The organism is Streptomyces diastaticus subsp. diastaticus, assembly GCF_011170125.1.
GTDB classification, from domain to species: Bacteria; Actinomycetota; Actinomycetes; order Streptomycetales; family Streptomycetaceae; genus Streptomyces; species Streptomyces diastaticus.
In genome coordinates this window covers 1-85,423 of sequence record NZ_BLLN01000006.1, presented here as the reverse complement: position 1 = coordinate 85,423, position 85,423 = coordinate 1, and the positions used below count along the sequence as shown (strand labels likewise).

Genomic DNA, 85,423 nt, shown 5'->3' with positions numbered 1-85,423 from the left:
CCACGATGGGGCGCGAAGTCACCGAACCGGGTCGCTATTTGCAAGAGATCGCACAAGAACTGGCGTATGGAAATTGCCAAGGCGGGAAGTGGACATACCCACCACAAAGTTCGGCAGTGGTTGAGTGGCTCGCCGGCAGTCCAGACACCTCGGTGACATACTACGGAGCCCGACCAAAAGGCATCGACCTGACGGTTGCATGGCTTGAAGGCACATCTGAGTCTGAGCGTAACGCCTGGCTCAATCAGTACTTCGATGCTGTAGAAAAGTGCGACGCCAAGCAGGTGCCAACATCATGATCCTGTACGCGCGCACTCGAGGATTGGGGCCGGTGCTTGCGACACTGATCGGCACGGCGTTGGCGTCTTGGTGGTTTGCTGAGTGGTTGATTGACACCCCTCGATTCGGCGCATCGGCACGAGTCCCCGTTATTGCTATGGCGCCATTGCTTTCTGCGGCAGCTATCGTTGGCTCACTACATTCCTCCAGTCCTGAGATCGAAGGGACGGCTGCTCGGCGGCCCTGGCTATGGAGGGCCGGCCACCTCGCGATTGCAACAGCAGTATATGCGGTCGTTCTCGGGGGCACGGTAATGTTCGATCCCGGCACCTTTGGCGCAATTGCAATGGTGCGCAACATTCTGGGCTTCACGGGAATGGCGTCGCTAGCGTCTTGCCTTATTGGGGCGCGCTTGGCATGGCTGCCTGTACTGATTTATGGCGCAACCATCTATTTGACCGCGCCCCGTGATGTTCATGGCGGATTGACTGCATCTTGGGCGTGGCCCATTGAACAAGGTTCGGATCCGGGTGCTTGGTACGCAGCGATATCGATATTCGTGCTGGGGACGGCTGCCGGTTCATGGGTAGGCCCAGCGCAGGGCGTATCGCACGATCGGTAGCTTCCGCCCTTGCCCGTGCATATCGCGATAAAATTAGATGGACGGTACTCGCTTAGCCCGCAGAGTCATCCAGGGGGAGTTTGCTATGTCCGATCCGCGATGGCGAAACGTCCAGCCCGCGATTCAGTTGCTTGGCAATGTGCAGGTCAACGGATCATGGCGAGGGCAGTTGACCCTAAGTAGTAGAAAAGTGCTGGCGGTGCTCACTTCCGCTGGCGCTGAAATCGGCATGAATGCCTATAATATTGCCGATCACCTCTGGGGTTCAACGCAGCCAGCTTCGGGCTTGCAAATGGTCAGGAGCTACGTAATGACTCTCAGGATGGCTCTGCGGTCGACTCCTGTCCAAATAGTTCATAACAGGGCCACCGGGTACCGTCTGATCCTGAGTTCAAACGATGTCGATGCTTACTTGTTCGAAGCGTGCCTCAGGAACGCGCAAAAATCATTGAGGAGTGAAAAAAATCCTCAGGAGGCAATATGTTCACTTGAGGCCGGACTGGGTATGTGGCGGTCAGAGACTGCGATGCCCGAAGTGCAAGATGTGATCCTGCTGAAAGGAGAAGCGCAGCGCCTGCAAGAGTTGCGATTGCAGGCCGAAGAGACGCTGGCGGAAGTGCGTCTTCGGGCTTCTCCTAGAGGGCATCACTCGCTGATACCGCGGCTATTGCACTTGGTTCACCTGTACCCGTTTCGAGAACGGCTGATAGCCTCACTGATGATTGCCCTATATTCATCGGGTCGTCGGGTGGAAGCGTTGCTGACCTATAGCGATTCGCGTCTACGCTTCATCGAATATGCCGGCGTGGAACCCGCAATAACCTTGAGACGGATTCAGGTCGCAATCCTCAACAGTCTTGATCACGACAGCCTTGTTTCTCTTCTACCTGAACCGTCGTCAGGCTGCACAGTTCCGCCATCGCAAGTTCCAGGTCTCAGTGAACTTGGCCAATCAATTCGTGGATGACTGACCGCGCGGTGCATCGGGAAACCCACTCGATCTGTTGACGGCCGGTCGGTTCCCCCCGCGGAGCCGTTTCGGAGTTCAGGTCGGTGATAGGCGCGCTGGTGGTCGGCCAACTCGTGACGCCCAGCCGCCAGCGAATCCTCCGCCTGGCCCGAACTGACCCTGGGCCAGTTACATCACCGCAGCACTCGACCAGCTCGCATTCCCCGCCGAAGCTTGGCTGGTTAGCGACCTTCCCGCCCCTACTGCACCAGCCCGTGACCGGAGCAGTTGAATCCGGTGCGCCGCCCCGGGGCGACATTGGGGCCCTCGGCCTGCCCGTCCTCGCCTCGCGGCACGAACACGGCCCGCCGACTCCGTCGGTGTGGGCCGCCATGAACTTTGAGGCTAGGCCAACACCACCAGGAGGGGCGACGCTGATTCAGCGCCGCCCCTCGATGGATCTAAGCGATTTGGCTACACGATGCCAGTCTTCCATGGCAAGCACGTGTCCGGCAGTACGGGGAGGTCTTGGCACTTGCGGATCAGGATTGTCTTGCCTTCAGCGAAATCATGGTCCCACGTGTTGCAGGCGCCGTTTCCGCGTGTTTGATTGTGCCTCCCCTGGATGGGGGAGGCCTCGGACTTGTAGTACTTGTATACCCCGTACGGGCCCTGGGCATCTGTGGCCGTGTCGCAAACCTCGATTTTGTCGCCGTAACTGTAGAACGTCACTCTTCCACCGCCGCCTTCCGAGACGGCGTCACGGCTAGCGGCTCTCGATTCGGCTGCCCAACTCATGGTGCTGCCGGCAGCGAGCAGGACGACGGCGAATGCGGTGGCGCTGGCTGCACTGCGGCCTGTGGTCAGCAGCCGCTTCCTGGATGCTTCGGTCAACCTCAACGCGGTGTCTCCCTTGACTGATCGTGCGGGAACTATGATGACTTTGATGAAGCGGGTTCATTATCATTGCGTTCTGTGGGGACGAAACATGTTTCCCCGTAGGTCCAGCGTTGATTGTTTACCGTGATCGGGGTGACTGTCCGTTATCTACGTACGATCAGTTCGAATCAAACGGTGAAGGTTTAGGATCATAGAAATCCAAATCTCGGGAGGACTGCATGGTTATGAAGAAGCTCCTGCGTAATGCGGCCAGTGTATGTGCTGCGTCGCTGATCTGTGGGATCGGCTTTGCCTCGGCAGCATGGGCTGGAACGGATGGATTGTCGGAGACCGATGGGGCCTCTGTCCGTTTCATCAGTTACGGAGATAAGTTCACTGTTTGCGACACTAAGAGAGACGGAGCAGCTGCGTACAATGACTACTTCTGGTACGACAATATGGGAGACCATCGCGATGTAAACCCGGGGAGTGCGGGCTCCTGCCACACCTTCAATCACGACTTCCCTGAGAACGAGGCTGTGAGCTTCCGAGCGTGTGAGGATCAGCCCTTGTACCCGGACGACTGTGACTCGTGGGTTAACAGGATCGCGTAAGATCTAGTCCTTTCCGCTCCGGCTCAGGGTTGTCCAGATGGGCGGGACGTCGGTGGCTGGGCATGCTACGGCAGGGTTCGCAGATGAATGTATCTAAGCCTGGTGTAGCTGCCCTGGTTAGGGTTTGTGCACGCTTTGCTGCTTGATGGCGGTGCGCTGGTCCCATCGGGAATGCATTTTCGTCGCGGAGCTGACCGCCATCGTCGAGGTCTAGGTGATCTGAGGTGATGGCGTGTCGGCTCTACGCTTGCAGTCCATCTCTGGGTGTTCTGGCGCAGGTTACAATATTGGCTGGTACGCGGAACAAGCTGCGGGATTACCGTGGTGCCCGGTAGGTCGTCGTAGATCTCGCACGAGTGGAAACGTACGGTGATTGGTTCATGAGTGAAAGGCGTGAAGGCCCTGGGCGTGGGCCGGTCGTGCTGGCCTTCCTTGTCTGCATCATGTTTGTGGGATGGGTGCTTATATTCTTGATGCACCAGATTCTGTAATGGGTCGTACCGACTAACCGCTGTGGTCTGGGATATACGAGGGCTGGAAAGGGTGGGATCTGATGGGGCGCGGGGTGCACCGCTGGAGGACCCCGCCCGTGGCCCGCCCTACCAAGGCCGTGCGCGCCGCCATCACGAAGCGCCGCGCCGGCGCGATCGACCTTCGGCTCGCCAGCGTCGACTGGCTCACCTTTGGCCGCAAGCTCGCGGCCGACCCTGTCGCCAACTCCGACGCCCTCGCCTTATAGACCGTGTCCTACGTGGTGAGGCGGATGAGTCGCTTGTAGCAGCAGAGGGCGGCGGCGAGGCCGAGAAAGGCCAGGTAGTTTCGGGGGTTTCGTTCGTAGCGGTGGTTGAGCCGACGGTAGCCCGTGAGCCAGGACATGGTGCGCTCGATGACCCACCTTCGGCGGCCGAGTCGTTCGCTGGACTCGATGCCCTTGCGTGCGACGCGGACGCCGATGCGCTTGCCGCGAAGCCATTTGCGCAGGTGAGGAACGTCGTACGCCTTGTCGGCGTGAAGACGCTGAGGCTTGAAGTACCGGCCGCGGTGTGGGTCGTGTCTCGTTTGGTGAGCGGCGACCATGGGCTTCAACGCGAGGCTGTCGTGGACGTTGGCAGCGGAGACACCGACGACCAGGGGCAGTCCGTTCGCATCCGACAGGACGTGCATCTTGGAGCCCGGCTTGCCCCGGTCCACGGGGCTCGGACCTGTGTGTTCGCCCCCTTTTTAGCGCGCACGTGGGCGGAGTCGAGGACTGCACGCGACAGGTCGAGCAGGCTGGCGTCGTAGAGCCGGTGCACGATCTCCTCGTGCAGTCGGCCCCACACGCCGGCCCGCGACCAGATCACGAACCTGCGATGGGCCGTCGACTTCGATATCCCGAAGCATGGCGGCAACGCGCGCCAGGCACAGCCGCTGACCAGCACGTAGACGACGGCCGCGAACACCGTCTCATCAGGCGTGTCCTGCGTGCCGCCACCCTGCGGCCGCACCTTCGACGGCGGGATCAACGGCTTCGCGATCTCCCACAGTCCGTCCGGAACAATCCAACTCTATGTACCCCGCCCCATAATCACCCCAACGACCACCTCACCACATAGGACACGGTCTTACTGTCGCTTACCGGGAGTGACCGCACGCTGTGAGGTGCGAGGGAATCCGCCCTCGCTTCGGGGCGGTTGGGCCACCGGTGGGGCGGATACCTCGGAGCGTAGGGCGGTGATCACCCGGGGAAGGAGACGGGCGGTGAGCCTTGTACGGGATTTGCGGTGCCTGTGCCGTTTCTGACGGAACTCCTCACCAGCGGTCGGCGGGCACGCTCGCGACGTACTCCTCGAAGCTCCTGGCGGAACGTCCGAGCAGCCGTGGGACGGTGTCCAGGGGCTTGCCGTCGCCGAGCGCGCGGAGGGCGTCGAAGGCGGCGATCTCCCCCTCGACCTCCTCCTCGGGCCGGCCGAGGGAGGTCATGAACGCCCGGTAGTCCTCCGGTTCGCCGCGGAACTCGAGCGGCCGGCCGGTGCGCGCGCTGATGACCTCGCACGCCTCGCCGAAGGACAATGCGTGTGGCCCGGTGACCTCGTAGGTCCGGCCGGTGTGCCCGTCCTCCCGCAGGGCGAGGGCGATCACGTCCGCCACGTCGTCGAGGTCGGCAAACGCCTGCCGGCAGTCTCCGAGCGGGACCGTCAGCCGGCCGTCGCGTACGGCCGTCCGGAAGTGGCCCTCGTCGAAGTTCTGGTCGAACCAGTCGGAGCGTACGACCGTCCAGTCGGCCCCCGACGTCCTGACCAGCCGCTCCGCGTCGAGGAGCCGCTCGTCCCCTATCGTCTCGATGGCGCGGCTGGACAGCAGCACCATCCGCTCCACGCCGAGTTCCACCGCCATCTGGACAAAGCCCGGCGCCACGGGGACTCCGTCGGGGCTCATCAGGAACAGTCGGGAGACGCCGTTGAGGGCCGGCTTCCAGGTGCGTTGGTCATCCCAGTCGAAGCGGGTCGCGGAGTTCCGGGTGGCCGGACGGACGTGTGCCCCGAGAGCGTCCAGCCGCGCGGCGACCCGCCGGCCGACCGAGCCGGTCGCGCCCAGGACCAGCGTGGGTTCGGTTTCCATGTCCAGGGCAACGAGTTGGCGGGCGGCGGGAAACGGCTGGTCGTGAACCGCGGTGGGGCCGGGAGACGGGCGGAGGGCCGCGCTCTGCTCCCCTTTCCCCTGTAGTGGAGCTCACCAAGGGTTGACGTTGTCTGACGTTGCTCTGCATTTCCTGCGTTGACCGTGCGAGCGCGCCGAAGTTAGCGCGGCGCACACGGCGCACTACTCGGTCGGCTCCGGCACCCGGCTGGCCCTGGACGACGCCCGCGCCCTGGCCGCTGCGCTGCGGGCCGAGCCCTCACTGCCGGGCGCGTTGGCGGCGTACGAGACGGGCCGCCGACCGGCGGTGGAGCACACGCAGCGGATCGGCCGGGAGAGCGCCGACTGGTTCGCCGGGCTCGCCGACGCGGGCCCGAGTTCGCCGGAGGAGTTCCTGGTGGACCTGGTCACCCGGGGTGGCCGGATATCGATGGGTGACCTCACGGCAGACGCCGACGGTGGAGCGCCGGCGGGCACAGTGGTGAGCGGCCGGTGAAACCCGGCAGCGGCACCTGAACGACGGCGAGTACGAGGAGACGAAGACCGCCATGGGCGAGGACAGGCAGCACATCGTGGTGACGGGGGCCCGGACCAACAACCTGAAGGGAGTGAACCTGCGGATCCCGCTGGGCGTCCTGATCGTGGTGACCGGGGTCTCCGGGTCCGGCAAGTCGTCGATCGTGTTCGGCACGATCGCCGTGGAGTCGCAGCGCCAACTGAACGAGGTCTTCCCGGCCTTCATCCGCAACCGGCTGCCCCGCTACGAGCGGCCCGAGTTCGAACTGATCGAGAACCTCGCGCCGGCGATCATCGTGGACCAGAAGCCGGTGGGCGGCGGCACCCGCTCGACGGTGGGCACCATGACCGAGGTCAACCCGGTGCTGCGGGTGCTGTTGTCCCGCTACGGCGAGCCGAGCGCCGGTCCTTCCAACTTCTACTCCTTCAACGACCCGCACGGCATGTGCCCGGCCTGCGACGGCCTGGGCGCCACCCTCCAACTCGACGTGGACAAGCTGCTGGACCTCGACAGGTCCCTCAACGAGGGCGCGATCCGGCACGCCAACTTCGCGGTCGGCACCAACTACTGGAAGCGCTACGCGCAGATCAGCCGCTATGAGAAGGGCCGCGCGCGCGACACCGACCTCGAGCCGGTCTTCGACCCGGACAAGCCGCTCGGTCAGTACTCGGACGAGGAGATGGACCTGCTGCTGCAGGGGGAGGGATTCGAGACGATCCGCCCCGACGACTTCGGAAACGTCGCCATCAACGAGTACGAGGGCGTGGTGCCGAGGCTGACCCGGCGGTTCATCAAGCCGGGGCTCGAGTCGCTCAAGGACAAGGAGCGCAAGGCCACCGAGCAGGTCGTCACCGAGCGGACCTGCGAGGAGTGCCGGGGCGCCCGGCTCTCGCGGGCGGCCCTGGAGTCGAGGATCGACGGCCGCAACATCGCGGACTACTGCGAGATGGAGATCGGCGACCTGGTCGCCGAGCTGGAGCGGGTCTCGGACCGGTGGGCGGGGCCTGTGGTGCCCGCCGCGCTGTCCTCGCTGCGGCGCATCCAGTCGGTGGGCCTCGGCTACCTCACGCTCAACCGGCCCACCAGGACCCTGTCGGGCGGCGAGGGCCAGCGGCTGAAGACCGTACGCCACCTCGGGTCGGCGCTGACCGGGATGACGTACATCTTCGACGAGCCGAGCGTGGGTCTGCACCCTCACGACGTCGACCGCCTCAACCGCCTGCTGCAGGACCTGCGGGACAAGGGCAACACCGTGCTCATCGTCGAGCACAACCGGGACGTCATCGCGATCGCCGACCACGTGATCGACGTCGGCCCGGGAGCGGGCGCCGCCGGCGGGGAGGTCGTCTTCACCGGCACGGTCGAGAAGCTTGCCGCGAGCGGGACGCTCACGGGCCGGCACTTCCGCAGCCAACCCGGGCTGAAGCCGAACCCCCGGACGGCCACCGGCCGACTCCCGGTGCGGGGCGCGCGACTGCACAACCTGCGGGACGTCGACGTCGACTTCCCGACCGGAGTGCTGACCGTGGTCACCGGGGTGGCCGGCTCGGGCAAGTCGACGCTGGTCTCCCGGGTGTTCACCGCCCAGCATCCGAAGGCGATCGTGCTCGACCAGTCGGCGGTGGGCCTGAACCCCCGCTCCACTCCGGCGACCTACACCGGCATCTGGGACACCGTGCGGAAGCTGTTCGCGAAGGCGCACGGGGTGGACCCGAGCCTCTTCAGCTTCAACGCCAAGGGCGCCTGCACCGAGTGTCGCGGGCGCGGCACGATCACCACCGACCTGGCCTTCATGGACCCGGTCACCACCGTCTGCGAGGTCTGCGACGGCTCCCGCTACCGGCCGGAGGCCCTGGCCCACCGGCTGGGCGGCCGCAACATCGCGGAGGTGCTGGAGCTCACCGTCGCCGAGGCTCGCGACGCGTTCGACGACCCGGCCATCGCGCGCCGCCTGGCGCCGCTGGAGGAGGTCGGCCTGGGCTATCTGACACTGGGCCGCCCGCTGTCCATGCTCTCCGGCGGCGAACGCCAGCGGGTGAAACTCGCCAACCGGCTCCACGAGCACGGCAGCGTCTACGTGTTCGACGAACCGACCACCGGTCTGCACATGGCCGACATCGACAACCTGCTCGCCCTGCTCGACCGGCTGGTGGACGCGGGCAACACCGTCATCGCCATCGAGCACGACCTGGACGTGGTCAAGCACGCCGACTGGATTATCGACGTCGGGCCCGGCGCCGGTGAGCACGGCGGCCGGGTCGTGTTCACCGGCACCCCCGCCGAGATGGTCGAAGGCTCGGACACCACGACCGCCCGCTTCCTCCGCTCCTCACTGCCCGAGGGGGCCGGCGGCTGACACCACCCAGGCCGCGGGAACGTGCGGAGGCCCGGTGCACACACGTGTGTGCACCGGGCCTTCCCACGTCCGTCTCCCGCCTCCATGGACCCCACCCGACTTTCCTCTCTGCCGCAGGAGTTACACGTGTATGCCGTCGATGAGCTGAAGGACGTACCCGCTCTCCCCGCTGCCTTCGAGACCGCCGCCGCCGCCGCGGCCGCCGACCGGACCGCCCTGGAGTGCGGAAAGCGCGTGCTGACCTACCGGGAGTTGAACGCGGCGGCCAACCGCCTCGCCCGCCGGCTGCGGTCGTCGGAGGGCGTCACGGCGGGGAGCCGGGTGGCGATCCACATGTCCCGCTCGGTCGAGCTGTACGTCGCGCTCCTCGCGGTGCTGAAGCTCGGCGGCGTGGTCGTACCGCTGAACCCGGCGCATCCGGTGGCGGTACGGCGCTCCGCCGCCGAGGAGGCGCAGCCGGTGCTGACGCTCCGGGACGTGCCGGCCGGGCTCGGCTCGGTCACCGCCGAGCGCGACGTGCACGAACTCGTCGCCGCGAGCGCCTCGTTGCCGGACGGGAACCTGGCGGAGGCGGTGGACCCGAAGAGCACCGCGTTCATCCTCTTCACCTCGGGATCCACCGGCCGCCCCAAGGGCGTGCTCATCCCCCACCGGGCCATCGCCCGGGTGGCCGACCACAACGGGCACGCCGTGGTGCTGCCCGACGACTGCTTCCTCCAGACCTCCCCCTACTCCTTCGCCGCCTCCACCACCGAGATCTGGCTGAGCCTGCTGCACGGGGCGAGGCTGGTCGTCCCACCGCCGCAGCTGCCCTCGCTCCCCGAGCTGGCCCGGCTGATCACCGAACACGGGGTCACCTTCCTCAATCTGCCCTGCGGTCTGTTCAACCTGCTGGTCGACGGCCACCCGGAGGCGCTGGACGGGGTGCGCTCGGTGATCGTCAGCGGCGACTTCCCGTCGCCCGAGCACCTGTCCCGGGCGCTGCGGGCCGTCGGCGGCGCGGTGCACAACGCGTACGGCTGTACGGAGAACTCCGCGCTGACAGCGGTCCGCGCGCTCACCGAGGAGGACGTCCGCCGCCAGGTCTTCCCGGTGGGCCGGCCGCTGCCCGGGGTGGGCCTGCACGTGCTGCGGCCGGACCTCGCGCCCTGCGACCCCGGCGAGGTCGGCGAGCTGTGCCTCAGCGGCGCCGGCCTGACGCACGGCTACCTCGAGCAACCGAAGTTGACCGCCGAGAAGTTCCCCGAGCACGCCGGTACCCGGCTGCTGCGGACCGGCGACATGGCCCGGCTGACCCCGGAGGGCGAGGTCGTGCTCGTGGGCCGGACCGACCAGATGGTGAAGATCCGGGGCTTCAGGGTCGAGCTGCGCGAGGTGGAGCTCGCCGCCGAGGAGACCGGACTGGTGAACCGTGCGGTGGTCCGTGCGGTGGACGCGGCGGACAACCTCCGGGAACTCGTCCTGTTCTGCACCACCGCGACCGGCGAGCCTACGACGTCCACCCGATCGAGGCGTACCTGCGCCGCGAGAAGGGCGCGTACCTTGATCCGTGGCACGACCGCCTCAAGACCGCCTACGTCGACACCCTCGCCGACCTCGGCGTCACCAAGGACCTCTCCGACGCGGAGTTCCTGGCGGCGATGGAGCGGCCCAAGCAGGTCGACCCGGTCCTGGCCGCCGTGCTGTCCGCGATCAAGGCCACGGTGAAGGGCGGTGTCGGAAAGCTGCGCGAGCGCCCGCAGGGTAAGCACTACAAGGAGGGCGAGCCGTGGCCGGCCCTGACGCGGCCGACCTGGCGCCCCGACATCCGAGCCGCTGTTATCTCCAAGGCCCGGGTCAACATGCACCGCAAGCTGCGCAACATGGTGACGATGACGGGCCTGTACCCGCTCGCCGTGCTCTCCGACTGTGTCGTCTACCCCGCACCGGGCGGCTCGCCGCTCGACTTCCTCCCCTACGCGGCCTCCGGAAGGCCCCAGCCGGGCGCCTTCCGCCTCGGCTCCACGCCGGGCCTGGCGAAGACGGAGGGAGTACAGGAACTCCTGTGGGCAGTCGATTTGATGGAAAAGGGGTTGAACCCAGCCCGTCACATCAAGGGCGACGGCCACGACGCCGTCCTGGACGAAGGCGAGTAGACCCACGGCCACCCGCACCCGCAGCGACCTCGCGGCCGTCGTCGCTGGAGGCCGAACGAAACGACGCGGACGCTGGACCACTTTCAGGCACGCAAGGAGCCCCGCGGTTCTCGCCGCGAGCCCGCCCACCTCGCGCCGCTTCGACGGGTGGCTGCACGAGACGCACGAGATCTGGTGGCCGCCCTTGACGGCCAGGACCCCCACCGTTGAAGAAGGGCTGACCCTGTGGGAGAGATCGAGGAAGCCATTGAGCGGGCCGACCGGGAAGCGTTCACCCGGCAGCCGCCGAAGACCCTCAAGGGCCAGATCCGCTACCTGCTGAGGCAGTTGGGCAGCGCGAAGGCTGTCGCCCGGGAGATCGGTGTCACCGCAGACTCCGTGAACCGCTACCGGCGCGGCGCCCGTAAGCACGCCCGCGCCGACGTCGCCGCGAAGATCGATGACGCAGTACGGCGGCGGTGGCAGCCCCGCCTACGCGGCGGGCGCCGGCGGCAGGCCGCCGCCGCGACCGGGATCACAATCGAGACCCGCGCCCGCTTCGGCTACACCGCGCCCGCCGGATCTACCGACGACGGCCGCTTCCGCCGCCTCACAGTCCACCTCCCTGCCGAATACGCGCAGGCACTGTTCAACGCCCGCGACCAAGGCGCGACCGAGGACCAGCTGCGCGCCATCGTCGCCCAGGGGCTGCAAGAGGTGTACTTCAAGGACGGCGGCAGCCGGGCCGGCAACCTGGAGGTGAGCCTGACCAATATCGACTACCTGGACGTGGCGTTCTGAAACGCCGGCACCAGCTCCAGGCGGCCCGGGAGCTGTGGTGTGCTCACTGCGGCGTAGCCCTGCGTAGCTGTCGAGTCATACTTCGCCCGGCTTTGTCGGTGACGGAGGGTACTCTGATCTGTTGATCGGATTCCGCTGTGTCGGGCTATGGAGCCCGTGGGGGAGCACGGTTCACCGATCGGGAAGAGGGGGCGCTTCGTTGCTGAGCCGAAGCACGATGGTTGTCACCAAGGCGGGCGTGCTGTCACCAGGGCCACCGAACGGTAAGTGCCCGAGTGGAGTTCTGGACCGCTGCGCAGTCTCAGTTGTCCAGCCCGGCTTCCCACTTGCGTCGGCGCAGCACGTAATCGCTGAAGAGGTGTCGGCCCCGGTCGAGCAGTTCGCCCACCTCCGCGTCGCCGCGCCGCCCGTCCGGCAACGGATGCCAGCGCTGCACTGATTGTCCGGCCCACGTGCGCAGCTTCATATCCGGGTCCTCAAACAGGCCGACTGCCGCCCGTAGCGCCGCGATGCCGCCGCGCGCGTCGAGCAGCCGGAATGCGCCGACGCGGACGTGTCGCGGCTGCTCGGGACTGGTGCGTTCCAACAGCCAGCCGGCGGGCAATTCCTTGGCCGAGGGCAGCAGGGCGGCGACGGTCTCGCGGACGACCCCGGCGGCAGGGTCGTCGAGGAGCGGCCACAGCCGCTTCACATCCACGCAGTCCAGTACTCGCAGCCCTGCCACCGCTCGCGCCCGCACCCCGGCTGCCGGGTGCGCGAGCATCGGCCGCAGCAGCCCTGCGTCCGCGCGGTTCCCGCACTCGGCCAGCCCGATGACCGCACCGGGCGGCAATTCGGGGTCGCCCGGTGCCGTGCACCGCTCCCGGTACCAGGCGGCCGGATCACCTCCCTGCTGTCGTACGACATACCGTGCGCAAGCACGCACGAGCGCGGACCGGTCGCTGAGAAACGGCTCCGCCTGCTCTGACCGCCCCGCCCGCCGCAGCGCGGTGACGCCGGCCGAACGGGTACGCGGGTTGCGTGCGGACAGCAGTGGAGGCAGTACATCCTCGTAGGCCTCCTCATCCCCAAGAACCGTGAGCGCCGCTGTAGTACACAGGTCCTGGACCACGGTGTCCTCGTCCTGGGCGGCCGCACGGGCCAGTTCAGCGGAACGGAGCAGTCCGCTCTCGACGGCCAGCCGGTACGCGAACCGCCGGACGGTGCGGTCGGGGTCAGCGAAGAGAGCAGCGAGCTGCTCGTGGGATGCCTGGCGCAGGATCTGGCCGAGCACATCGACGCCGAAGGCCCCTCTGTCGCGGCGGCCGACGCGGAGGATGAGTGGCGCGAGGTCGAGGGCAGAGTCCACGTGCAGGGCCTCGCGCAGCAGTTGCCGGGCGTGTTCGCGCACTGGGCCGGCCCAATCGGCGCAGCGGATCACGATCAACGGCAGCAGGCCGGGGTATCGGACCGACTGGCGCACCGCCTCCTGACGGATCCGCCCGTTGCGGTGGCAGAGGGCGAGTGCGAGCCGAGACTCGCCGAGCTGAGTCAGTTCGGCGGGCAGTGGGGTGGATTGTTCCCACTCCGGCAGGAATTGCGGACGATACCAGGCCACTTCACGCACTCCTGCGTCCAGCGCGAGCCAGTCAGCGGGGTCGGCGACATCAAGCGTGCTCTGAAGCGGCGCGCCTCCCGCGAGCCGCGTCGCTGCCCCGTCCTCGATGTCCTCAAGCATTCCCGCCCCCCAGCAGTCGTACCAGGTCATCTTAGGAGACGGGGTTCGCGTGGGGCGCGTGAAATATGGCCCGTGATCGCCGAGGGCCGCTGCTTGGAACTCTGCCCACCAGAAGCCGAACGCGGTGACATCGCCCCTGCTTCACTTGCTGCTGGTGACAGGTAGCGTGCCGCATGGGTGACAGCCACGATGCTTTGTCCTACCGAAGCCGCAGGCCAGCGGTTGCCGATGGTGACAACTATCGTGCTTCGGCGCAGTTGCCATCCCCAGTACACGAGGCGATAGACCGCCTCTACATCGCCGCTCGCCGTGTCCAGTGCGCGAGCGGCGCCGACGTACCCGCCGCCGAGGAGAACCTCGAGAAGGCCGTGCGTGAGGCGCTGAGGGCCAGTGTCTCCTACAAGAAGATCCAGCACATCACCGGCTTCTCCAGGGACCACATCCACATGCTGCGGCGCCGGTGGTCCCCAGGCCCCGGTCCGAGCGGACTGCGATCGCTCGGCCTCGGCCAGCGGCAAGTCCGCCACTGGCCTTGCCCGAGCGGGTGGGCGAGAACCTCGCTGCCATCAAGCGGTCTGAGGGCACCACGCCGCGGCCCAGGGTCGTCTCGGGAGGTCTCCCCGGGCTGGGTAAGCGCCGCTAACGAGCTGGTGCGTGATTGCGGTTGAGGCGTGTTTGCCTGATCAGGGTCGTGGTTACGCGTTGGCGGTTCGGTCGGAGACGAGGCCGGCGATGGCCCGGTAGGTGTCGGGCAGGGCCTCTCGCCGGTGCATCCAGCGGGACAGCTGCTTCCAGCGCTTGTGGTCGGCAAGCGCGTGCTCGACAGTGATGCGCTTCGATGAGTGTCGGTGCCGGGCCTCGTCTCTGGCGGCGTGCACGTGCGGCAAAGCGATCTTGTTTGGCTTTCTGGGCGGTGTGATCGCCTGGCCGGGGTGGTCACGCCGGAGACCGAGGTAGCCGTCGTCCAGAAGCACTTCCACGTCCGGGAAGTGCTGGAAACAGATTCCGATACCTTCGTTGCGTGGGGCGGTCGCATCGGGCATCCGGCCTGGCCGCAGGGCGTCGGTCCAGAGAGTGCGGCCCTGATGGTCGGCGACGATAGTGGCCTTCATCGTGTTCTGCTTCTTCTTGCCCGAGACGAACGCCCGGCGTCCGCCGCGGCCGGCTGCGGGCCGGCGGACCTGGATCTCGGTGGCATCCAGCCGCAGCTCGATGCCTTCGGCCTGGGCGTAGGCGAACACATCCGCCAGGGTCCGAAGCCGCAGGCCAGGACGGTCAGGGACTGCGCATCCGCGTTCGGCCAGGAGCCCGCGCATCTCTCCGATCGCGCGGGTAACGGTGGAACGGTCGACACCGGCCAACAGAGCCAGGACGGAGTGCGGGAGATCGTGCCGCAGGTGAATCAGCGTGACGACCAGCCGGTCGACGAACACCAGCCGATGCCGGGCACCGGCCCCCGCCTCACGTTTCCTGGCCCCGCCGCGAGCCTCGTGACGACGCCCCTCGATCATGGCCTGCCACGGGCCAGCCAACTCCTCGACCAGGCAAGCCAGATGCTGCCGGAAGACACCGGTGAACAGCTGATGCGCGAGAACGTTCCGGTCGACCGTGATCACCACGGACTGGATCATCCCACCCTGGCGCGACCCCCTCCCCAACCGCAATCACGCACCAGCTCGTTAGTAGATGATGCCCCAGCTCACGATCTGCGTGGCGCAGAGGGCGGGCAGGGCGGTGCGGGGCCGCGACCGGTCTCCTTGTTCCGGTCGCGGCCCCGCGTGTGGGGGTGCCCAGGCTGGTCACGAGCCGCAGCAACCGCCCGCCGGGCTCTGCTCGGCGGACGCCCCGGCCGCGGCGGGAGCACTGAGCTGGACGAGCTGCGGCACGGGCGCGCAGCAGCCGCCGCCGTCGGCCTCAGCGGCGTCGGGGGCGTCGAACAGTCCGGCGCCGCCGCAGACTCCGGTCTCGGGCAGGGTGAGTTCCACGCGGCCGGCGGAGGCGAGGTCGCCGGCGATCGCGGCGGCTACGGAGCGGACCTGCTCGTAGCCGGTCATCGCCAGGAACGTCGGTGCGCGGCCGTAGGACTTCATCCCGACCAGGTACACGCCCGGTTCGGGGTGGGAGAGCTCGCGGTGGCCGTGGGGGTAGACGGTGCCGCAGGAGTGCTGGTTGGGGTCGATCAGCGGCGCGAGCTCGACGGGGGCCTGGAGGCGCTCGTCGAGGCCCAGGCGCAGCTCGTCGAGGAAGGACAGGTCGGGGCGGAAGCCGGTCAGCACGATCACTTCGTCGACCGCGTCCAGGCGGCGTCCGTCCTCGCCGACCAGGACGAGGCGGTCGTCGGTGTCGCGCTCGATCGCCTCGGTGCGGAAGCCGGTGACCGCGTCCGCGTGGCCCTCGTCGACAGCAGCCTTCGCTGCCAGGCCCAGGGCGCCACGGGCGGGGAGCTGGTCGGCTTCGCCGCCGCCGAAGGTGGAGCCGGAGATGCCGCGGCGCAGGATCCATACGCCCTTCGTTCCCGCGCCGTTCTTGGACTTGGCGAGGTCGGCGAGGTAGGCGAGGGTGGTGAAGGCGGAGGCGCCGGAGCCGATGACGGCGGTGCGCTTGCCCGCGTACCGGGTGCGGACGGCGGGGTCCTTCAGGTCCGGGACACGGTAGGTGATCCGGTTCGCGGCGGCCCTCTCGCCGAGCGCGGGCAGTCCGCTGCCGCCGGCGGGGGACGGGGTGGCCCAGGTGCCGGAGGCGTCGATGACGGAGCGCGCGAAGACGCGCTCCTCACGGCCGTCGGCGCGAGTGAAGTGCACGACGAACGGCTGCTGCTCACGGCCGGCGTCGACGATGCGATCCCGGCCGGTGCGCGAGACGCCGGTGACCGCCGCTCCGAGGCGTACACGGTCGCCGAGGACGTCGGCGAGCGGCTGCAGGTACTGCTCGGCCCAGTCGCCGCCGGAGGGGTAGGTGGCCGGGTCGGGCCGCGTCCAGCCGGTGGGAGCGAGGAGCTTCTCGGCGGCCGGGTCTACGACCTCGCCCCAGGTGGAGAACAGGCGCACGTGCGTCCACTCGCGCACCGCTGCGCCGGCCTTCTGACCGGCTTCCAGGACCAAGGGCTCGATGCCCTGGTCAAGCAGGTGGGCGGCGGCGGCCAGACCGGCGGGTCCGGCTCCGATCACGACGACGGGCGGCTCGGTGGTGGCGGGCGCGTTCACGGCGACTCCTTGCGTGGTTCGACATCTGTCGATGGCTTGCGCGGCCCAGCATGGCACCTGTATTGATGAGCGTCAACATAGACATTCATCGAAGCCGTGTGGGGTTGTTCATGGAGCACATCGACGTCGCCGTCATCGGCGGCGGCCAGTCCGGACTCGCCGCCGCCCACGCGTTGCTGCGCCGCGGGCTGCGGCCGGTGGTGCTGGAGGCGTCCGACCGTACGGCCGGTTCGTGGCCGCGCTACTACGACAGCCTCACGCTGTTCTCACCCGCCCGGTACAGCTCCCTGCCCGGGATGCCGTTCCCCCGTGCCGACAGCGGCCGATACCCGCATCGTGATGAGGTCGCCGCCTACCTCACCGCCTACGCCGACCGCCTGGATGCCGATATCCGCACCGGTGAGCGCGTCACCTCCGTGCGACGAGACGGGTCTGCATTCGAAGTGGTCCTCGAAGGCGGCGGCCGGCTCGGGGCGCGGGCCGTCGTCGCGGCTTCCGGGACGTTCGGCCGACCGCACCGGCCGGAGCTGCCGGGCCTGGTGGAGTTCACCGGGCAGGTTCTGCACGCCGCCGACTACCGCAGCCCGGCCCCCTTCACGGGCGGCCGGCTGGTGGTGGTCGGGGCCGGGAACTCCGCGGTGCAGATCGCCGCCGAGCTCGCCACCACTGCCCGCGTCACGCTCGCCACCCGCGGGCCGGTGAAGTTCGCAGCCCAGCGCATCCTCGGGCGCGACCTGCACTTCTGGACAGTCCGCACCGGCCTGGACACCGCACCCCTCGGCCGGTTCCTTTCGCGGCCGCCGGCGCAACCGGTCCTCGACGACGGCCGCTACCGGGCCGCCCTGGCTGCTGGACGACCCGAGCGGCGGCCGCTGTTCACCGGCGCCGACGGGACCAAGCTCGTCTGGCCGGACGGGCGGCGGGAGGAGGTCGACGCAGTTGTGCTCGCCACTGGCTACCGACCCGACCTGCCCTACCTCGCCGGCCTCGGCGGCGCCATGGACGCCGAGGGGAAGCCGCGGCACCGCGAGGGTCTCGCCGCCGGTGTGCCGGGTCTGGCGTACGTCGGGCTGGAGTGGCAGCGCAGCCTGTCGTCGAACTCGTTGCGCGGGGTGGGCCGGGACGCGGAGCGGATCGCCCGGCGCCTGGTTGCCCATCTCGCGCGCCGGTGACGGACCTCCCCGCTCTGGTTCGACGTGTGTCAACATAGACGTATGTCGAATGCGAAGGTGCTGCCGCTGATCGAGCCCGCCGATGGTCAGGGTGTGGCGCCGTGCTGCCCGCCGCTGACCGAGCGCCCGATGACTGCCGAGGAGGCCGAGACCGCGGCGCGGATGTTCAAGGCGCTCGGCGACCCGGTGCGTCTGCGGCTGTTCTCCGCGGTGGCCTCGCACGAGGGCGGGGAGGCGTGCGTGTGCGACATCTCCGACGTCGGTGTTTCCCAGCCCACGGTGTCCCACCACCTGAAGAAGCTCAAGGAGGCCGGGCTGCTCACCTCCGAGCGGCGCGGCACCTGGGTGTACTACCGGGTCGAGCCGTCGGTGCTCGCCGCGATGGGCAAGCTCCTGGCCATGCCGGCCGCGGCCTGACGACCGGACGGAATGAGGGGGAAGCGGTGAGCGCGGCGTTGAGTGCGGTGGTGGTGCCGCTGGCGGCGGAGCATGCCGAGCAGGTGCTGGCGGTCTACCAGGCTGGGATCGACGAGGGGAACGCGACCTTCGAGACCGTCGCCCCGACGTGGGAGGCGTTCGATGCGGCGAAGCTGCCCGAGCATCGTTTTTCCGCTCTCGATGAGAACGGGACGGTGCTGGGGTGGGTTGCGGCGAGCCGAGTCTCCGACCGGTGCGCGTACCAGGGCGTGGTCGAGCACTCCGTCTACGTCCGCTCCGCAGCCCGCGGCCGCGGCATCGCCTCCATCCTGCTCAAGGCGCTGATCGACTCCACCGAGCAGGCCGGGATCTGGACCATCCAGTCCGGGATCTTCCCCGAGAACGCCGCCAGCCTGGCCGTTCATAAGCGGGCGGGCTTCCGGGTCATCGGCACGCGGAAGCGAGTCGGGCGCCATCACGGTGTCTGGCGCGACGTCGTCCTTCTCGAGCGCCGCAGCCCCGCCATCACCTGACTCTCAGTTCAGCTGTGCGATCTCGCGTGCGGCATCATGGGCCGGCCGTCCGACGCCGATGAGGGTGGCGGAGGCCGGGCCGGTCCAGTCGCCGTAGCCGAGCAGGTGCAGCCGCGGTTCGCCCAGAGCGCGGGTGCCGTCGGTGGGGATGTGTCCGCGCGGTCCGCGTAGGTTCAGCGGAGCGAGATGGGACAGTGCCGGGCGGAAGCCGGTGCACCAGACGATCGCGTCCGCGCCGGTGTGGCTGCCGTCGTCCCACCGGACACCACTGGCGGTGAGCCGGGAGAACATCGGTTTCGCGGTGAGGAGTCCGGCGCCGCGGGCGGCGCGCACGGGTGGGACGGCGACGATGTCGCCGAGCGAGGCGAGGCCGCCGGTGTCGGCGAGGCCGGCGTCGAGGGCGCGGCGGCGGGCGGTGGCGACATCGAAGAGGGCGCGGCCGTCGATGTCGTCGGGCAGGAAGCGCGGTGGGCGCTGGGTCACCCACGTCACGTGGACACTGCCGTCCAGGGCGAGGTCGGCGGTAAGCTGAGCCCCGGAGTTCCCGCCCCCGACCACGATCACGCGCTGGCCGGCGAAGTCGGCTGGGGAGCGGTAGTTCACCGTGTGGAACTGGCGTCCTGTGAAGAGGCCGCGGCCGTGGACAGCGGGGAGGAAGGGCCGCGACCAGGTGCCGGTGGCGCTGATGACCGCGCGGGCCCGCCAGGTGCCCGAGTCGGCCTCGAGCAGGAGCCTCTCGCCGTCGCGGTGCACGGCACCCACGCGGGCTCCGTGTTGGACGGGCAGGTTGTAGCGCTTCTCGTAGTCAGTGAGGTACTCGACGACATGCCCGGCGTCCGGGTAGGTCTCGCCCGCCTGGGCGGGCATGAGCCGGCCGGGCAGCGAGGAGTGATCCGCCGGGGAGAACAGGTGCAGGGAGTCCCACATGTGCTGCCAGGACCCGCCCGGCGCCGCATCGGAGTCCAGGATCACGAAGTCGAGGCCGCGCCGGCGCAGGTGGTAGCCGGCGGCGAGTCCTGCCTGGCCGCCGCCGACCACCACCACATCCGTGCGCTGTGTCACGGGGCCGTCGTCACCGCGCCGGGGGCGAACTTCCTTCGCCAGGCGAGCGCGACGTAGACCAGTCCGATCAGCACCGGGACTTCGATGAGCGGGCCGACGACACCGGACAGCGCCTGGCCGGAAGTGACGCCGAAGGTGGCGATGGCGACCGCGATGGCCAGCTCGAAGTTGTTGCCCGCCGCCGTGAACGCCAGGGTCGTGGTGCGGTCGTAGGCCAGGCCCAGGCCCTTGCCGAGGAGGAAGGTGCCGAAGAACATGACCGCGAAGTACACCAGCAGCGGCAGCGCGATCCGGGCAACGTCCAGCGGCTGCGAGGTGATCGTCTTCCCCTGCAGGGCGAAGAGGATGACGATCGTGAACAGCAGCCCATACAGGGCCCATGGTCCGATCTTCGGCAGGAAGCGCTGCTCGTAGTCTTCACGGCCCATCTTCGCCTCCCCGACCCGGCGAGTCAGGAAGCCGGCCAGCAGCGGGACGCCGAGGAAGATGACCACGTTCAGCGCGATCTCCCACATGGAGATGTCCAGGTGCTCGCCATCGCCCAGGCCCAGCCAGCCGGGCAGCAGGTCGAGGTAGAACCAGCCCAGCAGGCCGAACGCGATCACCTGGAACACGGAGTTCAGGGCGACGAGGACGGCCGCAGCCTCGCGGTCGCCGCGGGCGAGGTCGTTCCAGATGATGACCATGGCGATGCAGCGGGCCAGGCCGACGATGATCAGTCCGGTGCGGTACTCGGGCAGGTCCGGCAGGAAAATCCACGCCAGGGCGAACATGACCGCGGGTCCGAGGATCCAGTTGATGACCAGCGAGGAGATCATCAGCCTGCGGTCGCCGGTGACGGCGTCCAGCTTGTCGTAGTGGACCTTGGCCAGGACCGGGTACATCATGATCAGCAGGCCGAGCGCGATCGGCAGGGAGATCCCGCCGATCTCCACCGTCGCCAGCGCGTCGTTCAGTCCGGGGATCGCGCGCCCCAGACCGAGGCCGACGACCATGGCGATGAGGATCCACACCGCGAGATAGCGGTCGAGGGTGGAGAGCTTCTTGACGATCGAGTCGTCCCTGGCCGGGCCGGCGCCTTCGGCGGGGGCGGCGGTGGACTCGGTGGGGGTCACGGGCAGGCCCTCTTGTTCTCGGAAGCGGTGCGGGCGGAGGCGGCCAGCTCGGCGAACTGCTCGGAAAGGCCAGCCAGGACCTCGGGTTTGAGCTTGTAGTAGGTGAAGCGGCCGCAGGGCTCGGTCTCCACGATCCCGGCCTCGCGCAGCACCTTCATGTGGTTGGACAGGTTGGTCTGCTTGGCTCCGGTCTCCTCGACCAGGTGCGTCGTGCACAGCGTCTCGCGCGCCAGCAGGTTCACGATCTTCAGGCGGAGCGGATCGCCCAGCGCCCGGATCAGATCAGGATCGACTGAAGTCAGCATGCGCTGATACTGTCACATCATCGCTCGCTGATACCAGCGGGGGCTGAAGTCATTGGCGGCCGGGTTCCGCCCTGCGACGAGAAAGAACAATCACCATGGCCGACAAGCCGTCCGTCCTGTTCGTCTGCGTCCACAACGCCGGCCGCTCCCAGATGGCCGCCGCCTGGCTGACCCACCTGGCCGGCGACCGCATCGAGGTCCGCTCCGCCGGCTCCAACCCTGGCGACCAGGTCAACCCGGCCGCCGTCGAGGCCATGGCCGAAGTCGGCATCGACATCTCCGCCGAGACGCCGAAGATCCTCACCATCGACGCGGTCCGCGAGTCGGATGTCTGCATCACCATGGGCTGCGGCGACACCTGCCCCGTCTTCCCCGGCAAGCGCTACCTCGACTGGAAGCCCGAGGACCCGGCCGGCCAGGGCGTCGAGGCCGTTCGCCCCATCCGCGACGAGATCAAGACCCTCGTCGAGGGCCTGATCGCCGAGATCGCCCCGGCGAAGCCGGAGGCGACGGCGTGAGCGAGATACGCGAGGTCGTCATCATCGGCTCCGGCCCCGCCGGATGCACCGCCGCCCTCTACACCGCCCGCGCCCAGCTCAGGCCCCTGCTGTTCGGCAGCTCCATCTTCGTCGGCGGCTCGCTGACGACCACCACCGAGGTGGAGAACTTCCCCGGCTTCCCCGAGGGCGTCGACGGCCCCGTCCTGATGGAGAACATGCGGGCTCAGGCCGAGAAGTTCGGCGCTGAGATGATCGACGACGACATTGTCGAAGTGGACCTCACCGGCGACATCAAGTTCCTCACCGACTCCTCGGGCACGGTGCACCGCGCGAAGGCGGTGATCATCGCGACCGGCTCCGGCTACCGCAAGCTCGGCCTGCCGAACGAGGACGAGCTGTCCGGCCGGGGTGTGTCCTGGTGCGCGACCTGCGACGGGCTCTTCTTCCGCGACCGCGACATCGTCGTGGTCGGCGGCGGCGACACCGCCATGGAGGAAGCTACCTTCCTCACCCGCTTCGCCCGCTCCGTCACCGTAGTCCACCGCCGCTCCACCCTGCGCGCCTCCAAGGTTGTGCAGGACCGGGCCTTCGCCGACGACAAGATCGCCTTCGCCTTCGACAGCGAGATCGCCGAGATCAAAGAAACAGGCGGCATGCTCGGCGGCGTCGTTCTGCGTGACGTCTTCACCGGCGCCACCCGCGACCTGGAAGTCACGGGTCTGTTCATCGCCATCGGCCACGACCCCCGCACCGAGCTGTTCACCGGTCAGCTCGACCTCGACACCGAGGGCTACATCACCGTCGCCGCCCCGACGACGCTAACCAGCCTGCCCGGGGTGTTCGCCGCCGGCGACGTCGTCGACCACACCTACCGCCAAGCCATCACCGCCGTCGGCACAGGTGCGGCCGCGGCCTTGGACGCCGAGCGCTACCTCGCCGCCCGGGGTGCGACAGAGACCGAGCCAGTGACCGCTGCCGTCCCGGTCTGAGTAACACTCGCAGGCGGGGCCCGCCGGAAGCTCCCGGCGGGCCCCGCCGCTGTTGTTCTCGGGTCGACCGTGATCGGGGAAACTGCAGGGGCTTCCCCGGATGGGCTGGGACTGCTGCGTGATCGGGTGACAGTTGGGATTTACGTAGCGAGTGCTGCGGGTGGGGTCATGATGGGTTCGTAGTCGACGGGGGTCAGTCTGGCCAGACGTCTTTGCCTGCGCCGACGGTGGTAGGTGCGTTCGATCCAGGCCACGATCGCGATCCGCAACTCCTGGTGGTTGGCCCAGCTCCGGCGGTCGAGGACGTTCTTCTGCAGCAGCGCGAAGAAGCTCTCCATGGCCGCGTTGTCGCCTGCCGACCGACTCTGTCCATCGAGCCGACAAGGCTGTGACGTGCGAGAACGGCCACGTACTTCCTTGCGCGGAATGGAGATCCGCGATCGGAGTGGACGATGCATCCGGCGACCTGGCCGCGGCGGGCGACGGCGGATTCCAGGGCGGACACCGTGAGGCTGGACTTCATCCTCGAGTCGATGGAGTAGCCCACGATCCGGCCGGAGTACACGTCCTTGACCGCGCACAGGTAGAGCTTGCCCTCGCCGGCGGCGTGTTCGGTGATGTCGGTCAGCCACAGCCGGTTCGTCGCCGGGGCGGTGAAGTTCCGCCGGACCCGATCGTCGTGGACGGGCGGGCCCGCCTTGGCGTTCTTGCCGCGGCCTTTGCGTTTGCCGAACACGCTCCACCAGCGGTTGTCGCGGCAGATTCTCCATCCGGCCCGCTCGGCCATCACCTGGGCAGCAGCCGGGGCCTCGTCGACGAGGAAGCGGTGGCCGAACTCGGGACCGTCGCGGTGGGCCTCGAACAGGGCGTTGGCCCGGTGGGCCTCGGTCAGTTCCGCGTCGGTGACCGGTGAGACCAGCCACCGGTTATACGGTTGGCGGGTCAGCCCGAGCACCCGGCACGTCACCGCCACCGGCACCCTGTGAGGGGCATCGGCGGCGGCCAGCTAGCGGACGAGCGGGTACATGATTTTGGCGGCAGGTTCGCCTGCGACAGATATGCCGCAGCCCTCCGCAGTACTTCGTTCTCCTGCTCCAGGAGCCGGATGTGCTTGCGGGCCTCGCGCAGTTCGGCCGACTCGCCCGACGCCGTTGCGGACTTGGCGCCGCCCTCGTCGGTTTCGGCGCGGCGCAGCCACTTCGACAGCGTGACCGGGTGGACTCCGAAGTCGGCGGCGATCTGTTCCAGCGTGACGCCGGGCTCGCGGTTGCGCGCGACCCGCACGACGTCCTCGCGGAACTCCTCGGGATACGGCTTGGGCACTGCAACATCCTTCCAGGCCGCCTCTCAGCAAGCCAGGTCAGGTGTCACCTATCCGTGCAGCAGTCCCGAGGTGGATGGCTGGGTGGGTGGTGGTGTGCAGGGTCGTTGTGTGGCGTGTTGGTTGGGGTTGTTTGGCTGGCCGGGCCCGGTGTGGTGTGCGGTTGGCTGGGCGGTGGTGGGTTGGTTGGGGTTGTTTGGTCGGGGTCGGGGTCGGGGTCGGGGTCGGGGTCGGGGCGGGGGCCGGGGTCGGGCGTGGGGTTGGGGTGGTTGTGCGGTTGGTTGGGGTGGTGGTGGGTTGGTGCGGTGGTGGTGGTTGGTTGGGGTGGGTTGGTTGGGGTGGTGGTTGGTGGGTTGGGGGTGCGGTGGTTGGTGGTAGGTCCGGGGGTCCCGGTGGCTGGTGGCTGGTGGTCGGTGGCCGGGGGTTCGGGGTCCGGGTGGTGTGGGTGGTTGGGGTGGTGGGGGTCGTTCTTTGGGAGGAGGTGGGTGGGTGGTGGGGTTCGTTCGTTGGGAGGTGGGGTGGCGGGGTACGGGTTCGTACCGTCGTGGTCGGTTCCGGGGTGCAGGGCTCCGGAGGGGCTGGGAGGTCGTGTGATTCAGGTACGGGAGTTGACGAAGTGTTATGGGGGGCGTGTGGTGGTGGACGGGCTGACGTTCACGGCGCCGCCGGGGGTGGTGACGGGGTTTCTGGGTCCGAATGGGGCTGGGAAGTCGACGACGATGCGGTTGATCGTCGGGTTGGAGCGGCCGGCGTCGGGGACGGCGATGGTGGATGGTGTCCGTTACGCGGATCTGCGTGCTCCGTTGCGTTCGGTGGGGACGATGCTCGATGCCCGTTCGGTCCATCCGGGGCGGACGGCGTTCCGGCATTTGATGGCGGTGGCGCGTACGCACGGTATTCCGCGGTCTCGTGTGCAGGAGGTGATCGGTCTGGCTGGTCTGGAGTCGGTGGCCGGGCGTCGTGCGGGGACGTTTTCGCTGGGTATGGGGCAGCGGTTGGGTATCGCTGGTGCGCTGCTGGGTGATCCGGGCACGTTGATTCTGGATGAGCCGGTCAACGGTCTGGATCCGGATGGTGTGTTGTGGATGCGTCACCTTGTCAGGGAGTTGGCGGCCGAGGGCCGTGCCGTGTTGTTGTCCTCGCATCTGGTGCATGAGTTGGCGTTGTGTGCCGATCGTGTCGTGGTCATCGGTAAGGGCCGGCTGCTCGCTGATGCGGCTCTGGGTGATCCCGCGCTCGGCGAGGGGTCGCTGGAGGATGCCTATCTGCGGTTGACGGCGGGTTCGGTGGAGTTCCGGTCCGGTGCTGCGCGGGGAGGGGTCCGGTGAGCGGGCGTGGTCGTGGTGTGACGTTCGCGGGTGTGGTGGCTGGGGAGTGGGGGAAGCTGACGGGGCTGCGTTCGACGTGGTGGGCCGCGCTGGTGTCGGTGGTGGTGTCCGGGGCGCTGACGTATGTGTCGGCCGAGGCGTCGTCGGGGGATCCGGGCTATGAGCCGTTGGGTGATCTGACGGCCGGGCTCGTGCTGACGCAGCTCGGGCCGTTGGTGCTCGGTGTTCTGGTGGGGACCGGTGAGTTCAGCACGGGTGGTTTCCGTTCGGCGTTTGTCGCTGTGCCGAGGCGCTGGCTGGTGCCGGCCGCTCAGGCGGTCGCGGTGGCCGGGTTCGCGTTGCCGCTGGCCGTGGGGTGTGTGGCCGCGGCTGTTCTCGCGGTCTTTCCGGCGGCGTCGTCGCGGGGTCTGCCGGTGGATCTGGGCGGGGGGTCGGTGCCGTGGGAGCTGGCCGGGATGGTGGTGTTCCTGACGGGGCTGGCGTTGTTCGGGTTCGCGGTCGGGGCGCTGGTGCGTCGTGTGGTTCCCGCGCTGGTGGTGGTCTGTTGTCTGACGCTGGTGCTTCCCGTGGTGCTGACGCTGGCTGTCGAGTCCGGCGGGGCCGCGTTCGCGGGGGAGGTCACGCCGCAGGAGCGGGCGGCGAACACGGTGATGACGCTGCTGCCTTCGGGTGCGGGCGGGCTGTTGGTGATGCCGTCCGACGCCCTTCCGGTGGCCGGCGGGCCGGACCTTGGTGCTGTCGGTGGCGGGCTGGTGTTCGCCGCCTGGGCTCTTGTCCCGTTCGGTGCGGCCGTGGTGCGTCTGCGTCTGCGGGATGTGACGTGAACAGTTCCGTGGCCTTCCTTCGTGTGCTCGCCTCGGAGGCCGACAAGGCGACCAGCGTGCGGACACTGTGGTGGACGGTGCTGGGGTGTGTGGCCGCGGCGGCGGGGACGGCTTTCGGGCTGGGCCTGTTCGCCCGGCCGGGCAGCGGGGTGAGCGCTGCGTCGCTGGCGGTCGCGGGGTACGTACCGGCCCAGGTGGGTTTCCTCGCTCTGGGGGTGACGGCCGGATCGCAGGAGTTCCGTACCCGGCTCGCGTACGTGACGTTCGCGGCCGTGCCGCGCAGGCTTCCGGTGCTCGCCGCCCAGGTGGTGGTGACGGCGGTGGTGGCACTGGTCGCTGCTGTTGCCGCGCTGGTAGCGTCGGTCGCGGTGACGTCGGGGCCACGTGAGGCCCTCGGGGTTCCGCTGGATCTCGCCGAGGGTGAGACGGTGCGGATGCTGGCCGGGTTCGTGCTGTACCAGACGGCGATCGCGTTGGTGGGTCTGGGACTCGGGGCGCTGCTGCGTCGCCCCGCGGGCGCGCTGGTGACCGCCGTGGTGGGGGTGGTCGTGCTTGATCAGTTCCTCGCCATGAACCCCGGCAGGTTCACCGACACCTTGCGGGCGTTCCTGCCCGGTACCGGGGTACGCCTGCTGACCGGCGACGGCCGGCTCGCCGCGCTCGACGCCGCGTCATCGGGACCCCACCTGGAGACCTGGGCCGTGGGGCTCCTGGTGGCCGGGTGGGCGACAGCTCTGCTGCTGGCGGCGGCGACTCGTCTGCGTCGAGGGGACATCGGGTGAGGCCGGACGTGTCGAGGGGACATCGGGTGAGGCCGGACGTGTCGAGGGGACATCGGGTGAGGCCAGACGTGTCGAGGGGACATCGGGTGAGGCCAGACGTGTCGGGAGGACGTCGCGGGAGGCCGGGTGCGCGTTGGGTGTGGGCAGAGGTGTCGGGGAGATGCCGGGTGGAGGCGGAAGTGGGGGTTGGAGGCCAGGGTCGTGGGGTTCGTGGTGGCCGGGTGGGCGACGGTCGTGCCGGTGGGGGCGGCGGCTTGCCTTCGCCGGGGGAACACCGCGTGAGGCTAGATGCGTCGAGGGGACATCGGGTGAAGGCAGACGCGTCGAGGGAATGTCGCGTGACGGCAGGTGCGTCGGGAGGACACCGGGTGAGGCCGGGTGCGCGTTGGGTGTGGACAGAGGTGTCGGGGAGATGCCGGGTGAAGGCGGAAGTGGGGGTTGGAGGCCAGGGTCGTGGGGTTCGTGGTGGCCGGGTGGGCGACGGTCGTGCCGGTGGAGGCGGCGGCTCGCCTTCGCCAGAAGAACACCGCGTGAGGCTAGTCGTGGCGAGGGAACGTCGGGTGAAGGCAGACGCGTCGAGGGAATGTCGCGTGAGGCTGGTCGTGGCGAGGGAGCGTCGGGTGAAGGCAGACGTGACGAGGGAACACCGCGTGACGGCAGGTGCGCCGGGAGGGCCTGGCGTGCGGGCGGATGCGTCGAGGGAACATCGGGTGCGGGTGGATGCGTCGAGAGAGCGCCGGGTGCGGGTGGAGGCGCCGGGTGCGTGTCGGGTGAGGGCGGAGGTGGGGCAGTGGTGACGTCGTCGGTGGTCTCGTCGTCCGCTGTGGACGACATCCGGTTGCTGGGTGGGGTGCAGGTGCGGCGGATCGGGCCGGTGCGCAGGTTCTGGGCCGCGCATCCTCGTCTCGGGGACGTGGCGTTGGTCGTTGTGGTCGTGGGGGCGTTCGGTGTCGTGGGTGCTGCTGTGGTCAGGGACACCGTCAACGGCATCGTCGCTCTGGGCTACTATCCGCGCGGCGGTGCCGAACACTGGGTGGTCCCGTCGGTCTGGCTCGCCGGTGCTGTTCTGGGAGCGGGGGCGCTGCTCGTGCGGCGGCGTTGGCCGGTCGTTGTGCTGGCCGTGCTGACTGCCGGCGCTGTGGCCTCGCTCATGACGGGAGGCGTCACGGGCGTTTTCGGCCTGTGTCTGGGGATGGCGGCGGCCGCGGTCGCCTCGTCGCGGGACGCCCGCTCCACCTGGCTGCTGGTGACGGCTGCGGCTGTGACGGTGTCGGCGGCCATGTGGTGGTTCCAGCAGATCGGCATCCTCGAGATGCTGCTGTGGACCGGCTACTACGCCGAGGAGCCGTACTGGCATCTGACGGAGCCGCCGTTCTCGCCGGAGCGCCGGATCGTGTCGGTCGTTCTGCTGGTGGGTACTCTGCTGGCCGGGGTGCTGGTCGGGTTCGCCTCCCGGGACCGCCGCCGGCATGCCCACGACATCGAGGAGCGTTACCGGGCGGTCGCCCGGGAACGCGACACGTCCGCGGCGCTCGTGCGTACGGCGGAACGCGAGCGCCTCGCCCGCGAGATGCATGACGTCGTGGCGCACTCCGTGTCCGTGATGATCGCGCTCTGCGACGGTGCGGCGGCCGCGTTCGACCGGGCCCCGGACGCTTCACGGGAGGCGCTGGGTGAACTGTCCCGCACCGGCCGTGAAGCCCTCGCCGACATGCAACGCGTGCTCGGCGCGCTCGACACCGCGGACGCCACTCCGCAAGGGGCCGGCCTGGACGCTGTCGTGCGCCGCTTCCGCACCGCGGGGATGCCCGTGTCGGCGGCCGGGCTGGACACGCCCCTGCCGCCGGACACGGCGTTGCGGCTGGCGGTGAAACGTATTGTCACGGAGGCGCTCACGAACGTGCTGCGACACGCGCCTGGCACGTCTGCCGTGTCGGTCGTCGTGCGGCGGACCGGGCCGGCGGTCGAGGTCGCCGTCGTCAACGAGGCCGGCACCGGTCCGGGCACGGGCAGTGGCACGGAACGCGGCATCGTCGGTATGCGGGAGCGGGTGGCTCTGCTGGGCGGGCATATGATGGCGGGCCCGCGCGCCGGGGGCGGCTGGCAGGTGCAGGTGACGTTGCCGTGCCCCGACGCGGGGTCCGGTACGGCCGTGGAGGAGGGCCCCCGATGATCACGGTCCTGCTCGTGGACGACCAGGCGCTGCTGCGCATGGGGTTCCGGCTCGCGATCGATTCCGAACCGGACCTTGCCGTCGTCGGCGAGGCCGCGGACGGCAAGGTGGCGCTCGAACAGGTCGCCGCCCTCGCTCCGGACGTCGTCGTCATGGACGTGCGGATGCCGGGCATGGACGGTATCGAGGCCACCCGCCGGATCGCCGCGGAGCACCCCGCCGCCCGGGTGCTGGTGGTGACCACGTTCGACGTCGACGAGTACGCGTTCGCCGCGCTGCGCGGCGGCGCGAGCGGGTTTCTCCTCAAGAGCGCCCGGCCCGAGGAACTCGCCGAGGCGATCCGCACCGTCGCCTCGGGCAGCTCCGTGGTCGCGCCTCGTGTCGTACGGCGCATGCTCGATCTCTTCGCGCACCACCTTCCGCACAGCCCGGACGCGGACCCGCCGCGCGACGATGCCCTCGATCCGAGGCTGCGTGCCCTCACCCCGCGGGAGACCGATGTGCTGCGCGCGGTGGCGCAGGGACTGTCCAACGTGGAGATCGCGGAGCGTCTCGTGCTGTCGGTGACGACGGTCAAGACCCACGTCGGCAACATCCTCGCGAAGCTGGGCGTGCGGGACCGCGTCCAGGCCGTCATCGTCGCCTACGAGTGCGGCCTGGCGGGCTCCCGCCAGTAGGACCGTGCCGGCGGGAGGCGTCTCGTGGTGGCGGTGTGTCAGGTGCGCCGCCTGCGCGTGGGCCGTACCTGACGGCGTCTCATGCCTGACAGCGATACGCTGCCGGTCCGGGCCGCCCGCGGGGACGACATGCGTCTGGTCCCGGTCCGCGGCACCGGCCGCCGCCCGCCCCTTGGGCCTGCCTCTGACCTGTCCTGTCACCTGGAAGGAAGCGCGCTGATGAATGCCGGCCCGCAGTACCCGAACCTGGGCGTCGATCTCCAGCCGAGCAAACCTCACTCGGCGAGGTTCTGGAACTACCTGCTCGGGGGGAAGGACAACTACCCGGCGGACCAGGAGCTGGGTGAGCGGATGAAGCGGGAGTTTCCCGCGGCGGTCGAGCTCGCTCTGGCCACGCGGGGTTTTCTGCGGCGGTCGGTGCGGTACCTGGCCGCCGAGAAGGGGTACCGGCAGTTCCTCGACATCGGCACCGGTCTGCCCACTGCCGACAACACGCACGAGGTGGCTCAGCGCGCGGCTCCGGACGCCCGGATCGTCTACGTCGACAACGATCCCATCGTCCTGGCACATGCCCGTGCTCTGCTGACCAGTACGCCGGAGGGGGACACCGACTACATCGACGGTGACCTCAACGACCCCGGCAAGATCGTCGCCGAGGCTGCCCGGACTCTCGACCTCGACCAGCCCGTCGCCTTGATGCTGATGGCGGTGATCGGGCATGTGACCGATCCGGCGGAGGCCGTCGCCCTGGTGCGGGACTACACCTCCCGGCTGGCGCCGGGCAGCGCGCTGGTGATGTGTACGACGCTGGCCTCGCCGGAGATCGACGCGGCGAACCGGTCGTACGCGGACTCCGGCACCCAGCCGTACGTGGCGAGCAGCGCGGAGACGATGCTGGCGATGGCCGAGGGCCTGACCATCGCGGAGCCGGGGCTGGGCCCGGTCAGCCGCTGGCTCCCGGACGCGTCCGGTCCCGGCCCGGACACCCAGCAGTGGGGCTACATCGCCTACAAGCCCAGCTGACAAGGGCAGAGCCCGCCGCCCCCGTGCTTCCCGGCGGCCCTTCCGTGAGCCCCTCGTGGGGCCTGCCGGCCCCACGAGGGGCTGCCCGCATCCGGTCCGCGGCCATGCCTTCGGGGGCAGCGTCTCCCTCCGGGTGTCGCCTCGCCGGCCCGCGCGGCGGTGCCGGCACCTTCGCCGGCCCTCTCCTCCTCCAGCCGGTTCCGCCGCCCGGCCGGGCACGGGCTCTTCCCTGGGACGGGCGGGCGGTGCGCCCTTCCCGGAGCCCGTCGCCGGAGCGGGAGTGGACTCCACCGACCGCCTGTGGGGAGCTGACCTCGGTGAGTTCTGCCCGTACCGGCAGCTTCCGGCTCGCACAGCTCGCACGGGCTGCATGGCCGCATGGCCCGCCCGGCTCGCACGGGCTGCACGGCCCGCGTGGCTCGCACGGGCTGCATGGCTCGCACGGGCCGCCTGGGCCGCCCGGCCCGTACTGGCCGAGCCGCCCGGGCCGGGAGGTGTCTCGACGTGCTTGGTGGTCCCAGCGCCCGGCGTCTGCCGTGTTTCCCGTGCCCGAGGGGCGTCGGGAGGGCATCGCGGCACGGGGGAGCCGGTGCGGGGGAGCAGCTCGTGGGATCACGCCGTGCCGGTGGGACAGCGGCTGGGCCGGTCCCCCTGCTCTTTGTCCTCGGCGTTCGGGCGGTCACCGTTCCCGCGGTGGCCGCTGCCCGGCGTCGCTTCGGTCCGGCGCTGCTCGCCGCGGCGGAGCGGGGGGCGAGCCTTGCGCGGTTCGGGTGCCGTGGCGTGTCCGGGTCTTCCAGCGCTGTGCCGGCGGGGGAGAGGGGGAGGGCCCGGCTGACGTCCGGCGCGCCTGCCGTGTGTGCCGGCGGCAGAGGGCAGCACGGCGACGGAGGCGAGAGTGTTCCGGGAGCCGCGGTGCACGCCCCCTGTGTCCGGTGCCCGCCCTGCTGGGTGATGAACGGCTGCGGAGCATGGCTCGGCGCCGGTGCCATGCGCTGGGCCAGGATGGCCCGGCGGCCGCGTCGCCGGCCTCCGGCCCTGTCGGCCTGGTCCAGCGGACGCCACCAGCCCTTGAGCGACAGGCCCTTGCGGACACGCAGGCTGGTCCTTGAGGGGCAGCGGGTCCGGGGAGGGTGGTGCCGGGTGCCGCCAGATCTTCGTCCGGGGAGGGGGCTGTGCCTGGGTGCGGGCGTGGGCGTGGCGCCGCGGGGCGTGGGCGGGCGGCCGGCTGCCGGGGAAGGGGTGCCGCCGGGCCGCGGGCGTGCCGGGTGGTGGTGACGCCTTTCGCGGGAACGGGTGAGGCCGGTGACGTGTCCGGCCAGGCGCGCCTGGGGGAAAGGCGTAGCAGTCGCGGATGTCCATCACGTGAGTGTGCTCATCGGTCAGGAGAGCTGCGGTGCGGCTGGTGAGGGGCACCGGCAGGACATGTCCTGACGCTCGCCGTGGGGAAGGCGTCGCAGCGCCACCGGCCCGGGAGTCCGTGCCAGAAGTTCGTCGGGCGTGAGGGCGGCCGAGCCCCCGCTCCACCGGCTGCCGGCCGGGCCGGTGACTGCTGCCGGGGCATCGATGCGCCAGAGCACCGGCCACCCGCATGTCGAGTGGGTGGAGGGCGGCGTGGAGGTTGCCGTAGCGTCCGGACAGCGGACAGCGGACAGCGGACAGCGGACAGCGGACAGCGGACAGCGGGGGCGTCACGCGTGCCGGCGAGGGTCAGGGCCGGGTCGCGTACGGGGACCTGGACGGCTTGCGGAACGTGGCGATGGTACGGCCGAGTGCCACTACTGCTGACAGCTGATCAGGAACACGCCTGTGCGGGGGACGTCGCCTGTCGGGTGGTCAGGAGTTTCGCCGCGCGTCCCGCGCCTGGTGTCCGGTCAGGTGTTTCGTTGCGCGTCTCTGTCTCTGTCTCTGGCGGCTGGTCAGGAGTGTTGCCACGCGTCTCCTCGCCAGAGGATGCAGAGGAGACCGCCTGGCTCCCGGCTCCGTACGGTGCGTGCTCACGCTTCACCGGATGCCGGAGAGGGGCGTGGACGCCCGCCTCCTGTCTTCTCCCGCTCCCGGAGGCGCCGGGCGGAGTGTGCGTGTAGCGGGCTGGGCCCTGGGTGCGCGGTGTCTGCCGCAGGTGCTGGGCGGGCTTCGGCGGGGGAGGGGCGGGGCCGCTTGCGCGGCGGCGAGCACCCTGAGGAAAGAGACGCCTCCCCGGGAGGCGCCTTCCGGAGTCAGGGTTTCGTGGAGCGGGAGCGGGAGCGGGAGCGGGAGCGGGAGCGGGAGCGGGAGCGGAAGCGGGAGCGCGGCGGGCGGCGAGCGGTGCGGTGCCGACCGGCCGGCCGGGCCTGCGGGCGGTCCAGGAGCGCGGCGGGCACCGTATGCGTTCCCCGCACGCGTGTCGCGCGTTCTGGTCTGTGGTGGGTGGTGCCATACGCGGGTGAACAACCCATTGACTGTGGACATCCCTGTACCTACGATCGCGCTTGTTCATGGTTGTCCATACACAAAGCGGTGGTGGGTCGATGAAGATCGCGGTTGTCGGTAGCTATGGAGCCGGTCTGACCATGCGGATTCCCAAGGCGCCCGCCGCGGGGGAGACCGTCTCGGGTGGCCGTTTCCACTCGGGAGCGGGCGGCAAAGGCAGCAACCAGGCCGTCGCCGCCGCCCGGCTGGGCGCCGAAGTCTCTCTCCTGACGGCCGTCGGAAACGACGACTTCGGACGCCGCGCACGACAGCTGTGGCAACACGAGGGCGTCGCCCACCAGCACGTGGTGACCGCCGGAGCACCCACGATGGTGGGCTTCATCCTGGTCGAACCGTCCGGTGAGAACCGCATCGCCATCGCCCCGGGCGCGCTGGACGAACTGGACGCGGCGGCGGTGGCATCCTTCCGCGCCGAGATCGCCTCGGCCGACATCCTGATCGTCTCCATGGAGATCCCCGAGGAGGCCGTGCTCGCCGCCCTGCGAGCCGGCCGTGAGACGGGCACCCGGACGCTGCTCAACCCCGCGCCCGCCCGCCCACTGCCCCAGGAGAGCTGGCCCCTCATCGACGTCCTCACCCCCAACCAGACCGAGGCCCCCGTCCTCCTCGGCCTGGACGACGGGCACGGCATGAGCGAGGAGGAACTGGCCCGCGCCCTGCAGCAGCGCACCGCAGGCACGGTCGTCATCACCCGCGGCGCACAGGGCGCCCTGATCGCCGGCACCCACGGCGTCACCCAGGTCGACCCGCACCCGGCCCCGGCCGTCGTCGACACCACCGGCGCCGGTGACTCCTTCACCGCCGCCTTCGCCGTCGCCCTGGCCGAGCAACGCCCCCTCGAGCAGGCCGTGGAGTTCGCCGCCGCCGCCGGCTCCCACACGGTGTCGATCGCCGGCGTCATCCCCGCCCTGCCCACCAGAGCCCAGCTGACCGCCCTGATTGGAGACGACTCGTGACCCCGACCACCTCCCCCAAGCCGCAGACCGCCCCGGCGGCACCCCCCGACGCCTCCTCCCGCCGGCTCCCACTCACGCTGCACAGACTGCTGCACGCCCGGGAAGCCGGCGTGTTCGCCGCCCTCGTCCTGCTCTTCCTGCTGGGCACAGTGCTCTCACCGACCTTCGCCCAGTCCGGCAACCTGCTCTCGGTCGGCCAGCAGATCGCCCAGCTCGGCATCATGGCCGTCGGAGCGACCTTCGTCATCCTCAACGGCGAGATCGACCTCTCCGTCGGCTCCACCTACGCCCTGTCCGCGATCTCCACCGGCATGCTCATATCGGACGGCTGGAGCTGGGCCGCGGCCATGGCCGTGGGACTGGCCGTCGGCGTCCTCGCCGGACTCTTCAACGGCCTGGCCGTGGTACTGCTCGGCGTACCGTCCTTCATCGTCACCCTCGGCACCCTCAGCGTCTTCCGCGGCATCGCCCTGCTCATCTCCGACGGCGCCCCGATCTCACTCAGCTCCTCCCAGCCGGGCGTCGCCGAGTTCAGCCTCCTGGGCCAGGGACGGCTGTTCGGCGTGATCCCCATGCAGTTCGTCTTCTTCGCCGCCGTCGCCGCCATCGGCGTGGTCCTGCTCGCCCGCTCCCGCTTCGGCTTCAACACCTACGCGGTCGGCGGCAACCAGGAAGCCGCCCGGCTCGTCGGCGTCAACGTCAAGCGGGTCAAACTCACCGCGTTCGTCCTCTCCGGATTCACCGCCGGGCTCGCCGGCGTCCTCGGCCTGTCCTTCCTCTCCTACGTACAGGGAGTCACGGGCCAGGGACTCGAACTCACCGTCATCTCAGCCGTCATCATCGGCGGCGCCGCCCTCTTCGGCGGCTCCGGCACCATGTGGGGCACCGTCATCGGCGTCGCCTTCATCGGCCTGCTCCAGAACATCCTCAACATCAAGGGCATCTCGTCCTTCTGGCAGACCGTCGTCACCGGCCTGGTCATCGTCGCCGCCGTCGCCGCCGACACCTGGCAGCGCAAGCGCAAGACCCGCGCCTGACCCGGCCGCCCACGACACCGACCCGGACACCACCACCACGGCCCGGCACCCGGTCAGCCCAACCAGGACCCGCACCCGGTCAGCCCAACCCCAGGAACCAGTCCGGCAGCCCAGCCCCAGGACCCGCACCCGGCCCGCCACACGCACGCCACCAGCCACCCCCGCCCCCCGTCGCCCGCGGCCCGGCACCCGGCAGCGCAAGCCCCAGAACCCGCACCCGACCCGGGCCCCACCCCCGCCACCTCGCGGACACGGACACCAGCCCACCCCAGGCCACCGGCCGCACCGCGAACCGCTCACACGCCGCCCCACCGGCCCCACCCGCCCCCCTGTCCCCGAGAACCGCGGACCCGCCGAAGGAGCCCCCGATGTCCCCGCGTACCCACCTGAGAACCCTGACCGCCGCCACCACGGCCGTCGCCGCCCTCTCCCTCAGCGCCTGCGGCGCCATCACCGCCGACGGCACCAACGGCACCGGCGACGACTCCTTCACCCTCGCCCCCTACATCCAGCAGCGGCTGGACGACGACAAGCCGCTGCGCATCAAGCTCAGCTACCACGACCCCTCCCTCGCCTTCGCCAAGCCGATCGGCTCCGGCATGAAGAAGGCCGGCAAGGAACTCGGCGACGACGTCTCCCTCATCGGACCCACCGGCGGCGACGCCGGCAAACAGGTCTCCGAGATCCAGACACTCATCCAGCAGCAGGCCGTGGACGGCCTCGCCGTCTCCTCCGCCTCCAGCGACGCCCTCAAGCCCGTCATCAGCCAGGCCTACAAGGCCGGCATCCCCGTCATCTCCTTCAACACCGACAACCCCGACTCCCAGCAGATGGGCTTCGTCGGCCAGGACCTCGAAGCCTCCGGAAAAAACCAGGCGAAGGAACTACGCAAGAAGATCAAGGGCGACACCAACGGCAAATCCGTCATCGTCTTCTCCGTCGACACCGGAGCCGGATGGTCCCACGACCGCTTCAACGGCTTCAAGAAAGGCATGAAGGACAGCGGACTGAAGATCGTCGGACCAGTCAACGTCGGCAACGAACCCAACAGCGCATACAACACCGTCGAATCCACCATGTCCGGCCAGCCCGACGTCGCCGCCGTCGCCGGACTGGACTGCTGCTCCACCACCGCCGCCGCCAAATGGGTCGCCCAGTCCGGCAAACAGGACTCCATCGCCATGGGCGGCTTCGACCTGCTCACCCAGACCTCCGAATACATCGACCGCGGCGTCCTCGACTTCACCGTCAGCCAGAACCCGGCCGAACAGGGCTACCAGGCCGTCAAGACACTGCACGACTTCCTCACCGAGGAAACCAAGATCACCGGCGTCGACACTGGAGCCCAGATCATCACCCGCGACAACCTCGCCGACGCCACCGTGGAGGACTGATGACCCCCGCACCCCCGCACCCCGACACCCCCAGCCCGGCCGGCACCACACCCGCCGTACGCGTCCGCAACCTCACCCGCAACTTCGGCCCGGTCCGCGCCCTGCGCGACGTCTCCTTCGACGTCCCCGCAGGCGAGATCACCGCCCTCCTCGGCGAGAACGGCGCCGGAAAATCCACCCTGCTGAAAATCCTCGCCGGCCTCCAGCCACCCAGCGACGGCGACATCACCGTCTTCGGACAAGACGTCACCTCCTTCGAACCGGCCACCATGCTCAGCCGGCACGGCGTGGCGATCGTCCCCCAGGAACTCTCCCTGCTCCCCGACCGCACCGTCGCCGAAAACGTCCTCAGCGGCGTCGAACCAGGCAACCGCTGGTTCCCCTCCCGCCGCCAGATGATCCACCGCACCACCGAACTCCTCGCCGGACTCGACCTCCACCTCGACCCCGACGCCCCCGTACGCACCCTGGACCTGGCCACCCAGCAACTCATCGTCGTCGCCCGCTCCCTGGCCCGCGGCTGCCGCGTCCTCATCCTCGACGAACCCACCGCGATGCTCACCCCCGCCGAGGCCGACCGGCTCTTCACCCTCATGGACCACCTCAAGACCGAGGGCACCACCATGCTCTACGTCTCCCACCGCATGCCCGAAGTCTTCCGCCTGGCCGACCACATCCAGGTACTGCGCGACGGCGCCCACGTCGCCTCCTGGCGCCGCGACGAAACCACACCCGAGCAAGCAGTCGCCGCCATGGTCGGCCGAGAACTCGGCCAGTTCACCCGCCGCACCACCGACACACCCCCACCCGCCACCCGCCCCGCCCTGACCGTCCGGCAACTCAGCGGCCGCAGACACCACGACATCTCCCTCGAACTACGCCCCGGCGAGATCCTCGGCATCGCCGGACTCCCCGACTCCGGCCGCATCGAACTCCTCCACAACATCTTCGGCGCCGACCCCGGCAACGGCGGCACCGTCGAACTGGGCGGCGAACCCTACGACCGACGCAACCCCATCACCAGCGTCGAACGACGGCTGGCGTTCGTCCCCGGCGAACGCCGCGCCCAAGGACTACTGACCACGATGAGCGTCGGCGAGAACATCGGCGCCCTCACCACCCGCACCTTCAGCCGCCTCGGCCTCCTCCGACGCCGCCCCTTCAACGAAGCCGCCACCACACAGGCACGACAGCTCCGGGTGAAGACCGCCACCATGACCCAGCCCATCACCAGCCTCTCCGGCGGCAACCAGCAAAAAGCCGTACTGGCACGCTGGCTCGCCATCAACCCCCAGGTCCTCATCCTCGACGAACCCACCCGCGGCGTGGACATCGGCGCCAAAGCCGAAATCTACGCCCAGCTCACCACCCTCGCCGACCAAGGCCTGGCAATCCTCTGCTCCTCCTCCGACCTGCCCGAACTCCTCACCCTGACCGACCGCATCGCGGTGATGAGCCAAGGACGCCTCGCAGCGGTCGTCGACTCCGCCGACGCCACCGAGGAATCCGTCATGACCCTCGCCACCGGCACAGAACCCACAGCCGCCTGAAGCACCACACAAACCCCGCCCCACCCCCACCCACCCCCACACCACGAAAGGAACCACCATGAAACGCTCCGGCATCCTCAACGCCGAACTGAGCGGCGCCCTCGCCACCCTCGGCCACACCGACCTGCTGCTCGTCGTCGACGCCGGCTTCCCCATCCCCCGCGACGCCCACCGCATCGACCTGGCCCTCGCCCAGAACCTGCCCGACCTGCGCACGGTACTCACACTGATCGCCGACGAACTCGTCGTCGAAGGCGTCGTCCGCGCCGAGAACGTCCCCCACAACAACCCCCGCCTGGACACCTGGCTCCACGAGCGCTTCACCGACGCCGAGTTCACCACCCGCCCCCACACCGAGATGCTCGGCGCCCTGGCCCGCCAGGCAAAGGTCATCGTCCGCACCGGCGCCTTCGAACCCTGGGGCAACATCGGCCTCTACTGCGGCGTCGACGCCCCCCACTGGTTCGGCGGCGAAGACATCATCACACCACCCGAGTACGCCTCCCGCCTCTGACCCCACCCCGCCCCGCACCCGAAAAACACCCCGGCGGCCCACCCGCCCACACCCCCACACCACCTCCCAGGGAGACCACACCGTGTCCGAAACCACCACCGCCGCCACCGAACTCACCCTCACCCCGGCCCAACTCGCCCCCTACATCCAGCACACCAGGATCGACCCGGACACCACCCGCGAGCAGATCATCGCCCACGCCCAGGAAGCCGCCACACACGGCTTCAACGCAGCCATGGTGCCCGCCTCCTGGCTGCCCGAGGTCGTCACCGAACTCAGCGGCACCGGAATCGAAGTCGCCTCCGCCCTCGACTTCCCCACCGTCGGCGTCATGACCAGCGCCGGAAAGGCCGCCGAAGCCGCCGAAATAGCCCGCCTCGGCGCCACCCAACTCGACATCGGCGTCCAGATCGGCTGGCTCAAGAGCGGCCGCTACGACGACTTCCGCGAAGACATCGCCGGCGTCGTACGAGCCAGCGGCCTCCCCGTCAAGGTCATGCTGGAACTGCCGCTCCTCACCGAGACCGAACGCGAAACAGCCGTCGAACTCGCCATCGAAGCAGGCGCCTCCTTCCTCAAGAACGCCAGCAGCGGACAGATCGAGACCGCACACCCCGCAAGCGTTCGCTACCTTGTTGACCGGGCCCGCAACGGCGTCCAGGTCAAGGCCTCCGGATCCATCAAGACCTACCGGCAGGCCCTGCAACTCCTGCGCGCCGGAGCCAGCCTGCTGGGAACCAGCGCCGGACTGTCGATCATCACCGACACCGGCGACGAAACCACCGCCAGCTACTGACAGCACCACCGGCGCCCATGCCCCCGGCCCCGCCCGGGGGCACGGGCACCGGGCCGGAACGACACCCGTCCTCCGGCAAGACCACCACAAGGAGACAAGACCACCGTGACGGGCGACAAGCCAGGCCTGCCGGACATCAAGCGGGACGTCCCCACGGCGATCCACGTCCAGATCTCGGAACACATCCGACTGCGCATCGCCAGCGGCGCCTGGCCCGCCCACTACCGCCTCAAAAGCGAACCCGAACTCGCCCAGGAATACGGCGTCAGCCGCGGCACCCTCCGCCGCGCCCTGACCACCCTCATCGAAGAAGGCCTCCTACGACAGGTCCGCGGCCGCGGCACCTTCGTCACCTCGACCACCATCGAACCAGCGATCGCCCAAAAACTCAGCACCCTCTCCGAAGACTTCGCCAGCCAAGGAGTGGTCACCACCACCACCGTCGGCGAATGCACACTCATCGCCCCACCCCGCCCCGTCGCCGCCCTGCTCGACGTCACACCCGACACCCGCGTCCTGCGCCTGACCCGCGTCCGCAGAACCGACCAAGGCCCCGTCGCCCTCCTCTCCAACTTCGTCCGCACCGACCTCGCCCCCGGCATCGAGAAGACCGACTTCACCACAGCCAGCCTCTTCGGCGTCCTGGAAGACACCTACGGACTCAAGATCGCCACCGCCCGCCGGACCTTCAGCGCCGAGGCAGCCACCACAGACGTCGCCACCGAACTCGACCTCGGCCAGGGCGACCCCGTCCAGTACCTCCAACAGGTCACCTACCTCGACGACGGCCGCCCCGTCGAATACTCCGACGTCTGGATCCACAGCGGCCGCCTACGCGTCACCTCCCTCCTCCTGCGCCGCTGAACCAGCCCCCCCCGCAACACAGCCACACCTGCCCGCGGGCAGACACGAAAAGCGCGACCACCGGCACCCCACGCAGCGCGAAACCGTCACCGTCACCGGTGACGGTGCACGGAACCGGCGGCGAAGCCCCCGTCCAGCGCCTCCACGACCCAGTCGCCCCCATACAAAACCGACGCGGTACCGGCAGGCCACGCAAAAAACGCAACATGGCACGACCCCGACCGCCCGGCCCCAGCCCGACGTGGCCCCACCCCCGACGAACCATGATCGATTGTCAGTGCCAGATGGGAACGTAGGGCCACCGAGTCGGAAACGAGGGGGAGTTCCCATGTCCGGAAACCAGAACTACATCAACCACGTCGCGCTCGTCCTGGACGCAAGTTCCTCCATGTCCCGCCTGAGCGCCAAGGTGATCGAAGTCGCCGACCAGCAGATCACCTACCTGGCCCGCCGGTCACGCGAACTGGACCAGGAAACCCGCGTCACGGTGTACGTCTTCGCGAACAACGTCGAGTGCGTCATCTACGACAAAGACGTCCTGCGCATGCCCTCCCTCAAGCAGCTCTACCGAGTCGGCGGCATGACGGCCCTCCTGGCAGCCACCCTCACCTCGCAACGCGAACTCGCCCAGACCGCCCAGCTCTACGGAGACCACAGCTTCCTCACGTTCGTCCTCACCGACGGCCAGGAGAACGCCAGCCACCGCTGCCCCGGCACCCCCTCCAGGAAGCCCGCAGAACTGGTCAAGGCAGTGGCCCAGATGATCGAGACCCAGCAGGACAACTGGACACTGGCCGTCCTCGTCCCCGACCAGATGGGCAAGCGCGAAGCCATGCAGTACGGCTTCCCCAAGGACAACATCGCCATCTGGGACGCCACCAGCACCCAAGGCCTGCACGAAGCCGGCCAAGTCATCCAGGAAGCCACCGAAAAATTCATGGTGGGCCGCACCAAGGGCATCCGCGGCTCCCGAGCGGTCTTCTCCGTGGGCGCCGAAGCAGTCAACAAGGACACCATCAAGGCAGCCGGCCTCACAGCAGCCGACCCCACCTCCTACGCACTGCTCCCCGTCACACGTGACGCCGCGATCCGCGACTGGATCACCGAATCCGGCCACACCTACCGCACCGGCGGCGCCTTCTACCAGCTGACCAAGTCCGAGAAGATCCAGCCACGCAAGCAGATCGCGGTCCTGGAGAAGACAACCGACCGCATCTACACCGGCCCCGAAGCCCGCGCCCTGCTCGGCCTGCCCGACGTCGAGATCCGCATCAAGCCCGACCACAACGACGACTTCACCATCTTCGTCCAGAGCACCAGCGTGAACCGCAAACTCCTCACGAACACCAGGGTCCTCCTCATGCTCTGACCCCGCCCTTCCCTCCACACCGGCCACCCCGGGACGGAGCCCCCCGCCAGCAGCAGCCGAGAACCCCCACTTCCGCGACCAGACTGAACGAGCACCTGCCCGGACTGCCAAGTGACAGTCTGCAAGGAAGTGTCAGCTGGGCATCGTCATCTGAATGTCAGTGACGCAGCCTCAGTGACCTGGTAGTGGGTACTGACGGATGGTGATCACCTGTTGCTGACATGGGTGGCGAAAGGCCAGGTCATTCTCATGCCGACTGCTATAGCTGGCGCGGGGTTGTGCTGGTCAGAGGTGTGAGGCCCTTAGTCGGGCAGGCTTGTTCCGCATCGCAGATCCCGAGGACCCGGCGAACCAGTCCATGGACGTGGGTGACCTACGAGCGACCGCCTGGGTCGCGCCGTTCGGCAGCCACGGTGTCAGGGATCCCAGGCGAGGCTTCCGGAGGTAGAGCGCAGCGCCTCACGCCGGGTGACCGTGAACCGTTGTCATGACGGCACCGTCTCAGGTGGCTGAGGGGTGCTGCTTGATCAGTACTCTTGAGAGGGTCCGTGCGACCTCCTCTGCACCGGCGTCCAGCGCAGCCAGGCTGGCGGACTCGTCCGGCTCGGTTTGCAGTGCGAACGAGCGCATGAAGCCGCCGAGTTCGGCACGCGTACGCGATTGGTGCGGGTTGAACCTGTCGATCTGGGTCAGCTGGGGATCCGAGACGCCGACCGCCACGACGATGCGTTCATGCTGGATCAGATTCAGCGCGCCGATGAGCCTCAGCAGGGCGGTGATCTGCTGAGGCAGCGCGTCCTGATCGAGGATGGAACCCATGGCGTCTCGGGGGAGTGTGGCCCGCAGGGAGACCTGTCCGGTCTTGTGTAGGCGTACTTCCACCAGTTCCCCAGGCCGGGTGGCGTCCCACCGAGGAGGCCGACTGAGGGGCATGCTGACAATTGCATGTGCCTGGGAACTGGACGCCGTCAGAGCAGTGTCGCTCTTGACCGCCCCGGACCGGCGGATCCGGTCCGCCAGTGATGTGCTGAGCTCCTCCAGCTGACGGGCCGAGTAGCCGGCGAATCCCACTGGGAGAACGTGCAGTTCCAGCAGAGGGACGCTGACGCCGCCTTGGACACCTCCTTCATCGAGGCTCCGACGCAGCGAAACGGGTTGTGTCAGCGGTGCGAAGGACAGCGAGGACGGCCCCGCCTCCAGCTCCTTCACTTTTCGCACCACCTTGGTCAACAGCTCGGCAGTGTCCTGGAACGAGTCACGGAACACTCCGGTGGCGTAGGCCTCCACGTCCCGGGCGAACGACTGCTGGGCGTCTTCGAACGTGACGCCCAGCTTGCGATAGACCCAGCGTGGCTTACCCGCCGTCTTGGCCGCCACCCACTCGTCGTGTGTTGCCGACTGCCCTGTCTCGGGGAAGACGTGGCCGTAGGACGGTCCGAGCAGGAAGACGCAGACATTTGCAGAGTCGAGAGCTGCCAGGCACGCTTCCCGGCTGGGCGTGGGCTGCGCGGAGAAGTCCTCGAACCGCACCGGGGTATGCCCAAGCGCCCGAATGAGGCCAGTAGCGCGTCCCGCTCCTCTTCAAGTCCCTTGCGAACACTGCTGACGAAGATTCTCACGCTACGGTGTCTCCACTACTGAGGGGCTCGCCGATGCGAACCGAGTGACCGGCGGGCGTCTGGGATGCGGGAGTTGTCTCATGGCTGAAGTCTCGGAAGAGGCGATACGCGCCGCGGCGGCGGTGACCGCGCCTTCGCCAACCTCACCGACCGCGAACTCGCCGAGCTCGTCACCCTCGGAGCCCACCGATGAGCCCCCGCGCCACCGACGCCTGGGCCCGCGCCCTGACCGCCGCCGTCACCACCGTCCCCGACACCGGGACCGTTCACGCCGCGCGCCGCCTCCTCGCGGCAGAAGCCACCCAGCTCAACGTCAACCAGGGCTTCGCCACCGCGAAGTTCCACCTGCCCACCGGCCGGCCCGTGCGCCCCCGCCTTCTCGTCGAGGAACTCTCCGCCGAGCAGTGGAAGCGCATCGAAACCGCCCTCGCCGCCCGCCCCTCCGACCACGGCCTCAGCGACGAGCTCACCGACCCCGCCCACACCGCCGGCATCCCGCTGATCCCCTCAGCACAGGACTTCTCCCACACCTGCCCCTGCACCCCAGCCACCGGGCCGTGCCCGCACACCGTCGCCGTCGGACTCCTCCTCGCCGAACGGCTCCGCTCGGCCGTCGAACCGCTCTTCACCTTCCGCGGCCGCGCCTACCACCGCATCAGGAAGGCCGTGCGCACCGCCAAGTCCGGCGACGCCTTTCTCGCCGCCTCCCCGGGCGCGGACCCGCAGTCCAACCACCTTGCCCCCGCCCCGGCCGTCCTCGTCCCCGCACAGCAGCAACCCCGCACGCCCATGCCCGACCCCGTCGACCTCGACCTCACCGCCGCACACCCGGTCTTGCCCGCCGGGCCACCGCCGCCTCCCGCGCCGCTGCCCGGCCTTGCCGCCCTCGGCGCCCTGGTCGACGACGCCGCTCACCGCGCTCAGGCGCTCCTGGACCGCTCCGAACAGCCAGCCGGCCCCGACGCAGGAACCGACCTCGCGCGCTTCACCGCCCTCGAACATGGCGCCCCCTACCGCCAGGCCGCCATGGAACAGCTCGGCCTCGACACCGTCGCCATGGGACACCTCTCCCTCGCCCACACCCACGGCGGTACCGCCGGAGCCGCCGCATACCTCCATCGCTACGACCTCGACCACGACGGCCTCGCCCGAGCCCAGGCCGCCATCCAGCCTCTGCGGCCGGCCCCCACCGCCATCGTCGAATGCGAGGACAACCGGCTCACCGACCAGGCCGCCGGCGTCCAGCTCCGCTACGGACCCGACGGCCGCTGGCACCCGTACTTCGCGCCGTACGGAACGTGGCAACCAGCACCCGGCCCATCCCCGGACCCCGCACTGGCCTACCAGGCAGCCCGGGCCGCAGCCCGCCCTCACCGCCGAACCCGATAGACACCCGTCCCCCCTCGCCAGCATCCCCTGGGCTGCCGCGCGACCTGATCGCGGACAGGTCTTGCTCGACGGGCCGCAGCTGGCCAGCCCGCCGAACGTGACATCTGATCCCGAGACCGTAATAAGGACGAGACGCAGTGAGCACCGAGAACAACCCGCACGGGGCGGCAGGCCCATACACAAGGTTCGATGGCCTTCCGCCGCTGCACCGCAGGGAACTAAGCCTCCCTCGCATCCACCCGTACGACACTGCGGCCCCGGGCCGCTACATCACTCCCGGCGGCGGCCGCCTCACCATCGAGACGAGCACCGCTCACCACCACATCACCCTGGACCACCTCGGCTGCGACGCCCAGACGACCCCGCCCAAGGAAGAAGCCTTCAAGCGGCTCGCGCTCGCCTCCGAAGGAAAATGCGTCCTGGCGGGCTGCGCCCACCGCGCCCGGTACTCCATCGGCAACGTCTACCGAACCTTCCAGGCCCGCACCGACTGGATCACTCCCACCGCGTTCGTCCGTGCACTGCTGGCCATCGAGCTGGGCGACTTCGGCCCCGCCGACGCCCTGGCGACACGGACGAGCACCGATGTCGGTCACCCCCCGCGCCGTCCCGGCTCACGCGACTGAGAGGAACCCCGCACCGCGAGCAGAGCAAGGCCGACGCCCCCGCCTGGCCGAGCAGAGGGCGCGGGTCAAGCCGGCTCGGCGCTCCCGGCCCCCAGCCTGCGGTCGCCGTTAGCGCTGGAGCCAGATGCCGAGGAGGGTGATGACGAGGGTGCTGGCGCCGTACGCCAGGCCGCGGCGGAAACCCCTCCCGCCGAGGCCCAGCACACCACCCTGTCGGCGCCTGGCCGAGTAGAGGGCGCGGGTCAAGCCGGGTTCGGCTCGGCACTCCCGGCCTCCGAGGAGGGTGATGACGAGGGGGCCGCCGCCGTAGGGCAGGCCGCGCAGGAAGTGGCTGGCTGCGAGGCGCCGGTGGGCGGAGGGAGCCCTGTGGTGGGCATCGACCCGGCGGAAGCCTCTTCGGACGAGGAGCCCGACACTCCGGACGACGAAGACCGCTAGCCTCCGCCAGGGACGGTCGGCGGTAACGCGGTCTTACCCAGTTCCGGCACATGACTGGCGCACTGGTCGAGGCGCGGCCTACAGGTGCCGGGGGCGCGGGTGGGGCGCGGGAAGGAGCGCTCCAACGGCCAGGCTGCTCGCCACCCAGGAACCGGCCCCGATCGCGACGGCGCCCGCGACGGACCCGTGCACTGAGGCAGCGGTCAGCGCGCACCCCACGGCGCCGCTGAACAGGCCCGCGGTGGCGGCGAGCTCTGCCTCCGCCCCACCCCGGCGCAGCACCTGCTCGACCAGGGCCCGCACGCCGGCCGTGGCCGCCACGATCACTGGCCCGGTCACCGTGCCGGCCAGCACCGCCGCCCACCAGGGCGCCGGGCTCCACACCAGCAGAGCGACCATCAAGGCCGCGGCGATCAGCATCGCCGCGAACACCCCGACGACGCTTCCCTGCCCGTCCGGCTGATCACCGTCGGATGTCCGCGCCTCCATACGCGAGCCGACCGCGACGCATACGCCGGCCAGCAGGCCCAGCAGACCGGCGAGGAGGCCGGGAACGGCGGTGAGCAACGTCAGCTGCCCGCCGACCAGGACGCCGGTCAGCGCCCCGGCCCGCCAGGCCGCCGAGCGCCCGGGCCCGCTGGCCGCACTCTCCGTACCAGCGGAGGGCGCCGTCGACGCTGGCGGGGAGGTGGCGGCGGGGACCGTGCGGAGGTGGGCGGGCGGCGTCACGACGGCGGTCGCCGGCACGGTGGCCGCGGCGGCTGGCGTCCGCAGGGCGTGAAGGCGCCGTGCGACCTCGGACGCGTCCGCGGGCCGGCGCCGCGGGTCCTTGCGCAGCAGCTCCGCCACCAGTCGGTCGAGCTCGGCGGGTACTTCAGGCCGGCGGGAGCGGACGGGGGCCGGGACCTGATTCAGATGCTGCGCCAGCACCGGCCACCCGCCGCCGGGGAACGGCGGCTCGCCAGTCAGCAGCTCGTAGAGCAGGCACCCCAGCGAGTACAGGTCGCTGCCCGCACCGATCACCGCGTCGCCACGGGCCTGCTCCGGAGACATGTACGAGGGAGTGCCGATCACCGCGCCGGTTCCGGTGAGCGGGTGCCCGAGCGCGTCGGCGCGTCGCGCGATCCCGAAGTCGCAGACCTTCACCCGCCCGTCCGCGGTGAGCAGGATGTTCGCGGGCTTGATGTCGCGGTGCACCACCCCGGCCCGGTGGGCGGCGTGAAGGCCGCGGCAGATCTGCCCTCCCCACGCCATGACGTCGCCGACCGCCGGGAGGCCTTCGGCCAGGACCTCGCCCAGTGAACGTCCCTCGACCAGCTCCATCACCAGGTAGACGACCCGGCTGCCGTCCACCGGCGCCTCGCCGACATCGTGGACGGCCACCACATGCGGATCGCTCAGGGCCGCCGCGGCCCGCGCTTCACTGTCCAGCCGCAGCACCAGGGCCTCGTCCTCGGGCCGGGCCAGCACCTTCACCGCCACCGTGCGGCCGAGACGCTCGTCGACCGCCCGCCAGACCTGGCCCATCCCGCCAGCGCCCAGGAGACCGACCAGCCGGTAACGGCCCGCGAGCGTGGTGCCGTGCATGACGCCCTCCTTCCGGCCGACCCCTCTGCAAGGGGCGGTCCGCTCGACGCGCCGGAACCGCGAGCGGGCCGGCGTCAGGGCACAGCCTACGAAAACACCCCCGGCCCCCCGCTGACCTGGGACGGAACCGGCGCGCGGTGCGGCGACGCCGGAGGAGGCCGCGCCCGAGCGCTCCGCGCCGGACAGCGGCCCGACCAGCGTCACGGGCGCTTCGCCAGCAACACGGCGACCTCGCTGTGATGCTGGACGAAGTCGGCCAGCTCCGGACTGAGCAGCCCAGCCACCCACACCAGGTCCCCCATACGGCGGGCCAGCGGCGCCGCCAGCAGCGGCTCCCAGTGCGCGGCACGGTTGCGCAGCCCGTGCAGATCGCCGATCTTCCGGTCGACCGTGGCGCGGTTGGTTCCCGCCGGGAAGGCCCGGTGGAGGTGCGGCACCCACAACGTCTTCTCGTGAGCCGAGGAGGACAGGTACCGCCACAGGCCCAGCGACAGATCCGCGATGATCTTCCCCGGCAGCGCCTGGACGCCGTACCGGCTGCGCGCGGCGTCGATGGCCCGCCGGGGCTTGTCGTTGATGTCGACCTGCCGCGGACCGCGCGGCCCGCCGCGCTTGGTACGCAGCAGCGGGGCCCGCAGCGGACTCGCCGGGTCGTCGAGCCAGTGCCAGGGCCCCGACCAGGTCGCGTCCAGCGCCGTGGCGTAGGCGTTGCGCAGCGCCACCTCGAAGTGCCCGAGGTCGCGAAGCACCGCGCACGACAGCTCGCTGTTCCACTGGTAGAGCTCCAGCGCCCGAGCGCGGTCGCCGCCGGTCTCGTACAGGTACACCCCGAAGCGGGCCGGGCTCAGCCAGGCCTCCACCCACGGGCCGGCGCCGGGGGCCGGGGAAACGTGCGTCACGTTGTTCCTCCTTCGGATTCGGGTATAGTTCTCGGTGAGAAGCCCCGGTGGACCGCTGACCCTTGTGGTCAAGTCGCCGGGGCTAAGACTTTTTCCGGGCCCGGTGCAGGCCACCGCCCGCCGCCAAGAAACCCAACGTCCCCGCCGAAGTGGCGGCCGTGGACGCCACGGCGAAGCTCTTACACACCATGAGACCCCTGACCCGCCGTGCTACCCGCCCAACCGCGCGACGTCCGCATCGCGGGCCGACCCCCAGGCCGCCCGGGACCAGCGCGTCGACCGGCGGAGCCTTGGTGTGAGACCGCGGGCGAGGCGCTGGCCTGCCTCCCGTCAGGGGGCCCGCTGACGGGAGGCAGATGTTCACGCTGTGGCCGTGCGAAGCCGGAATGCGTTGCGCCAGCGCTCTTCCGGCGAGACGGACGGTCGGGCGCGGGGCCGGGGACGGCGCCTGTGCGGCGCGACCGCCCGGTCGGCGGCGACCAGGTGCGCAAGGACGGCCGCACGGTCTGTTCCGGTGACGGTGGCGATCTGGTCGATGGTCATGTGCAGGTCGTCGTGGAGGAGGCGTGTGACCTCGATGGCGGTGGGGGTGTGACCGCAGCGGCGGGCGACGGTGCGAGTGTGGTGGCTCCACGCCCAGCGGGCCGGGTGCCGTTCGGTGACCACGCTCGTCCAGTTCTCCACGACGACGGCAAAGGTCATGCCGACGGCGATCTGCGCTTCCTCGGGCGGCAGATGCGCGGCGGCGTAGGCGTGGTAGACGGGGCGGTGAAGGTCGTAGAAGGCGTAGTAGCCGTTGGTGAGGACCTTCACGGACTTGATCCTGTCTGGGGTGGTCATCCGAACGCCTCCGCGGAGAGCATGGTTTCACCGGCTGAGCGTGCGCGGGTCCACACCGGGAGCGCGAACTCGGGGAGGCCGTGGAGCACCGTGGTGACCCGGCTGACGGCGTTCCGCGAAGGGACGCCGGGGCCGTGCAGGGCCTGGCGTAGTTCGGGCTCGGTGAGGGACTGCCCCGCGGAGTTGAGGATGTCGGCGATCGTGGGCTCTCCGGCTGCGTACCGCAGGGCTTGCAGGTAGGTGCGCAGGTAGAGAGCAGCGTCTTTGTGGCGGGGCTGGGTGCTGGTGGCCGCGTCCCACAGCGGCCTGATCCGGGCCGGGTCTTTACCGCACAGGCCCGCGATGACCTGGACGTGCTGCCAGGTGGGCTGGCGGTTGCCGGAGAGCATGCGCGAAACGTAGGAGGGGTGGACGTGCATGCCGGCGGCCAGTTCCCGCTGGGACACGCCCGCCTCTGCTTTCATGCGGGTGAGGGCAGAGGCCAGGCGCTGAAGCGGCAGGTACAGCGGGTTGTCCGGGACGGGCAGCTCCTCGGTGGTCGGCTGCGGACTCGTGGGCCTCCGGCGGCGGGGCTTGTGGGACTGGAGGTTCTTGTCGACCGTTCTGGGGTTGTACTTCTTGCGGAGCCGGTCGGTGCTCAGCCCGAAGAGGGGCGCGAGTTCGGTGAGCGACTTGCCCTCGGAGCGCTGGCGCACCACGAGGATGCCGAGAGCCTTCTGGCTGAGGCGTTCCATCTCCAGGACGACGGTGGCCTGGTCGGTGGTGGGGGCGTCGATGGACATCATGCGGGCGAGCTCGGCGCCGAGTGCGGCGTGGTCCTCGGCGATCTCGCGGAGGGCCGCTTTGCAGCGGGTGGCGCGGGCGCCGTCGACTGCGGGTCCCGGCCGGGGCGGCTGGGGCTCGGGGTGCGAACGGGTGGACACTTTGACCTCTTTCGGGGTGCTGGGCGGGCATCTTTGCCCGCCCAGCGGGCAGCGACGGCGTGCTGGAGCCGGGGTGGGGCCGGGGCTTGGCGGGGGAGGCGGGAAGGCCCGCCACCCCGTCCTGGCGGGTCAGCGGCGGCGGACCCGCCGGTGGACCAGCGACGATCCGTGCGCGGCTGTCACGCCCAGGGTCAGGTAGGGCAGCTCCCGGGGGCCGAGAGCGTCCGCGGCGGCGAGAAGAGGCGCGAAAAGCGCGACGACGATCATGCTCCCGCGCAGCGTGACAGCCGTGGCATCCCACTGGGACGTTTGAACTGCGCGCGGAGCAGGGATGATACGTTCGCCGCTGAGTTTCCCGGCACGCACTTCGGAGCGTGCAAGGAGACCGGCAAGACGGCAGCGCAACATGAGGGTCCTCTTTCGGTCTTCGGTTGGAGCTGGCGTTGCAGAGCGACAAGAGACCCCGGTGAGCGAGTCAGCCAACGAGCAGCCGGGGTCTTTGCCGTTCCCCGGCGAAGAACCGGGGATCGGAATGTACTACCTAACGCGCTCGCTCGACGCCGGTGCGTAGCGGTGCGGGCGTCGATGCCCATCAGTCAACGCCGATCGGCGAGTTGAACGCTTCCGCGAGATCCGTGCAGTTTTGAGCGGAATCGGTCGCAAATGAAAGGGCAATACGCCCATCAGGTGTCGAATCACTCAATCTGGCTTCCCTGGGGGCGGGCGGTGCGACCCCATGGCGCGCCCGAGCGTGCGCCCCTCTCTGGCTCGTACGCCTCGTGGAAACTGGCAACGAATCCGGGCGAAAGTGAGCGCCTGTTCGACTGAGGCGCCGGCGCGCGCCTTGGCGACGGCAAGCGGGTGGACGATCCCGGCCGGTCCGGTTCGGGGGAGTTCGCCGAGCTCGCGCGGCCAGCGTTCGGCGGCCGCGTGGCGGACGGAGGAGCTGCACCGCGGTGCAGCGCCCCCGGGCTTCACCCCGGGTCGCCCCCCCCGCACGACGCCGAGAAGGCCGCGCAAGACGAGTCCCACGGAGAACCGGCGGCGGGCCGGCGCTCGGCCCGGCAGAATCAGCGGTTCGTTCACGCCCTTGGGGGAGCCATGCAGGAACTCCGCTTCGACGACATCCGGTTCACCACGGCGGCCGACGGTGACCAGACGTGGCTGCGCCGCACGCTGGGCGGCCACGAGCTGAGCGTTCAGCTCGCCGTCGGGGTCTCGCCGTTCGCCGAGGCCGGGAAGATCCTCGCCCTGGAGGCGGAGCTGTTCGGCTTCGGCGCCGCTCCTGCGCAGCGGTCCCGGCTTGGCCGCATCACGGCGAACCTCGCGTACACCCCCCTCGTGACGGTCCACCGGGTGAACCTGGTGTTCCCGCTGACATCGCTGCAGGTCCACGCGATCGAGGAGGCCCGCACCGGGGACGTCCGGTTCGAGATCGACCTCGACGCCACCCTGCCGCAGGCGGCCGGATACCCGGGGTGCGCCCAGGTCAGGGAACACATCACCGTCGCCAAGAGCACCTGGGAACAGCAGATCGCACAGCTCGGACCGTCCGCGGCCTTCGAGATGGCCGTGCCCTTCCCGCTCGGCGACCCGCAGCGCGCCGAGGTCGGCCTGCTGCTGCGGGAAGCCCAGCGGCTGCTGACCACGGGGGAGATCCGGGCGTCGATCCTGGAGATCCGGCGGGCGCTGGAGTGGATTCAGCACCACGTGGACTGGGACAGGCCCGGGTCGAAGAAGCTCGCCGCCCAGTGCAACCAGACCGAGCGCTGGTGGCGCATCCAGGACGCCCTCTACAGCCAAACATCCGGAGCCATGCACAACGACCCGGTCACCGCCGACTTCGCCTACGACCGCGCCGAGGCGGAGACGCTCTTGGCGATGACCGCAGCACTGCTGCGGAACGTGTCCGCCACCCCGAGTCCCCACTCGTGAGCCGGGGGGCCTGCCACCGGCTCACCGGCCGGTGGCAGGCCCGGTCTAGGGCGTCGCTGCGGCGGTGAGGGGTGCGGGGAAGGCGACCCACACGGGCGTGTCGATGTCGTCGCCCAGGTCGGGGACGTGCTTGGCCAGGGTGGGCAGGAAGCGGTCCGGCCTGCCGTTGACGCCGTGGATGACCTTCACCGGTCGCCGGGTGGCGTCGGCGAGGGCCTGCGCCTGGTCCATCACCGCGACGAGGGTGTCATTGAACCGGCCGAAGCCGGTGGCCGGCCCCGCGCACTCCGGTCCGGCGCGGCCGACCAGGACGCGAGTGTGCCAGCCCTGGGGCTCGCGGGTGTAGTCGACCATCACGCGCAGCACCCACGCCGCCTGCTCGCTCTCGTCCAGGCCCTCGATGCCCTCGCCGTCCCGCAGCAGGTCGAGGCGGTCCTCGCCGGGGCCGGGGGACGCCGTGACGGCGGCCATCCACTGCTCAAAGTCGCTCATGCCCGCTCAACGAGCAGCCGGCGCAGACAGCACGCCGCGGTACCGGGCCCTACGCCGGCAGCGCCTCAGCCGAGTTCCGGTTTCTGAAACCGATGCAGGCCAGCGATCGAAGGGAGGCGTCGCCTGGAGGGCCGGGTGCGGTGGGATGCCGTGCTGGACGTACCAGCCGCGGTCCTGCGGGTACTGGTGCTGAACCCGGCGCGGTCCGGGTCCAGGCCGAGGCCGCACCTTCGGTACGTGCACCGCTGTCGCGTCGAACGCCTCGTGCCCTGAGGCGCGAGTGAGCGTCACCCGGCGCCGGGGCCGAAGGCGGCCCACGCGCCGAGCCCGAAACCTCCGCCCCGCCCGGCGCACCTCCAACGCGACCGGGCCGCCGAAGTGCCCCGGGACGAGCAGTGCGCGTTCGTTGCGGCGCGGGCGAGGGCCCGGCGGTGGCTGCGTGCCGCCCGCCGGACGCTGTCAGGCGGCGTACAAGGTTCGACCAGCGGAGCCCTCCGACGAGCGCGCTGGTTCCCCTTCGCGGGCGAGGCGAGGCAAGTACCTCCTCGCCTCGCCGCCATCTCGGCTGAACCCGGTCACGCCGAGAGCGAGTTCACGGAGACGGTGGTCAGAGGCGGGTCATGAGGAGGGCGAGACCTGCTGCGGCGGCACGGTGCTGGTAGGTCCGCAGGCCAGGGGCGCCGGCAGCCGCCGGCCGCCGGGCGTTGCGGTGCCAGTGCCCGGTGAGCGCCGCCAGGTACGCCGTGGTGGTGGCGGGGCTGGTGGCGGTCGCGGCGTGGTCGCGAAGCAGGGCAGCCACGTCGGTGACCGGGTGCCCGGCGAGGACGAGCTGAGGGGCGAGCGAGGCCGCGTCGATGCAGGGCGACCGCGACCCCGCGCGGGGGCTTCGCGTCCTGGCGGCCGCCGAGGTTGCGATCCTCGGCTGCCCCGGATGGCGACCGCCACCTCGACCTGCATCTGCTCCTGCGCCAGGAGATGTGGTTGGGATCCTCGGCCGCTCCGGGGGGCGACCGCCACCTCTCCCTTACCGGAGCCGGTGCCGCCCGCGATGAGGTTGCGATCCTCGGCCGCCCCGGAGGGCGACCGCCACCACGCCGTAGTGCGCGGGGCGCCCCACGACAGAGGAGTTGCGATCCTCGGCCGCCCCGAAGGGCGACCGCCACGGCGACGGCCTGCGGGCTGATCCCGTTGGACCGGCCAGTTGCGATCCTCGGCCGCCCCGGAGGACGACCGCCACCCGGTGGGCGTTGAGCTCGCCCTCGTACTCCTGCTGGTTGCGATCCTCGGCCGCCCCGAAGGGCGACCGCCACCGCTCGTCAGTGCGCAGGCGCTCAGCGGGCACCCGGAGTTGCGATCCTCGGCCGCCCCGGAGGGCGACCGCCACATCGTTGGGCATGGTGATGCCGCGCCACGTGCTCTGGTTGCGATCCTCGGTCGCCTCGGAGGGCGACCGCCACCTCGCGCCTGACGAACTGGACCGGCACGTGGAGAATGTTGCGATCCTCGGCCGCCCCGGAGGGCGACCGCCACCACGAGCAGCACGTCCGTGCGCCGTCGGCATGGAAGTTGCGATCCTCGGCCGCTCCGAAGGGCGACCGCCACCGTCCACCTGGGGCTGGCCAGCCTCCAGAGGACGATGGAGTTGCGATCCTCGGCCGCCTCGGAGGGCGACCGCCACCCGGCTCGCGCAGTTCTCCGCTGGTCACGCTGCCGATGTTGCGATCCTCGGCCCCCCGAAGGGCGACCGCCACCGTGCGCCTGATCCGCGATGCCCCCACCGAACCGTGGTTGCGACCCTCGGCCGCCCCGGAGGGCGACCGCCACGCCGCGCAGGTCTCGACGTCCTGCGGTGGTGACGCCGTTGCGATCCTCGGCCGCCCCGAAGGGCGACCGCCACCGAGCGCTCGACCAGGGGGGTCACGGTGAAGACCGAGTTGCGACCCTCGGCCGCCCCGAAGGGCGACCGCCACGGCGCTCGATGACGACCTGGCCGCCGAGCTGACGCAGTTGCGACCCTCGGCCGCCCCGAAGGGCGACCGCCACGCCGTCGACTTCCTCCGCCACTGCTCCATCGTCGAGAAGTTGCGACCCTCGGCCGCCCCGAAGGGCGACCGCCACAGCACCGCCGCCGCTGACCTCGACCACCAACCCCCCGGTTGCGACCCCTCGGCCGCCCCGAAGGGCGACCGCCACTGTACCGGGGGGTGTCGCCCTTGCGGCGGCGCGGCGGCGTTGCGACCCTCGGCCGCCCCGAAGGGCGACCGCCACGATCACGCTCAACATCACCGAGTAAACGGCGACGGGGTTGCGACCCTCGGCCGCCCCGAAGGGCGACCGCCACATGGGCGGCGACGCTGTACATGGTCGAGGAGCGGATGTTGCGACCCTCGGCCGCCCCGAAGGGCGACCGCCACCCCTTTCACGGCATGACGATGCCCGGCGACAAGTGGGGTTGCGACCCTCGGCCGCCCCGAAGGGCGACCGCCACGTCGTGGACTGGACCACCAAGGGCAAGCCGGTCACGGAGTTGCGACCCTCGGCCGCCCCGAAGGGCGACCGCCACAAGGCTGCGGGGGTGTCCATGGGCAAGTACATCGCCGTTGCGACCCTCGGCCGCCCCGAAGGGCGACCGCCACCCCGCACGGCAAAACCGTGAGGGCCGCCCGACCGGAGGGTTGCGACCCTCGGCCGCCCCGAAGGGCGACCGCCACCATCGCGCGGTAGAGCCGCGGGGTGGCGAGGGGGGCGAGTTGCGACCCTCGGCCGCCCCGAAGGGCGACCGCCACACCACCCCGAGCGGACCGAGGTCGGACAGGAGGTGTGGTTGCGACCCTCGGCCGCCCCGAAGGGCGACCGCCACCAGGTCGGTGTGCCGGGCGAGGCCCCGGGTCATCTCGTTGCGACCCTCGGCCGCCCCGAAGGGCGACCGCCACCCTCGGGGGTCGAGGCGGCCACCAGGGGACTCACGGTGTTGCGACCCTCGGCCGCCCCGAAGGGCGACCGCCACTCGCAGGTGCAGCGGGTGTACGCACGCCTCGACACCGAGTTGCGACCCTCGGCCGCCCCGAAGGGCGACCGCCACGGTAAGTTCCGGCCCTCATCCACGATCACCTTGGGAGGTTGCGACCCTCGGCCGCCCCGAAGGGCGACCGCCACCCTGGTTGGCCAGGGGTTTGTCTGTCTGCGTGCTCTCGACCACCAGTTAAGCAAGGCCCAATTGCGAGCAAATCTGACATTTTCCTTAGGTGTGATTGGCGTGTCGTGTGTGCGCTTCAGGTTCCGAAGCAGCCTGGCTGGTCGCTTCGATGTGGTCTGGGTTGTGGTGTCGGTGGCCCACTTTACGGTGGCTGCCTTCGGTGGGTGGTCGATCGGTGAGGGGGCCGGGATGTCGGGTCGTGAGTTGTTCGCGCACAGCCAGAATCCGTGGGGTGTGCGGCATCTGCTGGTGGATCACCTGAGGGGTTCGGCTGCTCTGGCGCGGGGGTTCGGTGAGGTGTTCGGGGCTGGGGAGGCGGCGGAGTTTCTGGGGTTGGTGCATGACGTGGGGAAGGGGTGTTGTGCCTGGCAGGAGCGGTTGGGGGTGGTTGAGGGCTCGGGTGGCCGGGTGGGGGTGCCGCACAAGGAGGCGGGGACGGTGCTGGCGGCTCGGGTGGCGGGCCGTCAGTTGGCCGCAGTGGTGCAGGGGCATCACGGGGGTCTGCCGGATCAGGTGAAGGTCAAGGAGGTGGTGGCGGAGCTTCGGGGGAGCTCGGTGGTGGCTGAGCAGGCGCGGGAGGCGACGGCGGCTGTGGCGCGGCTGGTGCCGGAGGCGGTGAGGGCGGAGCGGATTGCCCCGCCGTCGTGGTTGGCGGGGGTCGGGTCGGCGGAGCGTCGGGCTGAGGCCTTGGATCTGTATACGCGGATGGTGTTCAGCTGTGTGGTGGACGCCGATTACCTGGATACGGCGGCGCACTTCGCCGGCGGAGTGCCGCGGGTGGCCGGGCCGGTGGACATGGGGGCGTTGTGGGAGCGGTTTCGGGTGCGGCGGGAGGGGGTGCTGGCGGCGCGGGGGGTGTCGCCGGTGGATGGGGTGCGGGGGCGGGTGTTCGAGGAGGCGGTGGCTTCGGGTGAGGGGGAGCGGGGGTGGCACGTGCTGCATGTGCCGACGGGTGGGGCGAAGACGATGGCGGGGGCGGGGTTCGCTTTGCGGCATGCGGTGCGGCACGGGTTGCGGCGGGTGGTGGTGGCTGTTCCGTTCATCAGCGTGACCGAGCAGACGGCTCAGGTGTACCGGGACCTTCTCGACCCGGAGGAGCGGTCGGAGGAGGGGCTGGGGGTGGTGCTGGAGCATCACAGTGCGGTGCAGCTGGAGGGCGAGGGCGCCGAGGGGGCGTGGGGTCGGCTGGCGGCGGAGAACTGGGATGCACCGGTGGTGGTGACGACGACGGTGCAGTTGTTCCAGTCGCTGTTCTCGCGGAAGCCGTCGGCGATGCGGAAGCTGCACCGGCTGGCGGGGTCGGTGATCGTGCTGGATGAGGTGCAGGCGCTGCCGGACCGGTTGCTGGTGCCGATCTTGAGTGTGTTGCGGGAGCTGGTGGAGCACTTCGGGGTGTCGTTGGTGCTGGCGTCGGCGACGCAGCCGGCGTTCTGGTCGTTGTCGCAGTTGGAGGGGGTGCCACGGCGGATGGTGGTGGGGGACGTGTCGAACCTGTTCGAGGAGTTGCGGCGGGTCGGGTACGAGTGGCGGATGGGGGAGGGGGTGACGTGGGAGTCCGTGGCCCGCGAGATCGCGGAGGAGGGCGGGGAGCAGGTTCTGGCGGTGGTGAACACGACGCGGGATTCGGCGCGGCTGCACCGGTTGCTGACGGGTGAGGAGCCGGGCGTGGTGGGGGTGGGGGTGCCGGTGTGGCATCTGTCGACGCGGATGACGTCCGGGCACCGGCGTGAGGTGATCGAGCATGTGCGTGGGGAGCTGAAGGCGGGGCGGCCGGTTCATGTGGTGTCGACGTCGTTGATCGAGGCGGGGGTCGATGTGGACTTTCCGCGGGTGTACCGGGCGTGGGCTCCGGCGGAGTCGTTGCAGCAGGCGGCGGGCCGCTGCAACCGCGACGGCCGGCTGGGCGAGGGGCGTGTGGTGGTGTTCCGGCCGGCCGGCGGCCATATGCCGAAGGATCTGTCCTACCGGGCGGCGATGGACGCCACCGCCGAGTTCTTCGGCCCAGGCCTGAAGTTCCCGGACGACCTGGAGGCGTTGGGGGCCTACTACCGGAAGCGGTGGGCTTTGCAGGGGGCCGGCAGCAGGGCGATGGGGGAGGAGATTCAGGAGATGCGGCGGCGGTGGGACTTCCCGGCGGTGGCGGACGCGTTCCAGATGATCGACAACGCGTACGCGCAGTCGGTCGTCGTGGTCCGCCCGGGCAGGCCGGAGGTCGAGGCGGACATCGCTGCGTTGCGGTCGCCGTATCCGTGTGGGCCGGAGCCGTTGCGGCGGCTGCAGCCGCACATGGCGACGTTGCCGCGCCACGAGGTTGCCCGGGCGTTGGGGGCGGGGCTGGCCGAGCCGGTCGTGGGTGACCTGGTGGTGTGGCGGGGGTTCTACGACCCGGTGCGGGGCCTGGATGCGGACCGTCCGGAGGACCGTGGCGGTTTCGTGCTCTGAGCCGCCGCGGGGGCCTGTTCCAGGTGGCGGGGACCGGAGTTGGGGGTTCCGGGGGCTGATTGTCAGTGCCTCTGCCTACAGTGCGGGATCAGTAGGGGACAGTCGGTGACGACGTGTCTCGTGGTTCCGTGCTGCCCGTGCGGGGCCCGCCCTTCGGCGGCCCTGCACGAGGTGGTGCTCGGCAGAGAGCGGTTGTGATGAGGGCGACGGTGCCGGCGAGGCGTAGAGCGGCCCGGGGCAATGAGGGGTGGGCGTTTCCGGACCTGGTGGTGGAAGTGTGGGGGGATGCTGCCTGCTTCACGCGGCCGGAGCTGAAGACGGAGCGGGTGAGCTATCCGTTGATGACGCCGTCGGCGGCTCGTGGGGTGCTGGAGGCGATCTTCTGGAAGCCGCAGTTCCACTACGTGGTGCGGAAGATCGAGGTGCTGCGTCCGGTGAGCTGGATGCGGGTGCGCCGCAACGAGGTGAAGTCGGTCATCAGCGTCCAGGAGGTGAAGAAGCTCCAGGCTGACCGGCGGCACCGGTACGACGTGGAGGCGGACCGGGACCAGCGCAGCACGCTGGCGTTGAGGGATGTCCGCTACCGGATTCACGCGCAGATCGTGGTGTCGCCCGAGGCGCTGGCGGGGTCGGCGAAGTTCCCCCCGGCATCGGAGGAGAAGTACCGCGAGCAGTTGCGGCGCCGGGTCGAGCGCGGGGCGTGTTTCTCGGAGCCGTTCCTGGGGTGCCGGGAGTTCTCCGCGTCGTTCGGGAAGCCTGACCCCGGGCAGCGGGCGGTGGACTTCAGCGACGAGCTCGGGGTGATGCTGCACTCCATCGAGTACGGGCCCGGCGGGGAGCGGTACCGGTGGTTCCGCGCCTCGGTCACCGACGGGGTGATGGAGATCCCCCTGGAGCCGTTGCCCGAGGGTGCGGTCGCGATCGTCTCGCCCGGGTGGCGTGCGGACGGGGCGGAGGGCTGAGGTGCTGCTGCAACGGCTGACGGAGTACGGGGAGCGGATCGCCGGCAAGCTGCCGGCGGAGTTCTACCGGGAGAAGCAGATCCACTGGGTGCTGGACATCGGCGAGGACGGCCAGCAGGGAAGGCTCCTGCGCCGCAAGGTGTCGGGCCGTCAGCGCGACCAGGTGGTGAGCAAGCCCGTCCCCTACGTGCAGCGTTCGGGGACGAAGGTGCCGCCCTACCTGCTGGTGGACACGGCCGAGTTCGCCCTCGGCATCGCGAAGGCGGACAAGGACGGCGAGGTCACGGACAAGGCGAAGGACGAGGCGGAACGCCGTCACGAGGCGTACCGGGAACTCGTCCTGCGCTGGGCCGGCACCTCGGACGAGCCCTCAGCCGCGGCCGCGCAGCGGTTCTTCTCGGCCGGGCCGGTGACGTTCTCCTTGCCGGAGGGCGTCGACGCCAAGCAGGTCGAGGCGAAGGACACGGTCGCGGTCATGGCCGGCACGCGCTGGCTGCACGACCTGGACTCGGCGCAGCGGCTGTGGGCCCAGGAGGTCCGCGCCCGCAAGGGAGGTGCCGAGGAGCGGTCCGGACTGTGCCTGGTGTGCGGCGAGCACCGTGCGCTGCTGGCGACGATCCCGGAGCCGGTCAAGAAGGGGGCCGTCCCGACAACGGGCGGCAGCAACGAGGGCCAGCTCATCAGCATCAACGCCCCCGCCCAGGGCCGCGGCGGCGCCACGCAGCTGGTGAACACCCCGGTGTGTCACCAGTGCGGCGGACGGTCCATGGCCGTCCTCAACCACCTGCTCGCCTCGGACCGGCACCGGCGCCGCTTCCGCGACGACGGCGTCCTGCTGTGGTGGACCCGCCACGGCCAGGACGACTCCGCGCTCGCCATGTTCTTCGACGACCAGCCCGACCCCGCCGAGGTCGAGCGCCTCCTCGACTCCGTCCACACCCGCCCCGCGCCCACCGCCGGCGGCGGGCTGGACACGGACGCCTTCTACGCGCTGTCCCTGGGCCTGAACAACGCCCGCCTGGTCGTACGGGACTGGATCGACATCCCCCTGCCGGCCGCCCGCCGGAACCTGGCGGCCTGGTACGAGGACCACGGCGTCTGGGACGGCTGGGAGGGCCGGACCCGCTACGTCCCGCTGTGGCAGATGGCCCTGTCCTGCGGCCGCTGGCTCGGCGAGCGCTACGCACCTAAAAGCGCGCCCCACGGCCTGGAGCCGGAGCTGCTCCGCAGCGCCCTGCACCAGATCCGGCCGCCCGCCCGCGCCCTGCCTCTGCTGCTGCAGCGCGTCCACGCCGACCGCCGCATCGACCTGCCCCGCCTCGCCCTGCTGAGGCTGCTCCTCAACCGTTCCCACAACCCCCAGGACCACCTGATGCCCCAGCTCGACAAGGACAGCACCGACCCCGCCTACCGCTGGGGCCGCCTCTTCGCCGTCCTGGAAGCCGTGCAGTACGAGGCGCTCCCGGACATCAACACCACGCTGCGCGACAAGTTCTTCAGCGCCGCCTCCACCGCGCCCGCCAGCACCATGCCCCGGCTCTACAGGGACGCCAGAGCCCACCTCAAGCGCCTGCGCCGGGACAAGCCCGCCGCCGCCCACGCCCTGGAAGCCCGGCTGGACGAGATCTACGAGAAGGTCTGCGACGACCTTCCCGGCCACCTCGACGACGTCCAGCAGGGCCGCTTCATCATCGGCTACTCCCACCAGCGCGCCGAGGACCGGGCCCGACGCCGGGCCGCCAAGGAGGCCAAGGAGAAGGCCCAGCGAGAGGCGAAGACGGCCGACGTGCCCGCCCAGGCCGACGCCCCGCAGCTGTCCGCCAGCTGACGCACCACACCCACCAACCCCGACAGCACAACGAAAGTCACATCATGACCATGAGCGACGCTCACCTGGACCCCACCCGCAAGCACGACTTCGTCTTCCTCATCGAGGCCATCGACTCCAACCCCAACGGCGACCCCGACAACGCCGGCATGCCCCGCACCGACCTGGTCAGCGGCCAAGGCCTGATCACCGACGTCGCCATCAAGCGCAAGATCCGCAACACCGTCGCCCTCATCAACACCCTCGAACCGCGCGAAGGCCGCGAGATCTACGTCGAAGCCGGCACCGCCCTCAACAGCCAGCACGAACGCGCCTACACCGACAGCCAGGTCACGGACCAGAAGTCCGCCCAGGAATGGATGTGCCGCAACTTCTTCGACGTGCGGATGTTCGGCGCCGTCATGACCACGGGCAAGCCCACCAAGCAGGCCGGCCGCGTCCAGGGCCCCGTCCAGATCGGCTTCTCCCGCACCATCGACCCCATCACCCCCCTCGACATCGGCATCACCCGCGTCACCCCCACCAAAGAAGAAGACGCCAAGGCGTGGCGCGAGCGCAGCAAAGCCGACGACAGCGACGCCAAGGGCAAAGAGACCGAGATGGGCTCCAAGTACGTCGTCCCCTACGCCCTCTACCGCGGCACCGGACACTTCAGCGCCCCCCTCGCCCACCGCACCGGCGTCACCAGCGACGACCTCGCCCTCTTCTGGCGCGCCTTCGAGATCATGCTCGAACACGACCGCGCCGCCGCCCGCGCCAACCTCGCCCTGCGCGGTCTGTACGTCTTCACCCACGACGACGCCTTCGGCCGCGCCCCCTCCCACGAACTCTTCGACCGCATCACCGTCAAAGCTCGCGGCGACGTCAACGCCCGAACCTTCACCGACTACGGAACCGTCGAAATCCGCGATACCGACCTCCCGCCCGGCATCACCCTGACCACCCTCCTCCCGCGCACCACCGGATGACCACCCCACACACCAGCCCAGGCGGAGAGCGCGAACCCACCCAGATCACGCTCTCCGCCCTGGAGCACCACGCCTACTGCCCACGCCAGTGCGGCCTCATCCTGCTCGAAGACGCCTTCACCGACGATGCCGCCACGATCCGCGGCACCCACCTGCACCAACGCGTCGACACCCCAGGCAACAAAGGACGCGGCACCATCCGCACCCTGCACGCCCTGCCCGTCTGGCACGACGACTACGGCCTCACCGGTACATGCGACACCGTCGAACTGCACCACGACGGCCGCATCCTGCCCATCGAACACAAGTCCGGCCGCTACATCCCCGGCGGCCCTGCCGACGTCCAAGCCGCAGCACAGGCCCTCTGCCTGCAATCCATGTTCCAGCGCCCCGTCCCCGAGGCCGCCATCTTCTCCGCCGCCGACCGCAGACGCCACCTCATCACCATCGACGACACCCTGCGAAGCCGCGTCCTTCACACCGCACATGCTGTCCGAACTCTCCTCGACAGCGGCCACCTCCCCGCCCCTGCAGCCGATACCCGATGCCGACGCTGCTCCATGGCCACCCACTGCATGCCCCAAGCCCTCGCCGACACCCGCCGCTACCAACAAGCTCTCACCGCACTCCACACCCCTGACCACCAGGACAACCCAGCGTGACCACCGAACTCCTCAACACCCTCTACGTACAGACCCAGGGTGCCGACCTCCGTCTCGAACAGGACAGCCTGCGCGTCCACCTACCCGACACTCCCGGACGCCAGATACTTCCACTGCGCCGCATCGACGCCATCGTCCTGTACGGCCACATCAACCTCTCCACGGAACTGATCACCCGCTGCGCCCAAGACCGCAGACCGGTCACCTGGATGACCAGAGGAGGCCGCTACCTCGCTCGCCTCGACGGAGCCATCCACGGCAACGTTCTCCTCCGCCATGCCCAACACCAATGCCACGCAGATGCCGAAGCCCGACTCGGCATCGCCCGCAACCTCGTCGCCGGGAAGATCCGCAACAGCCGCTGGGTCCTTCTGCGAGCCGCCAGAGATGCCACCCCCACATCAAGAACCCGCCTACGCGAAGCAGCCGCCTCACTGGCAGAGGGCATCGCGGCCACCAGCACCGCTGAATCCCTCGACATCCTTATGGGCGTGGAAGGAAACGCCGCCCGCACCCACTTCGCCGCCCTGGCCTTCGCCATCCGGCCCACCGACGGAGTTCCGGCCTTCTCTCATCGCAACCGCCGGCCGCCCACCGACCCGGTCAACGCTCTGCTCTCCTACACCTACGGACTACTCCGAGGACTCGTCCACGGAGCCGCCGAACAAGTCGGCCTTGACCCCTACATCGGCTTCCTTCACGGAATCCGCCCTGCCAAACCGGCTCTCGCCCTGGACCTCATGGAAGAGTTCCGCCCCGCACTGGCCGACCGGTTCGCCCTGACCCTGCTCAACCGCCGGCAACTCCGCCCAACCCACTTCCAAACCAACCCCGGAGGCGCCGTCCACCTGACCGACGACGCCCGGAAAGCCGTCATCACAGCCTGGCAGGACTGGAAGACACAGCCCTGGGAACACCCCATCGTTGGCCGCGACATCCCCGCCGGCCTCCTACCAGTCGTCCAAGCACGCATCCTGGCCCGACACCTCCGAGGAGACCTCCCCGCCTACCTGCCCTGGGCCGCAGCCTGATGGAACTCCTCCTCACCTACGACGTCGACACCACCACGCCCGAAGGCCGCCGCAGACTCCGCCGCGTAGCCAAGCTCTGCGAGGGACACGGCATCCGCGTGCAAAAATCCGTCTTCGAGATCATCACGGACGACCAAACCCTGCTGCAGCTCACATACGACATCGAGGACCTGATCAACACCGAAACCGACAGTGTACGGATCTACCGACTGCCCCCCTCAGGCACAGAAACCGTCCAAACTCTCGGAGCGGCAGCACCTCACCCACATCGCAGCGACCTGATCCTGTAGGCGACGGCACGCTCCGCTTCGGAACCTCAAGCACACACGCGACACGCCCATCACACCTAAGGAGAATGCCGGATATGTGCGCTAATGGGCATTCTTCAGCTGGCTCTCGTGAGTACTCAGATGGCCAAAACCCCTGACCAACCAGGGTGGCGGTCGTCCTCCGGGGCGGCCGAGGATCGCAACGACGCTGAGGCGGACCGCCGGACCAAGCTCCGCACGGTGGCGGTCGTCCTCCGGGGCGGCCGAGGATCGCAACCACTCCGCCTCGAAGGCGTCGAGGTCGGCGTCCGCCGGTGGCGGTCGTCCTCCGGGGCGGCCGAGGATCGCAACGCCAGCGCCTCGTTGCGGCGCTCGGACACCCACGCGAGTGGCGGTCGTCCTCCGGGGCGGCCGAGGATCGCAACGTCGTCGGCGACAACCCCGAGGCCGCCAACCAGAAGGTGGCGGTCGTCCTCCGGGGCGGCCGAGGATCGCAACGTCACGGTCGTCACCACCCGAGACTCAGAGCCGCTGGGTGTGGCGGTCGTCCTCCGGGGCGGCCGAGGATCGCAACGTGCGCTACGTGCGGATCAGCCTGTGGGCGGCCCGGCGTGGCGGTCGTCCTCCGGGGCGGCCGAGGATCGCAACACTTCGGTCAAGCGGCTCTCGGCCTGCGGACGGGTGTGGCGGTCGTCCTCCGGGGCGGCCGAGGATCGCAACTGCACGTGCGCAACCCAACCGCACGCCGCCGCCACGGTGGCGGTCGTCCTCCGGGGCGGCCGAGGATCGCAACCGCTCGGCGAGCGGCTGCTGATCGCGGGCCGGTCCGGTGGCGGTCGTCCTCCGGGGCGGCCGAGGATCGCAACAGCGCTGGGCGGGCGAAGTCCACCGTAGCGACCGGCTGTGGCGGTCGTCCTCCGGGGCGGCCGAGGATCGCAACTTCGGGGCGAGCAGCCCTTGAAGGGCGTCCATCAGCGTGGCGGTCGTCCTCCGGGGCGGCCGAGGATCGCAACCTCTGTGCAGAGCGTACGAGACGGCGACCCCTCCGGTGTGGCGGTCGTCCTCCGGGGCGGCCGAGGATCGCAACGCCGTTCGTGTCGGATGCCGCCTCCATGACCTGCGGGTGGCGGTCGTCCTCCGGGGCGGCCGAGGATCGCAACCCGTACGTACCCAGGATGGTGTTGGCCCGGTTCCACGGGTGGCGGTCGTCCTCCGGGGCGGCCGAGGATCGCAACGTCGGGGCCGCCGTGGTCCCAGTCGTCGTGCCGTGTGGTGGCGGTCGTCCTCCGGGGCGGCCGAGGATCGCAACTCAAAGCGCTACATCCTCCCGACGAGCACCGACGTCCAGTGGCGGTCGTCCTCCGGGGCGGCCGAGGATCGCAACGTCGGGGCCGCCGTGGTCCCAGTCGTCGTGCCGTGTGGTGGCGGTCGTCCTCCGGGGCGGCCGAGGATCGCAACCCCCACGTGGGGCGCAGTCCCTTGTCCTCGGCAAGAGTGGCGGTCGTCCTCCGGGGCGGCCGAGGATCGCAACTACACTTCGCAGACCGCCGACTGGGTGTCGATCTCGTGGCGGTCGTCCTCCGGGGCGGCCGAGGATCGCAACGCCGCGTTGGCGGGCACCGGAGCGGTGACCTGGGTGTGGCGGTCGTCCTCCGGGGCGACCGAGGATCGCAACATCTCCGCCTCGCGGCGGGCCCGGTACGCGTACTCGGTGGCGGTCGTCCTCCGGGGCGACCGAGGATCGCAACTACGAGGACATGGAGCAGGAGGACAACGACCTCGGCCGTGGCGGTCGTCCTCCGGGGCGACCGAGGATCGCAACGACAAGCTCTGCACCGAGCGCACCGGACGACCCGTCGTGGCGGTCGTCCTCCGGGGCGGCCGAGGAGAAGGCCATCACCAAGCGCGCCGTCGCCGTCTGGGAACAGCGGGAGGTGGCACGCCTGTGACTCACCCCGCGCCCGACCCGGCCGTGGTCGTCGAGGAACTCAAGGCGACCGTCGTCGCCCTCACGGCCCAACTCGGCGCCCTCGCCGGCGCTCCGCCAGCCCTTGCCCCCTCACCTCGCCCCGCCAGGGCGAGGCAGGGTAAGCAGGTTCGGTACCGCCAGCCGACCTCCGAGGAACTGGCCAAGCTGACCACCCTCTGAGAACAACCAGGCTTGTCTCAAAAGGAGACCGGGATCGCGGTCGGGGCGGACCCCCGCCTCATCGGGCGTTGGGCCAGGGACGCCGGCCTGCCGAAGCACAAGAGCATGACCTACGACGTGTTCGGCCAGCAGTTGACAGCCGCGGAGATCGCCAGGCACCCGAAGTGTGTCGTCACCGAGAGCACGCTGCGACACCGGTTGGCGGTCGGCCAGCCCGCCCATGCCGCGGCGACGACGCCCGCTAACCCCAAGAAGAACAACCGCACCCGGCATGCCGATACGCAGGAAGACGGCGAGTGCCAACTCGGCCGGGCAGGAAGCCCCCAGGACGACGCCGTCGACCACTGGCCCCTGACCGGTCTTCTGCGCAACCTCTCCCGCACCCAGGCCTTCGCCGTCATTGACGCCTGCCGCCACGGGTCTCGCGGTTCTGGTACTCGCGGACGGCATTCGGGGCGATGGCGGCGGGCCACCGGACGAGCACTGCCTCGACGTCGCCGGCCGCCGCGAGGGCTCGGGCCTTGAGCCAGCCCGGGCGCCGGGCAGGGTCCGGGTTCGCCGTACCTGTCGGTGACCGCCTCGGGCGGATGCAGCCGTACCGAGGAGCAGCCCGTCGCCTCAGTTCCAGCGCCGCCCCACCGCGCCCTCTCGTCTGGGTGATCTTCCGGCGTATCGCCGCCAGGAGCGCGGCCGAACCCGATATCACTGCAGCATGATCACTAAGACCGCGGCTGTCCTGGCCGGCGCCCTTCTCGCCCTTCCGTTGGCCACAGCTCCGGCCGGCGCCGCCCCTGAGCCCGTCGCCGTACTCACGCTCGCCGAGGCCATCGAGCAGCTGCCGAGCGCACCGGAGAACCGGGAGGGGTACCAGCGCACAAGCTTCAAGCACTGGGTCGACGCCGACCGTAACGGCTGCAACACCAGGGCCGAGGTGCTGGTCGCAGAGTCCCAGGTGAGGCCCACCATCGAGGCTCGCTGCCGCGTGGTCGCCGGCGAGTGGTTCTCCTACTACGACGGCGTGACCGTCACCGACCCCGGTGGCCTCGATATCGACCACGTGGTGCCGCTCGCTGAGGCGTGGGACAGCGGGGCCTCCAAATGGGACGCCGCCCGCCGTGAGGCGTACGCCAACGACTTGACTGTAGAGGCATCCCTCGCCGCGGTCACCGCCCGCACCAACCGTTCGAAGGCCGACCAGGACCCTGCGGACTGGATGCCGCCCCTCGCTGACGCCCGTTGCACCTACCTCGCCGACTGGGTGGGCACGAAGCTCCGCTGGCGCCTGGCCGTTGACGACGCAGAAAGGGCCGCGCTGGTCGACCTCTCCGGCGGCTGCGGCGAGCAGATCGACTACGAGCCCGCCCCGTAGCCGCAGTCGGCTCCGCGCCGTCTCCGCCTGCGCTCCGGGCCCTCATCGCCGGGACCGCCGAACGCGCCCCTGGCGGTGTAAGCGGGCCACCGCCAGGTGGCTGGTCCCTGGCGGTGGCCAGTGCCGGGCCTCGGGGCGTTGCCGTGGTGGCATCGAATTGCCGGGCGCCGGGGCGGGCCTGGCCTCCTCCTCCCGAACGGGACCGTGCCCCTGTGCGGGGCCGAGCTGTTACCCAGGCATGTTGATCAGAAAATGGCCCCTCCTTTTCGTTGTCCCGACCGCCCTGACCAGCCTGGTATTCGGCCTCGGTCCGGGCCCCGGCAAGGAGGGAGCCAGCGGCGCCGCCCACGCCGTCCAGTGCTCAACCTGGTGGACCGTCACCGGCAAGAAGGTCGCGGTCCGGCGCTCGGCGCCCGACCGTACGAGCGCGACGCCTTCCAGCCCCGTCGTCCGCTACCTTCACCGCGGTGACCGGATCAAGAGCTGCCTCACCACCCACAACCGCGGATCGAGCGCGTCCTCCTACACGAAATGTGGACGGCGCGGCACGGACTGGCTCATCGTCCGGGGACCGAAGGGCGGGCAGGTCCCCCTCACCTGCGTGAAGCGGCGTTGAAGGCTCCCCCCAACGGCCCGTGACCGCACCCTCATAGGTCTGACCTTGGCCGACCTACGCCAGAACTCCACGAGGGGGCTGCTTCCCCAGGACAAGGCCGCCGCCGTCAAGGAGTGGGAGGGCGAGGGCCGCAAGGTGCTGGTGGTCGGCGACGGCGTCAACGACGCCCCGGCTCTGGCCGCCGCCCACACCGGCATCGCCATGGGTCAGGCCGGCTCCGACCTCGCCCTGGAGACCGCCGACGTCGTCGTCGTACGCGACGAACTCGCTACCATCCCCGCCGTCGTCGGCCTCTCGCGCCGGGCCCGCCGCCTCGTCATCCAGAACCTGGTGATCGCCGGCATCTTCATTACCGCGGCACCGGCCTCCTCGACCTCGCCTTCTTCGACGACACCCACGCAACCTGCGCCCACACTGTCTTCCATTCCGGGCTCCTCCTCGTCGCCGGCACCGTCGAAGCCCGCGGACCCCGGCGCACCGTCGTCGGCCTGACCGTCTGGAACCTCGACGATGTCGCGGCCGTCCGCCGCGACCGGGGCCCCCAGGCCGCCCTGGAACTCGTCGGCCGCGCCCGGCCCGCGCCGACACCGGCCGTACCGGCCCACAACGAGTCCTACCAGGGTGAGGTCGCCAGCGCGGATGCGGCGGACGACCGCCTCGGGCCTGCGACCGAGGACCCGGCGGCCGAGCCCTCGGTCAACGGGAACGCCCGATGACCCCTCCGAGACGTCATTGCCGCACCAACCCCCTCATCTCCGCGGCCAGCGGACGCCGTTGCGCGCGACAACCAGCTCCAGTACGCCTTCGGGTCGGGCGCGACCGGCCCGCGAGGTCAGGGCCTCCACCACGTCGAGGTGCGCGGCGACGGCCGAGGAGTGAGCGCCCCGGTGCACGCCGGGGACGAGCAGGACGATGACTTCGATGCGGTCGAGAACAGAAGACGGGCATGGGGGCCGCTGGTCGATGCCGGAGTGTGAGGGGGAGCAGTTCGAGGAGGTCCGCCTGCTTGGTCACCTGGGGCATGCGGCGGCGAGCCAGCGGGTTGCCTCCACGACGGTTTCGCAGACGCGTTCGGGCTGCGGATCGCCGGGGGCGAGCGTCCGGCCGCGGCTGATCCAGACAGAGCCGAGCCCGGCGGTGTGCGCCCCGACGACATCGGTCGCGAAATCGCTGACCAGCCAGACCTCAGCATGGGGGGCGGCATCGAGGTCCTCGACGGCCTTGCGCATCAGATCGCCCCTGGCTTCGCAGAGGTCGGAGTCACCGGTGGTGATCACCGCGTCGACGAGGTGATCGAGCTGTGCGGTGTGCAGTTTGCGGATCTGGGTGGCGCGCTCGCCGCCGGTGATGGCCCCCAGAGTCCATCCCGCCTCCTTCAGGTCGGTGAGGGCAGCGGTGACCTCGGGCCGGTGGGGGACCAGCTCCGCGAGGCGGCGCCGGTAGCCGGCGTGGAGGTGGTCGACGGATCGGTCCAGGCCATAGCGGGCGCGGAGCAGCGTGAAGTACTCGACGCGGTCGGCACAGGCGCGGTCAGCGACCCGCAGCCAGGTCGGCTCGATCTCGGGGCAGTTGGCAGCGACCTCATCGGCGTACTCGGCGGCGAACTCCCCGGCCCACAGTTCGAAGGCGGTCTGTCGGTCGGTGAGGGCGTGGTCGATGCTGAAGAGCGCGATGCGGGCGGTGGTCACGTGCGGTTCTCCCGGTGGTGTCGAGCCGGGCGTCCCGCTGGGCGCGGTAGCAAGGACTCGGTCGTGGCGCCGGGGCGAACGCTGCGCGAGCGCTCTGCCCCGACGGGGCGTGTTCAGATGGCGAGGGTGGCGACGATGGCGTGGTGGTCGCTGAAGGGTTCCACGCCCGGAGGGGGCCTGAGCGTCTCGTGGCGCAGGACATCGGCGGCGAGGTCGGAGCTGACAAGTATGTGGTCCGGCGCGTGCTCCCAGCTCTCGCTGCCGTGCCAGTGGCCCACGGTGGCCTGGCGGACGTGGTCGAGGTGTGCGCTGCGCCAGCCGGCTTCGATCAGCAGGGCCGTGGCGTCTCGGTCGGACGGCTGGTGTCCGGGGCCGGGTCGCAGGTGCCGTGAGCGCAGGTTCGGGGGGATCAGTCCGTCCCAGTTCAGCGGGTCGGCGATGCCGCCCCACTTTTCGGGGAGGTCCGAGTTCAGGTCGCCGGTCAGGAGGCGGCGCGGGGCCCCGGCGTACTCGGTCAGCCAACTGGCCTCGATCAGCCGGTGGGCTCCCGAGAAGGGGGAGAAGTGGGTGTTCAGGTGCTCCCAGACCTCCTCCTTCGGCCGCCCTTCGAGCGTGAACCGGAACCGGGACGCCCCGTGGTGAAGGTGCCCTTCGCCGACGTTTCGCCGGTATCCGGTGGGCTGGATGCGGGGGCTGACGAGGGTGACGAGGTCGCAGCCGTGGGTGCGGCTGGGCGTGTAGATGGCCACCCGCAGGCCAGTCGCCTCCATCACGGTGCGCAGTGCCTTTCCGTGGCGAAGGGGGGAGTACCAGGGGCGCCGCCAGCCCTTGGCCTCCTGGAGCCCGACGATGTCGGGGTCCTGCGCGGCGATCAGGGCGGCGAGTTCGGCGAGGTGCCCATGGGCGCCGTCCCGGATGTTCATGGACATGATCGTCAGGGTGTCGTCCATGCGGTGGTCCTTCCTGGTCAGGGGGAGTGGAGCAGCCGGTGCTGGGCGGTCCGGGGTCAGATGCGGGCCGGTGCGGGCAGGTGGTCGATGTGCCGCTGGAGGATGGCGAGGGTCTTGGGGCGGTCGGTGGCGCACCGGGTGAGCTGGAACAGGGTTTCGCGGTACTCGGCGGCCACGCTGGCGGCGAAGTGGTGGGCGCCGTGGAGGGTCTCCGCGAGGACCAGGTCGTCGTCCGGGCCGCGGCCCCGCGCGCAGTAGGTGACGGAGCCGTGGGAGGGCAGCGGGATGGGCGCGGGAGCGGAGAGCCGGCGTATGCCGATGTGGACGTTGTGGTTGTCGGCGGTCAGCGCGTGGAGGTGCTGGAGCTGCCGGCGGTGCACCGCGGCATCCGCGGGGGCGCGAAGGAGGAGGGCTTCGTCGATGATGACGACGCAGGTGGCGCGCGGGCTGAGCTTGAGGAGGCGGGACCGGTCGACGCGCCGGAGGATGTGGTCCGCGTTGGCGGCCAGGGACCGTTCCGGGTAGGCGGCGCCGGCGAGGGCCCGGGCGTACTCCGGGGTCTGCACGGGCGCGGGGAAGTGGTGGAGGGTGTAGGCGTGGAGGTGGGAGGCGGTCCGCTCGACGCCGGTGGCCCGGGCGAGCCAGCCGGGGAGCGCGTCGGCCACCTGGTACTGCCCCTCGCTGGTCTGGTCCTGCCTGAGCAGCTCGGCGGCCGCGCGTTGTTCGTCGTCCGGGACCTGGTAGTGGTCGAGGAGGCGCGCGATCTGGTCCTCGCGCGGCGGGTGGAGGCCCCGCTCGATCCGGCCGATGGTGTGGCTGCTGACGCCGAGGCGGCGGGCGACAGCGTCGAGGCTGGTGCCCGCGTCGGTGCGCAGGTGGCGCAGGCGGGCGCCGAGGACGCGGCCCAGCGCGGTGGCCCGGGCGGCGTCGGTGGTGAAGTCGGACACGGGAAGGCGTTCCTCGGGCGGGTTGACGGGGACTCGGCGGGGTGGCGGCCGCCGCGCCCCGGCCAGGGCGCGGCGGCCGTGCGGGTACCGCGCCCCTGCCAGGGTGCGGTGCCCTCGGTTCCCGGGCCGCGGCACGAAGGGAGGGGGCGGCCCGGGATGGTCTAGGGGTGGTGGCTGGTGATCACCGTGCAGCCGAACAGCTGGCGCACGAGAGAGGTTGCGATGAGGTAGCGGCAGTCGTCGCTGATGAGGGGGACGAAGGTGTCGGCCTCGGGCTGGCCGGTCTGCTTGGGGCGGGGGTGGAGCGTGCCGCGGTAGCCGACGACGGGCGCCTCGTGGACGCGCAGCACGACGTGGCCGGCACGAAGGGAGGGGCAGGTGCCCAGAACACGGTCGAGGCAGGTGTCGCAGATGGGCGGCACCTCGGCATAGACGCCCTCCCAGGTGGGCGCGGGCGTGGGGGCGGCGAGGACCCACGGCACGCCGTCGCCGGTCCGCCCGGGCGGGCGGCCGCACTCTGCGCACCACAGGTGTTCCATGGCGTCGCGCTGCCGCCCGGGGTGGAGCGGGTCGCCGTGCACGGGCGGGCCGTCGGCGGGTCCGGTCGCCTGCCACAGGACGCTGTCGATGTCGCGCATCACGGCGTTGTGAAAGGCGTCGGTGTAGCGGACGCCGTCATCGTCGACCGTGATGGCGAGGGGCAGTGGTGTCTCTCCGGCGCGCCGGGCGGCGTACGTCATCTCCGCAGCCCTTCCTGGCGGCCGGGGTCTTCCTCGTTCTCCGCGCGGGCCACGGCGCGCACGAGCGAGGCGAACGCGCCCAGCAGCGCCAGGGCGATCGTGCCGCCGATGCCCAGGCCGAGGACCAGGGCGGTCTTCGCGCTACCGGGCATCGCGCTGGACCTCGCGCAGTTCCAGGCTCCCGGCGAGGGCCCGGGCCGCTTCCGAGGGGAGGACGGTCTCGTACGTGGCCGTGGTGCATGCGCCTGCGGGGGTGGCGTCGGTGACCGCCCTCACGCCGGCTTCGGCCAGGAGCTGGTCGACGGCGGCCGCGAGAGCGGAGACGACGCCCTGGTCGCCGTCGGCGAGGAAGTCCGCAGCCGCGATGCAGCTCTCCCGCGACCAGCCGTGGCTGGTCGCCACCTGGACGGCGCAGGCGTGCTGATGCCGAGGAGGGAGAAGGGAGAGCAGGCCCCGGGTGTCGAGGGCGCCGACCCGGACCTTCTCCGCGGGACGGGCCTCGGTGGGCACGGCCAGCCCCACGGTGCGCAGGGCGACCTGGAGACAGAGCAGCGCGCGGCGGGGTTCGTCCAGGTGCGTGTAGGCGAGCTGCGCGAGCCGCGCGTCATCGCCCGCGGGCACGGTGAGCTCGACCGTGGACGCCTCCCGGTCCATCGGCCGCAGCTTCGCCCGGGGAATCTCGGTGGCGAGCAGCCTGCTCAGCTCCTCGCCGGGACTGTCCGAGTCACCCACTCCGAACAGGGCCCGCAGCAGGCTCCGCGTTCCGGCGCGGACCCTGGTGAACTGGCCGTCCCCGGCGCAGCTCTGGAGGCCGTCGGGCGGGACGGACGCCGGAAGGACGTCGGTGGCGGTCATCGGCTTCATGTACGGCATTCCTGTCAGCGGGTGGTGCGGGGGAGAGGGCGGTGCGGCGCGACGACCTGGCCACCGGGCCCGAGGCGTCCGGAGTCGGCGAAGCTGAAGACGCCGTTACAGCGGCGTCCCCACCCCTGCTCGTCGTGGACGATCAGCAGCTCTGCGGCCTCGGCGTCGGGGGCGGACGGGTCCGGGCAGCAGGGCGTGTGCGGGCACCGCCAGCCCGGCCCGCACACCGCTTTGGCCATCGCCCGGTACTGCTCGGCCAGTAGTTCGGCGCCCTCCTCGGGGGGCCCGGCGGCTTCGCGGATCTGATTCAGCCAGCCGAGGACGTCGGGCCGCGAGACGTCGGCGATCTCGCGGACCGACGGCCCGATGTCGTGCGCCAGGACCGACTGGCCCTGGTGGCGGTGGTAGAGGGTGACCCCGTCAGCGTCCGGCGAGGCTTCGGTCCCGGCAGGGAAGAGGCGGATGCCCAGTTTGCCGAGCGTGATCAGGTGCCGCAGGTGGTCGATCTGCCGCAGGAGGAGCAGCCGCTGCTCCGGCTCGGGCCTGGGCAGGTAGTGCGACGGGTCGCCGGTCTCCTTGTGCAGGGAGAACGCGTGGGCGAGGGTCGCGGGGTGGGCGTACCAGTGGACGACGCCGACCGGCTGGTGGGTGCGCATCGGCCAGGGCGAGGCGACGCGTGAGCGCGCCCAGGTGTGGTACGCCGGCTGGCGGATCATCGGCGGCGGGACCGTCAGGCTCACCACCTCGATCTTGGGGGAGCCGGTGTCCAGGTCCCGCGCCTCGGCCAGGCTGAGCGTCGTCTTCACCGCGGGCAGGGGACGACTGGGGCCGGGGCCGAACGGGGCAGTGAGGGCCATGGGTTACTCCGGGGAGACGCTGTTGAGGTGGCTTTGGAGCATGACCGCGCCGGTGAAGTCGGGAAGGGCGGCGCGTTCGAACTCGGTGAAGGCGCCGGCGGCGGTGGTGCGGGATGCCGGGGACACGGCGGTGACCTCGTGGAGGCGGTCGTAGACCAGGAGCGGGTCCGCGTCGCCTGCCTCGTAGTAGGCCGTGAGCCCGTCGAGGTGGCCGGCGCCGGCGGTCGGTTCGGGCACCAGGTGGAAGACCAGCCGCTCACGGCGTATCTGCCAGAGCATGAACCTGAGCTGGCCGGCGATCATGTACCGGTCGGCGTCCGTACCCGGCGCCAGGCAGCCGCGCTTGAGGACCGACACCGGCGCGTACCAGTGCACCACCGCCTCCGGGACCTCGTACACACGGCCGGCGGGGGGCGTCCGGTTCATCCGGTGCGCGGCCCAGGACCGGAAGTCGGGCAGGCACATCGCCGGCGGGGGCAGACAGACCTGCACGGTGTCGATCCGCACCGCAGCCCGTTCCACCCGCTGCACGGCCGGCCACGGCACGGCCTGTTCGACGGCAATCATGCTGGCGGCGCTCACGAGGCCGTCCCCTGCTCCCCGGGCTCGGCCGAGGGCGCCGCGGCCGACAGCAGCGCCGTGGTGAGCCGGTCAGCCTGGTCGACCGTCAACTCGACGTGAAGCCCCCCGAGGGGGTGCTGGCTGATCTCGACCCGGTCGGGTTCCGTGGCCGTGACGATGCGCGGGAGGAAGTGCATGGACGCGGGCGGGATGTCCACGGTGACGGCGCCCGGCCGGTACGACGTGGCGCTGACGTCGGCCTCTTCCGGGCCCCCCACCGGCGCAAGGGCGTCGATAGCGTCGCCCAGACGAAGCGCGGCGGCCTGCGCGTCGGTGAGCGCGTCCAGCACACGGCGCGCCAGGGCCCGGGCGGCGTCGCTCCGCAGGGCGCAGGTCACCCACGGCACGCCGCCGCGGTCCCAGGCCATCACACGCACCACGGCGACCGGCTCCACACCCAGCAGCTCCAGCAGCACCTCGGGAGGGGTCTTCACCGGGGCCCGGACGTACGCCGCCAGCGCGGTCCGGTCGAGGCGCGCCACGACGTTCGGCGTTCCGAACCCGCGCATGTCGCTGTTGCCGAGGCGGGCGGCTCTCAGAGCCCTGCCGAGGAGGAAAAGGGGCGGGTGGTCCATGGGGGTGGGCCTTTCGAGTTGGGACTCCCGGCCCGCCGGGGACGCTCCGACGGGGGGACGGAGGCGGTCGACCCGGGGGCCGGGAGGATCAGGAGGGGCTGATGGTGATCAGCCCGCTGGCGGCGACGCGGTCGTGGGGCGGCGGCGGCCCGTACTCGGTGAGCAGCGCCCGCAGCGGCCCGGGCGGCACCCGCTGCGCGGCGGCGAAGGGCCGCGCCCAGTAGGGGCCGGGGCCCGAGTCCGCGCCGGGGCCGGGCAGCGGCACCGCGTACGGAGCCCCGACGCACAGCGCCGCCGGGTGCCCGGCCCAGCCGGCGGCGGTACCGGGCGGCACGCACCACAGCAGCAGGCCCGGCGCCGGCAGCCGGACCACGCCGGCCGTGACGCCCTGGACCTCGTCCATCGCGCGCAGAGCCCGCGCGGCGGCCATGCCGTCGCTGGTGACCACCAGGTCGAAGGTCCCGCCGAGGGGCATCGCGGCCCGCGCCTCCCCTCCCGCCTTCTCGGTCGCCAGCAGGGCCCGGATCAGTGCGAGGAGGTGCCGGTCCGCTGGTTCCTCGGACGGCGGCTGGTCGGCGGCAATCGCGGCGATGGCCTTGGGGTCGGCCGTGAGCGCTGTCACATCAGCCGCCAGTCGACCGGCGGGTGCTGCATGAAGTGGCCCGGCCCTTCGAGCCGGTCGAGGCAGGCTTCGTACGCGGCGGGGGTGTCCGCGACGCTCTGAGGGGAGAGCGCCACGATGCCGTGGGCGAGACCACGCCTGCACCAGCGCACCGCTTCGTCGAGCTGGACTCGGGAGCCGGGCTGGTCCCACAGGTTGCCGACGACCCCGAACCGGCCCTCCGACCACATCCGCACGTGAGCCAGCGTCCTGGTCGGTCGGTTCATCGCGCTCGCGACGCTGGCCTGGGCGTAGAGCACGACCGGCGGGCGCGCGAACTCGCCCGCACGGTTCTCGTACATCCGGGCCCGGCGCCGACGCAGGTGCCAGTGCTCGACGGGCCCGCACTCGCCCCAGCTCTGCGGGCCGATCCTCTCCGCCACGGCGGTCGGCCGGGTCAGCACCGGTGCCGGAGGCGACGGTACCGGCAGCCGGGGCTTCCAGCCGTCACCAGGCCCGGCGCCGGCCTCACCGTCGACTAGCTCGACCCGTGCTCTGCTCAGGAGCGCGTCGACCAACTGCTCGTCCGCCTCCGAGAGCGCGGGCGGCTCGTACGACGGGATGGCGTCCCAGGCCGCCTCGCGGCAGCTCGGCCAGGCGGCCACCTGCTCAGTACCCATCGGAGCCTCCAGGGCCGGGGAATGCGCACGGAATGAAGTGAAAGCAGACGCTATGCGGCAGTCCAAGACTTATGCCGGTCCCGGTACGTGTTGAGCGCCTGTTGAACTACCGTGGGCGGCGCGGCCAGTGAGCTGCAACCGAAACTGCAACCGCAATTGCGCTTGCAGTTGAGATGGCATATGCGCGAATGTGCTGGGCTGGCGCTCAATGTGCAGCGCGATGCCACAATCTGTCTGGGCGTCACTGAGAGGGGAAGTTCGGGCCATGGGTCGTCAAGAGCGCAGCGGCGGAGCCAACCGTGCGGAGCTGGGCCTGTACCTCAAGGGGGCCCGCGAGCGGGTCTTCGTGGACGGCCGGCCCATGACACGGAAGTTCGTCGTGGCGCATCCGTCCATCAAGCCCTTCAAGATTTCTGAGCACACCCTCGTCCGGATCGAGAACGGTCAGGCCCGTATCCGCACGAAGCCTGTGCTCAAAGCCCTGATAGAGCTCTACGGAATCGATGACCTGGAACAGCAGGAACGGGTGATGGAGCTCTGGTCGAAGGACAGGAGCAACGAGGACTGGACCACGGCCTTCAGGCCCGTGATGTCGCCCAGCATGACGGCCTTCGTCGGCCTGGAGGCCGACGCCGAATCGATCAACCTCTACCACCCCGGGATCGTGCACGGACTGCTTCAGCACGAGGACTACGCCAAGGCCCTCTACGAGGCGGAGCAGAATGTTGCGGACACCACGAACACCTTCATCCGCACCCACGTCCAACTCCGCGCCGAGCGCAAGCGGCGAGTCCTGCAAAGACAGCCGAAACCCGTGTACATCCACGCCATCCTCAGTGAGGCAGCTCTACGAGCGAGAGTCGGAGGGCAAGACATCATGCGCAAGCAGTGGGACGAACTTGCGATGCTCTCCCGCCTTCCGCACGTCAGCATCCAGGTCCTCCCCCTCAACAGTGGCGGCTACCGCGCCACGCACGACTTCGCAGTCCTGAACCTGAGGAAACCTCTGCGGCCGGTGGTCCAGACGGACACCGCCTGGGGAGCCCTCAGCACCAGCGACAAGCCTGCCCAGATCGAACGCTTCGCCCGAGCGTTCTCCACGATGTCCAGCTTTGCGCTGGCCCCGGAGGAGACTCCGGAATACCTGTACAAACTCGGAAACGAAGGGGTCACCCCGTGACCAACACCGCAGACCACATCGAGTGGCGGAAGAGTTCCTACAGCAGCGGAGGCTCCGGCAACTGCGTAGAGGTTGCCGCCACGCCAGGCAGCGTCCGCGTTCGCGACTCCAAGGACACGAGCATCCGGGGGTTCGCCGTCAGCGGCGATGCCTGGAGCGCCTTCCTGGGCGATGTTCCTGCGGAATAGCCGCGGGCATCACTGAACGAGGAAATCGGAGATCACGGAACCACCAGCGAATCCAGCGGGCCCCCTCAGAGGCGTTGAGGGGGCCCGCTGGCCTACGTGCACGGTCCGATTCTAGGGCTGGGGTGATCCGGCCCGGCCGGGAACGCGCGGAATCGATCAGCGGCCCCTCAGCAGGGGACGTTGAACACCGAACGCTGGTCACTGGACCAGTTCGGTTCCGCTTTGGAGTTGGTGTAGCTCGGCGAAGCGGCTGCCGGGCTGGTGTAGCAACTCGTCGTAGGTTCCGGATTCGGTGACGCGGCCGTGGTGGAGGACCACTACGCGGTCGGCGATGCGGGCTGAGGCGAGGCGGTGGGTGACGAAGAGGCCGGCGCGTGCGTCGGTGAGGGCGCGGAATCGCTGGAGGACTTGGTGTTCGGCGCGGGCGTCGAGGGCTGCTGTGGGTTCGTCGAGGATGTGGACGGGGGCGTCGGCGTGGAAGGAGCGGGCGAGGGCGAGGCGTTGCCATTGGCCGCCGGAGAGGTCGTGTCCGCCCCACCATGAGCGTGCCAGGGAGGTGTCCAGGCCCTGGGGGAGTGCTGCGAGGACGGTGTCGGCGCCGGAGGCGCGGGCGGCTTCCATGACGGCTTGGTCGCCTTCTGGCCGGGGTGTTCCGAGGTGGATGTTCTCCCGTGCGGTGAGGGGCCAGCGGGTGTAGTCCTGGGGGGTGAGGGCTAGTTTTGCCCAGACGCTTGCCGGGTCGATGTCGGCCAGGTCGAGGCCGTCCCAGCGCACGGTACCGGTGTCTGGGAGGTAGAGGCCGGTGAGGAGCTGGACGAGGGTGGATTTGCCGGCGCCGTTTTCCCCGATGACGGCGACGAGTTCGCCGGAGCGGAGGTCGAAGTCAAGTTGGTCCAGGGCGGGCCGGTCGGCCCCCGGGTAGGTGAAGGTGATGTTGCGGGCGGTGATGAGCGTGGGTGGTCCGGCGGGGAGCTGGAGGGTTCCTCTGCGGGTGCGGTGGTGGTCGGCGTCGGTGAGGAATGCGGACCAGTCGTCCAGGTAGAGGCCGGTGCGGAAGACGCGGGCGGCGGCGCGGGTGAGTGTGGTCAGGGCGGCTGAGGCGGTACGGAGGGCGAAGAGGGCGGTTCCTGCGGCGGCGAGGTCGATGCGGCCGGCGGTGACCATCCAGGCGAGGGCGGCGAAGCAGCCGGCGAGGGCCAGGGAGGAGGCGGCGTCGCCGGTGAGCTGCACGCGCAGGGAGCGGAGGGCGGCGGTGAGCACGTCGTGTTCGAGGCGGTCGGAGACCTGCCGGTAGCGGGTGCTGAGGAAGGGGCCCATGGCGGAGGCGCGGATTTCGGCGGCGGTGTTGCGGTCGGTGCTGTAGCCGCGCAGGGACTGCCGGAGGCGGGAGTCCGCGCGGGAGGCGTGGACGGCGGCGTGTTCGAGGCGGGCGGCGCGCAGGGAGGCGACGGCGCGGGGTGCTGCCGCGAGGAGGAGCAGGGCGAGGAGGGACGGGTCGAGCGTGGCGAGGACGAGTGCGACGGCTGCGAGGCGGGCGGTGGTCGAGATGAGGCTCTGGGCGTCCGCGACGAGGTCGCGGGCGCTTTCGGCGCCCTTGCCGGCGGCGTCGAGAGCGTCTTCGAAGCCGGGGTGCTCGTAGGCGATCAGCTCGACGCGGGCGGCGGCGTCGAGGACCTGGAGGTCGGCTTCGCGTGAGCACTTCGGGCCGAGTCGGGCTGCGGCCGCGCGGGCGGCCGCGTCCGCGAGGGCGGCTCCGGCGAGCGCGAGGACCAGGGTGACGCAGGGCGTGGTTGCTGCCGAGAGCAGGGGTGCAACGGGCCGGCCTGTGGAGTGGGCGGTGGCCATGTCGAGGCCGGCTGCGAGTACGGCGGTTGTCGCGGTCAGGGCGAGCGCCGCGAGGGCGGCGGCCGTGACTTGTGCGACGACCATGCAGACCACGGCTGGGCGGTCGGCGCGCCAGGCGAGGCGGGCGGTGCGGGCCAGGACGGCGGGCATCCGCCGGGCGGTTCGGCCTATGCCGGTGGTGGGGCGGCTGTCATCGGCCAGGCGCATGACGGGGACGTCGGGCGGGGTGGGTGTTGTCACTCCTCCGGTGTATGGCGGGCCGTGGCTCCGGCGCACGGGGATTGCCTGCGGTGTTGTGCAGATCAGCAGGTCAACCCCTGAGGGCGTCAACATGGCGCCTTACGGCTCACCCTTTCGGGGGTGCGGTACGGGAGGTGTGGCGAGGGTGCCGACCCAGGGGCGGCGGGGGTCGGGGCGGTCGCGGCCGGACAGCCCGAATGCGCCGTTCTCGGTCCACACCCACGCATGTGCCTCGGCGGGCAACTGCCGTGCGCCCAGCACCCAGTGGGCCTGTCGGCCGCAGAGCGCCAGGGCGAGGACCGTCGCGAGCGAGATTTCCATGCAGGCGATGCGGCCCCGGTACCAGGCCGGGTGGATCTGCAGTACGGCGGCCGAGACGGCGCCGGCCAGAGCGGGTGAGGCAGCGGGCAGCACCCGCAGAGGCGCCAGGGCCCGGTCATCAGCATCAGAGAGCGCCAGCCAGGTCCGGGCCAGCCAGCGCACCGGACGGGAGGGGGCCGTTCGGTGTCCGGGGCCGGCGCCGCCACATCGGGCATCTGCTCAGGCAGTGTCTGGAGCTCCGGCCCGGCGATGGTGAGGTACCCGACGTGACGAGCTGGTCGATGGTGGTCCGGATGGTGTGCTCGGCCTTCTCGCCGTGGCCTTCGGCGGCGAGCGTCGCGACGAGGGCCCAGGCCGTGGCACCGGACCGCCATCACGTGAGGTCGACTGGCGTCAGAGTTGGCCGGGAACGCACCGCGTCGTTCTGTGTGATGTTCTGCTCTATCTCGTTGCCCGTTCCAGTTCCCTGCGGGGCGGTGGATGAGTGCTGGGCTGCCAGGAAGAGGGCGAGGGGGCCCGCGGGGAGCAGGAACTGGCCGCGTTGCACTGCGGCCAGGGCCTCGTGCATCGGCCACCAGGTGAGTTTGAAGTCGGCCTCGCTCGGGGTGAGCTGCTGGGGCCCCAGGGTCAGTTCCTCGGCGAGGAACAGGTGCACCCTCGCCGGGGAGGCGAGGGTGGGAGTGAAGGAGCCAAGCGGCTCCCAGCGTGCGCCGGTCACGCCCGCTTCCTCCAGGAGTTCCCGCTGAGCGCACTCCAGGGGCGTCTCGTCGTTCTCGAACCGCCCGCCGGGCAGGAACAGGTACTCGCCACCATGCTGGGGGAAGTGTGAGCTGAGGAGTGCGATGTTGCCCTGGGCGTCCCGGGCCACGATGACGGATGCATGCGGGGTGTTGGCCATCGCGGGATGGTAGCGCCTAGCGATGGACCCACGCGGCGTAGGGGACGTTGAACACGGCCGGGTGGGCGATGCCTCGCCCGTTGAAGCCGTCGTCTCCGTAGGCGTCCCCGTGGTCGGCGCACATGATCACCAGCCAGGTTCCGTGCTGCTTGAGGCCGTCGAGGAGGCGCCCGAGGTGGGTGTCCGCGTACGCGAGCGCTGCTCTTTGCGAGGCGGCCGTGTCCGTACTGGAGCCCAGGTAATGCCCGTGGGGGACGTGGGTCGCCGAGACGTTGACGAAGAGAAACGGCGGCTGCTTGTTGCACGCGTCGGCAAGGGCGAGGGCTTCGTCCACCTGGTGGCGGGTGGAGTCGCTGTGAGGGGAGCAGAACTCCGGCCGCCAGCGGTCCACGTCGAACATGTCCGGCAGGACGGAGCCCAGCGGGGTTTCTCGGGAGAAGTAGGTGACGCCACCGACGCACAGGGTGCGGTAGCCGTGCGCCTTGAGGCCGGCCAGGAGGTTCGGGGCGTCGAACAGGAACGTCTCGGCCGGCACAGTTTTGAAGGCCGGTGGGCGGCACTCCCAGAGGCGGGTTGGCTGGACGGGCTGGGGCAGCTTGGGAAGGAAGCCCGAGAAGAACGCCATGTGGGCCGGAAGGGTGAACGTTCCCGGCGTCTGCCTGCGCTCCCACCGGCCGCCCGGCAGATGAGCGGCGAGCCGCGGCGTGAGCCCGGAGCCGAGCGCGTCTTGGGCAACGTCGTAGCGCAGCGAGTCGAGGGTGACGAAGAGGATGCCGTGCCCTGCGGAGATGATCTCGGCGGCGTCGATCACGTCCGGCCCTCCTTCGGCTGCCAGGGGCTGATCGTGCCCCTCGCGCGGTCGTTGACCGGGATGGGCACCAGGTCACCGCTGATCATGTCGCGGATGGTCGCGAGGCCGGCCTCCTGGAGGGCTTCACCGCCGGGGCCGTGGAGCCGGATGCGTACGTGCCCGTCGGAGTCGGACAGCCACGCCCCGGCCACCGGCGCCTCTTGCAGCGCGGAGAGGAACTCCTCCTCGGTTCGGGCGCCCATAGTGGTGACCTCGCAGGCGTAGTGCCGGGCGTTGACGGCTCCTCTGCACAGGCGGTCGGCGTAGGCGGCGATCAGAGGGCTGCCGCTGTGGGCGACGAGCAGACGGCGCACCTGGTGAGTCACGACCAGGCATGAGCCCAGCCACCAGGCGACGCCTTCGTGCAGGTCGGAACGGTGGATGCCGACGGCGCCGCCTTCGCGGATCACCGATGCGGTGTCGATCGGGTTAAGCACGCGGGTGCTCCAGGTGGCTGAGGATGATGTCGACCAGGTCTTCGGGGGTCGCCTCGCTGGTGTCGAGGCACACCGCACTTGTGTCCTGGGCCGCGACGCGCTCGAAGTTCGCCAGCAAGCTGGTCAGCCGGCCGGGGACGGAGAGGAGTTCGTGATCGTCCGCTTTGATGTCCTGCTTGGTGGTCAGGCGCTCGCGCAGCCTCTGCTCGGTGCAGGTGAGGTAGAAGGTACGGGTTGGATTGACCAGGTACTCGCGGAAGGGGAGGAGTCGCTCGACGACCGCCTCAATCGGCACTTGGTGCACTGCGGCGTGGCACGCTGTCACGGAGGAGACGTACCGGTCGGCTACGACCGGGCCCAGGGTGCGGGCCTGCCGGATCAGGTCCGAGGCGTGGAGCAGCCCGGAGAGGTAGAAGGCGAACTGAGGCAGGGGACGCAGGACCGCGTTGACTGTGACGGACCAGCCGTTGTGGGGCGCGGGCAGAGTGTGGAGGGTGGTGGCGCTCAGGCGGTCGCGCAGGACGGCCGCGAGCGTTGTTTTACCGATGCCCGAAACGCCTTCCAGGACGATGAAGGGGCCGTTTCCGTCGTTCTGGGTCGGCAGGTAGGGCGTGCCGATACTGTTCACAGGGACCCCTCGGTGAAGGCGCTGACGTGGCTCGCGGTGGTCTCGGCAAGGTGCCCGGGGTGGTTCACGAGCGAGGTGACGTCAAGGCGTAGGTCGTCGCGGAGCAGGCACGGCTGGAGGCTGCCGGTGTGGTCCAGGCGCAGGGCCCAGAATCCCTCGACGCAGTGCGTGCGCTTCGGGCAGGCTCCGCACTGCCCGACGTGGTGGCGGCCGAGGTTGCGGTGAATGACGTCGATCTCGACTCCGTCGACGCGGAACACCCGCCGCCCCTGGCCGACCCCGGTGACCTCGGTGCGTTCGTCGGCCGTGAGCGTCCGCAGATGGGCGATCAGCGCGTCCGCAGAGACGGCCGAGGAGGCGCGGGATTCGTTGAAGTCGGTGCTGACCAGTTCGATGAACTGCACGGGCAGGCGCCGGTTCAGCGAGAACTCCAGGATGGAGCCGATCTCATGCTCGTTCTCCCGCTGGAGCAAGCAGTTCAGCTCCACCTGCGGGAAGATGCCCCGGGCCTGCTCGATGCCGTCCAGAACGGCATCAATGCTGATACGGGTATTGGCGATGGCGCGTATCGACTCGTCCGAGAAGTAGTGCAGCGACACCTTCACCTTGTCCAGGCGGGTGCCGGCCAGCCACGACCGGTGATAGCGCACACGGGTGCCGTTGGTGATGAGGGTGTAGGAGCCGTCGGCCCCCAGGTCCGGCAGGTTCTCCAGGACAGGGCGGGCCAGCGGTGACGTCAACGGCTCCCCGCCGGTGAAGTACACCCGTTTGAGTCCCGCACCGGCCAGTGCCTCGATCGAGGTCAGGTAGTTCTCGGCGGAGAACTGCTTCATCCGCGGCTGAAGTGACCGGTTCGCCCGGGTGACCGGCGGCGGGATGTCGCCCTCGTTGTGGCAGAACCAGCAGGCGATGTTGCAGCGGGGGGTGAGAGAGACGCGCAGCTGTCCGCGGAGGGCCGCGAAGTTGCGCAGGGCGGTGTAGTCGACAGCGGAGCTGTGGTCAAGCGGAACGGCCATGATGCTCTCCTGAAGAGAGGCGGTGACGTTGTGAGTGTCTCGGCGGGGCAACGCCGTATCCCTGTCGGCAGAAGGGAGGCCCCCGGTCGCCGAGGTGATGCCGTGATCGGCCCTTCTGCACTGAGTAAAGCTCTGTCAGGACGGCCGCCGACAGCTCACAATGGGGGCTCACACATCACAAACTCAGCCCGTTTGTGAGCCCCCCCTCACGGCCGCACGGAAGGCTCCCGGGCGAGCGGACGCACGGGTGCAGAGGGCCCGGCGAAGGAGGTGCGCGTGGCACGGTGGCAGGAGCGGGACTGGCAGCCGAACGAAGACTTAGAACGGCTCGTGGCGGCGTCTGGCGCTAGCTACGAATCGCTCGCGAAGCGGGTCAATGTGCTCGCAGAACAAGCAGGCAGACCGACCGAGTACACCCATACGAGTGTTACCAACTGGGTACAACGAGGCATGATCCCGCGAGCCCCCGCACCAGCTTGCATAGCCGCTGCGCTGGGCGAACGCCTGGGGCGGCGCGTCGACTTGAGCGAGATCGCCATGACGAGATCGCGCCGCGAGACCGGCATGATCGGGTTGGATTTTCCTCGTAGCCCGTCAGACGCCGTGCGCGGCGCCATCGCCTTCTGGAGACTTGTGGACCGCCGCAACTTCCTTCACGGCTCCTTCGCCGTTGGAGCCTTCGCCCTCCCGACCACCCGGTGGCTCGCTGTCCCCGCTGCCGCTGCCGTTCCACCCGCCGAGCACCGCGGCGCCCGGCGCGTGGGCCAGGGCGAACTGGACGAGCTGTGGGAGGCCGTCGAAGACGCGCGCATCTGGGACTCGAAGTTCGGCGGCGGCAACTGGAAAGCGTCCTCCGTCACCGTCTGTTTGCGGGACCGCGCCGCGCCCATGCTCCAGGGCAGTTGCAGCGAGAAGGTCCGCCAGGATCTGCTCCGGGTGACGGCCGAGCTGTCCCGCGTCGTCGGCTGGTCCGCGTTCGACAACGGCCAGCACGACGCCGCCCAGCGCTACCTCATCCAGGCCCTGGCCATGGCGCGCGCTGCCGGCGACGTCCAGGTCGGCGCGTACGTACTCTCCACCATGTCCCTGTCCGCGTTCCTCCGCGGGCATCCCGGCGAGGCCGTCGACATGGCCGAAGGAGCGTACGAACGGGCCAAGCACGTCGCCAGCCCCAAGGTCCTGTCCTTCGCGAAACTCGCGCAGGCCCGCGGCCCACG

General features: G+C 70.2%; 79 protein-coding genes, 5 pseudogenes and 3 CRISPR repeat arrays. Of the genes and pseudogenes, 47 read left to right on the top strand and 37 right to left on the bottom strand.

Going from position 1 to position 85,423, the window contains the following annotated elements; genetic code table 11:
• From Sdia_RS29820 to Sdia_RS29345, 3 genes are all read left to right on the top strand, one after another.
• The coding region (locus tag Sdia_RS29820; RefSeq protein WP_371874307.1) for a hypothetical protein at window positions 1–299 on the top strand (299 nt) is incomplete at its 5' end.
• A 32-nt stretch (window positions 300–331) separates the two neighbouring features.
• Window positions 332–901, top strand: a complete 570-nt coding sequence (locus Sdia_RS29350; protein ID WP_189500714.1) for a hypothetical protein — start codon at window positions 332–334, stop codon at window positions 899–901.
• Between the two features lie 85 nt (window positions 902–986).
• Window positions 987–1,868, top strand: coding sequence for an AfsR/SARP family transcriptional regulator (locus tag Sdia_RS29345; protein WP_189500712.1), 882 nt, complete (start codon window positions 987–989; stop codon window positions 1,866–1,868).
• Window positions 1,869–2,324: 456 nt separating this feature from the next.
• On the opposite strand, the gene Sdia_RS29340 is transcribed toward Sdia_RS29345, so the two are convergent.
• Window positions 2,325–2,744 (bottom strand): hypothetical protein, encoded by a 420-nt coding sequence (locus Sdia_RS29340; protein ID WP_189500710.1) that lies wholly within the window; start codon window positions 2,742–2,744, stop codon window positions 2,325–2,327.
• A gap of 1,164 nt (window positions 2,745–3,908) precedes the next feature.
• Between Sdia_RS29340 and Sdia_RS29335 the strand changes: the two genes are divergently transcribed.
• Window positions 3,909–4,082: a hypothetical protein gene (locus Sdia_RS29335; RefSeq protein WP_189500709.1), complete on the top strand. Its 174-nt coding sequence runs from the start codon at window positions 3,909–3,911 to the stop codon at window positions 4,080–4,082.
• An 8-nt stretch (window positions 4,083–4,090) separates the two neighbouring features.
• Here the strand turns inward: Sdia_RS29335 and Sdia_RS29330 are convergent.
• Window positions 4,091–4,884, bottom strand: a protein-coding gene (locus Sdia_RS29330) for an IS5 family transposase (RefSeq protein WP_189500722.1) whose coding sequence is annotated in 2 segments (ribosomal slippage) — window positions 4,091–4,566 and window positions 4,566–4,884 — 795 coding nt in all. Because the reading frame shifts where the segments join, the coding sequence is not laid out codon by codon here.
• A 250-nt stretch (window positions 4,885–5,134) separates the two neighbouring features.
• On the bottom strand, window positions 5,135–5,944 hold the full coding sequence (locus Sdia_RS29325; protein ID WP_189500707.1) for an NmrA family NAD(P)-binding protein: 810 nt from the start codon (window positions 5,942–5,944) through the stop codon (window positions 5,135–5,137).
• A gap of 325 nt (window positions 5,945–6,269) precedes the next feature.
• Here Sdia_RS29325 and Sdia_RS29320 point away from each other — a divergent pair, with 325 nt between their 5' ends.
• The 5 genes and pseudogenes from Sdia_RS29320 (at window position 6,270) to tpg (ending at window position 11,750) form a co-directional block, all read left to right on the top strand.
• On the top strand, window positions 6,270–6,458 hold the full coding sequence (locus tag Sdia_RS29320) for a hypothetical protein (RefSeq protein WP_191835379.1): 189 nt from the start codon (window positions 6,270–6,272) through the stop codon (window positions 6,456–6,458).
• A gap of 52 nt (window positions 6,459–6,510) precedes the next feature.
• Window positions 6,511–8,835 (top strand): ATP-binding cassette domain-containing protein, encoded by a 2,325-nt coding sequence (locus Sdia_RS29315; protein WP_189500703.1) that lies wholly within the window; start codon window positions 6,511–6,513, stop codon window positions 8,833–8,835.
• An 84-nt stretch (window positions 8,836–8,919) separates the two neighbouring features.
• Window positions 8,920–10,245, top strand: a pseudogene (locus Sdia_RS30465) (amino acid adenylation domain-containing protein); the annotation flags it as partial.
• 35 nt (window positions 10,246–10,280) lie between these two features.
• Window positions 10,281–10,970: pseudogene (locus Sdia_RS29310) on the top strand (telomere-associated protein Tap); the annotation flags it as partial.
• Window positions 10,971–11,195: 225 nt separating this feature from the next.
• Window positions 11,196–11,750: a telomere-protecting terminal protein Tpg gene (gene tpg / locus Sdia_RS29305; RefSeq protein ID WP_100458404.1), complete on the top strand. Its 555-nt coding sequence runs from the start codon at window positions 11,196–11,198 to the stop codon at window positions 11,748–11,750.
• Between the two features lie 301 nt (window positions 11,751–12,051).
• On the opposite strand, the gene Sdia_RS29300 is transcribed toward tpg, so the two are convergent.
• The 3 genes from Sdia_RS29300 to Sdia_RS29290 form a co-directional block, all read right to left on the bottom strand.
• Window positions 12,052–13,467: a HEAT repeat domain-containing protein gene (locus tag Sdia_RS29300; protein WP_229831646.1), complete on the bottom strand. Its 1,416-nt coding sequence runs from the start codon at window positions 13,465–13,467 to the stop codon at window positions 12,052–12,054.
• A 695-nt stretch (window positions 13,468–14,162) separates the two neighbouring features.
• Entirely contained in the window at window positions 14,163–15,098 is a 936-nt protein-coding gene (locus Sdia_RS29295; RefSeq protein ID WP_189500701.1) for a transposase family protein, read from the bottom strand.
• A gap of 168 nt (window positions 15,099–15,266) precedes the next feature.
• Complete coding sequence (locus Sdia_RS29290; protein WP_189500700.1) at window positions 15,267–16,670, bottom strand: NAD(P)-binding domain-containing protein; 1,404 nt, start codon at window positions 16,668–16,670, stop codon at window positions 15,267–15,269.
• A gap of 110 nt (window positions 16,671–16,780) precedes the next feature.
• On the opposite strand from Sdia_RS29290, the gene Sdia_RS29285 reads away from it, so the two are divergent.
• The 3 genes from Sdia_RS29285 to Sdia_RS29275 are packed head-to-tail and all read left to right on the top strand — an operon-like array spanning window position 16,781 to window position 18,792.
• The gene (locus Sdia_RS29285) at window positions 16,781–17,842 is read left to right on the top strand and encodes a flavin-containing monooxygenase (protein WP_115068264.1); all 1,062 of its coding nucleotides are present in this window, start codon (window positions 16,781–16,783) and stop codon (window positions 17,840–17,842) included.
• A gap of 42 nt (window positions 17,843–17,884) precedes the next feature.
• Window positions 17,885–18,259: an ArsR/SmtB family transcription factor gene (locus tag Sdia_RS29280; protein WP_100458308.1), complete on the top strand. Its 375-nt coding sequence runs from the start codon at window positions 17,885–17,887 to the stop codon at window positions 18,257–18,259.
• Between the two features lie 26 nt (window positions 18,260–18,285).
• On the top strand, window positions 18,286–18,792 hold the full coding sequence (locus tag Sdia_RS29275) for a GNAT family N-acetyltransferase (protein ID WP_100458309.1): 507 nt from the start codon (window positions 18,286–18,288) through the stop codon (window positions 18,790–18,792).
• A gap of 3 nt (window positions 18,793–18,795) precedes the next feature.
• Here Sdia_RS29275 and Sdia_RS29270 read toward each other — a convergent pair whose 3' ends face one another.
• The 3 genes from Sdia_RS29270 to Sdia_RS29260 are packed head-to-tail and all read right to left on the bottom strand — an operon-like array spanning window position 18,796 to window position 21,274.
• Window positions 18,796–19,854 (bottom strand): ArsO family NAD(P)H-dependent flavin-containing monooxygenase, encoded by a 1,059-nt coding sequence (locus Sdia_RS29270; protein WP_100458310.1) that lies wholly within the window; start codon window positions 19,852–19,854, stop codon window positions 18,796–18,798.
• Window positions 19,851–20,969 (bottom strand): ACR3 family arsenite efflux transporter, encoded by a 1,119-nt coding sequence (arsB, locus tag Sdia_RS29265; RefSeq protein ID WP_189500698.1) that lies wholly within the window; start codon window positions 20,967–20,969, stop codon window positions 19,851–19,853. The genes Sdia_RS29270 and arsB overlap by 4 nt, the downstream gene beginning before the upstream one ends.
• Window positions 20,966–21,274 (bottom strand): ArsR/SmtB family transcription factor, encoded by a 309-nt coding sequence (locus Sdia_RS29260; RefSeq protein WP_100458312.1) that lies wholly within the window; start codon window positions 21,272–21,274, stop codon window positions 20,966–20,968. The genes arsB and Sdia_RS29260 overlap by 4 nt, the downstream gene beginning before the upstream one ends.
• 95 nt (window positions 21,275–21,369) lie before the next feature.
• Here Sdia_RS29260 and Sdia_RS29255 point away from each other — a divergent pair, with 95 nt between their 5' ends.
• Entirely contained in the window at window positions 21,370–21,792 is a 423-nt protein-coding gene (locus tag Sdia_RS29255) for an arsenate reductase ArsC (RefSeq protein ID WP_115069579.1), read from the top strand.
• Entirely contained in the window at window positions 21,789–22,763 is a 975-nt protein-coding gene (gene trxB, locus Sdia_RS29250) for a thioredoxin-disulfide reductase (RefSeq protein WP_189500696.1), read from the top strand. Before Sdia_RS29255 ends, trxB begins: the two co-directional genes overlap by 4 nt.
• Before the next feature lie 140 nt (window positions 22,764–22,903).
• On the opposite strand, the pseudogene Sdia_RS29245 reads toward trxB, so the two are convergent.
• Window positions 22,904–24,086: pseudogene (locus Sdia_RS29245) on the bottom strand (IS3 family transposase).
• Between the two features lie 588 nt (window positions 24,087–24,674).
• On the opposite strand from Sdia_RS29245, the gene Sdia_RS29240 reads away from it, so the two are divergent.
• The 14 genes from Sdia_RS29240 (at window position 24,675) to Sdia_RS29175 (ending at window position 41,840) form a co-directional block, all read left to right on the top strand.
• Window positions 24,675–25,412, top strand: a complete 738-nt coding sequence (locus Sdia_RS29240; protein WP_100458315.1) for an ABC transporter ATP-binding protein — start codon at window positions 24,675–24,677, stop codon at window positions 25,410–25,412.
• 17 nt (window positions 25,413–25,429) lie between these two features.
• A complete protein-coding gene (locus Sdia_RS29235) occupies window positions 25,430–26,236 on the top strand; it encodes a hypothetical protein (RefSeq protein ID WP_223123509.1) in 807 nt (268 codons plus the stop codon).
• On the top strand, window positions 26,233–27,018 hold the full coding sequence (locus Sdia_RS29230) for a hypothetical protein (protein WP_164379946.1): 786 nt from the start codon (window positions 26,233–26,235) through the stop codon (window positions 27,016–27,018). Before Sdia_RS29235 ends, Sdia_RS29230 begins: the two co-directional genes overlap by 4 nt.
• Window positions 27,019–27,808: 790 nt before the next feature.
• Window positions 27,809–29,191 (top strand): sensor histidine kinase, encoded by a 1,383-nt coding sequence (locus Sdia_RS29225; protein WP_191835378.1) that lies wholly within the window; start codon window positions 27,809–27,811, stop codon window positions 29,189–29,191.
• Window positions 29,188–29,868 (top strand): response regulator, encoded by a 681-nt coding sequence (locus Sdia_RS29220; RefSeq protein WP_100458319.1) that lies wholly within the window; start codon window positions 29,188–29,190, stop codon window positions 29,866–29,868. Before Sdia_RS29225 ends, Sdia_RS29220 begins: the two co-directional genes overlap by 4 nt.
• 219 nt (window positions 29,869–30,087) lie before the next feature.
• The gene (locus tag Sdia_RS29215) at window positions 30,088–30,891 is read left to right on the top strand and encodes an SAM-dependent methyltransferase (RefSeq protein WP_100458320.1); all 804 of its coding nucleotides are present in this window, start codon (window positions 30,088–30,090) and stop codon (window positions 30,889–30,891) included.
• Window positions 30,892–33,440: 2,549 nt separating this feature from the next.
• The gene (locus tag Sdia_RS29210) at window positions 33,441–34,316 is read left to right on the top strand and encodes a ribokinase (protein ID WP_229831644.1); all 876 of its coding nucleotides are present in this window, start codon (window positions 33,441–33,443) and stop codon (window positions 34,314–34,316) included.
• On the top strand, window positions 34,313–35,353 hold the full coding sequence (locus tag Sdia_RS29205) for an ABC transporter permease (RefSeq protein ID WP_181844125.1): 1,041 nt from the start codon (window positions 34,313–34,315) through the stop codon (window positions 35,351–35,353). The genes Sdia_RS29210 and Sdia_RS29205 overlap by 4 nt, the downstream gene beginning before the upstream one ends.
• 368 nt (window positions 35,354–35,721) lie before the next feature.
• Window positions 35,722–36,747: a sugar ABC transporter substrate-binding protein gene (locus Sdia_RS29200; protein WP_189500689.1), complete on the top strand. Its 1,026-nt coding sequence runs from the start codon at window positions 35,722–35,724 to the stop codon at window positions 36,745–36,747.
• Window positions 36,747–38,297 carry a sugar ABC transporter ATP-binding protein gene (locus Sdia_RS29195; RefSeq protein WP_189500687.1) on the top strand — a complete coding sequence of 517 codons (1,551 nt, stop codon included), beginning with the start codon at window positions 36,747–36,749 and terminating at the stop codon, window positions 38,295–38,297. Before Sdia_RS29200 ends, Sdia_RS29195 begins: the two co-directional genes overlap by 1 nt.
• 58 nt (window positions 38,298–38,355) lie before the next feature.
• Window positions 38,356–38,811, top strand: coding sequence for a D-ribose pyranase (gene rbsD / locus Sdia_RS29190; protein ID WP_164379938.1), 456 nt, complete (start codon window positions 38,356–38,358; stop codon window positions 38,809–38,811).
• Window positions 38,812–38,893: 82 nt separating this feature from the next.
• Window positions 38,894–39,607 (top strand): deoxyribose-phosphate aldolase, encoded by a 714-nt coding sequence (gene deoC, locus Sdia_RS29185; protein WP_164379937.1) that lies wholly within the window; start codon window positions 38,894–38,896, stop codon window positions 39,605–39,607.
• 105 nt (window positions 39,608–39,712) lie between these two features.
• Complete coding sequence (locus Sdia_RS29180) at window positions 39,713–40,471, top strand: GntR family transcriptional regulator (RefSeq protein WP_100458328.1); 759 nt, start codon at window positions 39,713–39,715, stop codon at window positions 40,469–40,471.
• 328 nt (window positions 40,472–40,799) lie between these two features.
• Window positions 40,800–41,840, top strand: a complete 1,041-nt coding sequence (locus tag Sdia_RS29175) for a vWA domain-containing protein (protein WP_164379936.1) — start codon at window positions 40,800–40,802, stop codon at window positions 41,838–41,840.
• 501 nt (window positions 41,841–42,341) lie between these two features.
• Here Sdia_RS29175 and Sdia_RS29170 read toward each other — a convergent pair.
• Window positions 42,342–43,370 (bottom strand): DUF4062 domain-containing protein, encoded by a 1,029-nt coding sequence (locus Sdia_RS29170; protein ID WP_229831643.1) that lies wholly within the window; start codon window positions 43,368–43,370, stop codon window positions 42,342–42,344.
• A gap of 278 nt (window positions 43,371–43,648) precedes the next feature.
• Here Sdia_RS29170 and Sdia_RS29165 point away from each other — a divergent pair, with 278 nt between their 5' ends.
• Together Sdia_RS29165 and Sdia_RS29160 are read left to right on the top strand one after the other, a co-directional pair.
• Window positions 43,649–44,848 carry a hypothetical protein gene (locus Sdia_RS29165; RefSeq protein ID WP_189500685.1) on the top strand — a complete coding sequence of 400 codons (1,200 nt, stop codon included), beginning with the start codon at window positions 43,649–43,651 and terminating at the stop codon, window positions 44,846–44,848.
• A 137-nt stretch (window positions 44,849–44,985) separates the two neighbouring features.
• The gene (locus tag Sdia_RS29160; RefSeq protein WP_189500683.1) at window positions 44,986–45,474 is read left to right on the top strand and encodes a DUF6420 family protein; all 489 of its coding nucleotides are present in this window, start codon (window positions 44,986–44,988) and stop codon (window positions 45,472–45,474) included.
• Window positions 45,475–45,582: 108 nt separating this feature from the next.
• Here the strand turns inward: Sdia_RS29160 and Sdia_RS29155 are convergent, their stop codons facing one another.
• The 6 genes from Sdia_RS29155 to Sdia_RS29130 all read right to left on the bottom strand — a co-directional run bounded on the left by Sdia_RS29155 (window position 45,583) and on the right by Sdia_RS29130 (window position 50,428).
• Window positions 45,583–45,720 (bottom strand): hypothetical protein, encoded by a 138-nt coding sequence (locus tag Sdia_RS29155; RefSeq protein ID WP_189500681.1) that lies wholly within the window; start codon window positions 45,718–45,720, stop codon window positions 45,583–45,585.
• A gap of 270 nt (window positions 45,721–45,990) precedes the next feature.
• Entirely contained in the window at window positions 45,991–47,499 is a 1,509-nt protein-coding gene (locus Sdia_RS29150; RefSeq protein ID WP_189500679.1) for a serine/threonine-protein kinase, read from the bottom strand.
• Window positions 47,500–47,699: 200 nt separating this feature from the next.
• Complete coding sequence (locus Sdia_RS29145) at window positions 47,700–48,398, bottom strand: hypothetical protein (RefSeq protein WP_189500677.1); 699 nt, start codon at window positions 48,396–48,398, stop codon at window positions 47,700–47,702.
• A 360-nt stretch (window positions 48,399–48,758) separates the two neighbouring features.
• A complete protein-coding gene (locus Sdia_RS29140; protein WP_115069463.1) occupies window positions 48,759–49,238 on the bottom strand; it encodes a hypothetical protein in 480 nt (159 codons plus the stop codon).
• Window positions 49,235–50,161, bottom strand: a complete 927-nt coding sequence (locus tag Sdia_RS29135) for a helix-turn-helix domain-containing protein (RefSeq protein ID WP_189500675.1) — start codon at window positions 50,159–50,161, stop codon at window positions 49,235–49,237. The genes Sdia_RS29140 and Sdia_RS29135 overlap by 4 nt, the downstream gene beginning before the upstream one ends.
• A 129-nt stretch (window positions 50,162–50,290) precedes the next feature.
• Complete coding sequence (locus Sdia_RS29130) at window positions 50,291–50,428, bottom strand: hypothetical protein (RefSeq protein ID WP_189500674.1); 138 nt, start codon at window positions 50,426–50,428, stop codon at window positions 50,291–50,293.
• An 834-nt stretch (window positions 50,429–51,262) separates the two neighbouring features.
• Between Sdia_RS29130 and Sdia_RS29125 the strand changes: the two genes are divergently transcribed.
• A complete protein-coding gene (locus Sdia_RS29125) occupies window positions 51,263–52,096 on the top strand; it encodes a hypothetical protein (RefSeq protein ID WP_189500672.1) in 834 nt (277 codons plus the stop codon).
• A 45-nt stretch (window positions 52,097–52,141) separates the two neighbouring features.
• On the opposite strand, the gene Sdia_RS29120 is transcribed toward Sdia_RS29125, so the two are convergent.
• Window positions 52,142–52,588 carry a hypothetical protein gene (locus tag Sdia_RS29120; protein WP_165397131.1) on the bottom strand — a complete coding sequence of 149 codons (447 nt, stop codon included), beginning with the start codon at window positions 52,586–52,588 and terminating at the stop codon, window positions 52,142–52,144.
• 607 nt (window positions 52,589–53,195) lie between these two features.
• Complete coding sequence (locus Sdia_RS29115) at window positions 53,196–53,387, bottom strand: hypothetical protein (RefSeq protein WP_189500670.1); 192 nt, start codon at window positions 53,385–53,387, stop codon at window positions 53,196–53,198.
• A gap of 109 nt (window positions 53,388–53,496) precedes the next feature.
• Window positions 53,497–54,266: direct repeats of the CRISPR family, unit length 37 nt.
• A 108-nt stretch (window positions 54,267–54,374) separates the two neighbouring features.
• Window positions 54,375–55,744: a CRISPR direct-repeat array (repeat unit 37 nt; unit sequence GTTGCGACCCTCGGCCGCCCCGAAGGGCGACCGCCAC).
• Between the two features lie 109 nt (window positions 55,745–55,853).
• On the opposite strand from Sdia_RS29115, the gene Sdia_RS29110 reads away from it, so the two are divergent.
• The 13 genes and pseudogenes from Sdia_RS29110 to Sdia_RS30460 all read left to right on the top strand — a co-directional run.
• A complete protein-coding gene (locus Sdia_RS29110; protein WP_262417782.1) occupies window positions 55,854–58,226 on the top strand; it encodes a CRISPR-associated endonuclease Cas3'' in 2,373 nt (790 codons plus the stop codon).
• Between the two features lie 197 nt (window positions 58,227–58,423).
• Entirely contained in the window at window positions 58,424–59,188 is a 765-nt protein-coding gene (gene cas5c / locus Sdia_RS29105) for a type I-C CRISPR-associated protein Cas5c (protein WP_189500669.1), read from the top strand.
• Window position 59,189: 1 nt separating this feature from the next.
• Window positions 59,190–61,016 carry a type I-C CRISPR-associated protein Cas8c/Csd1 gene (cas8c, locus tag Sdia_RS29100; RefSeq protein WP_189500668.1) on the top strand — a complete coding sequence of 609 codons (1,827 nt, stop codon included), beginning with the start codon at window positions 59,190–59,192 and terminating at the stop codon, window positions 61,014–61,016.
• Window positions 61,017–61,060: 44 nt separating this feature from the next.
• Window positions 61,061–61,984 (top strand): type I-C CRISPR-associated protein Cas7/Csd2, encoded by a 924-nt coding sequence (cas7c, locus tag Sdia_RS29095; RefSeq protein WP_262417781.1) that lies wholly within the window; start codon window positions 61,061–61,063, stop codon window positions 61,982–61,984.
• Window positions 61,981–62,646, top strand: a complete 666-nt coding sequence (gene cas4, locus Sdia_RS29090; RefSeq protein ID WP_189500666.1) for a CRISPR-associated protein Cas4 — start codon at window positions 61,981–61,983, stop codon at window positions 62,644–62,646. The genes cas7c and cas4 overlap by 4 nt, the downstream gene beginning before the upstream one ends.
• Entirely contained in the window at window positions 62,643–63,677 is a 1,035-nt protein-coding gene (gene cas1c / locus Sdia_RS29085; RefSeq protein ID WP_189500665.1) for a type I-C CRISPR-associated endonuclease Cas1c, read from the top strand. The genes cas4 and cas1c overlap by 4 nt, the downstream gene beginning before the upstream one ends.
• Window positions 63,677–63,967, top strand: coding sequence for a CRISPR-associated endonuclease Cas2 (gene cas2, locus Sdia_RS29080; RefSeq protein WP_189500664.1), 291 nt, complete (start codon window positions 63,677–63,679; stop codon window positions 63,965–63,967). Before cas1c ends, cas2 begins: the two co-directional genes overlap by 1 nt.
• 146 nt (window positions 63,968–64,113) lie before the next feature.
• Window positions 64,114–65,841: direct repeats of the CRISPR family, unit length 37 nt; unit sequence GTGGCGGTCGTCCTCCGGGGCGGCCGAGGATCGCAAC.
• 50 nt (window positions 65,842–65,891) lie between these two features.
• On the top strand, window positions 65,892–66,095 hold the full coding sequence (locus tag Sdia_RS29075; RefSeq protein ID WP_189500735.1) for a hypothetical protein: 204 nt from the start codon (window positions 65,892–65,894) through the stop codon (window positions 66,093–66,095).
• Window positions 66,096–66,200: 105 nt separating this feature from the next.
• Window positions 66,201–66,620 carry a hypothetical protein gene (locus Sdia_RS29070; protein ID WP_189500737.1) on the top strand — a complete coding sequence of 140 codons (420 nt, stop codon included), beginning with the start codon at window positions 66,201–66,203 and terminating at the stop codon, window positions 66,618–66,620.
• A gap of 187 nt (window positions 66,621–66,807) precedes the next feature.
• Window positions 66,808–67,464: an HNH endonuclease family protein gene (locus tag Sdia_RS29065; protein ID WP_189500739.1), complete on the top strand. Its 657-nt coding sequence runs from the start codon at window positions 66,808–66,810 to the stop codon at window positions 67,462–67,464.
• Between the two features lie 238 nt (window positions 67,465–67,702).
• Window positions 67,703–68,080, top strand: coding sequence for a hypothetical protein (locus tag Sdia_RS29060; RefSeq protein WP_189500741.1), 378 nt, complete (start codon window positions 67,703–67,705; stop codon window positions 68,078–68,080).
• 75 nt (window positions 68,081–68,155) lie between these two features.
• Window positions 68,156–68,434 (top strand): annotated as a pseudogene (locus tag Sdia_RS29055) (HAD-IC family P-type ATPase); the annotation flags it as partial.
• 2 nt (window positions 68,435–68,436) lie between these two features.
• Window positions 68,437–68,679, top strand: a pseudogene (locus Sdia_RS30460) (single stranded DNA-binding domain-containing protein); the annotation flags it as partial.
• Between the two features lie 411 nt (window positions 68,680–69,090).
• Here the strand turns inward: Sdia_RS30460 and Sdia_RS29050 are convergent.
• From Sdia_RS29050 to Sdia_RS29000, 11 genes are all read right to left on the bottom strand, one after another.
• Window positions 69,091–69,768 carry an HAD family hydrolase gene (locus tag Sdia_RS29050; protein ID WP_189500743.1) on the bottom strand — a complete coding sequence of 226 codons (678 nt, stop codon included), beginning with the start codon at window positions 69,766–69,768 and terminating at the stop codon, window positions 69,091–69,093.
• Window positions 69,769–69,881: 113 nt separating this feature from the next.
• On the bottom strand, window positions 69,882–70,718 hold the full coding sequence (locus Sdia_RS29045; protein WP_189500745.1) for an endonuclease/exonuclease/phosphatase family protein: 837 nt from the start codon (window positions 70,716–70,718) through the stop codon (window positions 69,882–69,884).
• Between the two features lie 56 nt (window positions 70,719–70,774).
• Window positions 70,775–71,665 (bottom strand): Scr1 family TA system antitoxin-like transcriptional regulator, encoded by an 891-nt coding sequence (locus Sdia_RS29040; protein ID WP_189500747.1) that lies wholly within the window; start codon window positions 71,663–71,665, stop codon window positions 70,775–70,777.
• 161 nt (window positions 71,666–71,826) lie between these two features.
• Window positions 71,827–72,405 (bottom strand): hypothetical protein, encoded by a 579-nt coding sequence (locus Sdia_RS29035; protein ID WP_189500748.1) that lies wholly within the window; start codon window positions 72,403–72,405, stop codon window positions 71,827–71,829.
• The gene (locus Sdia_RS29030) at window positions 72,402–72,557 is read right to left on the bottom strand and encodes a hypothetical protein (RefSeq protein WP_176482276.1); all 156 of its coding nucleotides are present in this window, start codon (window positions 72,555–72,557) and stop codon (window positions 72,402–72,404) included. The genes Sdia_RS29035 and Sdia_RS29030 overlap by 4 nt, the downstream gene beginning before the upstream one ends.
• The gene (locus Sdia_RS29025; RefSeq protein WP_189500751.1) at window positions 72,547–73,269 is read right to left on the bottom strand and encodes a hypothetical protein; all 723 of its coding nucleotides are present in this window, start codon (window positions 73,267–73,269) and stop codon (window positions 72,547–72,549) included. The genes Sdia_RS29030 and Sdia_RS29025 overlap by 11 nt, the downstream gene beginning before the upstream one ends.
• A 14-nt stretch (window positions 73,270–73,283) precedes the next feature.
• Window positions 73,284–74,126 carry a DUF5999 family protein gene (locus Sdia_RS30655; RefSeq protein WP_308435967.1) on the bottom strand — a complete coding sequence of 281 codons (843 nt, stop codon included), beginning with the start codon at window positions 74,124–74,126 and terminating at the stop codon, window positions 73,284–73,286.
• Window positions 74,127–74,129: 3 nt separating this feature from the next.
• Window positions 74,130–74,708: a hypothetical protein gene (locus tag Sdia_RS29015; protein ID WP_189500753.1), complete on the bottom strand. Its 579-nt coding sequence runs from the start codon at window positions 74,706–74,708 to the stop codon at window positions 74,130–74,132.
• A complete protein-coding gene (locus Sdia_RS29010; RefSeq protein WP_189500754.1) occupies window positions 74,705–75,322 on the bottom strand; it encodes a hypothetical protein in 618 nt (205 codons plus the stop codon). Before Sdia_RS29010 ends, Sdia_RS29015 begins: the two co-directional genes overlap by 4 nt.
• Before the next feature lie 88 nt (window positions 75,323–75,410).
• On the bottom strand, window positions 75,411–75,944 hold the full coding sequence (locus Sdia_RS29005; RefSeq protein ID WP_189500756.1) for a hypothetical protein: 534 nt from the start codon (window positions 75,942–75,944) through the stop codon (window positions 75,411–75,413).
• Window positions 75,941–76,603 carry a hypothetical protein gene (locus Sdia_RS29000; RefSeq protein ID WP_189500758.1) on the bottom strand — a complete coding sequence of 221 codons (663 nt, stop codon included), beginning with the start codon at window positions 76,601–76,603 and terminating at the stop codon, window positions 75,941–75,943. Before Sdia_RS29000 ends, Sdia_RS29005 begins: the two co-directional genes overlap by 4 nt.
• Before the next feature lie 265 nt (window positions 76,604–76,868).
• On the opposite strand from Sdia_RS29000, the gene Sdia_RS28995 reads away from it, so the two are divergent.
• Together Sdia_RS28995 and Sdia_RS28990 are read left to right on the top strand one after the other, a co-directional pair.
• Window positions 76,869–77,783, top strand: a complete 915-nt coding sequence (locus Sdia_RS28995; protein WP_191835377.1) for a DUF5753 domain-containing protein — start codon at window positions 76,869–76,871, stop codon at window positions 77,781–77,783.
• Window positions 77,780–77,971, top strand: coding sequence for a DUF397 domain-containing protein (locus Sdia_RS28990; protein WP_189500762.1), 192 nt, complete (start codon window positions 77,780–77,782; stop codon window positions 77,969–77,971). Before Sdia_RS28995 ends, Sdia_RS28990 begins: the two co-directional genes overlap by 4 nt.
• Before the next feature lie 198 nt (window positions 77,972–78,169).
• Here the strand turns inward: Sdia_RS28990 and Sdia_RS28985 are convergent, their stop codons facing one another.
• From Sdia_RS28985 to Sdia_RS28955, 7 genes are all read right to left on the bottom strand, one after another.
• Window positions 78,170–80,056, bottom strand: coding sequence for an ABC transporter ATP-binding protein (locus Sdia_RS28985; protein WP_262417769.1), 1,887 nt, complete (start codon window positions 80,054–80,056; stop codon window positions 78,170–78,172).
• 99 nt (window positions 80,057–80,155) lie between these two features.
• The gene (locus tag Sdia_RS28980) at window positions 80,156–80,539 is read right to left on the bottom strand and encodes a lasso peptide biosynthesis B2 protein (protein ID WP_189500764.1); all 384 of its coding nucleotides are present in this window, start codon (window positions 80,537–80,539) and stop codon (window positions 80,156–80,158) included.
• A gap of 211 nt (window positions 80,540–80,750) precedes the next feature.
• Entirely contained in the window at window positions 80,751–81,275 is a 525-nt protein-coding gene (locus Sdia_RS28975) for an NUDIX hydrolase (protein WP_189500766.1), read from the bottom strand.
• Window positions 81,276–81,291: 16 nt separating this feature from the next.
• Complete coding sequence (locus tag Sdia_RS28970; RefSeq protein ID WP_189500768.1) at window positions 81,292–82,086, bottom strand: STM4013/SEN3800 family hydrolase; 795 nt, start codon at window positions 82,084–82,086, stop codon at window positions 81,292–81,294.
• Window positions 82,083–82,562 carry a hypothetical protein gene (locus Sdia_RS28965; RefSeq protein ID WP_189500770.1) on the bottom strand — a complete coding sequence of 160 codons (480 nt, stop codon included), beginning with the start codon at window positions 82,560–82,562 and terminating at the stop codon, window positions 82,083–82,085. The genes Sdia_RS28970 and Sdia_RS28965 overlap by 4 nt, the downstream gene beginning before the upstream one ends.
• Entirely contained in the window at window positions 82,555–83,190 is a 636-nt protein-coding gene (locus tag Sdia_RS28960) for a nucleoside/nucleotide kinase family protein (protein ID WP_189500772.1), read from the bottom strand. The genes Sdia_RS28965 and Sdia_RS28960 overlap by 8 nt, the downstream gene beginning before the upstream one ends.
• Entirely contained in the window at window positions 83,187–84,206 is a 1,020-nt protein-coding gene (locus Sdia_RS28955) for a radical SAM protein (protein ID WP_189500774.1), read from the bottom strand. The genes Sdia_RS28960 and Sdia_RS28955 overlap by 4 nt, the downstream gene beginning before the upstream one ends.
• 270 nt (window positions 84,207–84,476) lie before the next feature.
• On the opposite strand from Sdia_RS28955, the gene Sdia_RS28950 reads away from it, so the two are divergent.
• The coding region (locus tag Sdia_RS28950; protein ID WP_503827458.1) for an NsdA family TPR-like regulatory protein at window positions 84,477–85,423 on the top strand (947 nt) is incomplete at its 3' end.

What these genes read in the sequence shown, in the direction of transcription:
- Sdia_RS29255 (WP_115069579.1), top strand. Translation starts at nt 21,370, where the DNA reads ATGGCCGACAAGCCGTCCGTCCTGTTCGTCTGCGTCCACAACGCCGGC.
- Sdia_RS29045 (WP_189500745.1), bottom strand. Translation starts at nt 70,718, where the DNA reads ATGGACGACACCCTGACGATCATGTCCATGAACATCCGGGACGGCGCC.
- cas4 (WP_189500666.1), top strand. Translation starts at nt 61,981, where the DNA reads ATGACCACCCCACACACCAGCCCAGGCGGAGAGCGCGAACCCACCCAG.
- Sdia_RS28975 (WP_189500766.1), bottom strand. Translation starts at nt 81,275, where the DNA reads ATGGCCAACACCCCGCATGCATCCGTCATCGTGGCCCGGGACGCCCAG.
- Sdia_RS29200 (WP_189500689.1), top strand. Translation starts at nt 35,722, where the DNA reads ATGTCCCCGCGTACCCACCTGAGAACCCTGACCGCCGCCACCACGGCC.
- cas7c (WP_262417781.1), top strand. Translation starts at nt 61,061, where the DNA reads ATGACCATGAGCGACGCTCACCTGGACCCCACCCGCAAGCACGACTTC.
- Sdia_RS29035 (WP_189500748.1), bottom strand. Translation starts at nt 72,405, where the DNA reads ATGACGTACGCCGCCCGGCGCGCCGGAGAGACACCACTGCCCCTCGCC.
- Sdia_RS29285 (WP_115068264.1), top strand. Translation starts at nt 16,781, where the DNA reads ATGGAGCACATCGACGTCGCCGTCATCGGCGGCGGCCAGTCCGGACTC.
- Sdia_RS29325 (WP_189500707.1), bottom strand. Translation starts at nt 5,944, where the DNA reads ATGGAAACCGAACCCACGCTGGTCCTGGGCGCGACCGGCTCGGTCGGC.
- Sdia_RS29195 (WP_189500687.1), top strand. Translation starts at nt 36,747, where the DNA reads ATGACCCCCGCACCCCCGCACCCCGACACCCCCAGCCCGGCCGGCACC.
- Sdia_RS29010 (WP_189500754.1), bottom strand. Translation starts at nt 75,322, where the DNA reads ATGGACCACCCGCCCCTTTTCCTCCTCGGCAGGGCTCTGAGAGCCGCC.
- Sdia_RS29065 (WP_189500739.1), top strand. Translation starts at nt 66,808, where the DNA reads ATGATCACTAAGACCGCGGCTGTCCTGGCCGGCGCCCTTCTCGCCCTT.
- Sdia_RS29150 (WP_189500679.1), bottom strand. Translation starts at nt 47,499, where the DNA reads ATGCACGGCACCACGCTCGCGGGCCGTTACCGGCTGGTCGGTCTCCTG.
- Sdia_RS29060 (WP_189500741.1), top strand. Translation starts at nt 67,703, where the DNA reads ATGTTGATCAGAAAATGGCCCCTCCTTTTCGTTGTCCCGACCGCCCTG.
- Sdia_RS29215 (WP_100458320.1), top strand. Translation starts at nt 30,088, where the DNA reads ATGAATGCCGGCCCGCAGTACCCGAACCTGGGCGTCGATCTCCAGCCG.
- Sdia_RS29120 (WP_165397131.1), bottom strand. Translation starts at nt 52,588, where the DNA reads ATGAGCGACTTTGAGCAGTGGATGGCCGCCGTCACGGCGTCCCCCGGC.
- Sdia_RS29210 (WP_229831644.1), top strand. Translation starts at nt 33,441, where the DNA reads ATGCGGATTCCCAAGGCGCCCGCCGCGGGGGAGACCGTCTCGGGTGGC.
- Sdia_RS29140 (WP_115069463.1), bottom strand. Translation starts at nt 49,238, where the DNA reads ATGACCACCCCAGACAGGATCAAGTCCGTGAAGGTCCTCACCAACGGC.
- Sdia_RS29130 (WP_189500674.1), bottom strand. Translation starts at nt 50,428, where the DNA reads ATGATCGTCGTCGCGCTTTTCGCGCCTCTTCTCGCCGCCGCGGACGCT.
- Sdia_RS28995 (WP_191835377.1), top strand. Translation starts at nt 76,869, where the DNA reads ATGGGTCGTCAAGAGCGCAGCGGCGGAGCCAACCGTGCGGAGCTGGGC.
- Sdia_RS29260 (WP_100458312.1), bottom strand. Translation starts at nt 21,274, where the DNA reads ATGCTGACTTCAGTCGATCCTGATCTGATCCGGGCGCTGGGCGATCCG.
- Sdia_RS29300 (WP_229831646.1), bottom strand. Translation starts at nt 13,467, where the DNA reads ATGCTTGAGGACATCGAGGACGGGGCAGCGACGCGGCTCGCGGGAGGC.
- Sdia_RS28955 (WP_189500774.1), bottom strand. Translation starts at nt 84,206, where the DNA reads ATGGCCGTTCCGCTTGACCACAGCTCCGCTGTCGACTACACCGCCCTG.
- Sdia_RS29125 (WP_189500672.1), top strand. Translation starts at nt 51,263, where the DNA reads ATGCAGGAACTCCGCTTCGACGACATCCGGTTCACCACGGCGGCCGAC.
- Sdia_RS29000 (WP_189500758.1), bottom strand. Translation starts at nt 76,603, where the DNA reads ATGGGTACTGAGCAGGTGGCCGCCTGGCCGAGCTGCCGCGAGGCGGCC.
- cas2 (WP_189500664.1), top strand. Translation starts at nt 63,677, where the DNA reads ATGGAACTCCTCCTCACCTACGACGTCGACACCACCACGCCCGAAGGC.
- Sdia_RS30655 (WP_308435967.1), bottom strand. Translation starts at nt 74,126, where the DNA reads ATGGCCCTCACTGCCCCGTTCGGCCCCGGCCCCAGTCGTCCCCTGCCC.
- Sdia_RS29295 (WP_189500701.1), bottom strand. Translation starts at nt 15,098, where the DNA reads ATGATCCAGTCCGTGGTGATCACGGTCGACCGGAACGTTCTCGCGCAT.
- rbsD (WP_164379938.1), top strand. Translation starts at nt 38,356, where the DNA reads ATGAAACGCTCCGGCATCCTCAACGCCGAACTGAGCGGCGCCCTCGCC.
- Sdia_RS29030 (WP_176482276.1), bottom strand. Translation starts at nt 72,557, where the DNA reads ATGCCCGGTAGCGCGAAGACCGCCCTGGTCCTCGGCCTGGGCATCGGC.
- Sdia_RS29280 (WP_100458308.1), top strand. Translation starts at nt 17,885, where the DNA reads ATGTCGAATGCGAAGGTGCTGCCGCTGATCGAGCCCGCCGATGGTCAG.
- Sdia_RS29315 (WP_189500703.1), top strand. Translation starts at nt 6,511, where the DNA reads ATGGGCGAGGACAGGCAGCACATCGTGGTGACGGGGGCCCGGACCAAC.
- Sdia_RS29070 (WP_189500737.1), top strand. Translation starts at nt 66,201, where the DNA reads ATGACCTACGACGTGTTCGGCCAGCAGTTGACAGCCGCGGAGATCGCC.
- Sdia_RS29025 (WP_189500751.1), bottom strand. Translation starts at nt 73,269, where the DNA reads ATGAAGCCGATGACCGCCACCGACGTCCTTCCGGCGTCCGTCCCGCCC.
- Sdia_RS29345 (WP_189500712.1), top strand. Translation starts at nt 987, where the DNA reads ATGTCCGATCCGCGATGGCGAAACGTCCAGCCCGCGATTCAGTTGCTT.
- Sdia_RS29220 (WP_100458319.1), top strand. Translation starts at nt 29,188, where the DNA reads ATGATCACGGTCCTGCTCGTGGACGACCAGGCGCTGCTGCGCATGGGG.
- cas5c (WP_189500669.1), top strand. Translation starts at nt 58,424, where the DNA reads ATGAGGGCGACGGTGCCGGCGAGGCGTAGAGCGGCCCGGGGCAATGAG.
- Sdia_RS29165 (WP_189500685.1), top strand. Translation starts at nt 43,649, where the DNA reads ATGAGCCCCCGCGCCACCGACGCCTGGGCCCGCGCCCTGACCGCCGCC.
- Sdia_RS29175 (WP_164379936.1), top strand. Translation starts at nt 40,800, where the DNA reads ATGTCCGGAAACCAGAACTACATCAACCACGTCGCGCTCGTCCTGGAC.